Genomic DNA, 107,711 nt, shown 5'->3' with positions numbered 1-107,711 from the left:
TGAACGGCTGGCAAAAGGCCCTCCGCCGGGGTAACCCATAAAGGCAACGGTGGTTCCTGCGGCCACCTCAGCACCTTGGATAGGCAGGGGGGCAAGAGCCAAGTCAGGGGCACTGATAATAGCAACATCCTGCTCTGCATCGAAGTAAACCACCTGGCCGGTAGCTGCCTGCCCGTTACGGCCCAGTAGGGATGGGGTACTGACACCGGCAACAACGTGGGCATTTGTTACCACCAGCCCACCGTCCACCGCAAAGCCTGAGCCTTCTGATACGTAGTTGCAGGCGTTTGCGGAACCCACCACCTGCACAACCGACTGGCTAGCAGTTTCAAGTGCATCTGTTTCCAGCGGGTCGCTGGGGGCTTCCTGCTCGGGGTAGAGAAGATGCGATACCTCAGGAAGGCCGGCGGCCTGGACGAGCTGACCCTTAATCTCTGTCACCTTTTCCTGGGCGGCAGGCGGTGTTACCTGGAGCAGCCAGCTAACCACCTTAGATTCAGAGGTCAGGGCGGTAACGGTGGGAATACCGAGCGGTCGGACCACCAGAACAAGGGTAACGATGACCAGAGCGCTCAAAAAGATGTTGAGCAGGCCACCTGCAAGGCGCTCCAAACCGCGCAGGGGTGTCTTATCGCTGGCGCGGCGAATCAGGTTACCTACGGTCATCCCAAGGGTTTGGCCAAGAATCAAACATCCTAAGGCAGTGCCCAGCCCCACTAACAGATACCAGTGAGAACTCACCTGGTTGATAGCCCACGGGGTTGCGTAGAGGGCAGCTAGGGCACCGGCGATAAAGCCGACGAAGGTCCCCAGAGTAACAAAAAGTCCTTGGCGTAAACCGGCAAGAAAGTAGATGCCGATAATGACAAGAATTACCCAGTCAAGGATGGTCATATATCTCCTTAAGAAAGAGGGAGGCAGACTCAAGTATTTAACCAGGTAATCTGCACGGCTACCCGTAAGGGTTTCACAGCCTACCGGCTCAACCTGAAAATAGCGGGAAAGGACGGTTAAAAAAAACTCTGGTACTGCTCGGAACAGCAATCTTAATGGGTGTCCAAAGCCACGAATATCATGTAGGCTCTAAAGTAGTTGAATAAGTCACAGTTAAAAGTGCTGTGTGATGAACTAGGCAAAGACTATGCTTAGGTAGTCCGTAGCCCTCAGGAACAGGGTTCGCGCTTAAACTAACCAATCATCCCCCTAGGAGTAACAAAAGAACCATGGATATTGAAGTACTACGCCGCGCGCCACTCTTCGCTTCTCTCGACGATGAAGCATTCGCTGCTCTCACCGAAGACATCACCGAGGTAGACCTTTCCCGCGGTGCCACCCTCTTCTACGAAGGCGATCAGGGGGACCAGCTCTACTTCGTTATTTCAGGCAAGATGAAGCTGGGCCGCACCGCCTCTGACGGTCGTGAAAACCTGGTAGCTATCATGGGTCCCGGAGAAATCTTCGGTGAGATGGCCCTGTTTGACCCTTCACCCCGTTCTACCAGCGCAACCGCTGTTTCCGAGACTCGCCTGGCAGGTGTCAAGCATGAGTCCCTGCGTAAGGCTATGGAGAAGTCACCGAATATCTCCGCTCAGGTTCTTCAGGCACTGGCCCGCCGCCTGCGCCGCACCAACGAAAACCTGGCTGACCTGGTCTTCTCCGATGTTCCCGGTCGCGTTGCTAAGGCTCTGCTGGATCTGGCTGACCGCTTTGGTCGCCCCGCAACCGACGGTGTTCTGGTTGCCCACGAACTGACTCAGGAAGAGCTGGCTCAGCTGGTTGGTGCTTCCCGCGAGACCGTTAACAAGGCTCTGGCTGAATTCGTTTCCCGTGGCTGGATCCGTCTGGAAGCTCGCGCAGTGGTCATTCTTGACCTTCAGCGCCTGCGCCAGCGTTCACGCTAAGGCAAGCTCCCCTCAAGGAGGGGTAGAAACATAAAAACCGGGTGAGACAGTTACTGTCTCACCCGGTTTTCCTTTCTAGGCCTTAGCTCTTGAGGAGAACAAGAGCTGGGACCTAGCACAGTCAAAGGACTATAAAGACTTCTTCAAATGCGCCCCCGACCTGAACACCCGCAGATAGCCCTATGTGTAGAAAATTTCTGGCCATAAAGCACACAGTCAGAACAGTAAACACCCCACCGCTTTAAAGTTCTTTGATAAAAGCCAGGGACTTCTTAGTAGAGCACATTCTGCTCTTGTTTTGCCTGAATAAAGCTAGTCATAAAAACTAAACTTTCTTTTCCTCTACTGACAGGTAGCAGGTACCTGTGACGTCCCGTTTAACCTCGGGCAGATAGAGGCTAACCTGGCGGCGTTTTGAGAGAAAAGCCACCGCACCAGAAGCCCCCGCGAGCTGTTCAAGCAGGTACATAACGCCCGGGGTAACAAGCTCCTGGAAGGGTACCCCCACGGTGTCCGGCTGACCGATTTCATCACCCAGGGCAGTACTTGAGGGAGCCGCGATCAGGTCGCGAGCACTCACCCAGCGCCCCCAAATGCCCTTTCCAGCAAGGAGAGAGGGGCTCTGCCCAACGGGGACAGCGCAGGTGAAATAGTGCACGTCATAGCGTTTGTGAAAGAAACCCGGGGACTGCCAGCGGGCCAGAGGTTTGAGCAGGTCAGCCCTAATTTTTAGGCCTCTGCGTTCAAGGTAGTCCGCGAAAATTTTCTCCTGCTGGGCTACCGACTGACGTGAAGTCATGCATTCATGGCCGCTGGTCAGTTCGATAGTGGACAGCTCATTATCACCGGCCAGCAGAACACCGGTCTCTTCAAAAAGTTCACGGATAGCGGTCACTACAACAGCGCTTGTAGCTCCCAGGTCTTCCTGGGCAAAACTCTTAGCCCAGTATTCGCCACCGGGCCCAACCCAGCCTAGGGGAGCGTAGTCTTGACGAACCCCCAGACCGCCGGGGAAAGCTACCCTACCCATGGGGGATTTAACCCGGTAGGTCATAAAGGTTTCCACGCCGTTGGCACCATCTCGCACAAAGACCACTGCGGCGGCAGGTTTAGCCGGGGCTTGGTCACAGGCACCCTGATCAAGCCAGGCGCGGGCGCAGTCCTGCTGATTGGGAGGAATCGGGTGGGTTTTAACTACCGGCACGCGCGGGACGGCCCCAGTTCCCGCGGAGTAGGGGCGCGAGGCGGAGGCAGGAGCTACCTGCTTAAGGGCACCTGTGTACATGGACTGGCTAGGCATATTCCACGATAATTTCGACTTCAACCGGTGAATCGAGCGGGAGTACTGGCACGCCGACAGCTGAACGGGCGTGCACACCGGCATCACCGAATATGTCGCCTAGCAGCAGAGAAGCGCCATTGATGACAGCAGGCTGAGCGGTGAAAGAGGGGTCAGAAGAGACGAAACCAAGGACCTTCACCACCCGGGTCACGCGGTCAAGGTCACCGATCACAGACTTCACTGCGGCCAAAGCGTTGAGTGCAGAGAGGCTAGCAAGTTTCTGGGCGGTCTCAGGGTCAACGAACCCTTCCTGACCCTTATCGGCTACCTTGCCAGTAGCCGGAAGCTGGCCTTGCACGAAGGGAAGCTGGCCCGATGTGTAAACATAGTTGCCACTGGTTACAGCGGGAACGTAAGCGGCCACGGGAGCTGCCAGTTCGGGGAGCTCAAAACCAAGCTCTTTAATGCGGTCTTCAATCTTTGACACGGTAAGCCCTTTCTCACAGGGTGTCCGGGGGGCATAAAACCGGGCTACAGGCCTTATGGCCCGAACCCGGTTCTGGTGCGATGTTTAGTTAGTTGCCTTCTTGCGCTTAAAGTAGGCGATCGGATTGCCCTGAGTGGGGGCAACCATGTTCCCTGCCGGGGTTGCACCGCTGGGCGCGGCACCGGGCAGAACTGCCACAAGCTCCCAGCCGTCTTCACCCCAGTTATCGAGGATCTGCTTGGTTGCGTGAATCATCAGGGGCACTGTTGCGTATTCCCATTTTTCCATAGCACCAAGCCTAGACCACCCGAGCCTAAAAGACGAAGAGGCCGGGCCTCAAGAGTAGGTTTTGAAACAACCAAAGCCTTCGGTGCGCCTACTGTGCACTACAGAGTGGAGCCGGGACAGCGTCTTGTGGGGTGCTAAAAGGGAGCTCCACACGGAGGCGAGCCGGTAGATTTTGAGGGACTTTTCCGGGCTAGTCCCCCGGCCCTGTGGTGCGCTTTGGCCGGGGAGCCGATAAACTGGTTAAATGGCTTCCTCTAAGAACGTTCGTACACGGCGCCGCACTCCGGGCGATTTCATTCAGTTTATTGCACTGAGCATTATCTCCGGCTTCGTAGTTGCTCTGATTCTGATACCACCAACTACCGCGATGAGCGCAACTATCAACGCATCCATGAACTGGTTTAAGGCTCTGCCTGTCAGCATGAGCAACGGGCCGCTCTCGAAGCCCTCTGTTATTTACGCAAGCGATGGCAAGACCGAACTTGCTTCTTACTATGCTCAGAACCGCACAGAGGTTTCTCTGGATAAAATTTCACAGCATATGAAAGATGCCATTCTTTCCTCAGAGGACCGTAAGTTCTACGAGCACGGGGCTGTCTCACCCCTGGGTATTGCACGCGCTGTAGTTAACAACGTGATTAACCCCGGTAACCGCCAGGGTGCATCTACCCTGACCCAGCAGTACGTCAATAACCTGCTGATTGATGCTGCCGAGCAGTCTGGGGAAGAAGCGGGCACTCTGGGTGCCAACAAGGACTACCTAGACAAAATCAAGGAAATGAAGCTGGCCATTTCCATGGAACAGAACCTGAGCAAGGACCAGATCCTTGAAGGGTACCTGAACATCATTAACCTGGGTGGCTCTAACTACGGCGTGGAAGCCGCCGCCTACTACTACTGGGGTATTTCGGCCTCTGAGCTGGATATCTCCCAGTCAGCCATTCTTGCCGGTATGGTGGTCTCTCCCAACATGTACCGCCCCGATAAGAATCCCGAACTTGCCAAAAAGCGTCGGGACATCGTACTGGGCACCATGCTCCGTGACGGCAAAATCACTGAGGATGAATACTCTGAGGCGCTCAACGAGGACGTCAACCTCGATATTCACACCACCCCCTCAGGCTGTTCTACGGCTGGAGATTTCGCCCATTTCTGTATTTACGCTGTTACGGATTTCTTGAATGATGAAACCTACGGCGCAACCGAAGATGACCGTAAGAATGCCCTCTACCGGGGCGGTTACAAGATTATTACCACCGTTGACGTTAAGGCCCAGAAGGAAGCCAAGGCCCAGGTAGAAGCTACCCAGCCTTCGGCCAATAACCCCGATAAGGTATCAGCGGCTCTGGTTTCTGTAGAGCCCGGTAGCGGAAAGATTCTTGCCATGGCGCAGAACTCCGGCTACGGTGACTCCGTCGAAACCAATTTCGAGGACAACTACTACAACTTCAACGTTGATATTGCCCACGGCGGTACTGCAGGTTTCCAGCCCGGTTCAACCTTCAAACCCGTGTTTCTTGCCCAGTGGATCAAGGACGGTAAGGGCGTTAACGCCACCATTGACGGCACCTCCCTGAACTACCCCAAGTCCTTCCGCTGGCCGGCTTCCTGCCAGCCCAACGGGTACATTCTTTCCGAGGATGCCGAGGGGTTCTCCTTCAGCAACGCAGAAGGGGGCCTACGAACCTGGAACACGGTGGCCTACGGCATTAAGAACTCTATTAACTCCTTCACTGCCAAGATGGTATCGACCACCGATGCCTGCGCCATTAACGACCTGCGGGCCAAGCTCCGCATCACCGACGGGGCCGGCAACCCCCCCTACGAGATCACCCGCCCTTCCTACATGCTAGGTGGCTGGGAAAAGGGTACTACGCCCCTCACCATGGCTTCGGCCTACGCTACCTTTGCCAGCGGTGGCACCTACTGTGAGCCCCGCTCCCTCACCAAGGTCTCCAAGAACGGCAAAGAGGTCAAAGGCTATAAATCTACCTGTGAGCGTGTACTCGATGAAGACGTTGCCAATGGCGTTAACTACGTCCTTGAACAGGTGCTAGTCAGTGGCTCCGGCTACCAGCGCGGCATCGGGCTAGCCGGTGCCTCTGCAGCTAAGACCGGTACCACCAACGACTCCACCCAGACCTGGATGATTGGTTACACCCGTGGCATTGCCACCGCCTCCTGGGTAGGTAACGTCGATCAGGGCTCACGCCCCCTCAACGGCCTATCCATCAACGGGCAGCGACTTAGCTACGTGGACGGCGCCACCTACGCCGGTGCTCAGTGGCAACGCTATATGCGCGCTGTAGCTAAGAACTACAAGACTGACGCTTTCACTACACCTTCGGCTAAGGTGCTTGGCACCAACCAGTAAGGAATGATGTGAATTCTCTGAATTCTGCTCATGTGGCGGCTTCGGCTGGCACTCTGGCACGATCCGCAGCAGCGGTTCTTGGCGCAGGTGCTCTAGCTGGGGCCGCCACGGCCGCTTATGCCCACTTTATTGAGCTCAATAACTTCACGATTCGCACCGAGACTCTACCGGTACTTCCCGCCGGTAGCCCCGACTTTAAGGTTCTGCATATTTCGGATATGCACATGATTCCCGGCCAGCGGCCTAAGCGGGATTTCATGCATTCGCTGGCCGAGCTGAAACCGGACCTGGTTATTAATACCGGGGATAACCTCTCCCATATCAGTGGGCTACCCGCCCTGCTCGATGCGCTGGACCCACTCCTGGACTTCCCCGGAGTCTACGTTCCCGGCTCCAACTGCTATTTCGCGCCGGTCGCCAAGAACCCGGCCCGCTACCTGTGGAAAAAGAACACCGGGGACGAAGCCAGCCAAGAAACCCGGGCACCCCTACCGACCCAGGACATGCACGATGCTTTCGATGCTCGCGGCTGGTTGGGGCTCATTAACCGCTATGACACGCTCATTCTCAAGGGTCTGCGCTTGGAGTTCTCCGGGGTCGATGACCCTCACCTGGACTATGACCGGCACCCCGGGTTCTCCCCCACCGCCTTTGAGCGGCAACCGGCACCAAGCCTGCGCCTTGGTATCTGTCACGCCCCTTACCTGCGTACCCTCAATCGTTTTGTAGCGGACGGCGCCCAAGCAATTTTTGCCGGACACACCCACGGCGGGCAGGTCTGCCTACCCGGTGGCCGGGCACTGGTTTCTAACTGCGACCTGCCCCCGGAACGCGCCAAGGGAGTCTCCCTGCAAGGTAATATTCCGGTACAGGTTTCTGCCGGACTGGGTACCTCCCGATTTGCCCAGGTGCGGCTCTTCTGCCCGCCAGAGGCCGTACTGGTCACTTTGACCACTCCCTAAGCACGCACACTAACGGTTCTCTTCCTCACCCACAGACCGGAAGAAAAGGTAAACATGTCATTGCGCCTCTTGCGGGTTAAGCCTCTACCCACACCTGAGCCAGCGCCTTTTGTTGACACAAACGAACACGACCTTACACTCTGGCGTTACTCAGGCCCTATCCGGGGGCGCTGGTTTGCCGGTCTGCTGGTGGCTATCACCAGTGCTATTGTGGCAATCTCGATACCGCAGGTCTTGGGGTGGATTGTTGATTCGCTCCTCACCGATCAGCCCACCGTACAGGCTATCTGGGTCGGTGGTGGCATAGTCTTAGCCTTAGGTCTGCTCCAGTCGGGGCTTTTCCTCTTACGCCGCCAGCTGGTCGTTGAGCCGGCTTCGGAGGTGGAGAATACCATGCGGGTCAGAATCTTTGACCGGCTCTTGCGTTCACCCGTTACTTTCCACGACCGCTGGCCATCGGGCCAGCTACTGACCCGTACCATGTCCGATTTGGGCACGGTGCGTCGCTGGACGGCCTTCGGCCTGATTCAGCTCATCACCACCGCTATCCAGGTACTGGTGGGAACGCTCTATATGTTTGCCGGTTCCTGGCAGCTAGCCCTCATTTTCCTAGCCAGTCTTCCAGTTACTGTTTTCTTTATCTGGCGGTTTGTACGTACTTTCCGCCAGCTCACCCGTGCTTCCCAGGAGAAGGCAGGTGACCTAGCAACCTCTGTTGAAGAATCTGTGCAGGGTATTCGTGTGCTCAAAGCCTTAGGAAGGGGCGATCATGCCTTAGCTGGCTTTGCGACCAGCTCTGCAGAACTCAAAGACCTTGAAATCCGGCGCGGTCGGGCTACGGGAGCCATGCGTATGCAAACAGCTATGACCAGCGGCCTATCACTGGCGCTTGCTTTGATTGTTGGTCTTCAGCTTGTCGCGGCAGGCTCATTGAGTGTTGGTAGGCTAACAGGGTATTTTGCTACGGTAGCCATGCTGACGGGGCAGGTGGAGCGCAGCGGTATGTTGCTTTCCATGTACCTGGCTGCCAAGGTTTCCATGGACCGCCACCGCGCTGTCATGGTCGGTGCACCCGGTGAAGAGGTGGAACTTGTGGCTGGCTCACCCCTTAGCCCCTCAACAACTCAGGCCGCAGCCCTTAGGTTTGACCGGGTGGACTTTAGCTACGGCCCGGCTGAGCGCCCGGTCCTAAGGGGCTTCAGCCTGGATATTGGCCCCGGCGAGATTATTGCCCTGGTCGGTTCCACCGGCTCCGGTAAATCGACCGTCTTACACTTGGTCCAGCGGTTGTACCAACCCAATTCCGGGGCCCTTTACCTGGACGGTCACGATATTGCTTCCCTCCCCCTGCCGGAGCTTCGTTCCTCCGTAGCTATCGCTTTTGAGGAACCCGTTCTCTTTTCCACCAGCGTCCGTGAGAACGTCCTCCTGGGGGTTCAAGACCAGGGCCTCACCGAGGCAGAACTGACCCGACGGCTAGAGAATGCCCTTAAGGTTGCTGCCGCAGATTTTGTTGCCCACCTGCCGGAGGGGGCAGAAACGGTGATCGGTGAAGAGGGGATGAGTCTTTCGGGCGGTCAACGTCAGCGGCTCTCCCTTGCCCGCGCTATTGCGACCAATCCAGCGGTGCTCCTGCTCGATGATCCGCTCTCGGCACTCGATGTCACCACCGAAGAACGCGTCATTGACCAGCTCAAACAAGAGCTCACCAAAACTACCACCCTGCTCACCGCGCACCGGCCCTCAACGGTGGCGCTGGCCGACCGGGTAGTGCTACTCCAGGACGGGCAGGTTGCCGCAGTAGGAAGTCACACCGAGCTACTGGCCCGAGCTGACTACCGGGAGCTCATGGCACCCGAAGCCCCAGCACAGGAGGGCCTGGCATGAACCCTGTACCGCCCCGCGAAGACCGGGTAGAACTCAGCGCAGAAGAAGCAGGCCTGGTACGCCGCCGTTCTCTGAACCTGCTGGTAGAAATCCTAAGACCCGTGCGCGGCCACCTGCTGTTAACCCTGATACTGGTGGTCATCGCCATGGGGCTCAACACCGTCATGCCCTGGCTCATCTCACAGGCAATTAACACCACCATAGAACCGCTCAGGGGTGGGGATCCGGGGCCAGCTACCCGGGTCGTCCTGCTCTACGCGGGAGCCGGTCTTATCTCGGGTATCTGCCTTTACACCAACATTCTGCTGACCTATAAAATCTCGCAGAACGCGCTCTTTGAACTGCGGCAACGCATGTTTGCGCACTCGCAGAAACTCTCGGTGAGCTTTCACGAAACCTACACCTCCGGGCGAGTTATCTCCCGCCTGACCAGTGACCTCGACACGCTCCGGCAGTTCTTGGATTCTGGGCTCTCGGAACTTGCCTCCATGCTCCTCAGTATTGTGTTCACGGTACTAGCGCTCTGCCTGATGGACTGGCGGGCCGGTGTGGCCCTGGCCTGTATCGGCCTTCCGGTTGCCCTACTTACCCTCTGGTTCCGCCGCAATTCGACTCTGGCCTACCGGGCCCAGCGTGTGACATCAGCGCGAATCATTGGCCGTTTTTCGGAGACCTTTACCGGCATCCGCGCAGTCAAAGCCTTCCGGGCAGAGGCGACCGCCCGCGAACAGTATGGGCAGGCCGCCGAAGAGTACCGGATGCGGGTTATGCAGTCCGTTAAGCTCCACGGCATCTACATGCCCACCCTGCAGGCTCTGGGCAATACCTTTGTTGCCACGGTCCTGGTGATTGGTGGCTACTCCATTTTGGGCGGCTCCATGCAGGCCGGCACACTCCTGGCTCTAGTGATCTATGCCAACCGGGTCTTTGAACCGATCTTTATGCTCTCTGATTTCTACAACCTCTTCCAGTCGGCAGTTTCTGCCCTTGAAAAGGTGTCCGGCTTTCTGGCGGAAGAACCTGATGTTGCCGAACCCGAGCACCCGGCTCAAAGAAGCAGGCCGGCCCAGGGGTATTTGGTCTTTGATGAGGCCGAATTTGAGTACTTACCCGGCAGACCTGCTCTCCACCGACTTAACCTAGAGGTAGCTGCGGGCCAGCACCTTGCGCTGGTAGGAGCGACAGGCGCCGGGAAATCTACCCTGGCAAAGCTGGTAGCTCGCTTTTACGACGTCACCCAGGGCTCTATCCGCTTGGACGGCCTAGACCTGCGAGAGCTCAGCGACCATCAGCTCCGCCGCGAGGTTGTGATGGTGACCCAGGAGGCCTACCTGTTTGAGGGCACCGTTGCCGATAACATTCGGCTGGGCAACCCGCAGGCCACCGATGAGCAGGTTCATGAGGCCGCCCGTAGGGTGGGGGCCTACGATTTCATCACCGCCCTACCCCAGGGTTTTAACACCCACCTGGCCAAGCGCGGTGGTCGTGTCTCCGCCGGGCAAGGCCAGCTCATTTCCTTTGCCCGCGCCTTCCTGGCTGATCCCGCCGTGCTCATTCTTGATGAGGCAACAGCCTCCCTTGATATCCCCACCGAGCGGCTGGTTCAGCACGGCCTTGGTACCCTGCTGGCGGGGCGCACCTCCCTGGTCATAGCCCACCGGCTCTCCACGGTGCTCACCGCCGACCGGATCCTGGTGATGGATGACGGGCGGGTGGTTGAGGACGGCTCCCCCAGCACCCTGGTAGCTTGCGGCGGGCGGTTTGCTCGGATGGTTGAAGCCTGGGAACAGAACCAAGGAATTGACCAAGAAACCTAAGTAGAGCGCAACCCAGTAGGCGATTTTGAGGCTGTGTTAAGCAAGAGAAACCTTCCCTTATCTGCCCCAAGGCACTGTTGGCGCAGTTCTTACCCCCGCTCTATTTCAAGCAGACAAGACCCATCGTTTGCGGGCTACACCACAGGCCGATAGATTGAGGATGTGCACGGCTGGTCATCGGCGCCCAGCACTGCTCTTCAAATGTCTGCGCCGCCCCAGCCAAGGAAAATCACCGATGAGTGTCGCTTCTGCAAGCCAAGCCCTCTCCCGATCTGCCACAGATTCAATCGCCGCTTTCGCAGCTGAGCTAAGGGATATCACCCACTCCGACTTCTTCTCCAATTCGTCGCTCGACCGGCTGGCTATGGCTCACGATGCCTCCCACTACCTGCTGGTGCCCGGTGCGGTAGTCCGCCCGCAGTCAGCCGCCGATATGGGTAAGATTTTCGCGGCCGCTGACCGGCACAACCTACCACTGACCTTCCGTTCTGGCGGCACCTCTCTCTCGGGTCAGGCCGGTACCGAGGGCCTGCTCATAGATACCCGCCGCCATTTCCGCGGCATCGAGGTACTCGACGGCGGTCAGCGCGTTCGGGTTCAGCCGGGCGCCACAGTGCAGGCAGTCAATACCGCCCTCGCACCCTACGGCCGCAAGCTGGGCCCCGACCCGGCCTCCATCAGCACCTGCACCATCGGTGGTGTGGTTGCCAACAACTCATCTGGTATGTCATCGGGCACGGAATTCAACACCTACAAGACCCTGGACTCTATGGTCTTTATCTTGCCCTCGGGCACTGTCATTGATACCGCAGAGCCCGATGCCGATGCCCAACTGGCCGCCCAGGAGCCCGCCCTGCACGAGGGTCTGACCCGCCTGCGCCGCCAGATTCTGGATAACCCAGCTTCGGTGGCAAAAATTCAGCAGCAGTTCTCCATGAAGAACACCATGGGCTACGGGCTCAACTCTTTTGTGGACTACGAACTACCCGTCAAGATTCTGGAACACCTGATGATCGGTTCTGAGGGTACCCTGGGTTTCGTCGCCTCAGCCACCTACCGCACCCTGCCGGTACTTTCCCACGTCACAACCGGCCTACTCACCTTCAGCAATCTTATTGATGCCACCAAGGCTATCCCCCAGCTCGTTGAAGCTGGCACAGCAACCGCCGAGCTGCTGGATGCGACCTCTATTCGGGTAGCCCAGCGCACCGGGCAGGTCCCCGAATCTCTAGCCGCTATTGAGGTCATTGATCATGCGACTCTCCTGGTTGAGTTCTCGGGCAATAGCGCCGAGGAAATCACCCACCAGCAAGATCAGGCGGCCCCCATGCTGGCCGGTTTACCGACTGTCCTGCCGGTGCGTATGACCTCCGATGCCGCCGAGCGCAACAAGCTCTGGGCCGCCCGCCGTGGCCTCTACACCACGGTGGCAGGCGCCCGACCCAGCGGCACAAACGCCCTGCTCGAAGACGTCGTGGTGCCCGTTGAAAAACTGGGAACTACCTGCCAGAGCCTCTCAGAACTCTTCGATGCCCACGGCTACCAAGACTCCGTCATATTCGGACACGCCAAGGACGGCAATATCCACTTCATGCTCAACGAGCAGTTCCGCGATGCCAAGCTGCTCAAACGCTATGAGGCCTTCACCGAGGACATGGTGCAGCTCATTCTCGATGCGGACGGCTCCCTGAAAGCTGAGCATGGCACCGGCCGTATTATGGCCCCCTACGTGCGCCGCCAGTTTGGTGATGAGCTTTACCGCATCATGTGCGAGCTCAAAGCCCTGATTGACCCCAAGCATGTCTTTAACCCCGGGGTGGTGCTCTCGGATGACCCGGCCAGCTACATCCAAAACCTTAAGGTCGCTGAACCGGTGGAAGAAGAAGTGGACCGCTGTGTCGAATGCGGCTACTGCGAGCCGGTCTGCCCCTCTAAGGACCTGACGCTGACCCCACGCCAGCGCATTGTTATTCGCCGGGAAATTCAGGCAGCCCAGGCTGAGGGCAATACCGCTTTGGCTGACCAGCTTGCCACCGAGTACACCTACCACGGTGTGCAAACCTGCGCGGTAGATGGTATGTGCCTAACCCGCTGCCCGGTGCAGATCAATACCGGCGACCTGGTGCGAAGACTCCGTTCCGAACAGCAGAACAAGGCTGCCGCTAAGGGGTGGGACCTGGCGGCCAAGAACTGGGCGGCGGTTGATTCAACAGCCGGGCTCGCGCTGACTACCGCTAAGGCTCTGCCTTTCCCCCTGCCCAAAACTGCCACCGATATCGGGCGCAAAATCCTGGGCACAGATCTGGTCCCCTCCTACAAGAAAGACCTGCCCGCAGGCGGCAAGCCTCGCGCACCCCAGCCCAATCCCCGCGCCGAGATTGTCTTCTTCCCCGCCTGCGTGGGTGCCATGTTTGGCGGTGTAGATTCCACCGGCGCACCGGCTCCCAGCGCTACCGAAGCTTTCACAACTCTCTGCCAGCGGGCCGGTGTAGAGTTCACCGTGCCCGAGGGCATCAAGTCCCTGTGCTGTGGAACCCCGTGGAAGTCAAAGGGGTACACCGACGGCTACCAGCACATGGCCGACCGTGTTCTCGACATTCTTTGGGCGGCCAGCCAGGGTGGGCGCCTCCCTATTGTCTGTGATGCTTCCTCCTGTACCGAGGGCCTCCAGGTCATGAAAGAAAAAGCTGCCGCGTCAGGCCCCGGAGCATCTGGGCGCGATTACTCCCAGCTGACCTTCATTGACTCGGTGGAGTTTGCCGCTGACCGCCTGCTCACCGCGCTCACCGTCACTGGCCCCATTGCCTCGCTTGCTCTGCACCCCACCTGTTCCGTGACCCATCTGGGCATTGCCAGTAAGTTTGTGCAAGTGGCGCAGGCTATTTCACCCGATGCTGTAGTGCCCCAGGCCTGGGGTTGCTGCGCCTACGCTGGGGACCGGGGTATGCTCCACCCCGAGCTGACCGCCAGCGCCACCGCTGCAGAAGCCGCTGAGGTCAATTCCCGAAGCTTTGAGGCCTACGCCTCCACCAACCGCACCTGCGAGCAGGGCATGACCGAGGCCACCGGCCATACCTACCAGAACATTCTTCAACTGCTCGAAAAGGCCACCCGCTAGGCCGCTATACCGCCTTAGCCCCGGAACACCGGTTTGCGGTGGGCCGGGGCAGGAGTTATGATTGAACAGTTGTTCTAACAACATCGGGATGTGGCGCAGCTTGGTAGCGCGCGTCGTTCGGGACGACGAGGCCGCAGGTTCAAATCCTGTCATCCCGACAGCTAGCCCCAGTTTCTTAACAAGGAAGCAGGGGCTTTTCTTGTGCCTAAAGTTTGTTCCCTGATAGGGCAGGTCAGCAGGTGGTCATTGACCATACCTGTTGCCTGCATAAAGGCATAGACAGTTGTGGGCCCCACAAACTTAAAACCCCTAGCCTTGAGGTCCTTACTCATAGACTCGGATAGGTCGGTTCGAGCCGGTACCTGTTCTGAGCTCTTCCAGAAGTTAATGATGGGCTGATAGTTCACAAAACTCCAGAGGTAATTATCAAAAGATCCAAACTCATGGCAGACCTCAACATAAGCATGTGCATTAGCCAGAACTGACCTTATTTTGAGTTGATTCCTGATAATCCCCTCTGTCTGCATGAGCCTAGCGACCTGCTGGTCCCCATAGGTCACTAAAACTTCGGGGTCAAAGTCCGCATAGGCCCGGTAGAGTGACTCTATTTTGGAAAGCACGGTATACCAGCTGAGGCCTGCCTGTTGCCCTTCCAGGTTAAGCATGGCCAAGAGGGCCCTGTCATTGTGTTGGGGTCTGCCCCATACCCTGTCGTGATAATCACGCTCAATTTGGCTCTGGAGAGCCCAGGGGCATCTCTGCCTGTCCAGCATAAAAACTCCCTTTCGAACTTTTCCCTGATGCGCTGCCGGGTAGACTTGACCGAAGAGTAGTCCCGCAGCAAGACGTATAGGGGCAGCAGCAACAAGGCCACCAAGATTTACTTGACAGATACAATACGTTAGCTAGGGTAAATGCTTTGGGCTTCGTGTGAAAGGGTAGCACCATGTCAGCAAAAATTCTTATCATCTCCGGCTCAGACCGGACAGGTTCCTTCAACACCCAGCTCGCCGAGCAGTTCGCTCAAACCGCCCAGGCTAGGGGCCTTGAGGCAGAAGTCTACAACTACTCCCATATACCCTTACTCAGTCAGAATGATGAGTTCCCCACCCGAGCTATTATTGCCCAGCTCCGCGCCGATATTAAGCAGGCAGACGGGCTACTTATTGTCTCTCCCGAATACAACGGCGCTTACCCCGCTCGCCTCAAAAACTTGATCGACTGGGCCTCACGGCCCGATCCTGCTGAAGCCCCAGGAACTCCCACTGTCCTAGCCGGTAAGAAGGTGGGTATTGCCTCGGTTGCCAACTCCAGCTACGGCAAATTTGCTCTCAAAAGCCTGGAGCATCTTATTAACTTTGTAGGTGCTGACCTGATGGACAGCCAGGGTCTCGGTATCCGCATACCGCGAGAGGCCCGTGCAGAAGGCAAACTGATTCTTGATTGGGAGCAACAGCAGAAAGCAGATACCTTCATAGCTAACTACCTGGCCTTTATCCACCAAGGATAAATTTTTACCAGCTTCTAGGAGCTAAGGACCGCAAAGACAGCGGGCAAAAAAATTACAAGAGAACTCCGGTCACCGGAGTGCTCTTGTAATTACGATTATCGCCTTGGGTTTACCGTCCTAGCCTGAGAGTTTAGAGGGCCACCAGATTTTCTTACCGAAGTCCTCTACCAGGGCCGGTATCAGCAGAGCCCGCACAACGGTAGCGTCCAAAAGCACACCAAAGGCAACGATAAAGGCCAGCTGAGCCAGGAAGATGAGCGGGATAACGCCCAGGGCAGCAAAGGTCGCAGCCAGTACGATACCCGCTGAGGTAATCACCCCGCCGGTTGCAACCAGGGCGGTGCGCAAGCCTTGCCTGGTATCCGTGAGCAGGGTTTCTTCGCGTACCCGTGTCATCAGGAAGATGGTGTAATCAATGCCCAGAGCCACCAGGAATACGAACCCGAAGAGAGGCACGGTGGGGTCTGCGCCGGGGAACTTGAAAATATGGTTAAAGACCAGGGCTGAGACGCCCAGCGCAGTCAGGTAGGACAGTACCGTGGCGGCCACCAGAATGAGCGGAGCTAGAATCGAGCGCAGGAGCAGCATTAGAATCAGCGAAATAACTGCCAGCACCACCGGGATAATCAGTGCCCGGTCATGCTGGGCACTGGTGATAGTATCCAAATCCGATGCGCTAGCCCCGCCCACTAGGGCCTCAGGAGCCTGGCTCTCAAAGGCTTGACGGATCTCCAGAATGGTTGCTTCTGCCTGCGTGGAATCAGCCGGATCAGCAAGGGTTGCTTGGAGCATCACGCGGCCGTTTACCTCGGTGGGGCTGGCAGCAGCAAAGATGGGGGGCAGACTCTCAGCAGAAGCCCCTACCGGCACGGTTCCTGCCGGGGAATCAGCAGAAATAGCGGCAACCGAGCTGACGCCCTCAAGGTGATCAAGAGCAGCAATAGCCGCATCTTTCTGCGCTAGGGGCACGATAATGTTGGCCGGGGAGCCAGTGCCACCTGGGAAGTGTTCAGCCAGCACATTTTGGCCGTCCCGAGCCTGGGAGGCACCCAGTACCAGGTCGGACTGGCGTACGCCCTCTGCCTGGAAAGTGGTGGAGAAGCCCGCAAAGACCGCCAGCAGAAGTGCGGTAGCCAACCAAACCTTACGGGGTTTAGCCGCTACGAAGGAGGCGATGCGCGACCACAGGCCGGTAGAGGCCTCGCGCACCTGGCCTGCGTACTTGGGGCGGGCAGGCCAGAAGGCAACACGGCCAAAGAGAGCCAGTACGGCGGGCAGGAAGGTCAACGACGCCAGCATAGAGAGCGCAATACCGGTTGCGGCTACCGGGCCCAGTGCCTTGTTCGATGCAAGTTCTGAAAGTAAGAGACAGAGTAGACCGGCGATCACGGTTCCACCGGAAGCCAGGATTGGTTCTAGGGAGCCTTTCCAGGCTACGGTAGTGGCCTGGAAGCGGGAGCTGTACTGGGTTAGGGCTTCACGGTAGCGGGCCACATAGAGCAAGGAATAGTCAGTGGCCGCACCCACCACAAGAATGAGCAAGATGCCCTGAACCTGGCCGTTAATCATGACCCAACCAGCATTAGCCATATGCCAAATCACGAAGATAGCTCCCGAGAGCGCAACCACCGATGATGTCAGCACCAAAATGGGTAGTAGTGGTGAGCGGTAAACCACCAACAAAATAATAAAGACAACAGCCAAAGCCACTATCAGAAGCAGGCCGTCAATGCCGCCAAAGGCTTCCGTCAGATCCGCGGTAAAGCCAGCCGGTCCGGTCACATAGCCGGTCAGTCCATCGGGGACCTGGCTGATATCTTCCCGGATTGCTTCTACAGTGTCACCGGTTTTACCCTCGGTGCTGATAGGCAGAATGATTTCGGCAGCCCGTCCATCCTCTGAGTAGATAACGGGTGAAGCCTCACCGGTGAAAGTGTCGTTCTGGGCCAGCCGGTCGGTAAGACCTTCCAGGTAGGTGCGCTGAGCGTCGGTCAGCTGGCCTTGGGCCTCAAATACCAGGATTGCGGGAATGGCGTCGGTTCCCAAGAAGTCGCCCTGTTCTTGAACGACCCGGGTTGATTCAGCCGAGGCAGGCAGGAAGTCAGTTTGCGAGTTGGTGGAGACCTCAGAAATTTTACCGAAGTAGGGGCCACCCACTCCGGCAACCCCCAACCAGACCAGGGCGAGGGTCAGGGCGATCAGAACCCTAAGCCAGGTATGTCGGGGTTTCTGCTCTTTTGTGGGATCCTGTTTCCAGGGAGCCGTGCGATTTAGCTGTGGCATAGGGGTGATGATTCCTTACTTCATAGTGCCTTGGCCCCTACTCTACTACTCATCGACTCAGTAGCACTCAAGGCCAACCCCGTACGGCCCAAACCGTAGCTTCTGGTTCATGGGCCGCTAGCCTCGACCCGATACCCAGGCCAGAGCTGTTTCGAGGGGGCCACGTCTCAAGAAGGTGTGCCCCAAGAACCGTTGCCAAGCCCAGGCGAAGAGTAGAGCCAGAACAATCAGGCCGAACATCATGGGCCAGGAGTCATCACGGGCAGGTAGCCCGTAGCCCACGGCATAGACCGAATAGGCAGCCAGAACCGCGATCTGAAGAACATAGAGAGAAAGGGTCATACGACCGGCCGCCACCAGGGGAGCCAGAAACCCTTCACCTTGGCTCAATACTCGGGCCAGCAGACAAGACCAGCCCACCACCGCGAGACAGGCACTGAGGCTAAACCCAATTTCTAGGCGACTGGAGGTGTAGGGCAGGAATTCTGGAACGGCAGTTCGGGAGTACCAGAACAGCAGGCCTGTCAGACCGGTTCCGGCAACCGCAACTGCGGCATCTCCCACAGCTCCCCAGCTTTCCAGGCCAGCGGCCAAGATAGCGCCCAGGCAGGCATAGGTCAGCAGGGTGAGCACCTGGTAGCTGTGGCCGGTAAAGGCCCAGTCGTAGAGGTAGGCGGTGTAGCTACCGTTGAGGGTAGCCTGAGCGGCATCTGCGGCAAAGTAGGTGCGAGCCGGGGCCGCCCACCACCAGCAGGCCACCGCCAGGGCACCCAAAGCCCAAGCCGGCAAAAAGACCAGGGGTGCCATGATGAGGCTGAGCAAGCCCAGGTACTGGAGCACAATATCCACCTGAGCCCCCCAGCTACTGATATAGAGCCCCAGAGCAATCAGTGCAATTGCACGGACAACAGAGCTAGCAAAGAGACTTGGGAAACCCATGCGCTGGGATGAGTAAAAAGCTGAGGCCCCCAGAAGCAGAGCGAATAGGGGCGCAGTCAGGAACTCACTGAGGTTAAGTAGCCCAGCGGGGCCACCCGTCGGGGCAGTGTGGGCAACAAACATGCTAATCAGGGCGATACAGCGCGCCAGGTCGATACCAATAATTCTGCCCGCTCCGGAATGGTCTGGCATAGTCCTCCCTCACATTTACTCAGAGATAGCCTAACACCGACTCATAAGGCGGTAGGGTAGTCGCTGGTCACTAGTCTTTTACAAACGACATATGAGAGGACGTTCTATGCCCTTTGGAGCGAGCGAAACGACAACTCTTCTTGCCGCTGGTTCCTCAACAACCAGCGAATATATCTCCATTTTTTGGATCTCGCTGGTAGCACTCCTGGCTCCTCTAGCCAGCAACCTGGTCCGCAAAAAGATTCCAGACGTTGTTTTCCTCATCATATTTGGCACCCTGATCGGCCCTCATGTCTTAGGGCTTGCCAGCGGTGACGAAGGGGTTTCCCTCCTCAAGGACCTAGGGCTGGGTTTACTCTTCCTGCTAGCCGGTTATGAGGTCAACACAGCCTCACTACGCGGTCGACAGGGTGGATTTGCCGCGGGCGCATGGGCTGTGAGCTTCACTCTGGGCTCGCTTCTTGCCATGGTTTTGACCGGTTTCAAAGGGGATCTGTCGGTCTATGCGGTCATTGGTATCGCCATGAGCTCCACAGCCTTGGGCACCCTCCTTCCCTTACTGAAAAGCCACGGCAAAACGGGAACTACGGTAGGTGAAAGCGTCATGGTTCACGGGGCTATCGGTGAGGTTCTGCCCATCTTTGCTATGTCCTTGCTCCTTTCATCGCATTCTCCTTGGCTGGCTGCTCTGATTTTGGTGGCCTTCATGCTTGTTGCCCTGTTCTCAGCAATTCTGCCTCATCGTCTTTTTGAAAAAATTCCTGGCTTAAGCAGAACCATGGCCGCCGAGGCTAACACCACTAGCCAAACCATGCTCCGCCTAGCCATGTTGTTGCTGGCTACCTTGATGATGGTAGCTGCTGTCTTTAATCTCGATGTGGTGCTAGGAGCCTTCGCCGCAGGTGTTATCTTACGCTCGCTGACCCCAGATGGAGCCTTCGAACCATTCTCCAAACGTCTAGAGGCCCTGGGCTTTTCCTTCCTGATTCCCCTTTTCTTCGTGTGCTCCGGCATGGGAATCACGGTTTCAGTTATCTGGGAACAGCCCCTGACCCTAGCAGCCTTAATCCTGGGTATTCTCTTAGTACGCGGGCTACCGGTAGTTCTAGCTGAACGGTTCTTAGACACCGGCTCAGGCTTGCAGACTCCTCAGGAGCGGCTCCAACTGGGTCTCTACGCCTCAGCTGGCCTGCCCATGATTGTGGCGGTCACAGAGGTAGCGCTAGCTCATAACCTCCTCACTGAGCACAATGCTTCTCTGCTCGTAACCGGCGGTGCCCTAACAGTTCTTCTCTTCCCCTTATGGGCATCCGCTATCGGAGCAGTTGCTAAGGGTAGCTCCACCCCCACTCCGGAAGTCTCCAAGGATTCAAGAGAGCTCCGGAGCGCCAAGAAGCAAGAGCGTTCGGCTGCTGTGCAGGCAGCAACCGGCGTTATGCCCCTCGTTAAAGAGAAAGGGGAGTAGCTACCAGATCATCAGTGGTAGCTACTCCCCTAGGGCCTAACCAAAAGGCCTATTTGAGGATAATGACATCCAGGGTGCGGGGGCCGTGTACGCCCTCCACGCGAATCAGCTCAATATCGCTGGTTGCTGACGGCCCCGAAATCCAGGTCACAGGCCGGGAGAAATCCAGGCGGGAGACGGTCTCGGGAATCAGCTCCACAACAGTATCCAGGGGAACCACGCAGATGTGGTGGTCGGGTACCAGCGAGATCGCGCGGCGGCCTTCCTGATCGGTACTGTTGAGCGCAATAGTGCCGGTCTCCGCGCAGGAGACGGTGGATGAAGTCACCACAGCGTCAACGGCGTCGAGTTCACGCACAGACAGAGCACCGGGCTTGTTAGCGTTGCCCGAGTCCACCATGCGGGAACGGGCGGCGGTGTCTTCAGGCAGCCACTGACTCTTCAGGCCAGAGGGGACCACGTAGCGAGCTGACTTACCCAGCAGCTCAGCGATACGCTCGGCAATGGTTTCCTCGGTTTCCTGGTAGACATTGGCCTTGTAATCAACCAGGCGGTCAATCAGAATCTCGGTGATCTCCTCAATACCTTTGTCGCTCTCGCGGCGGTAGTTGCGGATAGGTTCAGCGGGCTGAGGGCTGTCCCATAGGGAGGCGCGGATGCGACCCAGGATTTCTGCTTTTGCATCAGACATTAGTTAGCCTCCTTGGGGGCAATGGGGTTAGCGGCCGCGGCGTTAGCGTGGGCCTCAGCGATCTTTGCCTGGTTAGCGGCTATAAGTGCCTGAACATCAACACGCTCGCCAGCTACACGCTGGGGAGCCTGCCCGCGTTCCTTCTTCCACTGGTTACGGAAGGAGGTCTTGGGGGGTTCAGGAATGTCACGGTAGTCGGTCCAGCCGCCCACAATACCGGGGAGTTTGGTGATCTTGTGATTCTTGCCGGTAATCAGCTTGGAGGCAGGCAGACCCTTGGTTGCCAGTGCCATCATCTTGCCCGAGGAGAAGAGCTTCTTAGCGCCAAACATCATGGCATCCATCTGCAGGTGGCGGTCTTTCTTGCCACCGGCAAATTCGCCCTGAGCCTTTTCGGCGTCCACAGCCTTACCGCGCAGGTGAACCAGCACTTCGGGGATGTTGATTTTGACGGGGCAAGCGTCATAGCAGGCACCGCACAGCGATGAGGCGAAAGGCAGGGTCGCGTTATGTTCGTTCTCAATGCCGCCCAGCTGGGGTGAAAGGATAGCACCAATGGGACCGGGGTAGGTGGACCCGTAGGCGTGGCCACCTGCCCGTTCGTAGACGGGGCAGACGTTCATACAGGCTGAACAGCGGATGCAGTGCAGAGCCTGGCGGCCTACCTGGTCAGCCAGCGCTGCGGTACGGCCGTTGTCCATGAGGATAACGTGCAGGTTCTGGGGGCCGTCACCAGGTGTGACACCGGTCCACATGGAGGTATAGGGGTTCATGCGCTCACCGGTAGAAGAGCGGGGCAGGAGCTGGAGGAAGACCTCGTAGTCCTGAACGGTGGGCAGAATCTTCTCGATACCCATGAAAGTAATCAGGGTTTCAGGCAGGGTCAGGCACATACGGCCGTTACCTTCGGACTCCACGATGGTCATGGTGCCGGTATCGGCGATACCAAAGTTTACACCGGAGATAGCGACCTTATTGGTCAGGAACTTTTCGCGCAAACGGAAACGTGAGGCCTCGGCCAGTTCAGCAGGGTCGTTGCTCAGGTTGGGGTTGACGCCCTCAATCTTCTTGAGGAAGATGTCACGGATTTCGGTACGGTTGCGGTGAATGGCGGGTACCAGAATGTGTGAGGGGCGGTCGTTATCGCCCAGCTGGACGATTTCTTCTGCCAGGTCGGTCTCGATGGCTGAGATACCGTGCTCTTCGAGGAACTCGTTGAGGCCGGTTTCTGCGGTCGCCATGGACTTGATCTTGTTGACCTCGGTGACGCCTTCAGCCTGGATCAGTTTGAGGGCAATCTCGTTGGCCTCATGGGCATCGCGTGCCCAGTGGACATGACCGCCCTTGGCGGTAAAGTTACGCTCAAATTCTTCCAGGTAGGTGTCTAGGTTGGCCATGACCTTCTGCTTGATCATGGAACCGGCGGTGCGTAGGTCCTGCCAGTCTGATAGCTCCGAGATAACAGCGGCGCGCTTGTTGCGAATCTTATGGGTGGCAAAACCCAGGTTGGAGCGCAGCTGCTCGTTCTGAAGCTCACGTTCTGCGTATTCGGGGAAGGGCTCAAATTCGAAGATATTGCCCACGCCGTGACGGACTTTGGGCATACCGAGTGCGGTGCTTGACATGGTTTATTTACCTCCTGCGGTGACAGCAACGGGGCCATCGACCTTGAGCGGGTTGTCCTTGGTGGATGCTAGGATCTCGGCGTAGTGTACGGTGCGCACAGCTGAGTCCTTGCGGGAGAGGGCGCCGCCAATGTTCATCAAGCAGGAGGCGTCGCCACCGGTGCAAACTGAAGCACCGGTCTTTTCAATGTTTTCGACCTTGTCGGCAACCATTGCGCCGGAGGTGTCAGCATTCTTAAAGGAGAAAGTGCCACCGAAGCCACAGCACTGATCCAGGCCTTCAATCTGGGTGTACTCCAAGCCTTCGACGGTGCGGATAAGGTCTTCTTGGCGGGTGCCCAGACCCAGCAGACGCATGCCGTGGCAGGATGAGTGGTAGGTGACTTTCTCGGGGAAGTAGGAGCCCAGCTGCTCGGCAGCATTGGTAATACCGCAGACATCAATCAGGAATTGGGAGAGCTCAAAGGAACGAGCGGCCAATGAAGTAGCGGCCTGAGCGGTGGCGGTATCGCCTGCACGCTCAGCAATCATGGGTTGCTGGTGCCCCAGAGAGGCAACGCAGGAGCCAGAGGGCGCTACAATCGCATCAAAATCCCATTCTTCAAAGGACTTTACGTGGTTCTTGACGATGGGATAAGCATCGTCAAAGTAGCCCGAGTTGACATGCATCTGGGAACAGCAGGTCTGACCCTGCGGAAAAACAACCTCGTGACCGAGACCTTCCAGAATGTCTACAGTAGCCTGAGCCACCCTGGGGTACATTGCGTCGACGATGCACGTTGAAAACAGTGCGACACGCATCTTAATTTCTCTCTTCTTCAGTGTGGCAGTGAGCCTGCCTGAGGCCTAACACGGGCAGGTGAAAAACACGGACTTCGTGATGGGAAAGGCTAGACAGGCAGATGCCCGTTCGATTGGCTTCTTTATCCTTCATTTAACACGATAAATAAGAGATTTTAATACTTTAAATAGGTCATATTTTCTTGTGCAAAATAAGATAACCTTGCCCTGCCCTCTCCTGGCAGAAGTCAGGGGCGGAGGCAAGGAGGCTACCCACCCCCCATAGAACACACAATCTCACCTGAAACAACAAAGCAAGAAGCCTGGAGGCGGCCAAGGGAGTAGAAAGCCATAGGAACGGAAGGTGACAAAAATTTATTCCCTCAAAAGTTGGTGAGCGTGAGAAGTCTCATGTATCGTAGAGCCCGAAAACAATGGTCTGACCACATGCGGTTAGACCACAAATTTTTTGGCTTCTCCCCGCAGCTTAGGGCAGGAGCACTCACCACACATCACATAAGGAGGACGCAGTGGAAAATACCTATACCGCTGTAACCGACGCAGTCGGTGGTAGCCTCGCGCTGAGCGCCCTGGTCTCAGCCCTGCCGCTACTTGCATTCTTTATCATGCTCCTAGGCGTCAAGGCTCGTGCCCACGTCTCAGGCTTGGTCTCACTTCTCGTTGCTATCCTCGTTGCCGTCTTCGGCTTCGGTATGCCCTGGGATTTGGCCGGCATGTCCGCTTTCCGTGGCGGTATCTACGGCATCTTCCCAATCGTCTGGGTTATTCTCATGGCTATCTGGTTCTACCAGATCACCGTGCTCTCAGGCCGCTTTGAAGACCTGCGCCGTACCTTCGACCTGATCGGCGGCGGCGACCTACGTATCCAGGCCATCCTGATTGCTTTCTGCTTCGGCGGCCTACTCGAAGCTCTGGCTGGCTTCGGTGCCCCCGTTGCAATTACCGCAACCATGATTCTGGCCCTGGGTGTCAAGCCCCTCAAGGCAGCTACCACCGTTCTGATTGCTAACACCGCACCCGTTGCCTTCGGTGCTGTCGCTATCCCGATTACCACCGCAGGTGATGTTGGCGGTAAGTCAGCAGCCGATATCGCAGCAATCGTTGGCCACCAGGCTCCCTTCATCGCTTTCTTCGTCCCCTTCATCCTGCTCTGGATCCTGGACGGCGTTCAGGGTCTCAAGGATGCCTGGATGCACGCAGCGGTTATCGGCGCTTCCTTCGCTATCGCTCAGTGGTGGGCCGCAACCTACTTCGTCTACCAGCTAACCGATGTTATCGCCTGCATCGTCTCCATCGCTACGGCTGTTGTCTTCCTACGCTTCGTCAAGCCCCGCGGTGTTGAGGGCGTCCGGGAGCGCTACGGTATCACCGGTCCCATCGAAGCTGAGCACCTGCCCGGTCGTCGTATCTGGATGGCGCTTATGCCCTACCTGGTTGTTGTGATCATCTTTGGTCTGGCCAACCTGATCGATGATGTTGCCAAGTGGCTCAAGAGCACCGCGATCACTTTCGATATGCCCCTGCTCAAAGACCGTCTGCTCACCGCCTCAGGCGAGCCCGTCAAGACCGTTTACGCCTGGCCCTGGTTGAGCAACCCCGGTACCTACCTGCTGATCTCGGGCATCATCGTTGCGGTTCTCTACTCCATTTTCAACGAAAACGGCAAGTACAAGATCTCCCTGGGTGATGCTTTCAAGGAAATCGGTGCTGTTGCCTACAAGATGCGCTGGTCAGCAGTAACCATCGCCTTGGTTCTGGCCCTGGCCTATGTCATGAACTACTCCGGCCAGACCGTCGCTATCGGTCAGTACGTTGCCTCACTGGGTGTTGCCTACGCCTTCCTGGCTCCCATGCTGGGCTGGGTCGGCACCGCTGTAACCGGTTCAGATACCTCAGCTAACGCCCTCTTCTCCAAGCTCCAGGTCACCGCGGCTGAACATCTGCAGGCTAACGGTATGACCGGTGCTCACCCCGAGCTCATGCTGGCTGCTAACACCACCGGCGGTGTTGTCGGTAAGATGATTTCGCCCCAGTCCCTTGCTATCGCCGCTACCTCGGTTGATATGGAAGGCCGGGAGTCCGAAATCTTCAAGGCAGTTCTTGGCTGGTCTCTTATCTTGCTCCTGGCGGTTTGCCTTCTGGTCTTCCTGCAGGCAACCGTTCTCAGCGGGGTTCTTGTTGAGCCTTACATCACCGGTGGCCACTAAGTTTTAGTAGCCCACCGCTGAGGTAGTACTCAGTAACCCCATAAGGGCGGAGCAGTACCGGCATCAAGAGCCTGTACTGCCCGCCCTTTCCCTTACCCCAGGCCCTTCCCAAACCGAAAGTCAGCGCGTGAAAGACAAAGAACCCACTTACACTGCTCTGCTTGAATCCATTGAAAACCGGCTACGCCACGGCCAGCTCCGCCTAGGTGACCGGCTCCCCGGTGAACGGAGCTTGGCCGAAGAGTACGGCATCTCCCGCGCCTCAGTCCGTGAAGCCCTGCGTATTCTCAGCGCTGTGGGTCTAATCCGTTCCGGTGTTGGCTCAGGCCCTAAATCCGGTGCTGTCGTCGTTTCTCAGCCTTCCGACGCGCTGGGCTGGGCTCTACGCATGCATATCGCCACCCGCACCCTACCGGTGGCAGATATTGTCAGCACCCGTGTTCTGCTCGAAGGTGAGGCGGCGGCTAAAGCCGCCACCCAGGCCCACCTGCCCGAGCACGCCGAGTCTTTAGCAACAGCCCGCCGCTACCTCGAAGAGATGGATAGAGACGACATCTCCGATGAGCGTTTCCACTTCTGCGATACGCGTTTCCACTACGAGATTTCCTCGCTGGGGAGCAACATCGTTATGGATACCGTTATCGACTCACTTCATCTGGCCACCGTCAGCTACGTGCAGGAGGCCGTGCCCTACCTGGAGGACTGGGCTAGCACCAAATCCAGGCTCCAAGAACAGCACCGGGCCATCTACAAGGCCGTAGCAGCAGGCAATGCCCAAGCTGCACAAATGCACGTGACAGAACATATCCGCTGGTTCTATGCGCTCTCCGAGATTGGCGCTACCCACGCCGACTATCATCGCAAGGTCCGTGACCTGGCCTAAGCCCGCAACACCTATGTCATAGCAAAGGGGAGGGAGCCTAGAGCACTCCCTCCCCCTGTAAGCCGAGCCGCTAGGCTACAAACTCCTGCCCGGTCAGCCGTTCGAAGGCTTCAATGTAGCGGGCACGGGTCTTTTCCACAACATCGGCGGGTAGCTCCGGCACGGGGCCAAGGCCATCCCAGCCGGATTCTTCGCTCTTGAGCCAGTCGCGCACATACTGTTTGTCGAAAGATGCCTGTGGGCGGCCGGGCTCGTAGTCTGTGGCATCCCAAAACCTCGATGAGTCGGGGGTCAGGACCTCATCACCCAGGGTAATTTCGCCCCGGTAGGAGTCTGTGCCAAATTCAATCTTGGTATCGGCCAGAATGATGCCCCGTTCACGGGCAATTTTCTCGGCGGTTTCGTAGACGTAGAGGGTCAGCTCCTGCAGGCGGTCAGCGATAGCCTCCCCCACCTCTTCATCGAGTTCCTGGCGGGTGATAGGTTCATCGTGCTCCCCTACTTCGGCTTTGCCGGTGGGGGTAAACAGGGCCGGTTCGAGACGGGAGCCATCGACCAGTCCGCTAGGTAGCTCATACTCATTGACCTTGCCGGTCTTCTGGTAGGAGGCCAGCCCGGAGCCGGTCAGGTATCCACGCACGATGCACTCTACCGGGAACATGTTCAGTGACTTACAGATCATAGCGCGACCAGCAACAACCTCGGGGACATCGGTGGAAAGCACGTGGTTGGGTACCCCCTTAAGCTGGTCAAACCACCAGAGGGATATCTGGGTGAGAATCTTCCCCTTGTCAGGGATCTCGGTAGGCAGTACCTGGTCAAAAGCGCTGATGCGGTCGGAGGCAACCACCATCACGGCACCGGCACGTAATTCAGCATCGTCTTTAAGGTTGATACCTGTGACATCCTGGGTATCTTCGGCGGGGATATATAGGTCGCGTACCTTGCCAGAGTAAACGTGCTTCCAGCCTGGAATATCAAGAGGGGTATGGTTCATCGCGTTCTCCTGTGGGTGAGCATGTGGGGTAAATGAAGCTATAAAGGAGTGACTGCCCGCCGGTGGGTACGGTGGGCAGTCACTCGCAGCAGTTTAGGGGGTGGGAATGGTGATCCGGTTTTTGACAGCGGCCAGGGCAATATCGGTACGGTATTGAGCGCCTTCCCACGAAATCTCTTGGACCCCAGCGTAGGCGGCCTGGCGTGCTTGATCAAGGGTTTGGCCCAGGGCAACCACGGCTAAGACGCGGCCACCGGCAGTCACGGTCTCGCCGTTCACGCTGGCTGTGCCCGCGTGGTCTATGTGCACGTTCTCCAGGGCGGCGGCCCTTGCAAGGCCGCTAATGGGGTCACCCTTGCGCGGGGTATCGGGGTAGTTCTGGGAGGCAATAACAACGTCCACGGCGCTCCGGGGGTCCCAGTCAAGCGCGAGGTCAGCGGGTAGCTCACCCTTAGCGGCGGCAAGAAGTAGAGCACCGAGCGGGGTGCGCAGACGGGCTAGAACGACCTGGGTTTCGGGGTCGCCAAAGCGGGCGTTAAACTCAATGACCCTGATACCGCGGCTGGTAGCGGCTAGACCGCAGTAGAGTAGGCCCACAAAGGGGGTTCCGCGACGGGCCATCTCATCGACGGTGGGCTGGGCGACCCGTTCAATAACATCTTCAACAAAGCCTTCGGGGAGCCAGGGCAGTGGGGTGTAGGCCCCCATGCCACCGGTGTTGGGGCCACGGTCGCCGTCAAAGATTCGCTTGAAATCTTGGGCTGGGGACAGGGGCAGGCAGGTAGTACCGTCTGAAATGACAAACAGGGAGACTTCGGGGCCGTCCAGGAACTCTTCAATGACTACGCCACCTCCGGCGGCAAAGCAGGATTCGGCATGAGCCAGCGCAGTATCGTAGTCATCGGTGACCACAACGCCCTTACCTGCGGCCAGGCCGTCATCTTTCACAACGTAGGGGGCACCAAAAGAGGTCAGCGCTGATTCGGCTTCTGCCCGGTTAGTTGCAATGTGAGCCATAGCGGTCGGCACACCGGCACTTGCCATGACTTCTTTAGCGAAAGCTTTAGAGCCTTCAAGCAGAGCAGCAGCTTTGGAGGGGCCAAAAACGGGGAAGCCCTGCTCGCGCAGAGCATCGGAGACACCGGCGACCAGGGGCGCTTCGGGACCAATAACCACTAAATCAACGGCCAGATCGGTCGCAAGTGCGACAGCTGCCCGGGGGTCATTAGCATCAATTGCGTGAACGGGGACATCGGCTGCAATCCCGGCGTTACCGGGGGCTGAGTGAATCTCAGTGACAGCAGAATCTCGTAGGAGAGCTCGGATAATTGCGTGTTCGCGACCGCCAGGGCCCAAGACCAAAACCTTCATTCTTTTAGGCTACCGGCTAGGTCACGTTTTTATATACCTTTCAGGGCTTTCCTACCACATATTGAGCGGGTTTTTTCATATCCTGACCTCACCGCTCGCTAGGACTGCCCGCTACACTTGAACCATGCACACTTTTCAGGCCGGTAGCGCAGCAGAACTCGCAGTCATTACCCGAGGCAACTTTATAGAGTCCAGGCATGTGGGCTCCCTGGTGGTGCTCTCCCCCAGCGGTAATACAGCCCTGGCCTTGGGGGCACCGGAGGAGCTCATCTACGCGCGGTCTGCCCTCAAACCCTTTCAGGCTATTGCCTCAATGAACGCCGGCGCTGAGCTTCAGGGCGCACAGATTGCCCTAGCTTCAGGCTCCCACACCGGCTCCTTTGAGCACATGACGGTCGCCCAGGGCATCTTGGCCGAGGCCGGCCTGAGCGCCGATGACCTGCTCTGCCCGCAGGCCTGGCCCGCCGACGAGCCCAGCCACCAGGCCCTCTTGAAAGCAGGCCACGGCAAACAGCGCCTGGCCTTCAACTGTTCCGGTAAACACGCCGCCTTCCTGTGGGGCTGTGTCAAGTCGGGCTGGCCTACCGAAGACTATCTCTCCCCCGATCACCCCCTCCAAGAGCTGGTAATGCGCACCATTGAGCAGTTCACCGGCGAGGAACCCCAGCACATTACCGTGGACGGGTGCGGTGCCCCGCTCGGTGCAACTTCTCTCACTGGCCTAGCACGCGCCTACAGCGCTCTGGGTTCAGCGGTGGAGAACATTAAGGCCGATGCCCGCGCCGCCACCGTTGCCACCGCAATGGTGGACTACCCCGAGTACGTCCACGGCCATAACAGCTCCGATACCCTTTTGAGTCAGGCGCTCGATGCCGTGGTCAAGCGCGGTGCCGAAGGCGTACTGGCTATTGGCCTGCGGTCCGGGGCCTCTGTTGCTCTGAAAATCTTGGACGGTTCCAACCGTGCCGCTCCCCTGGCCGCTGTCCGGGCCCTCCAAGCGGCAGGCTATATCGACCGGGAACTTGCGGACCGGGCTGTGGCCGCAACAACTTTCCCCATTACCGGTGGTGGCGCTGCCGTGGGAGCCATCGAACCGGGCAGGGCTTTTGAGGGACTGCTCTAGTGGCTATCCGCCGCAAAATATCGGAGCAAAACGGTGCCGCCGCCCTGGCCCAGGTACGGTTAGCGCTCACCACAGGCACAAGCGACGGTGAAAGAACCCAGGCCTTTGCCGCCCTACCCCGGTCGGTGCGGGCCACCGCTGTCCGCTATTCCCTAGAGGAACTGGCCACCCTGGCACCGGGAAATTCGGTTGAGGTACGCGTTCCCCCCTACGGGGTTACCCAGTGCATTGCCGGGCCACGGCACACCCGCGGCACTCCGCCCAACGTGGTCGAAACAGATGCCCACACCTGGTGTTGCCTTGCTCTGGGGCTGGTCCGCTGGGAGCAGGTTCTTTCTAAAATTTCTGCTTCGGGTTTACGATCAGACCTCAGCGAGCGCCTGCCCCTCTTCTAGCCGCGCTCCCGGAAAGATAAACCTTGGTATCGTTGGTGTCTATGAGTCTTCTATCTAAGTTCCGTCAGCCCACCGAGCCGCAGGCTCCCCTTACTGAGCAGGATAAGCAGGCCGCCCCCGGCCAGCACTTCTCACCGGCCACAGCACCTGAGCGCGCCCAGCTTACTGTGCGTAGAGCTCCCTCCTTGCCTGCCTTCGCTATCACCGGTCTGCTCATTGGCCTGGTTGTTGCTTTTGTGGTTACCGCGCTGGGCCCGGAGAACCCTAGCTACACCTTTGCAGCGGTCTTCGGGGTCATGGCCGTTATCTTTGGCACCCTCTGTACCGCAGCAGCCATCGGCCTGGCTCTCTTGCTGGAGCGTCGTTCAATCCGGCATACCACCACCTACAAAGCTATCAGTACCAAAGACTAAGGGTTTCTTGGCGACACTCTCTTCATAGATGTGGATACCTGTTATCACCTAGGTCGCAGACAGGTACACTAGGAATGTTCGCTCGCTCACGTTTATCCTAGGCGTGAAGGCGAGATAACCACCACAGAAGAGATGGAAAATCCACCTTGGCTCGTCCTGACGGAAAGCTCTCCTTCGACCTGGACCCTGTAGACCACGGCCCCAAAGATGAATGTGGTGTCTTTGGTGTATGGGCTCCCGGCGAAGATGTCGCAAAACTTACCTACTATGGCCTATATGCCCTCCAACACCGAGGCCAGGAATCTGCCGGTATCGCAACCAGCGACGGCAAGCACCTCAGCGTGTATAAAGATATTGGTCTGGTATCCCAGGTATTCGATGAGACCACCCTCAATGCTATGCAGGGGCATCTATCCATCGGGCACTGCCGTTACTCCACTACCGGTGGCAATATCTGGCAGAACGCCCAGCCCACTCTAGGGGATACCCCGCACGGGACCCTGGCCCTGGCCCACAACGGTAACCTGGTAAATTCGGCTGATCTCTACGACCGACTCCTGGCAAAAAATGGGGGTAAACGCCCCGAACGTGGTGAACTGGCTCAGGGTAACACTACCGATACTGCGCTTGTTACGGCGCTCCTGAAAGAACACAGCTTCGAGAGCTTAGAAGAAGCGGCACTGGACTTACTGCCCACCCTGTCGGGGGCCTTCTGCCTGGTTTTCATGGACGAACAGGCCCTATATGCCGCGCGTGACCCGCAGGGGGTCCGTCCTCTGGTCTTGGGTAGGTTGGATCGAGGCTGGGTCATTGCCTCTGAAACTGCCGCCCTCGATATTGTGGGCGCCTCCCTGGTGCGAGAAGTCGAACCCGGTGAGTTCATCACCATTGACGAGGACGGTTTACGTTCCCAGCGGTTTGCTTCAGCTCAAGCCGCCGGTTGCGTCTTTGAGTATGTCTATCTGGCCCGCCCCGATACTACGATTGCCGGTCGAAGCGTCTACGAATCCCGGGTGGAAATGGGCCGCCAACTTGCCCGTGAACACAAGGTTGAAGCTGACCTGGTCATGCCCACACCGGAGTCCGGAACGCCTGCGGCTATTGGCTATGCCCAGGAGTCTGGTATTCCTTTCGGTAACGGCCTGGTCAAAAATGCCTACGTTGGCCGTACCTTTATTCAGCCCTCTCAAACTATCCGGCAGCTGGGTATCCGCCTTAAGCTGAACCCTCTGCGTTCGGTGGTTGAGGGTAAGCGCCTGGTTGTTATTGATGACTCGATTGTTCGTGGCAATACCCAGCGCGCCCTGGTACGGATGCTCCGTGAGGCAGGAGCCAAGGAGGTTCACATTCGAATTTCTTCGCCTCCGGTCAAGTGGCCCTGCTTCTACGGTATTGATTTCGCTTCTCGCTCTGAACTCATTGCTAACGGGCTGACCATTGATGAGATTCGTCAGTCGCTGAGTGCTGATTCCCTGGGTTATATCTCCGAAGATGGCATGATTGCAGCCACCGAGCAGCCCCGCGAGCGCCTGTGCACTGCCTGCTTTACCGGTAAGTATCCTATTGAGCTTCCGCATGAGGACCGACGCGGTAAATCTATTCTGGACAAGGTCTCCGGTGGCCCCCTAGCAGGAACTGCTGCTGAGGTGACGGTAGAACGCCCAGTAGCCCATAAGCCTGACCACGCCCAGGCTATTTCTCTTGAGACTCGGGCCGGGTCCAGTTCACTGGAAAAAAAATTTGAGGATCCGGCCCAGCAGTCGCAACCTGCACGGCCAGGCTGCGAGCCCGGCCCCGACGCTGAGCTTGAAGATTTGGTACTCCCCCAAGACACACTCCCTGCCGCTGAGTGCGGCACCGACCGAGAGGCAGGCTGATGAGCCAAAACCAGAACGCAGTTACCTACGCTTCGGCGGGGGTTGATGTTGAAGCGGGTGACCGCGCCGTTGAACTCATGAAAGACGCTGTTAAAGCAACCCACGGTGCCGGTGTAGTAGGCGGCGTGGGTGGCTTTGCTGGCCTGTTCGATCTCTCGGTGCTCAAGGGCTATAAGAAGCCCTATCTGGCAACCTCCACCGACGGTGTGGGTACCAAGGTTGCTATTGCGCAGAAGCTCGATATCCACCACACCATTGGGCATGACCTGGTGGGCATGGTGGTTGATGACATCGTGGTAACCGGTGCCAGGCCGCTCTTTATGACCGACTACATCGCAACCGGCAAGGTTGTGCCCGAGCGTATTGCCGATATTGTGCGCGGTGTGGCTGAGGGCTGTTCTTTGGCGGGTACCGCCCTGGTAGGTGGTGAAACCGCTGAGCACCCCGGCTTGCTGGCTGAGGACGAATACGATCTTGCCGGTGCTGCGACCGGCATCCTTGAAGCCGATGAGCTCTTGGGCCCCGACCGGGTGCGCGAGGGCGACGTCCTGATTGCTATGGCGTCTTCCGGTATTCACTCCAACGGCTATTCACTGGTGCGTAAGGTGCTCTCCCTTGCGGGCTGGGAGTACCAGCGGCAGGTCCCCGAGCTGGGCCGTACCCTAGGTGAGGAACTTCTGGAGCCTACCCGCATTTACACTGCTGACTGCCTGGACCTGATTGAGGCTTTCCCCGTCAACGGTGAGGACGGCCAGACCGGTTCCGGTATCCGTGGTTTCTCGCATGTGACCGGTGGCGGCTTAGCCGCTAACCTGGCACGCGTTCTGCCGGTAGGTACCGTGGGTATGGTAGACCGCTCCACCTGGGAGATTCCGGCTATCTTCCGCCTGATCGGGGAACTAGGATCTGTGCCCCGGGCAGACCTTGAGCGCACCCTCAACCTGGGTGTGGGCATGATTGCCGTGGTTGACCCCTCGGTGGCTGATGCCGCTCTTGCCCGACTCAACCAGCGGGGTCTGCCTAGCTGGGTGCTGGGCACCGTTGAGGCCGACACCGGCCAGCACAGGGACAACCCCGACTATGTGCAGGGCGCTAAGGGCGTAGACGGCGGTGCCGCCGTGCTCCTTGGTTCCTACCGCTAAACAGAGAATGAAATGGCCCGGAGCTTGTGTTCAACCTCCGGGCCATTGTGAGCATTTTTAGGAGTCAGTCAGCCGATTATAGATTCCTTGGACGGTACGGGCGTTCTGTGCCCAGGTGCGGGTTCGAGCAAAAATACGCCCCTGCTGGGACATACCCCGGCGCAGGTCCTCATCAGTTGCCAGAGCGCACAGTTGCCGGGCAAAAGAGCCGGGGTCCCCTGCACTGGCGATTAGGCCGGTGGGTCCGGTCACCCGGTTCTCAACAAGTTCGGTCAGCGGGGCTAGGTCGCTCACAAGCAGAGGCCGGTTCAGCGCCATAGCTTCAATGGGTTTGAGCGGGGTGACACTCTGGCAGACCCTATCGCGGGTTCGGGGCACAGTAAAAACGTCGAGAGCCTGGTGGGCTGTGTAGGCGGTGTGTGGGTCTACTTTACCCAAAAAGACGGTGTATTCTTCTAGGCCCAGGGAGCGGGTCAGAGCTTCAAGACGCACCCGGTCACTACCGTCACCGGCCAGCATCAGCCGCGCGTCAATACCCTGCTGGCGCACCACCGCTAGCGCCCGGATGAGGGTATCGAAGCCCTCATAAGGTACCAGTGAGCTAACCGAGCCGTACCAGAAGCCCTCAGCGCTCAGCCCCAGTTTCTGGCGGGCCTGAGCCGGGGTCAGGTCAAGGTCAAAGAGGCTCTCATCAACGCTGTTGGGAACCACCGTGATTTTTTGAGGCTCCAGGCCCCGCTCCACCAGGGTACGCTTCATGGTCTCGGAGAGAGTAATGAGGTGGTCAGCGGCCTGCATGATCTGGGTTTCCCGGGCTCGGGTGAGAGCGAACCGTTCGCTGGCGGCGGCGCTCTCGCGGCGCGCCTCAGGCTGGTGGGAAAGCCAGGTTTCTTCCAAGATACCGCGTACCTCGTAGACCCAGGGGATATTCCAGTACCGGGCCAGGGATCGAGCCACCAGCCCGTTATGGAAATGGGTGGTGGTATGGATGAGGGCTGGCGGGTTATCCGCGTAGCTGTAAGCTAGGTGCCTGACCCACTGCTCGATTTTCTGGGGCTGATACGACGCCAGTTTCCAGGGTAGGTGACGCCGGTAGGTAATACCTTCGACCCTTGCGGTGGGGAGGGCATCGAGCTTACCGACGGTCACGGGGTAGCCGGTGCGGGTCTCTGCCCGCAGGTTTACCCCGCGCTGCGCCAGGGCGGTCAGTAGGCGGTGGGTTCGTAGGGTGTAGCCAGACTGGGTTGCAGGTAGAGAGTTAGTAATCAGGTGCAGGGCAAAGGGTCTACGACCGGGCCGAGCGGCGCCGGTAGCCGGTGAGTTTTCGTTCAGCTGGGGAAACCATGTTTCTTGCAGGAGGGTGGCCTCAGCTGCGAGTTTTTTAGCCAGTCTTTTCTTTCCGCTGGTGTTTGCTATCGCGCATGCTTCGGTCAGGCGACCAGCCGACCACAGCGCCCGCGCCAGGGTAACCGGGGGCAAGTTCTTGTCGTGTTCCAGGTCAACCAGGTTGGCAGCAGCCAGTACCTCCCAACCCAGCCGGGTGCTGATACTATCTGCGCGTCTTTGCCCTGCCCGAAGGCGCTGTTCTGAAAGCGCCAGTGCTTCCTTATCCCCGGTCATCAGTGCGCCCATGGCTTGGGTTCCCACCCAGGGTGTACGGCTCAGACCGGTACCCAGAAGCTGACGGGGGCCAGCGGGGAGCCGCCGCGTGGCTTGAACCGCAAAAACGGCGGGGTCTGTGCCCAGGGCACCCACACTAATACGGACGGCAAGAGTCGCATTCTTTGCCAGGTAGGCTAGCTGTGATGCTCCTTGTGGCAGGCTCATGAGTGTGTCCTGCCTGTCTCTACCGCCTTTTCGAGCACCGTGAGGTAGCGCTGGGCTAGCTGGTCGTAGTTATAGTTCTTGAAGATAAAGTCACGACCTGCATGACCCACCTGGAGCAGTGAACGATCGGTTGCCAGGCGGCACCACAGGTCAGCCAGTTCCTGAGGGTTCTCAGGCTCTACCAGGGCACCTACCCCCACCGCTTGCATAATGTCAGCAGCTTCGCCGGTGACCAGGGCTATGGGAAAACGGGGCACGGTCAGCAGTTCATACAGTTTGGAGGGTACGGTGCGTTCAAAAGCCGGGGTATTTTTGAGCGAAACAATCGTGGCATCGCACCATTTATAGTTTTTACGGACCTGCGAGCGGGGCTGTAAAGGCTGGAACTTGACGGGTAGGTTCCTTGCCCTGGCGTAGTCCTGGAGCATCTGCCGTTCTGCTCCCTCCCCCACAATACGGAGTTTAAAGCGGGTCTCGGGTTGGGCTTTTTGGGCCATTTCTAGAGCCTGCAAGAGGGTGATAAGCCCCTGGGAACGACCAACCGTCCCAGAATAGAGCAGACGGAGTTGACCTGGGCGTTGGGGGGCCGGATCTATCCTGCTGTGAAACATAGTTGGGGTGACCCCGTTAGTGATAGTTACGACCTCCTGCATGTTGCGCCCACGCAGTTTTCGGGCGAAGCGGTGAGTAACGGTAACCAGTACATCGGCCTGCCGCTGGGCTCGGGTAAAGGACCGTGAGAAGCGGCGCTTTACCCGCTCACGCAGGGCGATACCACTGATTTCTTGGCTGGGTCTGGCCACAATATCGGGCCAGGCATCGCGCAGTTCAAGAACCAGGGGCACACGCAGAAGCTTTTTAATAGCGATACCGGCGTAGGCCGAAGGCAGCCCCGGGACGGTTGCAACAACAACATCGAAGCGATCCCCGCCGAGAGCCAGGATCAAGGCTTTACCCACCGAGCTGGTAGCGGTAATAATCTGATCAGCCAACCGGGTTACTCCGGAAGGACCGTGGAGAAGATAGGGAAGACGTAAGACACGCTCCCCATACTTACCTCGGTGAATACGCGGAGTATCCCGGTGCTTTTCACGCAGGAATCGGCTGGCCTCCGCATCCGGGTAGTGGGGCGGCGGACAGAAAACGGTCACCTGGTGTCCTGATTTCTGCCAGCGTTTTACCAGAGCCGACCAACGGCGCTGAGGCGCACCAATTTCGGGCGGATAGTAGTGCGTAACGACAAGTATTTTCATTGAGATGATGTGTGCTGGGTGTGGTTGGCCAAGGGCGATTATTGGGTCTGTAACTACCTCAACTGTACCCCTTTTAAGCCCTCCTATGCCTGTCAAAAACCCTCGTCTTGCCTCTTCTCCTTGGGACAGTACTTCCTGGGGGCATAAAATAAAAGGGCCTGCTAGCATTTGCTGCCAGCAGGTCCTTTAGGGCTGGGTGAGGTAAGAACCCGCATCATAAGGAGGCGGTCTTACTTCTCCAGGTATTCATCGGCGTACTTATCCACATAATCCGAGTAGTCGTCCTCATCATCGTAGTGATGAGCAGACGCCTTAGGCTTGGATTTGCCACTTGTTCTCAGTTCACGTTCGAGTGCCGTGTAATCAGTATCGGGGCTGAAATATTTCATCTCCCGAGCCTGCCGAGTTGCTTTAGCCTTTTGACGGCCGCGCCCCATGGCGAGACCCCCTCTTTATCGCTCGTATCTGGCTACCCATCCGTGCTCAAGGGAGAACCAGAAAATCTTTCAGTCTTTTCCGTATACAAGGGTACCTTGTTTTAAGCATATTTGCTTGTCTGTTCGCCCAGTGAGATGTAAGAAGCATAAAAAATAGGGAAGACCCCTCATATTACGAGCTACTTCCACCCAGGAAGCTCACCCTTTTACGCTCTAGATTCAGAGATTTAGTCTCCAGAGTTAAGTGAGTCTTGAGGAATTGCCCCTGAGCAGATAAAGCGCTTCTGCAAGGTCTTCGCGCCAAAGATAGGTTGCGCGGCGATCAGCGCGGCCCGGTCCGCGGTTAATGATAGCCAGGGGCTTTCCTGAACGGACGGCATCGAGGGCTATCTTGTAGCTACTCATGACAGCCAGGGAGGATCCGAGTACGAGCAGGGAGCGGGATTGCTCTAGGAGGTCTTGGACACGGGTTTTTCTGGTGGCGGGGACGGGTTCGCCAAAGTAGACCACGGCAGGTTTGAGACGGGTAGAGCCGCAGGCAAGGCAACCGACCATCTGAAAGTCGCGGATAAAGGTAGCGTCTAGGTCTACATCACCGTCGGGGTTGACCTGTAGGGAAGGGCCGGTGACCCTCTCAAGGTAGCCTGGGTTAGCGTCGTTAATGCGAACATCAAGGCTGGTGCGGGCTTCTTGGGCGCCACATTCGAGGCATTGGATGGTGGAGAGGTCTCCGTGGAGCGGGAGCACGGTACGGCTCCCGGCAGCGGTGTGCAGGCCGTCTACGTTTTGGGTGATGATGCCGGTGAGGTGCCCGCTGTTTTCGAGCTCGGCCAGTAGGTAGTGGGCGGTGTTGGGGTGGGCGCGGCTCATCTGCCGCCAGCCGACGAAGGAGCGGGCCCAGTAGCGGTGGCGGGCTTGGGGGTCGTAGAGAAATTCTTGGTAGGTCATGGGCCGGTGGTTGCGCAGTGATCCGGCGGGGCCCCGGTAGTCGGGTATTCCTGAGCCGGTAGATATGCCTGCCCCGGTCAGGGCCAGCACTGCCCCGTCGGTAAGGAGTTCCTGGATGCCCCGGCAGGCAACTTCGGGGTCGGTGGGCGGGGTAGTTTCGTGGACGACCCGTTCGATAGAGCGCAGGGCGGCGGCGTGGGTGGCAGCGATGTGGGCCTGCTCGGTCAGGTGGGTGGGCTCGCCCGCGTAGCGGGTATCGAGTCTTTCTCCCCGGTGATGCGGTTGGTTCTCTCTCACTCTTCCAGTGTAGGTGAGTATCTCCGCAGCATCAGCCCTGGCAGGTGCAAGGGGGAGGCAAGCTGGCTGGGGCTGACATGAATTGTTCAGCGAGCGCCAGCGAGCCGGGCAGGAAGGAAGCTTGCCGACCGACCTTGCACCTGCGGTGAAGGAGGGTTAGCTGGCTGTAAGGACCAGGCCTTCCACGGCTACATCGGGGTTAATATCCACCCGGACGGTGTCACCGTCCTTGATAGTCCCTGCAAGGATTCCTCGTGCCAGGCGGTCACCGATTTCTCGCTGAACCAGGCGGCGCAGGGGACGGGCGCCGTAGGCGGGGTCGTAGCCTGCTAGTCCCAGCCACTCGGTGGCGGCAGGGGTGACATCCAGGGTCAGTCGGCGGTCCTCCAAGCGGCGGGCCATGGACTTGATTTGCAAGGCCACGATGGAGGACAGGTCCTCTGCGCTCAGTGGCTCAAAGATGATGAGCTCGTCCAGGCGGTTGAGGAACTCCGGTTTGAAGGCGGCGTTGACCGTGTTCATAACTGCGCTCTTGCGGCTCTCATCGTCCAGGTTCTGGTCGATCAGGAACTGAGAGCCCAGGTTGGAGGTCAGGATGAGGATGACGTTACGGAAGTCAACGGTGCGGCCCTGGCCGTCAGTGAGGCGGCCGTCGTCAAGAACCTGGAGCAGGATATCGAAGACTTCGGGGTGGGCTTTTTCGACCTCGTCAAGTAGAAGGACGGAGTAGGGGCGGCGGCGGACTGCTTCGGTGAGCTGACCGCCTTCTTCGTAGCCGACGTATCCGGGAGGGGCCCCGACTAGGCGGGCGACGGCGTGCTTTTCGGCGTATTCGCTCATGTCAATACGGACGAGGGCACGCTCATCGTCGAACTGGAACTCAGCCAGAGCCTTGGCCAGCTCGGTTTTACCGACACCGGTGGGGCCCAGGAAGAGGAAGGAACCGATGGGCCGGTCGGGGTCGGAGATACCGGCGCGGGAGCGGCGCACGGCATCGGCTACGGCGGCGACAGCTTTCTTCTGGCCGATCAGCCGTTTGCCGAGTTCTTCTTCCATGTGCAGGAGCTTTTCGGATTCGCCTTGGAGCATACGACCTGCGGGGATACCGGTCCAGGCGGAGATAACTTCGGCGATTTCGTCAGCTGTGACTTCTTCGGAGACCATGGATTCTTGCTGGGCGCTGCTCTCTGCCCGCTGAGCTTCGGCCAGTTGCGCTTCAAGGGCGGGGATTTCGCCGTAAAGGATCCGGGAGGCTTCTGCCAGGTTGCCTTCGCGTTGGGCTACTTCTGCTTTGGAACGCAGCTCGTCTATTTGGGTTTTGAGGTCGCCCACTCGGTTGAGTCCGGCTTTCTCAGCTTCCCAGCGGGCGTTGAGGGCGTCGAGTTCTTCCTTCTTGTCGGCCATATCTGCACGTAGGGCATCTAGGCGTTCGAGGGAAGCGGGGTCGGTTTCGTTGGCGAGCGCCAGTTCTTCCATGGTGAGGCGGTCTACGGCACGGCGGAGGACGTCGATTTCTTCGGGTGCCGAGTCGATTTCCATGCGCAGGCGCGAGGCGGCCTCGTCGATCAGGTCGATGGCCTTGTCGGGGAGCTGGCGGGAGGGAATGTAACGGTTGGAAAGGTTGGCGGCGGCGACCAGGGCGGAGTCTGCGATGGCTACCTTGTGGTGGGCTTCGTAGCGTTCTTTGAGGCCGCGTAGAATGCCGATGGTGTCTTCCACAGAAGGCTCACCGACAAAGACTTGCTGGAAGCGGCGTTCCAGGGCGGCGTCTTTTTCGATGTTTTCGCGGTATTCGTCCAGGGTGGTGGCACCGATCAGGCGTAGTTCGCCGCGGGCTAGCATGGGCTTGAGCATATTGCCCGCATCCATGGAGCCCTCGCTGGCACCGGCACCGACGACGGTGTGGATTTCGTCAATGAAGGTGACGATTTGGCCTTCGGATTTTTTGATGTCTTCGAGTACGGCTTTAAGGCGTTCTTCGAATTCACCACGGTATTTGGCACCGGCGACCATGGCACCCAGGTCCAGGGAGATAAGGGTTTTGCCGCGCAGGGTTTCGGGTACGTCGCCGGAGACCATGCGTTGGGCTAGGCCTTCGACGACGGCGGTCTTACCGACACCGGGTTGCCCGATCAGTACGGGGTTGTTCTTGGTGCGGCGGGAAAGTACCTGTATGACGCGGCGGATCTCGCTGTCTCGGCCGATGACGGGATCAAGTTTGCCTTCGCGGGCGATGGCAGTGAGGTCGGTGCCGTACTGTTCGAGGGCACCGAAAGTGCCTTCAGGGTCGGGGGTGCTCACGGTGCGGTCTCCTCGGACTGGGGGGATGGTTTCTTCTAGGGTTTTTTCGCTGGCACCTGCGGCGGTGAGGGCACGGGCGGTTGCGTCGTTACCTGCAGCTAGGGCGAGCAGGAGGATTTCGGTGGAGATGTAGGTGTCTCCGAATGTTCCGGCTTTAGCCTGGGCTGTTTGAATGGCGCTCAGCAGGGCCCGTGAGGGCTGTGCTTGGGCGGTGGATTCTCCTGATGCTTTGGGGAGCTTGGAGATTTCGGTGGATGCCGCAACTGAGAGTGCATCAACATCGATCCCTGCGGCTTTGAGGACCGCAACCGCTACGCCCTGGCGCTGGTCAAGCAAGGCTTTGAGCAGGTGGGGTGTATCGAGGGTGGGGTTGCCTGCGGTTTGGGCGTTAAGGTTGGCGGCCGATAAGGCCTCTTGGCTTTTACTGGTGAATTGAGCTGACATTTTTCTCCTGAGCTAGTAGGTCTTTTCCCTAAGGTTGAGTGTACTTCACTCAACTCATAATTGAGTCTACTACACTCAACTTATATACACCAGATAACTGAGGCCTTCCCCACCCTTGACCCACCGAGCAAGAAGGCCAATCCACCGAGTCCGGCTAGCTCAATCCAAGAAATCATATATGGATTCTGCCCGCTCCAATTCTTCCTTGACAGCATCATCGACACCGCGGGAGACCGATTCAGCTCGCCGCCAGTTACTCAGGGAAAGGAGCAGGGAGGCAGTTGCAAAGGCGTAAGTGAGGATACCGGCTGGGTTGCCGAAACCGGCTGAGAGCCCAATAAAGTCACCCCCCAGTAGTGACGATGCCGCCGAGACAACAGTTCCATCCAGGCGGTCGGGGACCAAAAAACCGAAGATGAGGGCCATCAGCCAGGTGGCACCCCAGACAAGCGCGGTCCTCGGCGGTAGACCTGCCCGTTTACCAGCTTTTTGTAATTTCATTTCTTTGCCCGAGAAGTAGGCTGCCGCTAGCATCAGACCCGCCAGGATCGGCCCTAGTGAGATGGCGAAAATTGGCAGCAGGCTACCGCCGGCACCAAACAGGGAGCGCCCAGCAACCACCCACAGGGCCGAGAGAAGTGCCCAGGGAACAGCCAGGTAGAAAATAGCCCTGGTCAGGAGCCCGCCCTGTCTCATCAAGTAGGGGTGTGACCGGGCCTCACCAGGAGCACCCAGCTGAGGGCCCTGCGGAGGTAGGTGATTGGCTGAGGTTTTTTGCATTTGGCTCACTCCCCCATTTTAGGCCCACCCTTCTTAGTCCTCACAAGAAGCAGGTACCACAAAGCCGGGGTGGCCCACCTCTTGACGGTGAGCCACCCCGGCTTTTGAGTTGCGAGGGTTACCTGCTAGCTGAGGTTACCCTGCCCATCTTCGAGGTGACTGCGCAGGAACCACTGGAAGAGCTCCAGTTCGGCAGTCTGACCGATCAGCAAATCTTCGGTAATAGGGTCAATATCGCCCACCTTAGCAATAGCAGCACGGTGGTCTTCGATAACAGCGCTATAGACGTCATTAAGAGCACGGATATGGGTCATAGCGTCAGCACGGTCAACATCATATCCGGCCCAGGTGCGCTTTTCTACCAGGTCGCCTGAGAGACCGTTGGGGGAAACACCCATGGTAGCCATGCGCTCTGCGATGGCATCAACAAAGCCGCGCACCTGGTCTACCTGGGGGTCCAGCATTTCGTGGACTGCGATGAAGTTGGGGCCAACGACATTCCAGTGAGCATGCTTGAGGACCAGGTGCAGGTCATTGAGGGCGTGCAGGCGGAGCTGGAGGACGTCAGCTACGTGGTGGCCAGACTCTTCGGTGAGGCCCGGTACGGTAAATGATGCGTATTTGCTCATGATTCTTAAACTTCCTGTTAGGTAATCAGGTCGATCCCAAGCTGTGGGTTTCGGCCTGCTGTGTAGTTCCAACCTTACGCTGTCCCTGCCACCATTTCAAGGCTTATTCTGAGTAAATCATAATAAGGAAACCCTGATTTGACAAGGTATTCTGCCTAAAACAGAAGGTAAGCAAGGCTAACCTCAGCGCAACTGACTGGGTACAACACTCTCCCCAAAGGGATCTTAGCCAGCCCCTGCTCTACCCACCAAAGACCATAAACCATTTATGTGATTTACAACATATCCCCCGGGGCTCTAGCTGACCGTTGCCACCGGTCCCAGTCTATGACTAGAGTAAGAGTCAGCCACAGGGGGCTCGCCCCAGCGCTACCAGCTCCAGACCTAAGAGTAAAAGATCGTGACAGCACCCACCCCATATACTGCCCCCTGCACAACACCCAGCAAGGCCCAAATTCGCCGCTGGCGGCGTTATTTAGCAGAAGAAATCTCCGAAGCTCGCATTTACGCTGCGCTGGCTGAACGCACCCACGGTAAAGAGGCAGAAATCTTAGGCCAAGTAGCCCAGGCCGAATACCGCCACCAGAATCACTGGCGCCAGCTTCTTGGAGAACACGCTTTTCCTGAGCCCAAACCTTCGGTCTCGGCCCGTATTCTTGAACTTCTAGCCAAAAATTTTGGCTCAGTCTTCGTTCTTGCCCTAGCCCAAAGAGCCGAGGGACGCTCCCCCTACGCGGAGGATCCCGATGCAACTGAGGCTATGGCAGCCGATGAGGCTATCCATGAGGAAATCATTCGAGCCCTTTCTACCGCTGGCCGAGAAAAGCTTTCTGGCAACTTCCGCGCCGCTGTCTTTGGCGCAAATGACGGCCTTGTCTCTAATGCTGCGCTCATCATGGGTGTTGGCGCTAGCGGGGTCAGCAACTCTATGATTCTTCTTTCTGGTGTCGCAGGCCTGTTGGCAGGCGCGCTTTCTATGGCTGCCGGTGAGTTTGTATCGGTCCGTTCCCAGCGCGAGCTACTCGACGCCTCCCGCCCCACCCAGGTCACCCTCGATGTAGCCCACCAGCTCGATATTAACCAGAATGAGTTAGAGCTGATTTACAAGGCCCGCGGTATGAGCGAGGAGGCAGCCCGCCACCGTGCCATGGAACGCTTTGGGCACTTCACCTGCGACTGCGACCCCTCACTCTCTTTCCGCGACCTTGAGGAGGATCAGGAAGCGGGGGTAGAACACGGTGCGCTGGGTAGCGATGTGGGAGCTGCCGCCTCAAGCTTCTGCTTCTTTGCCTCCGGCGCTCTCATTCCGATCCTGCCCTACATCTTTGGGGTACAGGGTCCATTCGCTATGTTGCTAGCCATGTTGCTGGTAGGCCTTGCCCTCATGCTAACCGGTGGCGTGGTGGGCCTACTCTCCGGTGCTTCACCTTTCAAACGTGGCTTACGTCAGCTAGCTATTGGCTACGGAGCTGCCCTGGCTACCTACTTGCTGGGGCTGGCCTTTAATGTGGCTCTGGCCTAGCCAGCAATCTCTCTGAGCAAGCGCTCAGGATCACTGTCTCAAGCTACCGCCCCCTGGCCTCAATACCCTTTAGGCTAGCTAGCGCCTTGCCCCTATCCGCTAGTTCTTGCCCGCCCATCAGCCCTGACCTACTTGCTCTTGTTGACCGGCAAAAGGCAGGGGTTGGAGCCTATAGCTCCAACCCCTGCTCAGATACTTATCTGTCCTTCTCTATCTTCTAATAATTAGAGAAAGGCTACTTTCTAAGAGGCAAAAATCTCACGCATGAGCTGAGCAGCCTCAGAAGGAGTCTTACCCACCTTCACACCAGCAGCTTCCAAGGCCTCCTTCTTAGCCTGAGCGGTACCCGAAGAACCAGAGACAATCGCACCAGCATGGCCCATAGTCTTACCCTCAGGAGCGGTAAAACCAGCCACATAGCCAACAACAGGCTTGGTCACATGAGCCTTGATAAACTCAGCGGCACGCTCCTCAGCATCACCACCAATCTCACCAATCATCACAATCGCTTCGGTCTCAGGGTCAGCTTCAAAAGCCTCCAGAGCGTCAATGTGGGTGGTGCCAATAATGGGATCACCGCCAATACCGATAGCGGTGGTAAAGCCAATATCGCGCAGCTCAAACATCATCTGGTAGGTCAGGGTGCCTGACTTAGATACCAGACCGATTTTGCCCTTGCCGGTGATGTTGGCGGGGGTAATACCCACCAGGGATTCACCGGGGGTAATGATACCGGGGCAGTTGGGGCCAATGATGCGGGTGACATGCTTGCCCTCAGCATTGACCTTGCTCTTGGCGTAGGCCCAGAATTCGGCAGTATCACCTACGGGCACGCCCTCGGTGATGACAACCACCAGGGGAACCTCAGCGTCAATCGCTTCAATAACAGCGTCCTTGGTAAAGGCCGGGGGTACAAAGACGATTGAAACGTCTGCGCCGGTCTCCTGGATAGCTTCAGCCACAGAGCCAAAAACCTTCAGCTCGATGTCCTGGCCCGAAGCGTCCTTGTGAGTAACGGTGGTGCCAGCCTTGCGGGCGTTAACGCCGCCCACAATCTGGGTACCAGCGGCCAGCATACGGGCGGTGTGCTTAGTACCTTCACCGCCGGTGATGCCCTGAACGATGACCTTAGAGTCCTTGTTCAAAAAGATAGACATAATAAAAACCTTCTAAATCTGTGTTTTCGCGGTGAATTAAGCGTTGTAAGCCAGCTCGGCGGCCTTATCGGCACCGGAGTCCATAGTCTCGGCCAGGTGTACAAGCGGGTGGTTGGCCTCAGAAAGAATGCGGCGGCCTTCTTCCACGTTGTTACCGTCAAGGCGAACGACCAGGGGCTTGGTTGCCTTATCGCCCAGGATCTCAAGAGCCTGAACGATACCGTTAGCAACAGCGTCACAGGAGGTAATACCACCAAAGACATTGACGAACACAGACTTGACCTGCTCATCGTTGAGGATGATATCCAGACCAGCGGCCATAACCTCAGCAGAAGCGCCGCCACCGATATCCAGGAAGTTAGCGGGCTTGACCTTGCCGTGGTTCTCGCCAGCGTAGGCTACAACGTCCAGGGTGGACATAACCAGGCCCGCACCGTTACCGATGATGCCGACCTGACCATCGAGCTTGACGTAGTTCAGTTCGTTTTCCTTGGCCTTGGCTTCGAGGGGGTTCTCTGCGCTCTTATCGACCAGGGCCTCGTGATCGGGCTGGCGGAACTCTGCGTTATCGTCCAGGGAGACCTTGCCATCCAGTGCCAGAATCTTGCCGTCACCGGTCTTGACCAGCGGGTTGACCTCCACCAGGGTGGCATCTTCCTTCTTGTAGACCTCGCCCAGCTTGACCAGTACAGCGGCTACAGCCTGGCGGGTGTCCTCGGCAAAGCCAGCTGTCTCAACGATTTCAGCGGCCTTAGCGGGGCTAATTCCCTCAATGGGGTTGATGTCTACCTTGGCCAGAGCCTCGGGGCGCTCAACGGCCAGAGTTTCAATATCCACGCCGCCTTCCACCGAACACATAGCCAGGTAGGAGCGGTTAGCCCGGTCAAGCAGCATAGAGAAATAGTACTCTTCGGCAATGTCAGCGCCCTGAGCAATCATCACGCGGTGAACGGTGTGGCCTTTAATGTCCATGCCCAGAATCTGCTGAGCATACTCGTAGGCTTCATCGGCGGTCTTAGCAACCTTAACGCCGCCCGCTTTACCGCGGCCGCCTACCTTGACCTGTGCTTTGACAACGGTGACGCCACCAATTTTTTCGGCAGCGGCTTTTGCTTCTTCTGGGGTGGTAGCTACGATGCCCTGGAGCACGGGTACACCGTGCTTCTCAAAGAGATCTCGTGCCTGGTATTCAAACAGGTCCACAGGAGTGTCCTTCTTCGTCGAAGTCGTGCCGGGCCGTGTGGGCCAGGCCTTTACAAATGCGAAGCCTCCACGTGCCCCCAGCGAGAGCCAGAGCACACAGAAGCCTCTCCATGAGCAACTTTAGCGCACTTCACAGCAAGGGAGCTAACTTATCAAGTTATATTGAGCGACCCAGTTAAGTACGATCGAGTTAGCAGAGCTAGGCTCAGCTACTTAAGGAGGGCACAGGCATCCAAGATATTGACCAAGAACGGTGCTGTGTCTGAAGCCCTCGGAACCATGAGGTACTCCATCTCATCAATACGCCATAGCATAATCCTGGCTTCAGAAACCCGGCAGCTCATGGCCTGCCCCGGTTTAAAGACATCGGGTGGGAAGTCAAAAGCTACAACTTGGTCAATCACCTGCGCAGCTGCTTGCCCGCTAAGGTTAAGGACGGTGCGGTTAACTGATACATCAAGAACCAGACCCTCATCATTCCCTAGGGCAGTAGCTAAAGCTCGCCCTAGTTTCACCGGATCAACGCGGGTCACGACCAGGTAGACCCCTGCTTCGACATAAAGGCAGGCTACGACCTGTCGGGTACCGTAGAGCATGTAGCGGGCTAATGCGTCACCGCTGACCTGGCCGGGTAATTCGGGGAGGGAAACTCCCAGTACCTTTTCTAAACGGTGAGCGGCGGAGCTAGCAGGGTCCACTTCAAGCCGGAAGAGCGACAGGTCAGATATTTCCTGAAGCTGGATACGGGTATCGGTGACCTCGTCCATGGCATGAGCGAACTCCTCAGCAACCGAGGGCAAACTACTGTCATTGTTCATCGAGCTACCTCATTGTGGCATGATAGAGAACCGGCAAAGGCATGATACCCCCTTAGGGCGCTAGCGGCCACGATTAGCTATCTTTCTTGGTCAATGGCGCATAGCGCAGAAGCAGTCGCTTTTCTTCGCGGGCAAAACGAACTTTAGCCACCGTTTTGTCTCCTGTCCCTTCAAGTGCCAGAACCTTACCCTCACCGAAAGTTGTGTGCTCTACAGTATCGCCGACGGAGAGTAGGGGAATTTCCTTATTCTGCTGTACCCGCGAGACCTTGCCTGCTGCGGCGGCATAGCCGTAGGAGGCAGAACCGTTCACTTCAGCTATCGAGGGGGAAGACCTGCGCTGAGGTTGATCGAAGCGAGCAGAGTAGCTAGAGCTTCCGTAAGCCGGTGTGCCAGTTTCTGACCGCCAAGCGCCCCTGCCGCCAGCGTAGGCACCGCCGTAGCTAAGGCCACCCATCGAATAAGTGGAGCCGGTACGTTTCCATTCGATAAGTTCCTCGGGAATCTCTTCAAGGAAAGGAGAGGGTGGGTTGAACTGGCTCTGGCCCCACATAGACCGGTTCTCGGCACGAGTCAGGTAAAGCCGTTCCATCGCGCGAGTCAGGCCAACGTAAGCCAGTCGGCGTTCCTCACTCATCTCCGAGTCATCGGTCAGGGCACGCTGGTGAGGGAAGAGTCCGTGCTCCATACCGGTGAGGAAGACCACCGGAAACTCTAGGCCCTTAGCCGTGTGTAGGGTCATGAGGGTAACTACGCCCTGAGAACGAGCCTCGGCAACCTCTGCCGCAATCTGAGCAGCGCTGGGGCCGCCTTCCTGGTCCTGCTTTGGCTTGTTGGGAATCTGGTCAGCGTCAGCGACCAGGGCAACGTGCTCCAAGAAGTCCTCGAGGCTTGCACCGGGGTTATCAATCTCAAACTCGCGGACAGCATCTACCAGTTCCGATAGGTTTTCTACCCGGGACTCGTCCTGAATATCCTTGGATTCACGCAGGGCAGCCAGGTAGCCGCTCTGTTCCAGGACGGCTTCTAGGCAGGTAGCGGCAGACTCAGTCTGTGCGATCTGGGCCAGGTCGTCGATGAGCTGGGAAAAAACGGCCAGCTTCTTAACCGCGGCAGAGCCCAGCCCCGGAACTTCGGTACCCTGGCGCAGGGCTGCCATGAAAGAGATGCGGTTGGCTCGTGCGTAGTCGGCAACCACACTCTCCGATTTAGTTCCGATACCGCGCTTAGGCTCGTTGAGAATCCGGCGCAGGTTGATATCATCATCGGGGTTGACGAGAACTCGCAGGTAGCTCAGGGCGTCTTTAATTTCTTTGCGTTCGTAGAAGCGAGTGCCGCCCACCACCCGGTAGGGCAGACCAACTCGCATGAGCATTTCTTCCAGGGTACGGGATTGGGCGTTGGTCCGGTAGAAGACCGCAATATCACCCGGCGCGGTTCCGTACTCGTCACGCAGGCGGTCAATCTCCTGGGCGATATAACGTGCTTCGGCCTGCTCAGATTCGGCCACATAGCCGGTAATTTTTGCGCCATCACCGCTGGCTGTCCAGAGTTTCTTGGGCCTGCGGCCGGGGTTGCGTTCAATCACGGCATTAGCCGCGCTCAGGATGTTCTGGGTTGAGCGGTAGTTCTGTTCCAGCAAAATGGTGCGAGCAGTGGGGTAATCCTGCTCAAAATCGGTGATATTGCGAATATCAGCACCGCGGAAGGCATAGATGGACTGGTCAGAGTCGCCCACAACGGTCAGCTCTGCCGGAGGGTAGGCATCGGGGTAGGGCCCTGGCGCACCGGGTTCCGGGCCTTGAGCGGGAGCCCCCACCAGCTGGCGAACGAGCTGGTACTGGGCGTGGTTGGTGTCCTGGTACTCATCCACCAGGATATGGCGGAAGCGGCGGCGGTAGTATTCGGCTACCTGCGGGTGATTCCGAAGCAGGTTGACGGTTTCCAAGATCAGGTCATCAAAGTCAAGTGAGTGGGCCGCTTTGAGACGTTCGGTATAGATGCTGTAAACCTTAGAGATGGCAGCTTCCCAGGGGTCGCTGGGGGAGGTTTCCTGGGCAAACTGCTGGGCGGTCACCAGCTCATTCTTCAGGTTGGAGATTCGGTTGCCCACGGCCTTAGCAGTGAACTTCTTAGTGTCCAGGTTGAGCTGTTTGATAATCAGGGTTAGCAGGCGCTGGGAGTCGGCAGAATCGTAGATTGAGAAAGTTGTTTTAAGGCCCAGGTTCTTAGCTTCACGGCGAAGTAGACGCACGCAGAAGCTGTGGAAGGTGGAAATCCACATATTTTGAGCTTTTGGCCCAACGAGGTCGGTAATACGTTCACGCATCTCTGCGGCCGCTTTGTTGGTAAAGGTAATAGCCAGGATCTGACCCTGGTGAGCACGCCCAGCCGCCAGCAGGTAGGCAATACGGTGGGTGAGGACGCGGGTTTTACCGGATCCTGCACCAGCAACGATGAGCAGAGGCGAGCCAGCGTGTTCAACGGCTGCAGCCTGGTGCTCGTTCAGGCCTTCAAGGAGCCTATGCGGTTGGACCTGCCAAGCGGGCTGACGGGAAGGACCGCCAAACTGAGCACCACCCATCTGGTAGGAGGGTGGCAGGAAGTCGAGCTCAGCCAGATCAGCTGGGGCGGTGGGAACCGGTGCAGGCTCTTGACTAGGGAGCCAGTCGGGTTCATCGTAGTACCCTCCCCCAGGTTGGCCCATAGGCGGGGCCTCTTCTGCGCTTTCGCCCTGAGGCCTGGGTGCCCGAGAGGTGGGCATAAAATCATCGTCATCAAACATGGTGGGCTCTTTTCCTGATTCAACCGTCAAATAACCATTTTAGGCGAACATACTTTCGAGGCCCCAGCTTTTAGCTGACAGATAAGATAGACAGTATGGGTCTTTCAAAAGGTCAGAAGAAGCGCCTCTATGGCGAGAACACACAAGTGCACTCCCCCGCTCCCTCCCCGCCTGCAGCACGGTCCAGACTAAAGGCACAGGCAGAACCGCGGGTTATCACCGACTACAGCGCAGCGGAGTTAGCTGCCCAACCGGAAAAAGGCGGCGGCTCCTATATCTTTGTGGGAGTGGCTTTCACGGTCACAGCCCTCTTCCTTCTCTACTACTACCTCATCTTATTGCCCGGTATTTCGACAGTTGCAGGTGTGACTGCCCCTGAACTCATGGCTAGCTTTGATGCTGAGCACCTAGAGGCTCTGGCATCTGGCCTGGGCGAAGAAGGTATCCGTAGCTACCAGATTGTGCACCGCTCAACGGGCCTGATTTTACCCCTCATTTTTGCTTTTACCTGGTGGAATATGGTTAGGGCTTCCCGCTTTGAGCTGCTTCTGGGCCGGCTGATGCTCGCCCTTCCTCTTGCCTACGCCGGTGTATTTATGGCCGGTGGTTTTGCGCTGGATCAGGCTATTGCCAACCCGCTCAGCTCCGCTACAGCTTTGGCTTCTTTGCTCATAGCACTTCGCTGGGGACTCTTTGTACTCTGCCTGCTTCAGCTAGGGTATCTGGCTGTACGTCTTGTCCGCTCTAAGGTTGATGCTTTCTCACGCGGTGAGCTACCCGGCCAGTCATAAGCCTGAGTTCGGGGTCAAGGAGTACCCCGGCAAGGGGCTTTGAATGACGAGCTCACACACGGCCTGTATTTAGAGTTAGCTCCTCAATGCTGTAAACTGATGGGGTTGCCTGCCCTCGTAGCTCAGGGGATAGAGCACCGCTCTCCTAAAGCGGGTGTCGATGGTTCGAATCCATTCGAGGGCACAGACAGAGAAACCCACCTACTCTGGTAGGTGGGTTTTTCGCGTTTAGACCTCAGCTTATGAGAGAATGAACATTCTTTTTATAGCCCTAGCAGCCCTTTTCCTACGGGAGCTTCTGCTGCTTTTTACGGTAGAGGGCACGCGAGATCAGCAAGCCGATGACGATACCCACACCACCGGTAATCGATACCCACATAGCAGCGTGGCCAACCAAAAGGGCGATAAGCAGACCAATAACAATTCCGGGGACCGCCCCGGCAATCATACCCACAGCCATATAGGTAAACTCTTGATCCGATGCATTCCTGGGGCTTTCAAATTGAGGTGCCATAGGCTATATCCTAGCTGCGCGTAAGGGAATAGAAAAAGGGGATAAAAAATGCGCCCCAGCTGGTCGTCTGGTGCGCATTAGCAGGCTTAGGCCTACTAGGGGGATCCATACCGTGTGATGTGTGGTAGGAATTCTTTAATACTCACAGCTTTCTCTTACGACCAGGAAAACTGTGGTTGGACTACCTCAGGGAAGCCGAGGCTATTCGCCTTAGCAGGACCCTAGGGTGAAGTCTTATTAGATACCTGCGGTGTAGTAACCGTCAACAGGCATGAAGCCGCCACCGTCAACAGCGGTCAGCATGGTGCCCTGTGAGGGGTTCAGCGCTGAGATCATCTGGCCGTTGCCAACGTAGATACCAACGTGTGCATAACCGTTAGTGAAAACGATGTCACCGGGCTGGGGGTTAGCGGTAGGGGTGAGCTGGGTTGCCATAGCGTAGGTGTAGGCGGTCAGGTTGATGCCAGCCTGAGCGTAAACGTAGGATACGAAGCCTGAGCAGTCCCAAGCCTTGTAGGACTTGCCACCCCATACGTAGGCGCCACCGAGGCCGTCGTAAGCAGCTGCCAGAACGGTTTCACGAGCGGTGGAGAGATCGACGTTGCTGGGAAGCTCAGCGACGGTGTTGGACTGAGTGGTTACAACAGAGGTATTTTCTACAGGGGCAACGGTTTCGTAGTTGTAGCTGTAGGAGTTGTAAGCCTGGTTGTCGTATACAGCCAGCGCAGGAGCGGACTGAACGGGAGCGGTAGCGGTTTCTGCTACTGCAAAAGCGTTTGCGGGAGCAACTGAAGCGGCCAGCATGGCACCTGAAGCTGCAACGATACCTGCATTGCGAATGATAGTTGACTTAGTCATTGTGTTTTCCTCCATTGCCGGACGAGGTGAGCTGTCGGGTTCGAACATGAAGTACGCTCGGCTACCGGTGAAGGTAACTTAACCCCAAGGGCTCCTAGTACAGGATCCCAAAGTTGGGTCCCCCGCTTCTGCCTGATGATGTTTGTGAGTGAACCTGTGAACCGTGGCAGAACTAGGCGTTCAGTCCGCAGGGTGCTAATCCGACCAGTGATGAGCACAAATCAAAACACTACACACACTTTCAGATATTGTCACGTTTTGATTACAAAAGTCGCGGCTTCCAACCCTAGAAAGTAAGCAGGGTTATCTATTGCCTACAGGTCACACCTCGGGAACAAAGCTCTGAAAGCTATCAAAAAACCCGTTCTGACAAGCTGAAATTATGGTGACTGGGGTCATATAAAGAAGAGTTTTTTACCCCAGGAGCCACCGCGCCCTCCCATCAGGGGGCACCAATGAGAAACCCGCCACTTAATTAAAAAACTTCACTGGACGGTACTACTGAGGGCCCCAGGACCCATCACCGCGCCCCTGCCGTCTCCCGGAAGCAGCGAATATAACAGTTTGATAACAAAAAAGAGGCCTAGGCGCTCGCCCAAGCCTCTTTTCTGTTACCAAGATGTTACCTTTTGACGACGATAGCTTCTGCTACCTCAGCGTTCAGGATCAAGGACTCATCTTCACCATCGGCGTGCACCAGAACGGAGCCGTCCTTACGCCCCACAATAGAAACAGTTGCGCCGTAGACAATTCCTGCATCACCTAAGCGCTTTAATAGCTCAACATCTGTCTGAATAAACTCTGGCAGACGAGAGACGGTAAACCGGTCATCCTCATCGGAATCTTTAGCCGCAATCGACATGGTGACTGTACGTCCATCGTTCTCTTGGCTCTGTGCACCCAGCTCCTCCAAACCAGGAATAGCATTACCGTAAGGCGAGAACTTAGGTTCGTTGAGGAGTTCCAGGAGACGACGTTCCACTCGCTCGCTCATCACATGCTCCCAGCGGCAGGCTTCTTCGTGGATGTACTCCATTTCTAAACCAATCACATCGGCCAGTAGGCGTTCAGCAAGACGGTGCTTACGCATTACCTCAACAGCCTTGTGGCGGCCTTCATCGGTGAGTTGAAGAGAACGGTCGCTCGCTACAGTCAACAGGCCGTGTCGTTCCATACGGGCAACAGTCTGGGAGACGGTAGGCCCAGAGTGTTCAAGGCGTTCGGCGATTCGAGCTCGCATAGGGGTAATACCCTCTTCTTCAAGTTCGAGCACAGTTCGCAGATACATCTCAGTAGTATCAATCAGGTCAGTCATGCCTTCTCCTCTCGTTCCGAGCCCACCCCGCTAGGGCTAGGCAAACAGTGCAGTCATTATCATTAATTGTATGCCGTGCCCAGGCTTTTGGGTGTGACCCTGCCCGATCAGGTTTGCACAGTTCTACCCTCTTGCTTCTCACTCTGTAAATTTCAGCCCCTCTTTTGCGGTTCTTGCCCCGCCCTAGCCGACAAGCACCCCTATCACCGTCACAATAGAAAGAGTAGGACAGCAGATAGCACCCTCCCCCTTTCCACGCATCCGCTATCTGCGCTTAGCCCCTACTTTTTACGAGGAGACACCGTGACCGACTTCCCCACCATTCCATCCCATATGCTCCCAGCCGATGGCCGTTTTGGTGCCGGCCCTTCAAAGGTTCGCCCCGAACAGCTTGCCGCTGTTCAAGCGGCAGGCCAGCATCTTATGGGAACCTCCCACCGACAGGCCCCTGTCAAGAACCTGGTCAGTGAAATCCGTGAGGGTCTGCGTTCTTTCTACTCTGCGCCCGAGGGCTACGAGGTAATTCTTGGTAACGGCGGAGCTACTGCTTTCTGGGATGCCGCCACCTTTGGGCTGATCAAGAACAAAGCCCAGCACCTCACCTTTGGTGAGTTCGGCTCTAAGTTCGCAGCCGCCACCCAGGCCGCTCCTTTCCTGGCAGACTCTACCGTCTTGACCAGCCCTGCAGGGACTAGGCCGGTTGCCCACGCTGAGGAAGGTGTTGATGTATACGCTTGGCCTCACAACGAAACCTCAACCGGTGTTTTCGCACCCGTCAGCCGCCCCCAAGGCGCCGGTGAAAACGCCCTGGTTCTCATCGATGCAACCAGCGCCGCAGGAGGCCTTGACCTTGATATCTCGCAGGCTGATGTCTATTATTTCTCAGCCCAGAAGAACTTTGCCTCCGACGGCGGCCTCTGGTTGGGGCTCTGGTCACCCGCCGCCCTGGAACGGGCACAGCGGATTCAGGACTCAGGCCGCTGGATTCCTGACTCCCTCAACCTGGTAACCGCTATCGATAACTCACGCAAGAACCAAACCTACAACACCCCCGCACTGGCCACCCTGATCATGCTCAACGAACAGCTCAAGTGGCTCAATGAACAAGGCGGTCTAGCCTTTGCATCGGCCCGTACCGCTGACTCAGCAGGCAGAGTCTACCGCTGGGCAGAAGAGTCAGACTTTGCCAGCCCCTTTGTAGCCAATCCGGCAGAGCGCTCAAACGTGATTACCACCGTGGACTTTGATGACAGCATTGACGCGGCAGCTATCGCTAAGGCGCTACGTGCTAACGGTATCGTCGATACCGAGCCCTACCGCAAGCTGGGCCGCAACCAGCTCCGCATTGCGACCTTTACCGCGATTGACCCCGACGATGTATCAGCTTTGCTGAACTGTATCGACTACCTGGTCGAGCAGACCGCGGGCTAAAAAGCTTCCGGCTCTTAAGACCGGGCCGCCCCGTTTCACCTCCTAGAGGCAGTGCGGGGCGGCTTTTTATGCCACGTGAAAGTCTAGCGTGGCTCCTGGATATCAATTGCAGCTGTCACAGGCGGCGGCTCAGTGCCCTCAGCAGCGGGGCTTTGCTGAGCGCGCAGAACCAGGCGGGTAGGTACTGAGCGGTCATAGCGCAGGTGCAGGTGCCGGTACTTCATAATCCATACCAGCCCCAGAAGAGCGGCCAGGAAACCCGACGCAGAGGCCACACCCAGCCCCCAACGCGCCCCAAAGATATCGTTAACCAGCCCCACCAAGGGAGAACCGATAGGGGTTCCACCAATAAAGACAGCCATATAGATACTCATAACCCGCCCGCGCATTTCAGGCTCGGTGGTCACCTGCACATAGGCGTTGGCAGAAGTAATAATAGTCAGCGCCATCAACCCCAGAGGAATCAGTGCCAGAGCAAAGAGCCAGAGACTGGGAGCCAGCGCCGCGAGCGCTGTAGCCACGCCAAACCCCAGGCAGGATGCGAACATGAACCGCATCCGTGGGGTATCTCGCCGAGCAGCTAAGAGTGTACCGGCTACCGAGCCGATAGCTACCACCGAGTTCAGCACACCGAATTCCCCAGCACCCTGCCCAAATTCGGTGGTTGCCATGGCAGCAATGTTGAGGGCTGTGTTAAGGCCAAAAGTGCCGATGAGGAAGGCCGCTACCATCACCACAACGATGTCGGGGCGGCCCCTAAGGTAGCCAAAGCCGTCACGGATACGGCTCTGGGCCGCCGATGAACGGGGCAGAGGCCTTAGCTCCGAGGTACGCAGAGCGAGAATAGCTGCCATCATGGCAGCAAAAGAGAAGGTATTAATCAAGAAGACCGGCCCCGTACCCACAAGAACCACCAGCAAACCGGCGCAGGCCGGGCCGATCATGCGCGCCACGTTAAAGGACATGGAGTTCAGGGCAACGGCGTTGGGTAGGTCTTTATCCGATACCAATTCAGAAACCAGGGTGGAACGTACCGGCGCGTCAAGGGTAGAAACCAGGCCCAGGGCGAGCGCAAAAAGGTAGACCTGCCAGATAGCAACATGCCCAGAGAGCACCAGTAGGCCCAGGCCGAGGGCAAGAAGCCCCATAAGGCCCTGGGTCCACATCAGAATTTTCCGGCGGTTACCCCGGTCAGCTAGTGCACCAGCGTAGGGGGACAACAAAAGCGGTGGGGCGAACTGGAGAGCTATCACGATACCCATCTGGGTAGAGTCATGGCTGGACAGGTCGTTAAAAACCAGCCAGTCCTGGGCTGTACGTTGCATCCAGGTGCCGATATTAGAAATTAGGGCACCGATAAACCAGATTCGGTAGTTAAAAATCCACAGTGACCGGAAAGTTCTAGGCTTTCCGGTCACAGGTGGAGGCCCTGATTGCAACAGCCCACTCATTCTTGGGTAGCGGCCACCGGGGTTGAAGCTGACTTACTCTCGGCATATTCGCCCTCAAAGTCTGCCGCGTCGCCTTCGGGTATTTCCTGATCGTAATCAAGGTCCTCGCGGTCTTCGGGGCGCAGGCGGTCAGCCCAGGGAACCCAGGCAGGGGCAAGAAGAGCATCGTCACCCGGTATCAGCCCAATTTCGCAGACGGTTGCGACCTTAGAACGCGGGGCGCGGGAGAGCGTGGCAAACCAGAACCAGCCCCTGTAGCCAGGGAGGTCACATTCAAAGAGGTGGGTGGTGAGCCGCTCTTCTTCACCGCGCAGGTGGTGGACCGGGCCAATAGAGTTTTCGGGTGCAATGTCAGCCAGCCCCGCAAGAGCTACATCTTTAGCGGCGGCAAGGACGGCATCAACTTTGCTGGTTCGACGCCGGCGGGTAGGTAGGCCCAGGGTCGGCTCGGGAGCCGGTGCCTGGTCCTTTTCAAGCCCTAAACCCTGCTCCGCAGAAGAATCAGGGGCAGGGGGTAGCAAGAACTTATCGCTACCGGTTTCTTGGAGCCCGTCTTTTACCACTTCAGTCATACCCTCTATTAAAGCAGGCTAGCGCGAGTTGTGGGGTTTCCCTCCCACTACCTTCTCAGAACGTGCCCTCCGAGGCGGCCTAATCTTGATACCTTATTGGGTATGGACTCTGACTTTTCTGAAACCCCCGAGCTCCCCTACGGCAAGACCATCCGTTCTTTGGGGGTGAGCTCTCTTGCCCTCATGATTCTGAGTGCTATCTCTGGGCTGGCTATGCTTCTGCTTAAATGGGCGACCGGCTCAGCTCCCCATATCCTGAGTATTATCCCGCTGATGGTGCTCCCGGTCGCTTTCATGGCCTTATTAGCGGCTCTTTTCTTTACTCTGCTTCGCCGCCGAACAAGCTAGACTGGAGCTGTCCCTCTCGGCTCGCGTTTCTGCGCGCATCAGACCCAACCTTTCCCTAATACCCAGCGAAGCGCCCAGCTGTGCACAGGTAGCGCACAGGTAATAAGCGCACAATAGAACTGTGAACATCAAAGAACCTGAAGCAAAATTATTGGTCGTCGATGACGAGCCCAACATTTTAGAGTTGCTGGCAACTTCCCTGCGCTTTGCAGGTTTTGAGGTTGTTACGGCGTCCAACGGGCGTGAAGCCCTTGATAAGGCCGAAACTGAGTCCCCCGACCTGGCCGTCCTTGACGTCATGTTGCCTGATATGGATGGCTTTACTGTCACCCGTAAGCTGCGCAGCTCCGGCCGCCTCTTTCCCGTGCTCTTCCTCACCGCTAAAGACGACACCGAGGACAAGGTCACCGGCCTTACCGTCGGCGGTGACGACTACGTCACTAAGCCCTTTAGCCTTGATGAAGTGGTAGCTCGGATCCGCGCCGTGCTGCGACGCACTCAGCCCCAGCACGAAGAAGATTCACGCCTGCGGGTTGATGACCTAATTCTTGATGACGATGCCCACGAGGTTTTCCGTGGCGACCGCGAAATCGACCTCTCCCCCACCGAATTCAAGCTGCTGCGCTACCTGATGCTCAACCCCAACCGGGTGCTCTCCAAAGCGCAGATTCTTGACCATGTGTGGGAGTACGACTTCAACGGCGACGCCTCTATCGTGGAGTCCTACATCTCTTACCTGCGCCGCAAAATTGACAACGATCCGGAGCTCCCCCCGCTCATTCACACCAAGCGTGGCGTGGGCTACCTGTTACGGACAGCTAACAAAAATTAAGGGGTAAGAGTTTGCGCTCTCGTCTCTCTGTGCACCGGCTGGGTTCGCTTTCATTGCGGACCCAGTTGGTGCTTTTAACGTCTATGCTCCTGGCCCTGGCCATTTCGGTCATGTCTCTGGTCGCTATTTCTGCCATTCGAGCCAAGATGATGGACCAGCTCGATGATGAGATTGAGGCCAGCTACAGCTACCTGGTCACCGCAGTGTATGCAGACCAGCAGCTCTCTCAAACAGAGGGAACTTTTATACCCTACGAGGCCTACCTACTTGATAGCGACGGAAAGATTGTGCGCCCGGTAGCCACTCTGGCCGACGAAACCTCCTCGCCCCTGATCTCTGGGCTGACCGCTGAAAACGTCAAAAAATACAACAAGGCAGCGCTGACGGTCCGCTCGTCAAGCGGGCACACCGAGTGGCGTCTGATCGCTTTCCCTGTGGATGAGACCCATCAGACCCTGGTCATTGCCGCACCGCTCACCCAGATCAACCAGACCGTAGCCATCGTAGGCGGCCTGACCTTACTCTTTGGCGTGGCTACTTTGCTTGCCTCCATAGCCCTGACCTGGGTCATTGTCACCCGAGCCTTTGAGCCGCTGGCAAGGGTAGAACAGACCGCCGCCCAGATTGCGGCAGGCGATCTTTCTCAGCGTATCGAGAACTACAGCCCCTACAACGAAATCGGCCATCTCACTACCTCACTCAACACCATGCTCTCCCATATTGAGGAGGCCTTTGACGCGCAAAAACGCTCTGAAGTTAAAATGAGGCGTTTTGTAGGCGATGCCTCGCATGAGCTCAGAACCCCGCTGGTGTCCATCCGTGGTTACTCTGAGCTTTACCGTATGGGCGGGCTACCTAACGACGAGGCTGTTGCTATGGCTATGGACCGGATTGAATCCGAGTCAAAGCGCATGGGCCAGCTGGTAGAAGATCTCCTGACCCTGGCACGGCTAGACGAACGGCGAGTGACAGAGAACGCTCAGGTAGACCTGCTCAGACTAGCCCAGGATGCCGCCAACGACGCCTTTGCTTCTGAACCCGACCGAACCATTGAGGTAGTCGGCCTCGAAGGCGCAGAGGCGCTTACGGCCCTGGTCTGGGGTGATGAGCAACGGCTACGCCAGGTGCTAGCCAACCTCATGACCAATGCCCTGCGTTACACGCCCGCCGGCTCCCCCATTGAAATAGCGGTGGGTTCTGTTCCCGGTATCGACGGTAGCTGGACCTCCATGCTCCAGGTGCGAGATCACGGCCCGGGCATCCACGGTGAGGATGCCGAACGCGTCTTTGAACGGTTCTACCGGGCAGATACCTCCCGGACCAGGGAGACAGGCGGGACTGGCCTGGGCCTGGCGATTGTAGCGGCTATTGTTAGCCAGCACGATGGCTCAATCAGTATTGAAGAAACCGAAGGCGGCGGTGCCACTTTCACTATCAGGCTCCCCCAGTACAGCACCCATACAGGCCCGGTTGCTCTCCCCCGGCAAAAGTAGGCGGTCTTGCCCCGGGAGAACACTTGTGTATAAATGCCGGGCGAGCTTCATATTGCAGACGCATTTACATCATTTTGGGCTTACGATTGACGTTAAACGCCCCGGTTTAGGTGGCCCACCCGAACCGGGGTTTTCCACACCATCACACGGGGGTAGTCCGCGCCAGGTGAGGGGGCTAGTGTCAAAACACCGGTAGCCAGTTAGACACCGGCACCGGTAGCCAACGACCCAATCTTTATGCAAAAGGAGAGCCTCCCATGGCACAGTTCAACGTCGATGCAGACCTCATCGCCAGCAAGTCAGCCCAAGCCCGCGGCCAGGTAGATACCATCGTTTCAGAGGTCAATGCGCTCACCACCTCCCTCCAGGATCTGCAGGGATCATGGACCGGCTCAGCCTCTGCCAACTTTCAGGGGGTCCTAACTAACTGGCGCAATACCCAGCGACAGGTCGAAGAGTCCATTGCCCAAATCAACGAGGCCCTATCACGGGCCGGCATCAACTACTCCGATACCGAACTGGCTAACGCCTCAATGTTTGTCGGCTAGGCTCGGGTGTCCTGGCGGTAGCGGAGCTTCCAGCTACCGCCAGTAAGCACCCAGGTACTTGAACGGATCAGCAGGCCCTTATCCGTAGGCACTCTGGTTACTAGCAGGGTTGCCTCAGTACCTAACTCAGTTGCCAAGACTTCCTCGACAGGCCCACTACTAGCACAAGCACGCAGACGGTAGTGAAGGACCGTATCGCGGTCAGTTACCTGGCCTGTTGGAACAACCCAGGCTAGCTCCGGGTGAAGCAAGCTGCCCAGTAGCTTTTCAGACCCGTAGATTGAAGGGTTCAGCGTTTGCAGTTCGCAGCTACGGGCCTCTTCCACCGCGTCATCAGCTACCTGCTCTGTGGGCGCTAGAGTCTCAGGGTCAGGGGTATCTGCCGCGGAGTCATCAGGAAACTCTTGCGAGCTCTCACCCTTACCCCAGCCAGGCCCGGTCAGAGGTTCCACGCCATCGCGGTAGGCTTGGGCAGCCTCATTAGCTCTCCGATCAGCCGCCTCATTGAGGGGGTGGCCGGTGTGGCCCTTGACCCACTCAAAAGAATAGGAGCGGCCCTCAATGGCGGCATCCAGTGCCTGCATGAGGTCAAGATTCTGTACCGGCTTACCGTCCGCTTTCTTCCAGCCTTTCTTCTTCCACCCCGGCAACCAGCGGCTAATAGAATCAATGGTGTATTTGCTATCGCAGATAATGTGCAGATGGGTTTCAGGAAGGTGCGCCGTAGCCTCGAAGAGGTCCAGAACAGCTTTGAGTTCACCCATGTTATTTGTCCCGTGAGCCCACCCTCCGGCGGCCCACCGGGTTTCGTCAATGTACCAGGCCCAGCCTGCGGGGCCGGGATTACCCAGGGCAGATCCATCGGCAGCAGCAATTATTTTCTCGGTCATGGTTCCTCTACCCTCCTACGGACTAGCCATTCCATTCTACGCCCGGCTATAAGAGGGTAGGCACAGCTAGAATAGGAGCATGGTTCACGCTTCAATAGTTGACGGGGCAAGTCACACCCGACTGGCTCTCTTTCTGATGCCCCCGGAGACCTTGCGGAGCGGGCACGGTGTCAGCTGGCTGGCCTACGTTGGTATGACAGAGCAGAAGCGAGCCGCAGAGTATGCAAGCCCCGAAGAGGCCATGAGCTACGCGGCCCAGCACACCCTCATGCGCTGTATCGCTGCTACCGTACTCGGGGTAAGGGATGCAGAAGCCTCACAGATTCCCGTAGACCGCTCCTGCAGTCTCTGCCTGAAGTCAGCAAGCCACGGAAAACCCCGCCTTGAGGGAGTAAACCTGAACATGGCGCGCGCCCTTGGCCTGGCCGCCGGTGTGTACTCAGCATCCGATACTGCCCTTGGAATTGACCTGATTACGGTAAGAGACCACTACTTTGACGGCTTTGACCGTATTGCACTAGCTGACTACGAAAAACGTGTCGTGGATTCGCTCCTACCGGATCAGGCCCGGCTGGTACGCCAGATGCTCTGGTGCGCTAAAGAAGCAGTTCTCAAGGCCAGCGGACACGGACTATCTGTTAAACCTAACCAGGTGATGCTAGCGCTACCGCCCCTACCCACCGATATCGGTAGCGTCCACGGGCTCACAGCAGGTGCCAAAGCCTACCTACCGGAGCAGGCAGAAGCGGTACCTTTTTGGATTACCTGGCAGGTCTACGAGGACACCCATCTCGTAGCTGTTGCTAGTAAGGGACCTCACCATCTAGAAGCGCAGAAGGTAACCGCTCCCTATATGGTCAAGCGAGCTCTCACACCCCCGCTTTAAAGACAGACCTTCATCGGAGCCTCTAGTCAATCAGGCAGAGAAACTGCCAAGAGTCAAACGCCTGGCCTGGCTCATTTCTGCCCCTACTAGTGTGAGGCTCTTGGTGACCTGACCAGTGCAGCCTGAGCTCTCTGAAGCCTATGTTAGCTGAGCGAATAGCGCTCCAAGAGCACAATTGTCTCGTAGTGGCTACTGTGGGGGAACATGTCCATAACCCGGCCCTTGACCGCTTGCATCGAAGGCATCTGGTGCAGGTCCTTAACCATGGTAGCTAGGTTACAGCTTGAGTAAATAACCCGCTCGATACCGCTGGCCTCAATCCAGGTCGAAAGTTCAGGGCCAAGGCCGCGACGGGGCGGGTTAAGCACCAGCAGGTCGGGTACCTGACCGCTTTCTAGAGCGTAAGCCCTGGCATCCTGAGCGGAAAACTCAATACCGGTTAGGTCGTACTCGGCCACCGCCCGGCGGGCTGACTCGATAGCCTCAGGGCTGATTTCTATGCCGGTAACTTTGGCCTCTTCGGGCATGACCTGCGCCGCGTGGAGGGCAAAGCCGCCCACACCGCAGTAGAGGTCCCAGAGGGTATTGGGCTGGGACTCTTTTACCCATTCCTGCCCCTGGCGGTAGAGAGCTGCTGAGACCGCTGTATTGGTCTGGAAGAAGCTCTGCGGGCGTAGGTGGAGCGTTAGGTCGTTGACCTGCATCGGTAGGGTCTGGCGTTCGCTCAGGATGATTTCTTCGTCGCCCTCCACCAAGGCGATATGTTCCCTGAGCAGGTTAATACTAAGAACCGCGAGCTGAGGGAGCTGGGTGTGGAGCCAGTCAAGCTCGCGCCGGATAGGTACCAGTAGTTTCTTGGAACGAAGCACAAAGCGAATGAGAAGCTCACCGGCCTCAGAGGCCGTCACCAGAATATTTTTGAGCTCGCCCTTACGCCGGGCAACGCTATAGGGGGTAAGCCCCGCCCGGCTAATTAGCTCCTTGAGCACCGGGAATGTATCTGCTACAGGTGCGGTGTAAAGCTGACAGTCGCTCAGGTCTACACTCGCACCGTCCCGGCTCAAGATACCGAGCCTTGGTTCCTGGACGCTTCCACCCACCACCAGCTTAGCCTTGTTCCTGAACCCGGTTTCAGCACTCGCCACCGGTGCTAGCCACTCGATACCGGGCCACGGTGCCATCAGTTTGCGGGCATCGCTCTGCTTCCCCTCAAGCTGTTGTGCATAAGGGGTAAGAATTAGTGAGCAGGAGCGGCACAGGCTGGCATCGTAATAGTGGCATTGCATAGCGTGACTATCTTACCGCCCCCTGTAAGCAGGCGGTAACGGAAGATAAAAGCCGGCACCCCGTTCCGGGGTGCCGGCTCAAAAGGAAAACACAATCACTATTAACTTTTAGCCACCGGCCCCAAAGGCAACATCCTGGCGAAGGGCCTCATTGCTCTTCTTCTCCAGCTTGGTCCACCCATCTGCTAGGTAGGCACCCAGCAAGAGAGCCAGCAAGCCTACGATAATTGCGTAGAGAACAAGATCCACGAGTGTGGCCATGAGCCTCACACCTTTCAGTTTCGCCTTTGAGACTGATGAGTAAAACTTAGAGGAAACCTCTTAAGTGATTTAAAGAATACTCCCAATAAGTGTGAACCACAATACCCTTATCTGCATTTTTTAGTCAGCGTCCTTAAAAGAGAACTCCGCCCACCCCAAACGGGGCAGGCGGAGTTCTCAGCTCAAAGAGAGGCTACTTACCAGAGCAAGCGGCAGACTACATCATGCCGCCCATGCCACCCATGTCGGGGGCAGCCGGTGCCGCACCAGCAGGCTCAGGCTTATCGGCAACAACAGCCTCGGTGGTCAGGAAGAGACCGGCAATTGACGCTGCATTCTGAAGAGCTGAGCGGGTGACCTTTACGGGGTCGTTAATACCGGCAGCCATCAGGTCCTCGTACTCACCGGTTGCGGCGTTCAGGCCGGTACCAGCAGAGAGGTGACGGACCTTATCGACGACGACACCGGGCTCCATGCCAGCATTGAAAGCAATCTGCTTGAGGGGAGCGTCGATGGCAACACGGACGATGTTGGCACCGGTTGCCTCATCGCCGGTCAGTTCCAGCTTCTCAAAAGCCTTCACGCCAGCCTGAATCAGGGCAACACCGCCGCCGGGCACAATACCCTCTTCAACAGCGGCCTTAGCGTTGCGGACGGCGTCCTCGATGCGATGCTTGCGCTCCTTGAGCTCAACCTCGGTAGCAGCGCCGGCCTTGAGCACAGCAACACCACCGGCAAGCTTAGCCAGACGCTCCTGCAGCTTCTCGCGGTCGTAGTCAGAGTCAGAGTTAGCGATTTCGCCACGGATCTGAGCAACGCGGCCCTCGATGGCCTCAGGGTCACCTGCGCCTTCGATGATGGTGGTCTCGTCCTTGGTGATAACAACCTTGCGGGCCTGGCCCAGCAGGTCGATGGTTGCGGTATCAAGTGACAGGCCAACCTCTTCGGTAATAACCTGTCCACCGGTCAGAATAGCGATGTCAGCCAGCTGAGCCTTCCGGCGGTCGCCAAAGCCAGGAGCCTTAACGGCAACAGACTTGATGGAGCCGCGCATCTTGTTCAGAACCAGCAGGGCCAGGGCTTCGCCCTCAACATCCTCGGCAACAATCAGCAGGGGCTTACCGGCCTGCATGACCTTCTCCAAGACGGGAACCAGGTCCTTGACGTTGGAGATCTTGGAGCTAACGATCAGGATGTAGGGGTCCTCAAGGACAGCTTCCTGACGGTCAGCATCGGTAACGAAGTAGCCGGAGAGGAAGCCCTTATCAAAGCGCATACCCTCGGTCAGTTCAAGGGTCAGGCCGAAAGTATTGGACTCTTCAACTGTGATAACGCCTTCCTTGCCGACCTTCTCCATAGCCTGGGCAATGAGCTTACCGATTTCGGGGTCACCAGCGGAGATAGATGCGGTTGCGGCGATTTCCTCTTCGGTCTCAACTTCCTTGGCAGAAGCGAGCAGTTCAGCGGTAACAGCTTCTACAGCCTTTTCGATACCGCGCTTGAGGGAGAGGGGATCAGCGCCAGCGGCAACATTGCGCAGGCCTTCGCGGACGAGAGCCTGAGCTAGAACGGTTGCGGTGGTGGTACCGTCACCGGCAATGTCGTCAGTCTTCTTTGCGACCTCCTTGACCAGCTCAGCGCCAATCTTCTCGTAGGGGTCTTCAAGTTCGATTTCCTTGGCGATGGAAACACCATCGTTGGTGATGGTGGGGGCGCCCCAGGCCTTCTCCAAGACAACGTTACGACCGCGGGGGCCGAGAGTTACCTTTACTGCGTCTGCGAGGGTGTTGAGGCCCTTTTCAAGACCGCGGCGTGCTTCTTCATCAAAAGCAATCAGCTTTGCCATATGGCTTTCGCTCCTTCTGGAACATTAGGTGTGAGCGCGATTAGTCGGTGCCCGCGACGGACGGCGCTACCGGGGCCGCCATAGGGGCGGCACGGGGAGAACCTCACCAAGAAATCGCTCAGGTGTTTTACTCAGAGCCACCCGGGTGCAGAATCTAGCACATGATTTAGCAGTCCAAGCCTCTGAGTGCTAACTACAATCTTGGCACCTGAGCCCAGAGCGCGCAAACCTATTATTCGCTTTGAGAAGCCTTAATCGCCAACAGCGCACAAAGCTACAGCTCCCGGGCTTAGATCTCGCTTAGCCCTGTGTGTATGTTCCAGTAGCAGAATCGTAGATATAGGCACCGGCAGGATCCAGTACATAGGTGCCGGTAGCAGGGTCCAGGCTGTAGCGCTGGGTGTTCTGGGTAGCGGTTCCCGTAGTCGCTGAGGCTGGTGAGCTGGCATCAGTTCCGGAGTATTCAACGTAGGCACCGGTAGCGGGGTCCACACGGTAGAGAACCTTACCCGAGGCCAGGGCCTCTGTCTTGCTGGTGGCGGTGTAAGTCCCGTTCACCGGGTCATAGACGTAGAAGAGCTGGCTATCCTCTGTTGCTGTCGAGGTGGCAGCATCCGCGCTGGCCACTTGGGTCTGCTCTGCAAGCGCGGTGGGGTCGAAGTCTGCTCCGAGCACCACATAGACCTCACCGGTCTCGGCCTGGAAGTCTTGGTTGATGTAGGCAATACCTAAGAGGTCAGCGACTTCGTTGGCTTCTGATGAGGCCCCGGTAGCAAAGTAAACCATGGACTCGGTGGCATAGGTGCCGGTCCAGTTGGTGGTTTCAGTAATCTTGTAGTTTGCTTTTTGCAAGACACTGGCGGCGGTGCTGGCTGAGCCTTCGGGGGCGCTTGAGTTATAGACCGCTACGGTAACGCTAGCTGGGTTGGTGCTGGGGCTGGCATCGGCGGTAGCTGTTGCGGTGGCTCTTGCCGATGCGGTCGCGGTTGTGGTACCCGGGCCAGCAGTCCGGGGCGAAACCACGTACATGATGCCGCCCACCAGGAGGGCGAGAATACCGCTGATGATGACAGCCAGCAGGCCGGCCCGTGAGGTTGAGGTGTCGGTGACTCGTCCGCGGTAGGCACCCCGCCGGGAGGAGTTTTCTTCGACATCATCGAACTCGTCACGGGGGTAGGTGTTCACTGGTCGCCTCTTTCGGTGCACGGTTGCTACGGGGGTCAGCTTCTAGGGTACACTCCCCCGCCCTGTTTTAGGTGAGTCGGTTGCGTGTGAGCCGGAGCTTGCGGGTAAGGGCCGGTTCAGCGGCAATAGCGCGCGGATTATCGATCAGTGCATTGAGTTGCTGGTAGTAGGCAATCGGGCTCAGCTCCAGGTCTTTGCTGATGGCCTGTTCTTTACTTCCCTGGTACTTGAAGCGTTTTTTCTCCATATCTAAGATGGCGCGCTCCTGCTCGGTAAGCCGGTGGGTAGAGCTAGTCTGAGACTCTGGTGTGGGTGAACCGGCTGGCATGTTCATGGGTCTTCTTTCGGTGGTCTAGTCTTATAGGGAGAATACCGCATACAAGAGGAGAATAAGCGCCGTGCCTGCTCAGCCCCTACACGAGATTATGGACCCGGACTGGGCGCAGGCCCTGGCACCCGTGGAGCCTCAGATTAGGGCTATGGGTAATTTTTTGCGGGCCGAGCATCAGGCTGGCCGGGACACCCTGCCCCCTGGCCCGGATATTTTTAGGGCCTTCACCTACCCCATGAGCCAGGTCAAGGTTCTGGTGCTGGGTCAGGACCCCTACCCTACCCCAGGGCACGCTATGGGGCTAAGTTTCTCTGTACGTCCCGAGGTCAGGCCGGTGCCACGTTCCCTGCACAATATTTACAAAGAGCTCAACACCGATCTGGGCATCATGCCCCCGGATCACGGGGATTTACGGGCCTGGAGTCAGCAGGGGGTCATGCTCCTCAATAGGGTTCTTTCGGTGGGTGCTGGGGCCGCAGGTTCCCACCGCAACCTGGGCTGGGAACAGGTCACTACCGCCGCTGTTCAAGCCCTGGTCGCCCGGGGCAGGCCGCTGGTAGGGCTACTGTGGGGCGCAGATGCCCGCTCCTGCAAACCGCTACTGGGTGGCTACCCCTGCGTGGAGTCACCGCACCCCTCGCCGCTCTCTGCCTCGCGGGGTTTCTTTGGCTCTCGACCCTTTAGCCGCGTCAATGAGCTCTTGCTCGCTCAGGGGGCCTCCCCGGTGAACTGGGCTCTCTAAAGCCCTGAAGCAGATCGGAAAATCTACCGGTCTCAGTTATCTGTCCCACTCAAGGCGGCAGCTGAGAATGCCACCCCTGGCCGGCTCCTAAATGATAGGGGGAAGGTCTGGGCTCACTTTAGCGGTCCCGAGTATCTTTCGGATCTTGTTTTTCTGTTTGGAGCTGACCCGACGCTTGCTGAATAAAGTACTGCATCAGGTAGCTACCGAGGACCACCCCAGACGCCATAGAAAGGATAATTGAAATTGCCGCAACCATCCCCGGCACACCAGTCGAAGGATTAGCCTCTACGGTGAAGATATAAAGGCCCCGGAAAATGGAAAGACCGGGCAGGAGAAAAGTTAGGGCCGGTACATAAAAGATAGAGGCTGGGGCCTGCAAGCGGTAAGCCAAGAAGGTGCTCATGAGGCCAATGACCAGAGCCGCAAAAGCGGTATTGGCACGTCCTGCACCAGCCCCAAAAAGGAAAGTGTAGCCCTGGTAGACCCAAAAACCACTGGTAGCAATCAGTAAGTTCCATAAGAGTGTCTGCCAGCGGGCGTGAGTTGTGACCGCAAAAGCCAGGGAAGCTAGCATAAAGAAAAGGTAGCTTACCCCCAAAGAGGCCCCCACAAAGCGGGTCTCGGTAATATCTAGTTCTCTAATGTCTAGAGCTGTCAGGACTGCCACCGCTGAGGCAAGCCCCACCACAATACCCAGAAATGACATGCCCGTCGAGACGAACTTACCTGCTGCGGTCAGCGGGAAACCGTTGAGGGCGTCCTGGACTGTTGATACTAACCGGGCGGTGGGCAGAAGCATGATCAGGCCCGCAGCCACAATGTGCGGTGCGCTCACGTGGAGCCCCAGCTGGGAGAAGATAGACGAGTCATCGGAAATAAGAATAGATGCGAACGTTACGACGCCCGCGCCCGCAGCCATGTTGAAGAAGCTGGGCATCTTGAGACGTGAAATCACACTGTTCACAAAGTGAATGGCCAAAAAGACGATACCGCCTACAGCGCCCGCCGCCAGCGAACCGCCCAGAGCCAGCACCAAGGAGAAAGCCGCTAGCATGTTAGCCAGCATGATAATCATGGGCGAGTAGGGCTTCTTAGCAGTATTAATGCGGTGCAGGCGGCGTTCAGCCCGATGCCGTGGCAGATTGCCGGCGGTAATCTCGGTGATTAGCTTATAAATGTCATCTAGGGCCGCATAGTTCTCGGACCAGGAACGAACCACGCGCAATACCGTGTGGCTAAAGCGTTCTTTGCTCGAGGACATGGCTCCGGAGCCGGAGAAGTCAATTGCCCGGGTCTGGTCATCAACCTCATCAATATCTGAGACGTAGTTGATAATAACCGACTGGTTAGTGATGTCGATTTCAACGTCTTCCAGACCATAGGCGGCGCACACCGCAACGATTGCGGAGTCCACATCGACCGTATCTGCCCCGTAGTGGAACATGGTCTCAGCCAGTCGCAGGGAGAAGTTGAGGACCTCACGCGCTTCTTCTTTCTCGCGCACATACTCGGCCCGGTGGGCGGAGGCGATATTGAAAGGGCGCTGGGCCAGGCGGGCGATGCCGCGCATCGGTTTGGTCAGGGACTGGTCCGTGCTCACAAAGGACTTAAGCGACGAACGCATACGCGAAGGCCGCTTGGGTGCAGTCAGGGGCCGTGCCACGGTATGAGCACCCGCTACCGAGGGGTAGAAAGCCTTCTGGAGTCCGCCCGTCCTTGACGCTGTGGGCCTATCATCGACTGGTGGAGGTGTTGCTTCCGTGCTGGGCGGTTGGGCCTGGTTGAGACTCAGGTCAGTGGCCGGCCCAAATGCGGAAGGTACCTGATAGGTTGGCGGTGCTAACTGGTCAAAGGCAGATGCTGGAGCGGGGCTTGCGGTAGGGCTATCCTGCCCCTGCACCGGTGAGCTGGGGGCATCTCCCAGATGAGCCAGGGCATCGCGAAGCTTGGGATCGCGCACCTGAGCCAGGGACACTACCGGAAGCGCACCACCTAGCGACCGGGGGGCTTCCGAGTCCTGGGCAGCAGTCTGCCCCGTAGCGGGTAGCACAGATACTGCAGTGTCGGCACGGGGCAGAAGCCCGGTTTGTCCAAAGGCACCGCTATCTTCTGTCTTATCAATACCTGTTTCAAATGCAGAGGCAGAAGGGTATGCCTTCTGCTGCAAGCCGGTAGAGCTCTTGCTCACTGAAAGGGATACTCCTTCCGCCTGATCGGTGAAAGTTCAAGATAACCGCCAAAGCGGTTCGTGCTGGTTTAGTAGAAAGGCTGACCGGTCTTACGAACCCAGAGCTGACGCATGACCTTCTCAACACTGGTGTTCCAGGCCTTATATTTGAACGGTGAAAGCACCTGGTCCCAGACACCAACGTAGTCGATGACCTCCTTGGTGAAGGAGGTCTTAAAGAGACCCAGGCCGTAGTGGTGGTGTTCCTTGTTCTTCAGCTGGTCCTTTGGCGGGGTGCCGCAGAAGTCGTAGCTCTTGATACCGAACTCTTTCATGAGGTCAGTCAGCGCAGTCCACTGCACCTGGTGGGAGTCACCGTACTGCTTACGCCGGGGCTTGGAACCGCCGTCCTTGTAGGTTCCCTTTTCCCCGTAGCGAATGACATAAGCGCCCACGGAAGGTTCACCGTCTTCATAGGTGAAGTAGAGGCGCCCCTGCCCGGCCTTTTCAAAGGTGGTCCAGAAGTCGCGGTAGTAGTCGTAGGAGCGCAGGTTCACCTGGGCGTTGCCCTGGCCCACAGTGTCCATGAGGGCGTACATCTTCTTCATGTTCTCTTCAGTTAGCGGCACGCGCTCCACCTGGCAACCTTCGCGCAGTGAACGACGCACGGCATTACGACCGCGTGAGGAGAGCGACTTGAGGACCTCCTCTTGGCTCTTATCGGTTGCCAGAATAGCGGTGGAGTCATTGGGCTGAATATTCCAGCTCTTGACCAGGCCGCTCTTAGCCATGAGAGCCTTGGTGGTTTCGTCAGCGATGATATCGGGTTCAATCTTGATAGCAAAAACGCCGAGCTTTTCGCGGGTGACGAATTCGCGGTTAGCGTCCAGGATCGCGGGGATCTCTTCAACAGAGTTCACGCCGGGACCCTTGATCATGTACCAGATCTTGCCCAGGGCAGGAACAGACTTTTCAAGAATCAGGTTGTAGCTGGCGAAGGGAGCGCTCTCACCGTTCAGGACGGTGGTGCCTTCGTAGACCAGGTAGAGGGGCTTCCAGCCGTGCTTGGCTTTGACCGAGGCGAAGGAAGCTGACTGCAACAGGTTACCGCCGCCGGGGCTGGCGATGACGTGTTCATCCCATTGGGCGATTTCGGTGTCTGTGGCGAAGCGGGCGGTGAAGTCTCGCAAGGTCCCTCTTTTTCAGGTTGGGTACGCGGGTGAACGCGAAAAATTCTAGGTTCAGTGTTCCAGTTTATCGACTTGTCGCTAACCCGTGTAGCCCGCAAGGCGGGTAGGGTGCGTGTTTTATGCTAAAACACAGCCTGGCCCCTGCTCCATACGGGGCGGGGGCCAGACATGTAAATCAGTTAGCGACACAGTATGTCGTCGCCGTGAAGCTTTAATTACTTGGCATCGTAATCAGCCAGCAAGTCATCGTACACGGTGACTTGGGAGCTGGTGAAGGTGGTGCGGTGAGCGAAGCGAACCCCGTAACCGACCACGATGACACACAACTACTTCAGATAATTACTCGGCGTCGTGGTCGGTCTCGAGGATCTTAACCAGGCTGTCGAGTGCTTCTTCAGCGCCTTCGCCTTCTGCACGCAGAACGACCTTGTCGCCGTGCTTAGCACCGAGTGACATCAGGGAGAGAATGGAAGCTGCGTCCATTGCCTCGTCTGCGGGCTCACCTTCAGCGGCGATGGTAACTTCAACGGGGAGGTCACCTGCTGCTTCAGCAAAAATCGCTGCGGGGCGGGCGTGCAGGCCAACACGGCTTGCGATGGTGGCAATACGTTCTGCCATGGGATTCTCCTTATAAAGAGTGCGGATTTGTTGTCCACTACTGAGTCTAAATCAGGGGCAGCACCTTTGGGGCGTGTTACCCCTGATTTTGACGACTTTTATTCAGCAATGAACGAGTTGGTTTAACTTACAGACCGAGCTCATCGAGGATGGGCAGTTCAGAGCGAGCTGCCGCCTTGGCTTCAGCCGATGAGATCTGGCTCAGTGCCTTGTGAGCAATCTGTTGTGCCTTCTCGGGGGTAACCGACTTGAGCACAGCGGAAACAGCGGCCATAGCGCCAGCATTCATGGAGAGGGTATCAACACCCAGACCAACCAGGACAACAGCCAGTGCGGGGTCAGCGGCAGCTTCGCCACAGACCGAGACGTACTTCTTCTTACCGGCAGCTGCCGAGGCTCGCTTGGCGCCTTCAACAGTTAGCTTGATCATCTTCAGGACGGCAGGCTGCCAGGGGTTGTTCAGGTGAGCCAGGTCGCCCAGCAGGCGGTCAGCGGCCATGGTGTACTGAGTCAGGTCGTTGGTACCGATAGATACGAAATCAACCTCGCCCAGGATAGCCTCAGCGTTTACAGCGGCGGCAGGGGTTTCTACCATGACACCGCGGGTCTTCAGACCAACCTCATCGAGCATGTTCTTGAAGTTACGGGCTTCGCTGGTCGTTGAAATCATCGGAGCCATGACCCAAATGTCAGCTTCGGTGCCGTCAGCTGCTGCCTTAATAGCCTCAAGCTGACGCTTAAGAACACCGGGCACAGTCCAGTCGGTGCGGAAGCCGCGAACACCCAGCGCGGGGTTCTCTTCTTCCTTGACGTTGAGGAAGGGCAGGGGCTTATCGGCACCAGCATCGAGAGTACGGACTACGATGTGCTTGCCGGGGAAGGCATCAAAAACAGACTTGTACGTTTCGGTCTGGGTCTCCACCGAAGGCTCGGCATCGTAACCCAGGAACCCGAACTCGGTGCGGAGCAGGCCAACGCCTTCTGCCTTGAGGCCGGCTGCCTTCTCGGCGCTCTTGCCGTCACCGACATTAGCGTAGAGGGGTACGCGGGTACCGTCTGCCATCACCCCAAGACCGTCGAAGTCTGCCAGTTCCTTGCGGTTAGCGTACTTCTGCGCCAGGTCGCGGTGCTCAGCGGTGACCTCGGTTTCAACGACGCCTTCGTTAGAGTCGATGTAAACCTCGGTACCGTTTTCAATCTCGGTAACCCCCTTAGCGGCAACGATAGCGGGCAGACCCAGGCCTCGGGCCAGGATAGCGGTATGAGCCTGGGGGCCACCGTCAGAGGTAATCAGAGCGATCACCTGCTTAGGGTCCAGGGTTGCGGTATCAGCCGGTGCCAGGTCAATAGCAGCTAGGATGAAAGGCTCAGACGACACCGGAATACCGGGGGCCTGCTGGCCGGTCAGATCAGCAACGATGCGGGCGCGAACATCGTGGATGTCGGTCACACGCTCAGCCATGTAGCCGCCCAGGGCAGCCATCTGGTCAGCAAAAGCCGATGCGGCTTCCCATACAGCGAGTTCAGGTGCCTTACCCTGCTTCTCCACAATCTGGATTGCGCTCTTGAGCAGGGCGCGGTCAGTTGCCATCTGTGACGTGGACTTAAGCACTGCCTTGCCGTCACGGCCCGCATTTTCAGCACGCTCTAGCAGACCGTTCTTGACAGTCTGGGCAGCGGCCTTAATACGTTCAGCAGCCTGCTCGGCAGTCTCCTCAGCTGACAGCTTCAGTGATGAAGAGGGGGCCTTGATAGGTTCAGGCATCTGCAAAACTTTGCCAATGACGCGTCCGGCGTAGACGCCGACGCCAGTGTAGGTAGTCATAGTGTTTTCCTTAGTGTTGGAGGGGTTTAGGCAGTTGCCTCGGCCTGACGACCGGCAAGTGACTTGAGAACAATATACATGACAGAGCCGACGATAGTGCCTGCCAGAGCCGCAAGAAGGAACATGACCGGATTCTGCACAAGAGCGATAATCCAGACACCACCGTGAGGCGCAGGGGAAGCAACACCAGCGCCCATGGAGATAGCACCGGCAACAGCGGCACCAACCATCGATGAGGGGATTACGCGCAGGGGGTCAGCGGTCGCAAAAGGAATGGCACCTTCGGAAATGAAGGAGGCACCCAGCAACCAGGCGGCCTTACCGTTCTCGCGCTCAGGGGCGCTAAAGAGCTTGGGACGAACAGTGGTTGCCAGAGCCATAGCCAACGGCGGCACCATACCGGAGATAATGACAGCGGCCATGACCTGCTGGGAGGCCAGGGTACCGGCGGATAGGCCTGCGGTCGCAAAGAGGTAGGCGGCCTTGTTAACGGGGCCACCCAGGTCAAAGCCCATCATGGCGCCCAGGATAAGGCCCAGCAGAAGGGCAGAAGCACCGGTCATGGAGTTCAGCCACTCAGTCAGTGAGCTGGTAATCCAGGCCAGGGGTGTACCGAGCAGGAAGAAGATCAGACCGCCTGCAAAGAGAGTAGCGACCAGCGGGGTAATCACCACGGGCATCATGGATGCCATCCAGCGAGGTAGCTTCAGCAAGGAGAGCCAGTAGGCGCACAGACCGGCTAGCAGGCCTGCGACGATACCGCCTAAGAAACCACCACCAACAAGCACGGCAACAGACCCGGCAATGAAGCCCGGTGCGATACCGGGGCGCTGGGCCAGACCGTAGGCGATATAGGCCGCCAGAATCGGAACCATAGCGTTCAGGCCAAAGGCCCCAATCAGGTGTAATGATGCCCCTAGATAGAGAGATAGGGGCACTCCATCAAGGTTCAAGAGGCTGGGATGCGTAACTGAATCATCTTTAAGCCCCAGGATAAGCTGAGGATCAACGTCACCTAGGTTGGGCATGGTTACTGCTTCGAGCATGAAGCCGATAGCCAGAATAATGCCGCCAGCGGCCACAAAAGGAATCATGTAGGAGACACCGGTCATCAGTGCCTTATAGATGCGGCTACCCCAGGGGCCGCCCTCATCGGCTGATTCGGAGGAGTCGGCGGAGCTAGGGGCAGCAAGGCGCTTACCGCTGGGGCTAGCGGCCTCAGCCAGGGCCTCTTCAAGCATGACCTTGGGTTCGTCGATAGCGCGCTTAACAGCCCCCTCAACAAAGGGTTTGCCGACAAAGCGCTCACGCCCGCGAACGGGCAGAGCTACAGCAAAGACAACGGCATCTGCTTGATCAATTTCGGCCTGGGTCAGCTTTTCACCGCCGGAGGACCCCTGGGTCTCCACCTTGAAGTCATAGCCCAGCTCTTCGGCGGCGTATTTGAGGCCGTCAGCTGCCATATAGGTGTGGGCGATACCGGTGGGGCAGTTGGTCACAGCCACAATCTTCTTACGGCGGGCAGAAGACTCGGTAGCGGCTTCTGCCACGGGGGTAGCTGAGGGAGCTTGGGGTGCTTTCTCGCGCACGCCCAGAGCATCCTCAACCAAGGCAAGGACCTGGCTGGCGGTTTTTGCTTCGCGCAGTGCGGCGGTAAAGGACTTTTTCATCAGTGAGCGGGCCATCTGAGAAAGAATCTTCAGGTGGGCTTCATCCCCGTCTGCCGGCGCGGCAATGAAAAAAATGAGGTCAGCGGGTCCGTCCTGGGCACCAAAGTCAACGGCGGGTTTAGGCCGGGCCATTGCAAGGGTGGGTTGGGTAACGGCCTGGCTCCGGCAGTGAGGAATGGCGATACCGCCGGGAATACCGGTGTCGGTTTTCTCTTCGCGGGCGCGGGCCGCCGCGTAGAGGGTGTCATAGTCGCTGGACCGGCCAGCTGTGGTGACCAGCTTAGCCAGATGCGCTATAACCTCAAAGCGGGAGTTTCCGAGGTCCTCATCAAGGCTGATGAGGTCCGCAGTGATCAGAGCAGACATGTGCTCCTCCTCGGGGTATGGGTGGGTGAGTAATACTGATGTGTCTTTTGGAGTTATCTACAGAACCAGTTGGCGCAGGGTCACCAGTGCAGGTGCAGTTGACTCCACAGTAGGCACCTGGGTACCGGGCAAAGAAGCGGCGGCTGAGCCGTGAGCTACTGCCTGGACCAGGCATTCAGGCAGAGTTTTGCCCTCTTCGTGGGCAATGAGAAAACCTGCCAAGGAGCAGTCCCCTGCCCCGACGGTGGAACGAACTTTCACCGGCTCGTGGACTGCGTGCCAGGCACCTTCAGCAGTTACCAGTACAGCGCCGGCCCCGCCCAGAGTGGCCAGGACCATTTCGACACCGCGGTCTACCAGTTCCTTGGCGGTAGCGGCGCTCAGCTCGGGGTTCTTTTCCAGTTCGTCGGCCATCTCTAGCTTGCCGACCAGTTCGGCCAGTTCCTCGGAATTGGGCTTAATGAGGTTGGGCATACCGTCCAGGCCAACCAGCGCATCACGCAGGGCCGCGCCAGAGGTATCGACAGCTATTCGGGGTGCTTTTTCGCCAAGGGATTCGCGGATAGAGCGACCCACGACCGCGTAGTAGTCGGTGGGCACACCGGCAGGCAATGAACCCGCCAGAACCAGCCAGGAAGCGTCAATGGTTTCTTTAATCATCAGACGGGTGAGCTGTTGCTGGGCAACGTCATTCAGTGGCTGACCGGGCGCATTAATCTTGGTGGTGGTGCCATCGGGCTCAACCACGGTGATGTTGGACCGGATGGGCGAGCCAATCGGCATATTCACAAAGGGAACGCCCTCGTCTTTGAGACCGGCCAGGACGGGGTCCTCAGCGTCGCCGGGGAGTACCGCAACGGTCTCAAAACCGGAGATATTGAGAGCACGCGCGATATTTACGCCTTTGCCGCCGGGGTCGGAGGCCGCCCCGCTGGCGCGCTGAACGGCTCCGCGCTTAATTTGGTGGTCTAGCTCCACGGTGCGGTCCATACTGGGGTTAGCGGTTAGGGTTACGATCATGCGATAAGCACCTCTACATTGGATTCTTCAAGCGCGGCAGCAAGTTCACCGTCGGGCGCTTTATCGGTAATAAGCGTGTCAATATCGCCTAGACCTGCGAACCGGACCAGGGATTCCTGGCCGAACTTTGCGGAGTCACACAGTAGGACGACGCGACGGGCAGATTTAACAATGGCGGTTTTGACGATAGCTTCGTTCAAGCCGGGGGTACTGAGTCCAAACTCGGCGTCCAGCCCGTTCACACCGATGAAGGCGATATCGGGGCGGATCGTTTCGAAGTGGGCGGCGGCACGGGTTCCTACAGCGGCCCAGGTCATTTTGCGGAGTTGCCCACCCACCATATCGAGCACGATGCCATCGGCCTCAGCAAGTTTCACGGCGATGTGAAGCGCATGAGTAATAATCAGGCGGTCGGCACCAGATTTAAGAGAAAAATCAGCGGCAGCGATACGGTCAGCTAAAATTTCGATAGTTGTACCTGCATCAAGAACAACGGCCCCGGCATCGGAATCGCGCAGTAGCTCGTAGGCACGCAGAGCAATTTTCTGCTTTTCGGGGGTGTTCATGTTTTGGCGCAAGGCTATGGAGGATTCAACGGATGTTGACTGCTCTACAGTTACAGCACCACCGTGTACTCGGCGCAGTTTTCCATCGGCTTCGAGCGCGGCGAGGTCACGACGGACTGTTTCCATCGTGACTTCGTAGCGTCTAGCCAGGTCTGCGCCGTTGACACGGCGTGCTGAAGCTACCAGCTTTGCTATTTCGGCACGTCGTTCTTCAGCGAACATGTCTTTATCACCTTAAAGATTGAGATGGGCTAAATAACCCTATTATTAGTTGATTTTATGTGGGTTTTTGTGGGTAAGTCAATGTAAACCCCTAGAAAAAAGGGCTTCAATCGCTCTTTTTGTTGCGTTTTGCTCTCGTTTTGAGCAAGCCTAAGGCGAAAACCCAACCGATAACACAGCCTAAAAAATTGGCTAAAACATCCAGCGGTGAGCTGGTTCGCCCCGGCATGAAGTGCTGGATACTCTCAATGCTAAGGGTAGAGACTAGCCCGCCTAGGGGAATGAGCCAGAGGCGTTCGGGGCGCAGGAGCCAGGTAAAAAGTAGGCCGCCGGGGATGAACATGACCACGTTGGAAAGCCATTCAACCTGCCCGTAGCCGAACCAGGCAGGTAGCCACCCCTGGGCGTGAGCATGAGCCAGCAGGCGGGCTAGAGTTTGGCCGGTATCGCCCGAGTCAACGTGTACAGGCCAGAAAACCATAAAGGCTACAGCGGCAAGGTAAAGACCTACCAGGGCCCACCCCGGGGCTTTAGGGTAGCGAGCCACTAGATTTTGCCGTTCAGCAGGGGCTCAGCATTCTCGTTCCAACGGGCCAGCCCCACCAGATCTACCTGAAAGGGTTCAGCGTTAGCGATGGTTCCAAATTCGTAGCCGTGGGTGGCAGAAAGTGCCCGGCGGATCAGGGAGCCGTGGGACACCGCAAGTACCCGCTGACCGGGGTAGTCCCGGGCGATCTGACGCAGGGTCTCGATTCCCCTGGTGTAGACAGAGCGTTCGCTTTCAACCCCGGCGTAGTAGGCATCGGGTTCCCTGCGGGCCTCAGCGGAAATATCGAGCCCTTCTGCCTGACCGTAGCCACGCTCCACCAGCCCCTCGTAGGTGCCTGCAAGGGTCAGGCCAAAGGCAGCGGCCATAATATCGGCGGTTTCTTGGGCCCGAGAAAGTGGGGAGGAGACCACCACATCAAAGGTGAAGCCGCGCTCAATCAGGGAGCGGGCGGTGTCACGGGCCTGGGATCGGCCGGTATCGTTGAGGGGAATGTCGCTGGATCCCTGCATGAGGCTGAGCTTGTTCCAATCGGTCTGACCGTGGCGGATCAGCATAATGGAGCTGGCGCGGCGAGCCGGTGCTAACTCGGTAACCGTGCCGTTGTCGGGAACCGGGACTTTCTGGCCGGTGCGTGAGCTCATCAGGCGGGAGATGAGCATACCGTGAACGGCGATAATCAGGTTCTTACCCGGGTAGTCAGCTTCTACCTGTTCCAGGGCCTGCTCTACCCTGTTGAGGAAGTCCCCCAGGGGTTCAATATCGGCGGTTTCGTTCTCGACAGTTTCCCATAGCTCAGGGTAGTTTTTGATGCCTTCGAGGTCTTTAAAGGAGCGCTCTGCTAGACCCTCGTAGGAGCCCAGTACGGGCAGGCCCAGCTCATCGGCAATAATCTGCCCGGTCTCTGCGGCACGGGAAAGGGGTGAGGTGACTACGCCGTGCCAGGTGAAGCCGGGGTCTGTTTCTTGCTGGGTGTGGGCGTACTCACGCAGGTTGAGGGCAGCCTCCTGGGCCTGGGCACGACCGGTGTCGTTGAGGGGTATATCGCTAGAACCCTGCAAGCGGCGCTCTAGGTTCCAATCGGTCTGTCCGTGTCTGATAAGTACGCTAAGCATGGCTCCCATTATCTCAGGTGTGAGCGATCCCAGCAGGTTTTATCCGGTGTTAGCTTGCTCTAGACTCCGGCCCAGGTATTAAGCCTTGTTACATTTACTAGCACTTAATTCAGAAAATGTAACAAGGCTGGTCTTCACAGGACATTCACCTAATTTGCGCTGAGATCAAAGACCCTGTCACAGCGTTGGGCTACATCCGGATCGTGGGTCACAATAATCAGTGTTTTGCCAAATTCACGGTGTAGCTGAAGCATTTCAGAGATAGAGGCAAGCGCCAGCTCCTTATCAAGGGAGCCCGTGGGCTCGTCAGCAAGGATGAGGTCTCCCGGCTTAAGTAGGCATCTGGCCAGCGCCACACGCTGTTGCTCCCCGCCCGAGAGGGTAGCTACCTTCTGATTAGCAAGATGGCCGATAGAAAGCCTGGCAAGAGTATCTGCAATGCGCTCACGTTTTTCTGTTAGGGGCTCTTTGACGTATTCCATACCGAGCAGAATGTTCTGTATAACAGTTTGGGAAGGAATAAGGGCGAAGCTTTGAAAAAGGTAATTAATGGTGTTGCGACGGAGCATCATTGCCTGGCGGGTACGGACACCGGGAGCGGGGCGACCGGCAATTGTCAGATTGCCGGAGGTAGCGGTTTCGAGTAACCCAATGATATTCAGCAGGGTCGATTTACCGGAGCCTGATCTTCCCACAATTGCTAGTGAGGTACCCTCAGCGACATGTAAGGAGATGCTGTTCAGCACTACTCGGTCGCCAAAGGTTTTAGAAAGATTGGAGACTTCCACAAAGTTTTCCATAGTTCACCTTCCTATGATTCTTTAATGAGGCTCACCATGTTTGAGTAAGCGAATTTTTGAGCAAGTAGGTAGAGGAGTACCGGCTGACCAAGCAGCATGATGAGCGCCAGAATGATACCCACTTGGGAGGAGGCCAACACCATTACCGCTAGACCCCCAAGGTTGGTCAAGATAACCAGTAGATAGGCAGGTTTGAAGGAAGCGAGGAGGGAGTGCCCCAGCAGTCGTAGCACCGCTATCTTATTCCTGTTAAGAAGTGAGTAAATGCCGGTAAAGGCACTCAAAGCCACAGCTACCAAAAGAACCAGCAGCAAGGTCACTGTGCCGAACAGCTGAAGGTACTGCCGAAGGCTTTTCTGCAGACCGGCAACAAAGCTCTCAGAAGAGATAAAGACCGGCTGATTATCTGCCAGACCATACCGTGATAGATAGGCCGCTGATGTGTACTGGTTAACGGCTTCTTCTGACAATTTCACATAGCTATCTGCCAGGCCGGAGGCTGCCAAACTTTCTGATTCGAAATAGGTCATATTTGCTGCGGTTGCCACGTAAATCACTACGTCCCGGCTGCGAAAGTCCTGCCGGGGGTCGGCGCTCCACGTAAAGAGTCCCTCACCGGGAGAATAGCTGTCGAGATAACTTACCGGGTTCTGGGTAAAAGGCGTGCTGATATCTTGCTCTGCTTGCCCCTTCCTCAGAGCTTCGGCTTTCAGCCAACCGCTAATTGAAGCTAGGTCCTCCTGATTAAAGTGATCCGGCAGGAGAAAAACCTGTTGCCCCGCTTCGGCACGCTCCAAAGTCTCTGCCGGTATCTGAAGGCCAATTTTCTGCAGGTAGCTCGGGGAAGCCGCCATGTACCAGAATTCTCTGGTGGGTACTTCTTCCCCAAGTTCTCTCCATTGCTGAAGCAACTGCTGATCGACGTAGTAGGTATTGACCAGTGAAACACCGCTTTCGTTCTCTATCGATGCATACCAACGGTAAAAATCTGCAGCGTATTCGGTGGACTGACCGGTAAAGCTCGTACTGTCAGAGCCCGCGCTTTGGGAGTAAAGAATATACTCATCGGCAACCCGGCCCCATTCCCTCTGCACCGTAGCAGTCTTCTCTACTTCTCTGAGAGGACCATCAAGGTAGGAAGCTGTGATATAAAGCCCTGCACTGGTAGCGACAAAAGCCCCTGCCAGCATGAAGGCAAAAAGCTTTTGCGGTGTGTAGCCCCGAACCGCATGGATGGGCTTCATGCCAATAACTACCAGCGAGGAGAGCAGAAAGCTCAAGACCGTGATAAAGACCGTAGCTCCAAAGGGGTAGAAGAGGGCAGGGAGCATCTCCACGCTAAATCCAAAGCTGTGGAGGGTCAGCCAGCTACCGAAGAGAGTAATCAGTAAGGCTGGGAGGAGGCAGTATAGGATGGGTTTGAAGAGATTAATCAGGTAATCAGTTTTTGACCAGCCCAGAATGAGGTAGGTACCCAGTTCTTTTGCTCCCTGGGTGACATAGATGAAAAAGACTAGGGTCAGCAAAAGAGCTAAGGACAGCACCGCAAGGGTAACGAATACAGGTAGAAGACCTGCGTCCTTAGCATGACCAGATAGTGGGGTCAGCAGGTTTTCTTCGCTACTACCGGTGAGGGTAGAAAGACCGCTCACAAAATCAGCAAATTCCTCTTCACCGAGGCCATACACGGTATAAGAGCCGTTAATAGTACCGGTTTCTTCCACTAGGTCGCTCAGCTTCCCCAGGCTAAAACCGGGAGCAAAGGTGACCTCGGGTAAAGTCTCCAGAGTATCTTCTGAAACCTTATAGAGACCCAGAGTTTTTCCCTCTTCTGCGGCCAGAAGCTCCGTTAGATTTTCCCTGTTTAAAATACTGATGCCCAGGTAGTCCAGTTCCGGTACAGAAGTTAGATGAGCTCTATCAGCCAGGACACCCCAATGGGTGCCCGCCGCTGAGCCGTCCACCGCTGAGAGTTTGTCATCGGCCCGTACCAGAAAAGCCTGCCGGCGAGTAGTTTCTGTCTCTAGGTAGCTCTGTACGACAGCAGTGTTTCCAGGACTAACACCGGAAAGAGTAAAGTGTTTTCCCTCAGCTAGATAGCCTTCAAGAGTAGCGGTATAGGCATCTGCTCTCATCAAGGCGAAAAGGGCGGCGCTGGCTACAGCCAGTAAGAGCACAAGAGCACAAGCACAATATTTAAGAGTATGCCGCATGGTGTCATTATCTCCTTGTACTATTTAATTAGCCGCGACAATTCCAATAAGCAGTTGCTTGACCAAGACCAACATACTGGCTCGCCGAGGCAAGCACACCAGGCCTCTTCCACCCTGAAAAAGTGGTATTAGCAGTCGCTGAGTGGTCATACACTCCACTCTGCACATTGGAATAGCTATTCACACCCCAGCTAGGACCATGATCCCAGCTCACAGCGCTACCTTTGTAATAAACAGTAGCCGCTTCAGCTACAGTGCTGGCACCCATCATAGCCGTCACTGCAATCACCACTCCTGCGGTAGCCTTCAACATTTTATTCCTCATAACGATCACTTCCTTGTGATCAACAATGAGACAACAACACCATGCGTGAGATAAAAATAACAAACAAAAGTGATTTACGCAATATTTCTACATGTTTTTCTTTCATATCTCCGGATGGCTGGGGTACGCCATCTGTCACCATGGCCTAGCAATGTGAGAGCATGGAACTATGTTTGAGTTCTCCTTAAGCCCCGACTGGGCACCGCGTTGTGCTGTCTTTGACTGTGACGGCGTCATTCTGGATTCCGAAACAACATGGGGACAGATCCAAGGCCAGGTCTTTAAAGGCTGGGGAGTCGATTACACCCCTGAGCTTCAAGCTTCCCTGGTCGGCTACACTGCCTACGACGTTGCCCGCCACCTAGCAGAACTCTCCCAACCTGCAGGCCTCACAGACCTGGGTAAGCAGGAGCACTACCAGCAGGTACTCACCGATCTCCTAGCCACCGAACGTGCCACCATCGAAGCCGGAGTCGATGAGATTCCCGGAGCCATTGCCCTGATCAAAAAACTGGCTCAGCACATTCCCGTAGCGGTAGCCTCCAACTCAACAGCACCAGTCCTCGAAACAAAAATCCGGGCCGCAGGCCTATCAGATGTCCTCACCACCTGGGTTTCCTCCGACGACGTGGCCAAGGGCAAACCAGCGCCCGACATCTACCTGGAAGCTGTCCGCCGTCTGGATGGAAGGCCAGAACTGACCCTCACCCTTGAAGACTCCGTTGCAGGCCTCACCGCAGCTATTGCCGCAGGTACTCAGCCCCTTGTCTACCTGGGCGAACCCACCGATAAACCGCTCTTGCTTACCGCCGGTGTGGGCCGCTGCGACTCCTTCACCGACCCCCAGCTCCTGGCACAGGTAGAGCGCTGGTTTTCTACCGGGTCACCTCAGTAAACTAGAGCCAACACTTTTGCCCGCCAGCGCAAGGAACAGGTCATGAACCACAAGGATTCCCAGAGCAAGCCCTCCCGCTACGGTAGGCGGCTTGAGGACCTCTCCGAAGACGAGCGCGCCTACTATCGGGAGTTCCTCCCCCCGCAGGCCACCCCCACTCCCCCGGCTCAGCAGCTGCCCCCGCTTAAACCTGCCCGGCAGGCTAAGCCCCGCACCAAAAACCCTTGGTATTGGGCGCCCCATTTACTCACCGCTATCGCCGTCGTTCTGGGGCTCATCTCCTTCCTGGTCATCCCCGAAGTCTACAGCCATGTAAGTGCTGACCTTCGCCGCAACTACGTCATCCTGTGGGCTGAGCTGGCTATGTTCTTCTTGCTCCTTGCCGCCCTGCTCTACGGTATTTTTGCGCTGGCCGCCTGGAGTGATCACGATGATCTAGACGACGACAGGCTCATTCGCCCCACCGACTACGCCGAACAGCTCTGGGAAAAAGAGATAGAGCACAAGCGGGGCAAAGGCCCAGGAGATCTCTACGATTCATCGTGGATTAGCGGTAAAAAGTAAGACGCACCTTTAAAAATATCTACCCCGCACCGAGGTGCGGGGTAGATATACGGTTAGGGTTTCTTGCGCCTGTCAGCAGGCTGGCACTCGGCTTAGAAGAGGCTCAGCTGGCCGTTTCTCAGGCGCTTACCTGTTCACGACCGGCAAGCTCATCGGCGCATGACTTTACGGGCCAGCATATTACCAACCAGCTGAATAAGCTGAACCAGAATAATAATGACCGCAACAACGCTCCAGGTCACAACCTCGTTGAAGCGCTGGTAACCATCGACCAGGGCAACCTTACCCAGGCCACCACCACCAATGTAACCGGCCATAGCCGACATATCGACCACGCCAATCACCAAGAAGGTATAACCCAGAATCAGGGGGCCAAGAGCCTCGGGAATCATCACGGTCAGCAAGATACGGGGCTTTGATGCCCCCATTGCACGGGCCGCTTCAATCACGCCAGGATCAATAGAGACCATGTTCTGCTCAACGATACGGGCAATAGCAAAAGTTGCGCCAAAGACCATAGCGAAGATAGCGGCGTTCACGCCCAAGCGGGTCCCCACGATAGCCTGAGTGAGCGGCCCCAAAGCCGCCAACAGAATAATGAAGGGAATAGGGCGGACAACGTTCACCACAATATTCAGCACAATGTTGACACAGCGGTTAGCCAAGATATTGCCCTGGCGGGTGGTGTACAGCAAGACCCCAAAGAAGAGGCCCAGCGCACCGGCCACCAGCATGGTGAAGCTGACCATGTAGAGGGTATCACCCAGGGCAGGGAGCAGTTTGCCGTTAATAAATGTTGCGTCCATGCTAGCGGACCTCCTGCACACGGGTGACGGTCTTAAGTTCAGCGATAACAGCGTCCAAGCTGGTTACATCGCCAAGAAGTTCAAGAGTTAGGTTGCCGTAGCTCTTACCCTGCAAGGTCTCCAATCCACCCTGCACAATGTTGAAGGAAACATTGCGGCTCCCCAGGTAAGAAAGGACCTTACCGATACCCTTATTACCCTCAGTAATTTCAATGTTAATGAGGTACCCGCGGTGACGCTTTTTAAGTTCAGCGGCTTGGGCACCAACGGGAAGAGACTTGACCGCGGTACCCACAAAACGCTGGGCGGTGACGGTCTGAGGAGCCGAAAAAACGTCGTAGACATTGCCGCTTTCAACGACCCTGCCCTTCTCCATGACAGCCACACGGTCAGCGATAGATGAGACAACATCCATCTCGTGGGTAATCACAATGACGGTGATACCCAGCTCCCTGTTGACTTTCTTGAGCAGCTCAAGGACCTCAGCGGTGGTCTCAGGGTCAAGGGCGCTGGTTGACTCGTCAGCCAGCAAAAGTGAGGGAGAGGTCGCTAGAGCACGGGCAATACCCACACGTTGCTTCTGACCGCCTGAAAGCTGATCGGGGTAGTTCTTAGCCTTATCCGAAAGACCCACAAACTCTAGGAGCTCCGCTACACGGGCAGTACGCTTAGCCTTATCCCAGCCCGCAACGATCAGGGGAAACTCGACGTTACCCGCCACCGTGCGAGAGTGCATGAGGTTGAACTGCTGGAAAATCATACCAATGTTGGTTCGGGCCTGGCGGAGCTGGGACTCACGCTTACCGGCAATCTCTAGACCATCCACGGTCAAAGAACCACTGGTGATACTTTCCAAGCCATTAATCAGGCGAACAAGGGTCGATTTACCGGCACCGGAGTAACCAATAATGGCGAAGATTTCGCCCTTGTTGATGGTCAGATCAACATCGTCTACTGCGGTAACGGTCTTCTTACCGACCTTAAATTCTTTGGTCACCTTCTTCAGCACAACCATAGGCTCGGAGGCCTGGTTGTCTGATACTGCTCGTTGTTGGGTCATCTCTTCTTCTTTGTAAGGTTTGGGAGGGCAGCTACCCCATCACGGAGAAACCTCAGGGGAAACAGGAATAGGTAAAGCGGCAACCGCCCTAGCCTAGTCCAACATTCTGCCCCGGAGGGGCAAAAGGTCTAGCCTACCCCAAGTTGGTTGCCGCCCTTATTGCCTGCATCACGCTGTGTGATTAAAACCGAGGACTACTGCTTACGCTTCTTAGCTTCCAGGTCGGCAAGGGTTGAACGCAGGTCTGCCAAATCGGTGTTAACCTCAACTGCGGTTCCCTCAGTCTCTTCCTGGACAGCTGCCAGAACCTCATCGCTGTGGAAGAGTTCTACGATCTTCTTGTAGGTTTCGTTATCAGCGTCATCTGCGCGGGAGACGAAGAGGTTGACGTAGGGGCGAGCGCTGTCGTTAGCGGGGTCGTCCTGAGCCAGAGCGTCCTTGGGGTTAAGCCCAGCATCTTTCAGGAAGTCATTGTTGATGACCGAACCATCCACTGATTTGAGAGCAAGAACGGTCTGAGCTGCATCAACGGGGGTGACTTTAACCTTAGAGTCAGCGGTGTCTACATCGTCCACGGTGGGTGAATCGGTGTCTTTGGTGAAGGACACAAGACCGTTAGCCTCAAGCAGAAGAAGAGCGCGAGCTTCATTAACGGTGTCGTTGGGGATAGCGATTTCAGCGCCCTGGGGCAGTGCAGAAATGGAATCGTGCTTCTCAGAGAAGAGAGCCATGGGGTAGATCACGGTGGGGCCAACAATCTGCAGGTTGTCGTTGGCCTCAACGTTGTAGTTGGAGAGGTAAGCGATGTGCTGGAACCAGTTGAGGTCAATTTCACCGGTACTGAGCGCGGGGTTGGGCTGAGTGTAATCGGAGAACTCAATAATCTCGATATTGATGCCCTCAGCCTTGGCCACTTCGACCAGCTTGGCGTTGGAGTCAGATGCGCCGACAACACCGATCTTGATAACATCATCGGCTGATGAAGCGGAGGCAGGAGACGCTGAGTCTGATGATGAGCCGCAGGCTGCAAGACCAAATGCGAGGGGTACGAGAGCCAAAGTGGCAACAAATTTCTTCACGGCTATGAATCTTTCTGTTGGGAAAATTGATGGGTGCGGCCACGATTCAGCGGTTTACCGGGGGCTGTTGGCTGATGTGGTTTCGGACGCTGGTTTCAGCGACTCTTCTATTAGAACACTCCACAATGGTCAGGCTAGAAATCAGCCCAAAATTGGGTCATATTTCACCTATCTGTAAGCAACAAAAAGTTACACCGTAACAGTGCGTCATAAAAGGTATATAGGAGTTAGCCTTCTGCCAACCAGTTGGCCTGCCAAGAGGTCAGTCTCTCGCGGATACCCACAAAGTGCTCTCTCATCAGTTCGGTTGCCGCATCGGCGTCTCGGTCCCTAATAGCTTCATAGAGCCGCAGGTGGGCTTCCAGCAGGGTGCAGGTCTGTGCTTCATCCAGTGGGGCAACGGTATCGAGTAGGCCGGCAATGTTGTTGTAAACCTGCCAGAAGATATCCAGTAGTTTGGACAGCAATTCGTTACCCAAGGGCGCAAAGATAGCAGCATGGAAAGACTGATCTGATTCTGCCAGCCAGACCCCGTTGTGGACGCTTTCTTCCATTGCGTCATAGGACTGTTTGACACGTTGGAGCTGTTCTTCGGTCATCACCGGAATAACGGCGCGTAACAATCCAACTTCAAGAGCCTCCCGGACCTCCACCAGTTCCAGAGCCTCTTGGCCACCGTGGTAGAGCGCTAAACAGCCTCGAAAGCTCAGGCCTCGCGCCATAGAAATAAGGACCTGACCACCGACAAAGGTTCCAAAGCCGTGGCGAACCTCCACAATCCCCAGCGCTTCTAGAACCTTAAGAGCTTCACGAATGGAGTTTCGCCCCACACCTAGTTCATCGATCAGTTCCTGTTCGCTGGGCAGGGGGTCCCCCTGGCCTAACTGCCGCTTAAAAATTAGCGAAATTATCTCATTCTGGAGCTGCTGTTGGCGTTTCTGCGCGGCGCTGCGGTGCACCCCCTCAGGGTGGAGAAAACCAAGGTCAGGGACGTATGGGGCGGGAGGAAGAGAGTCGTGGCTGTTCATAACGTGCTCTTTTCAGTGTGTTGATATTGAGGGCACCCAAAACACTATCCGGCAGGACTACTTCCACACTACTTCCACCGGATCCTTCTACTACTGTAGGAGCCCTTGCCACCCAGGGACAGTTTCCATCCGCAAGGTAAGAGGGTGGCGTCATATTTTGATGACTTTTCCTGCCCAGCTTGACCGATTTGGATACCCATCACTACCATACAAGATATAGGTAGGACATCCTACCTCTACCTTATTTTTATCACCCCCTCCCTACCAGGAGCGCAGCCCGAAGGAGTGCGACATAGATGTCACAGCTCACCCAGGTAAAAGAATTTGATACCTCCCGCCGTAGCTTTTTCAAAATCGCCGGTGGAATCAGCGCAGCAACAGCTTTCGCCGCATCCATTGCCGCATGCGGTGGCTCATCTAGCCAATCATCCGGCTCAGCCGCTGGCAAAGAAAACAAAGACGGCTCCATCACCGCAGCAATTGCCTACGATGTGTCCACCACCTTCGATCCCTCTCAGGCATCGGGTGCGGCTCCCTTCGCAGCCAACCTGCACATCTTCGAAGGCCTCTACGGTCTGGACCCGGCAACCCGTGAACGCTACAACGCACTAGCAACCGGTGACCCCGAAGTTGTTGACGAAACCACCTATCGCGTCAGCCTCCGAGAGGGTGCTACCTTCCACGACGGTGCAGCAGTTACTGCCAAGGATGTCGTTGAAACCTTTAAGCTCTACACCTCCGAGGAATCTCTCTTTAGCCAGTTCCTCTACTTCATCGACGGGGTAACCGCAGTCGATGACAGCACCGTAGAGTTCAAGCTCAACCAGGCTTTCCCCCTCTTTGCTGACCGTATCTCCCTGGTTAACATCATGCCGGCCAGCGCTAGTGCCGACCTTGAAGCATTCGGTGCTAAGCCCATTGGCTCAGGCCCCTACAAGTTTGTCTCAGCTACCAAGGGTGACCACATTGCCTTTGAACGCTACGACGACTACAACGGCCCCCGTCCTGCCCTGGCTAAGACCATGAAGTGGCTCATTCTTTCTGAATCTTCAGCCCGCGTCACCGCCATGAGCTCACAGCGAGTTCAGGCTATCGAGTCAGTGCCCTACGACAATATCCCGGTCCTGGAAAAGACCAACGGCGTTACCGTGGAGTCAGTTCAGTCCTTCGGTCTGCTCTTCATGATGTTCAACTGCCAGAAGGCTCCCTTCGACAAGAAGGAAGTCCGCCAGGCACTCTTCTACGCAATCGACATGGACAAGGTCATCTCCACCGGTCTGCTAGGCAACGCCACCGCAGCCACCTCCTTCCTGCAGAAGGAGCACCCCGACTATGTTGAGGCTTCCACCGTCTACACCTATGACAAGGCCAAGGCCCAGCAGCTCCTTAAGGATGCAGGTGTGGATAAGCTCTCCATCACCCTGCGCACCACCGACCACGACTGGGTCAAGCAGTGCGCCCAGCTGGTTCAGGAATCCCTCAAAGATGCCGGTATTGAGGTTGCCCTAGAAGACTCACAGTCTTCCTCCCTCTACTCCGACTTTGTCGATAGCGGCGACTTCGATGTGGTCCTGGCCCCCGGCGATCCCTCAGTCTTCGGCAATGACCCCGACCTACTTCTGTCCTGGTGGTACCGCGGTGCTACCTGGCCTGAGAAGCGCTTCCGCTGGTCCTCCACCCCTGAATACGCCGCCCTGCAGAGCGCAATGTCTGCCGCGGTCACATCAGAGAAGCCCGACTGGAAGGCCTGCCTGGACATCGTGGCAGAGAATGTACCCCTCTACCCCCTCTTCCACCGCAAGCTGCCCACCGCGTGGGCTACCGACAGCCTGGTTGACTTCAAGCCGCTCCCCACGACCGGCCTGTCATTCCTGAATGTCGGCACCACCCAGGCTTAGCCTGGGATCCGTGAGCGGGCTCCCCCTCCACACATGATTTGAACCGCTCACAGTAATCGCTCATTGAGCACCTGGTTGCCTGCCCGCCCGGCCCCTAGGCCGGTAGCGGGCAGGCTCAGCCAGCCCTGGCGCCTCACCGTGCGCTAGCCACACCCACCTCGTTCTTTCTCTTGCAGGGAGTGACTCTCCGTGTCAAACTTTCTTAGGCTCCTCGGCAGACGCCTGGTAGCCCTGCCCATCATGATTTTGGGCGTTACCCTTCTTGTCTTCATCATTCTCCAGTTCACTCCTGGTGACCCCGCCACTATTGCCCTGGGCGAAGGCGCATCGGAAGAAGCTAAAGAAGCCTACCGAGACTCGCACGGTCTCAATGACCCGCTCTATGTCCAGTACTTTGCCTTCCTGGCACGGCTAGCTCACTTTGATTTGGGTATGACTACCCCACCCGCTCAGCCTGTTATTGACCAGATTAAGGTCGCTTTCCCCACAACCTTGCAGTTGACCTTCCTGGGGGTTGTCATCGCTGCTGTGGCTTCCTTAGTCCTTGGCGTTGTTGCCGCCCTTTACCGCGATCGCTGGCCCGATCAGCTGATCCGTGTGCTGTCCATGGCCTCCATCGCCACTCCTTCCTTCTGGCTGGGTATCCTCATGATTCAGTACTTTGCTCTGGGCCTGGGCTGGTTCCCCACAGGTGGTTCCGCACCGGCAGGTAGCGGATTTGGCACCTGGCTTTTGCACATGTTCCTTCCGGCAGTGGCTCTTGCTGTGCCCGTCAGCGCATCGCTGACCCGAACCGTTCGTACCTCCATGGTGGAAGAACTCGACAAGGACTACGTGCGCACCGCTATCGGTAACGGTGTCCCCCGCAAGGAAGTTATTACCAAGAACGTACTCCGTAACGCCCTCATCACCCCGGTCACCGTGCTGGGCCTGCGCATTGGCTACCTCCTGGGCGGCGCGGTCGTCATCGAGATGATCTTCTCCCTCAATGGCATGGGCAACCTCATCTTTATCGGTATCACCGGTAACGACATCAACCTTGTCCAGGGCGTTGTACTAACCATCGCCATCACCTTTGTTCTGGTCAACATTGTCGTTGACCTGCTCTACCTGCTCATCAACCCACGAATCAGGAGCGTCTAATCATGCGTAGCGGACTCGCAGAACGCCTCTCAGCACCGGGCATCCGATTCAAGGCGCTCCCCGCTAGCTCAAAGCTAGCTCTCACATTCATCGCCCTTATTGCCCTGGTTGCGCTCTTGGCACCCTGGCTAGCTCCTCACGATCCGCTAGCCTCCACCGGCGCACCGATTGGTGCACCCAACTCTGAGTACCTCTTTGGTACCGACCGTCAGGGCCGCGATATTCTCTCCCGCCTCATGTACGGTGCCCGCGCTTCCCTGCAGGTAGGCCTCGGCGCTGTTGCCCTGGCACTGATTATGGGTGGAATCCTGGGCTCACTTGCAGCAACCAGCTCTAAATTTGTTGCAGAAGTCATCATGCGCATCATGGATGTGCTCATGGCCTTCCCCGGTATCGCTCTGGCCGCTGTCTTGCTGGCCTCCCTGGGCAACTCTGTTGGGACTATTATCTTCGCTATTGCGGTGGTCTACACCCCGCAGCTAGCCCGCGTTGTCCGCGCCCAGGTGCTGGCAGCCTGGGACGAGGACTACGTCCGTGCAGAGCGCGTTATGGGTGCCCCCCGCTTCTACATCCTGCTCAAGCACGTGGTACGCAACACCATCGCCCCGGTGCTGGTTTTTGCAACCGTTATGGTGGCCGACGCTATTATCTTGGAGGCCTCGCTGTCCTTCCTCTCCGCCGGTGTACGCCCCCCAGAGCCTTCCTGGGGTAACGTCATCGCAGACGGTCGCGCTATCGTACTAGCAGGCGGCTGGTGGGCCACCACCTTCGCAGGTGGCGTTATCTTGCTCACCGTGCTGGCACTTAACGTGCTCTCTGAGGGCATGACCGATGCCATGGTGAACCCCAAACTCCGCCGTAAGGTCAAGATCGAAGAAAATAATGAACAGCCAACCGCCCAGGCTCTAGCGGCATCTGCGGCCCTAACCGTACGTGACCGCAAGGCTAGCGCTGAGCTTGAAACTGTTCTGCAAAAACTCAAAATGACTGAAAGCCGCAGAGAAGACCGCCTCATGGCAGATCCTTCAGCTCGAGTCATACTTGAGGTCAAAGACCTTTCTATCTATTTCCCTGAGCGGTTTGGCGACACCCCCGTGGTTGACCGCGTTTCCTTCACCGTCACCGAAGGCCAAACTATGGGCTTGGTCGGTGAATCAGGTTCCGGTAAGTCCATCACCTCACTGGCTATCATCGGCTTACTTGACCGTAAGGCCAAGATCACCGGCTCCGTCCTCTTTGAAGGTCAGGAACTGGTCGGTGCCAGCGAAGCCGAGTTCCAGAAGCTCCGCGGTGCCGTGATTTCCATGGTCTACCAGGACGCCCTGAGCTCTCTGAACCCCTCCATGCTGATCAAGGACCAGATGGAGCAGCTCACCCGCCGTGGCGGCCGCAAGAGCCCCGAAGAACTCCTCCGCCTGGTCAAACTTGACCCGGAGCGTACTCTAGCCTCCTACCCGCATGAGCTATCTGGTGGTCAGCGTCAGCGTGTTCTCATCGCCATGGCACTCTCCCGCTCCCCCAAGCTGGTTATTGCCGATGAGCCCACCACCGCACTCGATGTAACCGTGCAGGCAGAAGTAATCGACCTGCTCAATGAGCTGCGTGAGCAGCTGGGCTTCGCCATGATCTTCGTGTCCCACGACCTGGCCTTGGTAGCCCAGGTAGCCCATCGTATCTCGGTTATGTACGCGGGCCAGATTGTAGAAGCCGGCGCAACCAGCCAGCTCTTGACCAACCCCCAGCATGAATACACTCGCGGCCTTCTGGGAGCAGTGCTTTCTATCGAGTCCGGGGCAGAACGGCTCTACCAGATTCCCGGTACCGTGCCCTCACCCTCAGATTTCTCAGCAGGGGACCGCTTTGCACCCCGTTCACTTCGACCCGATGCCGACCCCGAGCAGAAGCTGGTCTTCACGCCTGTTGAAGGCGACAGCGACCACCTCTGGGCATCCCACCTCACCACCGCACAGGAGACAGCATGAGCAACCCAGCTGTAACCCCCGCAGACAAGAGCCTGCTCAATACCACCGGCCGGGCTGCAGTGAGCCGTGTCAATGAGCCCATCATTGAGCTCAAGGACGTCCAGGTTCACTACCGAGCCCGTAGTGGCGGTATTCTCAAGCCCACTATCGTCAAGGCTGTTGACGGGGTAAACCTCACGGTTCGCCGCGGTGAAACCATCGGCCTGGTCGGTGAGTCTGGGTGTGGTAAATCCACCCTGGCCTCTGTGATTGTGGGCCTGCAAAAGCCCACCGGCGGTGACGTCCTCTTCAAGGGTAAGAGCGTGCTCAAGCGCAATGCTGCCCTGCGTAAAGAGTTCGGTTCCGATGTCTCGATCGTCTTCCAGGACCCGGCCACTGCGCTCAACCCCCGTATGACCATCCAGGACATCCTCAAGGATCCCCTTGATGTGCACGGCATTGGCGATAAGTCAGGCCGTGACCGCCGAGTGCGTGAGCTCCTGGCGCTGGTGGGTCTACCCGTTTCCGCCGCCGATGCTCTGCCCTCCCAGATTTCTGGTGGTCAGCGTCAGCGCGTAGCAATTGCCCGCGCCCTGGCTCTGGAACCCAAGATTATTGTGGCCGATGAGCCCACCAGTGCGCTGGATGTGTCGGTGCGTGCCCAGGTGCTCAACCTGCTCTCAGACCTTAAAGAAGAGCTCTTCTTGGGTATGGTCTTCATCTCCCACGATATCCAGACCGTTCGCTACGTCTCAGACCGTATCTGCGTCATGAACAAGGGCAACATCGTCGAAGAGGGGACCGCCGAACAGGTCTTTGATACCCCCAGCCAGGATTACACCCGCACCCTCTTAGGGGCTGCACCCACTCTGCTCCACGTCTAAAAGAGACAGCGGCTTTCAACTCAATAATTTAATATTCCAGGAGAAGAATCACATGAGCTCCCCGCTTTTTTCCGGCCTTATCCCGCCACTTCTAACTCCCCGTTCCGCCGACGGCACCCTCGATTTGGGCTCCCTGGAGCGACTGATTAACCACCTGATCGAAGGCGGTTCACACGGTATTTTTGCCCTGGGTTCATCCTCTGAGGTGCTTTACCTAACCAATGCTGAGCGAGAAAAAGTGCTCCGCACCTGTGTAGAGACCATTGCAGGGCGAGTCCCTCTCATTGTCGGAGTTAACGACATGACCACAGCCCGTGTTATTGACGAAGCCCAGCGCCTGCTTGCTATTGGTGGCGACGCGATTGTGGTCACCAGCCAGTTCTACGCTGTAGATAATACCTTTGAAGAAGACCGACACTTCCGCGCTATCGCTGATGCTGTAGATGTACCGGTCTTCGCCTACGACGTTCCGGTACGCACCAAGCAGAAGCTCCCCCTGGGCTTGCTGGTTCAGCTGGCCAAGGACGGCGTAATTGCCGGTGTTAAAGACTCATCCGGTGATGACGTTGCTTTCCGCCAGCTCGCGCTTGCAACCGCTGATATTGAGGGCTTCGCCGCCTTTACAGGTCATGAGGTGGTCTGCGACGGTGCTCTGCTCTCAGGTGCGGCAGGCCTCGTACCGGGCCTAGGCAATGTTGACCCTGCAGGCTACCGTCGTCTCTTTGATGCGGCTCAGGCCGGGGATTGGGAGAGCGCCCGCAAGGAGCAGGACCGCCTAGCCAAGCTCTTTGACATTGTTTTCGTTCAGACCCCCAGCGTCTCAGGCGGAGCGGCTGGCCTGGGTGCTTTCAAGACCGCACTACAGATCATGGGAGTCATTGAATCAAACACAATGTCTCAGCCCATGGAGACACTAGGGTCCGAAGAGGCAGAGCGGATTCGCGCTATCCTTGCCTCAACGGGGCTCCTCTAGGCCGGGTTTAGCACACCCACTGAAGGGACAAGGATGAGTAACCCCCAACACGTCGCCCTGGTCGCTGACCTAGGAGGCACCAAAACCGCGCTTGGCATTGTCAGTTGCACAGGCCAGGTTCTCCACCGTGACCAGATACCCACTTTGGCTCAGGCTGGTGGTACTGAGCTGGCCCGGCACACGGCCGAGGCGCTCAAAAAGCTGGGTGCTACTGCCCGTGAGCTAGGCTATGAGCCCCTTGGGGTGGGTATTGGATCTGCTGGCGTCATTGGCTCCGAGGGGCAGGTCATCACGGCTGCCAACCTGATTAAGGGCTGGAGCGGCACTCCCCTAGCTTCTATTCTCAGTGATGTGACGGGTCTGCCTGCCTACGCGGTGAACGATGTCCACGCTCATGCCCTGGGTGAGGCCTGGCTCGGTGCTTCCGCCGATGCTGAAAGCAGTCTCATGGTAGCTTTTGGCACAGGTGTGGGTGGCTCCTATATTGTGGGGGGCCAACAACTTCACGGAGCGCATTCCCTTGCGGGACATGTGGGGCACTTCTCATCCCCCTGTGCTCTAGATATTGCCTGCACCTGCGGAGGAGTGGGGCATGTGGAGGCTGTCGCCTCAGGCACCGGCATCGTCAATAGCTATCGCAGGCTGGGCGGACCTACTGAGGTTGAGAGCCTGGTTGAGGTAAAAGAACTTGCTACTACCGGAGATACTCATGCCCAAGAAGCTATTGCGCTAGGTGCGCGGGCAGCGGGCATCGCACTCGGTGACCTGGCAACTATCCTGGACCCCCACCTGATTCTTGTCTCCGGGGGTGTGACTAACCTGGGCGATCTCTGGTGGCAGGGCATGGTGCAGGCCTACCAGCAGGCAGCACTTGGACAGGCTACCGAAACCCGCATTATCTCAGCTTCACTAGGTTCAGATGCCCCGCTTCTGGGGGCGGCAAGCCTGATCCCGGATTTCATTGTCAGAGACTCATCAGGAGGTTAGGATTCACCGTGTTTACAGCTCAAGAACTGATTGATTCGCTTGCAGGCCAGCTCATTGTCTCCTGCCAGGCTTACCCCGGTGAGCCTATGCGCGACCCCCGAACAACCGGGCAGGTAGCGGCTTCTGCGGTGATGGGAGGCGCGGCCGCTGTCCGTGTACAGGGGTTGGCTGATATTCAGTTCACCCGCACCAGCGTTGAGGTCCCGGTCATTGGCCTGTGGAAAGACGGGCATGAGGGTATTTTCATTACCCCCACCTTGCACCATGCCCTGGCAGTAGCCCAGGCGGGTGCCCATGTGGTCGCGCTTGATGGCACTAGGCGTGACCGGCCCGACGGGCTCAGCCTCAAAGAGGTAATTGACGGGGTACACGGGTCGAGCCCATCACTGGTCATGGCAGACTGTGATTCTCTCGAAGCAGCTGTTGCGGCGGCGGAAGCCGGAGCTGATTTTATCGGGACCACCCTGGCAGGCTACACCGATGCCCGCCCCAAGACCGCTGGCCCCGACCTTGAGCTCCTGGAAGCTATTGCCGCACAGGATCTTGGGCTACCGCTTATTGCCGAGGGCCGGATCCATAGCCCGGCTCAGGCTCGGCAGGCTCTGGAGGCTGGTGCCCACGCTGTTGTGGTAGGCACAGCTATTACGCACCCTATTTCTATTACCGGATGGTTTAAGGACGCCCTCCAAGCATAAAAATAGGTGGGGCTACTTTCGAGTAACCCCACCTATTTTTATTTATCCAAGAAATATAGCTGGCTTTTGGAAGTCGGGGATATTTTCTTGCGCAAAACGATAATATTCTGCATTTTTTAATTGGCTGGCTGCGGCCTCATCGACCACGACGGTGACATCTGGGTGCATCTGGAGTATTGACCCCGGGCAGAAGGTGGTGATGGGGCCTTCTGCCATGCCCGCGATTGCGCTTGCCTTGTTGGCTCCGTCTGCGACCAGGACAATCTTGCGGGCTTCCATGATGGTGCCAATCCCCTGGGTTAGGCAGTGTACTGGCACCTGGCTTGCATCGCCGTCGAAGAAGCGGGCGTTATCAGCCACAGTCTTAGGTGCTAGAGTCTTGATGCGGGTGCGTGATACGAGCGAGGAACCGGGCTCATTGAAAGCTATATGCCCATTGGCGCCTATACCAAGTATCTGCACGTCAACTCCACCTGCGGTCTTGATTTTCTCTTCGTACCGAGCGCATTCAGCATTGATATCCCGAGCCATGCCATCGAGGACATGCACCTTCTGGGAGTCGAGCCCGATTCGCCCAACAATTTGCTGGTTGACGACGCTTCGGTAGGACTCGGGGTGAGAGGGGTCTAGGCCAACGTACTCATCGAGGGCAAAAGCGCTGACAGAGCTAACGTCTAGGCCTGCTTCTACGCGTTCTGCGAGATAGCGGTAGGTAGCCTCTGGGGATGATCCCGTGGCAACTCCCCAGACCGTTGGGCGGCCCTGGCGGTTATTGCGTTCCGTCACCATAGCGATTAAAGACGCCGCGTAGGCACCGGCTTGATCCTTTGAATCACAGATAATTATTTCCATATTAATATCTTACGAAAAATATATCTAGAAGCGGCAGAGGGCGCGTTTATGACACCCCGTGAGGCAAATTTGAAAATTCGCAAGGAATATTTTTAATAATTATTATTCCCCGAGGTTCAGGTCAGAAAAGTAGATAGGGTTTTACTCATCAGGGTAGATAAAGCTGGCTCACCGCGAAGTTGCTGGCTTGGGGTTGGTGTTGGGGGCTGTCTCTCCTTGCCCCTGCCCTGTAGGTGGTGTGGTTGTCTGCTGGCTTGGGGTTGGTGTTGGGGGCTGTCTCTCCTTGCCCCTGCCCTGTAGGTGGTGTGGTCGTCTGCTGGCTCGGGGCTGGCGTTTCAGGGTGCAGACGACCACACCGCCTAAGGACACAGAGGGACACACCGCCTAAGGACGCAGAGGGACACACCGCCTAGGGGGACAGCTACCGCAAACCCTGCTTAACGCTGAGCTAGCTCTTCCCTCACCTTGCGGCGCAGGGCCTTGCCCAGCATGGAGCGGGGCAGTTCATCAACCTCGTAGTAGTTTTTAGGAACCTTGTAACGGGTCAGTCGCGTGTAGCAGTGCTCTTTAAGTTCTGCGGGGTCTAGCGCATATCCTTGGGCCGGGACGATAGCGGCGGTGACAGTTTCGCCTCCGCTAGCATCGGGCATACCCACGACAGCGCAGTCTGCTACGGAGTCGTGTTGTTTAAGGACGTTTTCAATTTCGGAGGGGGAGACGTTGAAGCCACCAGTGATGATGACTTCTTTAATCCGGTCGACGATTTCTATGAAGGAGTCTTTATCGAGACGGACAATATCACCCGTTCGTAGCCAACCTCCCTCCAGCAAGGTATTGCGGGTATCTTCTGCGCGTTTCCAGTAGCCTTTCATCACCTGGGGTCCGCGCACCAATAGTTCACCTTCCTGCCCTTGTTCGAGGTCTTGGAGGGTTTCGGGGTCAACAACGCGGATGTCGGTGGAGGGGAAGGGGATACCAATGGAGCCCGCGCGGCGGGTGGAGTTGAGGGGGTTGCAGGACACCAGGGGTGAACATTCTGAGAGCCCGTAGCCTTCCACAAGCATGCCTCCGGTTGCTTCTTCCCATTCGGTGACCAGTTCGGTGGGTAGGTGCATGGCACCTGAGACTGACCAGCGGATTCCCTGGAGCGAGACTTTGCGCTGTTTTGCTTCGTCGAGCATGCGGCGGTAGATAGGTGGGACGGCAGGCAGGATGGTTGGTGGGGTTTTTTTCATGGCTCGGAAGATGAGGTCCATGTCCACGGTGGGGAAGAGTACCAGTCGTGCTTTGCAGACAGCGGAGATGGTCTGCCCCAGTGTCATGCCGTAGGCGTGGAAGAGCGGGAGCACGGCGTAGATGACTTCGTTACTTCCGGGTTGAATCCATTCTTCGCCCATTCTGCCGTTTGATTCGAGGTTGCGGTGGGTGAGCATGACGCCCTTGGGGAGCCCTGTTGTCCCGGAGGTGTATTGGAGGAGGGCGAGGTCTTGGGCGGTGGGGCGGTGGTGGTCGGCAGCTAGGGGTTGGTTCTTCATGAGCTGGCGCCAGGGTGTGGCGCCGCGTGCGGTTCCTTCGAGCTTTTCGCGTGAGGTTTTCATCTTGCCTATGGGGAGTTTGAGTGCTGCTCGCATGGCAAGTGGCATCTCTTCGATCATGTTGACGGCGTAGATGGTACGGGGGCGGATGTCTGCGGGGAGGGAGCTTATTTTATCTGCGATTTTGTCCCAGACGATGGCGGCTTTTGCTCCGTGGTCTTCAAACATGTGGCGGAGTTCTGCCTCGGTGTAGAGGGGGTTGTGCTCAACGACGATAGCGCCTAATCGGAGAATGGCGTAGAAGGCAACGATGTGCTGGGGGCAGTTGGGGAGGGCGATGGCTACGCGGTCCCCGTGCTGGATACCCGCTTTGCGGAGCCCTTCAGCTACCCGGAGGATCTGGTCACCGAGCTGGGCATAGGTGGTGGTGGAGCCGAAAAATTCGAGGGCAATTTTCTGGGGGGAGGTGCGAACAGCCTCTGCCATGAGGTGGCTCAGTGAGGTTTCAGGCAGCTTCACATCGCGGTGTGTTTCGGGCCGGTAGTTCTTCTGCCAGGGGCGGTGAGCCAGGGGGAAGGTGTCGGTCGTATCGTTATTTTCGGCTACATGCATACACAAGATTGTGCCACAGGGGTGCTTGAGCTGACATACTAAGGGGTATGGCGCAACGTGGAAACAAAGACATCACGACCGAAGAATTTCGGGAGTTGATGAAAGAAATTAACAAACGCATGATACTTGTGGGGCTTGGAGCTATTGCTCTTGGCCTGGTCATTATCGGGTTGATGTACCTTTTGGGTGGCAACTAGGTGGGAGCCCGCAGGGACCGTAAGAGTGTCTTTGAGCAGATGACAGCAGGTATGGGTTACCGCCCGGATCAGGAGCGCGTCGAGGTTCTGAGTCTGGTCTAAGTACCCCCTTTTTTTTTGATAGGTTTACAGGCAATGAGCAGTACAGATCATCGGCAGAGCGGCCAGGAAGATTTTGAGGATTGGGACGCGGTTTTTGAGGACTCAGAATCAACACGCTTGCTCTCTCCCTCGCAGCACCACTACACCGACCGGCTTGAAGAAGATACCAGGCCGCTTGAAACTAGTACCTACCAGCAGGAGATCCTTTCAGCGACCCGGTCGGGGCAGGCTCCTTACCCTGTGGGCCGGCAACAGGCGCACCCTGCTACCGCTCAACTCCCCCTACCCCATCAGCAAACAGAGGCCGGTTGGGACCATGAGGTTGCTCCCCTACCGTCTGCTCGTGTAGCTGTCTACCGCAGGATTCAGTTCCTACCGGCTATGAGCGGTAGCCTCGTGGCTTATGCTCTGAGCACCGGGCTATTTGCCTTGGTAAGAACCGTCTTCACTGCTGTTGGTATCTCGACCTATAGCAGTCTGACGGGAGGCGCTCTGGCCGTTTCTGTTGCTTCCAGTCAGGGCCAGGCTATTCCTTGGGTAGTTGCAAGTGCTCTTATATGGCTGTTGAGCTTCGGCTGGGCAGGATATGTTGCCACCCGCATGGCTGCGGTAGCACCTATCAGGCAGGCCCTGGGGGTTCTTGCTGTCAGCTTCCTTGCGACTCTCCTTGCAACCCTGGTGACATGGGCTTCCGCTTGGCTCCCGTCACCTCTTACGCCCAGCTTTGCCTTTCAGCGGCTTCTGGCCCCCGATCTGGCCCTTGGGGCTCTAACAGCGCTAGCCGCAGGGCTACTCGCCGCTATCGGCTCAATGCTGGGCGCGGCTCTGGGAATGAGGTATCGTCGAGCCCTGACAAGTATAAATTCCTAAAATAGCATCAACTTAGGAAGGCTCTAAGTCACCTTAAAAGCCAGGGGTTAAGAGGGCTTAAACCGGGCTTTAGCTGTAAAATATGTTCGTAATGTAAACAGTCTGCTCATCGCACCCATGCAACCACCGAGCAGCCACCGTCTCAGGTGAGGGTTGCACAGCATACAAGGTAAGTAAGAATTATGAGCGTAGTACGTGTAGGCATTGTCGATGACCATGAGGTAGTCCGCGAAGGTATGCGGGCAGTCGCTGCCGGCGCTAGCGAAATTGAGCTGGTAGCGGCTGCTCCCACCGCAGCTGACCTGCTGGTAGCCTTGGGGCGCAACCTCAATGACCCTTCTCATGCTGATTTGGGAAAGCTGAAGCGTGACTGCGATGTTGTGCTTCTGGACCTCTCACTTCAGGATAAGTCTCGCCCGTCAGAGAATGTTGATATCCTGCAACGGGCAGGCATTAAGGTTCTTATCTTCAGCATCGGAGAAAACCCCGGCCTGATTCGCGAAGCCCTGAAAGCTGGCGCGCTGGGCCTGGTTCGCAAGTCTGAGCCTCTTGAACATGCCCTGGCCGAGGCCAAGAATATCGCAGACGGTAAAGCCGTTGTTACCAAGGAACTTGCCGCCGCTATTGACGGTGACCAGGAGTTCTCTCGCGCTAATCTCTCCCCCCGAGAGCAGGAAACCCTGCGTCTTTATGCCTCCGGCTTTGCACAGGTTCAGGTAGCCCGCCGTATGGGCATTAAGCAGTCTGCGGTTAAAACAAATATTGACCGTATCCGCGAAAAGTACGCTCGTGTTGGTCGCCCGGCCCCCACCAAGATTGACCTGCGTATCCGCGCTATTGAGGATGGCCTGGTAGATACCATGGAAGACACCTCCACCGCAGACCGTCACCTGTAATTCGCTCACCCCTGTACCCCTAAGGATTGTGCACCTGTCTACTGTTACCGGAGGCGCCTCTAAGGACCTGGCCCAGGCTCTCCAACCCTCAAGAGTCAATCGACTCCGCGCTTTCTCGCTGAAGTCGCTCAACCTCACTAGCGGCCAACAGCCACTGATGGGGCCGAGCTCCTTTGGTCTCTATTGCACCCTAGAAATTGTCTACTCCCTCATCGCGGTCGGCCTGCTCCTGCAATCTTTGGCCAATATTTCCGAGAACCGGGGCGGGGACTCTCTCTGGTACCTGGCCATTATCCCTGTGATAGTCACCCATGCCTCTTTGCTCATGTTCAACGGTGTGCGTAAAGAGGTTTCGGCCAGGACAGTTAATTTCATGCTTGTCATTGCCTACGGCACCTATATAGTGTGGCCTTTGAGTATCGGTGCCCAGCATTCGGCTATCCCCTGGTCCTGGCTTTTTGGTATCTACGCCATGCTGGTTCCGGTCTTTGAGGAAGAATCACGGGACGGTATTACCCACAGCATTGCTTTACCCGCACTACTGATTATCAGCTCGGTGGCTTCCCATCTTCTGACCGGAGTCCCCTTGAATCCCACCGAGCTGATGATCCGAGCTTGCTATTTGTGTTTTACCTGCGTTCTGCTAGCAGGTCTTGCGCGGTTTGCGCTCAAAGCCGTTAGGGAGTCTGATAGGACCTACTACGAGACGCTCTCAGCCCAGCTTCTACTCAACCGTTCACGCGACTATTCCCAAGAGCTACAGAACTTTGACAAGCTGGTGCACGATAATGTGATGGCCGCCTTGCTCGATGCCAGCCGCAACCCCGGGGAACTCCCCCAGCGCACCCGCCTGCTGGCACGCCGAGCTATTGATGTTCTTGAAGAGGAAAGCCTCAAGTCTCAGCCCCAGCGCCCCATTACCTTCCAGGCTCTGACCGAACAGATCGCTGAAGGCGTTGAGCCCTGGAACCAGCGCCTACGCTTTATCTCAGACTCCATGGAGAAGTACCCCCTAGCGAGCCCCGACTCTACGCTGCCCTATACGGCGGCACGCGCTTTTACCCATGCGGTCACCGAAGCTGTTTCGAACTCCGCCCGGCACTCGGGAACCCGCACCACACAGATTTCCATTCGTACCGAGCTGCGCAGACCCTACAACTCGACCCGGTCCGATGAGGAACGCCCCTATGTGCTCTGCACTATCTCGGATAGAGGCCAGGGTTTCTCCATGAAAGATATTGATTTCCGTCGCCTGGGTGTGCGTGTTTCTATGATCCGCAGCATGGAAGAAGTAGGTGGCAAGGTCACCATCACTTCTGCCCCTGAAAAGGGAACAACTGTCATTGTCCAGTGGCCCCATGAGGACCCCGATGCTGGTTAAGTACTATCGTTCCCGTCAGCTCACTCTGCTTCTGAGCGCTGTCACTCTCCTGGTTCTGGGCTCCTTCTTCTTCTGGTACTCCCAGTACACCACCACCCGCGCTCCTCACTGGGCTACCATCATCAGTCTCTACGCTATTGCCACGCTCCCGGTCTTCTTGCCCACTCAGCGGCTGGCTCTACCCGATGCGATGCTTCCCCTTATTACTATTTTGGGGCTACACAGCGTGGATATAACCTTGAGCGCTATGAGCCATTCAGTCACCTTCTCTAGCCTCTCCTGGCCGCTTATGGCCTATACTCTGCTGGCTATGGGTCTTGTTTCCCGCAGGCACACTTTCTACGGCTGGCTCTTCTTTGCAAGTTTTGTATTACTGGTGCTGAGCTGGCACAGCAACTACTTCTTAAGCCGGATCAATCTTTCTACCGAGTTCTATATCCCTTTCCTGCTCATGGTAGTCTGCACCATCGTGCCTCAGCAGATTGAGCAGGCCGTCTCTAAGACCCGGCAGGCTCGCAGTATGCGCATCATTGCCGATGCGGGCCGTACCGAAGAAGCAGATATGAGCGCTATTGCAACCCAGCGTGTGCAGGAAGTGCGCACTCTGACTGAAGACATGCTTCACCGTATTGCCTACAACGAATCACCCGTGACCCGTGACGAAATGGACGAGTTTCGGTTTACCGAAGCTCAGCTGCGTGACACTATCCGCGGTCGCTACATCGTCAATAAGGAAATTCTTCATGCGGCCTGGCTTGCCCGCCAGCGCGGTGTCAAGGTAGATATTCTCGACGAGCGAGGAAGCGCTCTACCTGCCCGGCTCTCGATGATTCTGACCCAGTGCGCGGTCGACCTGTTCGATAAGGCCTCGGGCGGGACTATTACGGTTCGTGCTTTCCCTGCTGACGACCAGATAGCTGTCATGCTGGTGCACGATGGTAACTCAGAGGATGAGGAGCCCAGCGCAATCGAAATTTCTCAGACTGGCCTGGTTGAAAGGTTCTAAGAACCCCAGCCTACTCGGGGACACTCCCCCCGGCTTTTGTAGGCACCTTTGCCTTATTCAAAGAATTTTCTGAGAGCAAGCGTAGACCTATATGAGGACATACAAGCTGAGGTTACCCAGACTAAGATTTTAAGTAACTTGATAGCTGTTCAACGATGAGTCGGGGGACTCAGCTTTCTGGTGACGTTGGGGGACTGATCCAGAAAATGTAGAATAGCCAGTCAAGGGCATAAGGTAACCTACGGGGCCTGAACTTGTCCGGACCGGTGTGTCCGGGGATTCGGATTTCTTGGGGGAGATAATTCGAATTCTGCTCCAGGTTTCGTACCTTGGCGTTGTGAGGCCTTCACCTGTTTCGGGTGGGGGCCTCGCCTCTTTAATCCTTTCGGGAGCAAGAGGTATCAACCCGCCTGCAAACAGGCTCAGCCCGCGCATGCTGCCAGCTGAGCCTTTGAGTGTCTTTGGCAGATTTCTACCCTACATATCGAGGAGGAGGGCTGGTTCTTCGAGGATAGAGGCAACATCGGCCAGGAACTTAGCCGAAAGGTCACCATCCAGCACACGGTGGTCGAAAGAGCCACCCAGGGTGGTGACCCAGCGCGGGATAACTTCCCCGTCCACGACCCAGGGCTTCTGCTTGATCGTGCCGAAAGCCACGATAGCGGCCTCACCGGGGTTCAGAATAGGCGTTCCGGTGTCGATGCCCAGGGAACCGATATTAGTGATAGTCAGGGTGCCTTCCTGCATCTCAGCAGGCTGGGTCTTACCCTCGCGGGCCCGGGCACTCAGGTCATTCAGCGCTACAGCCAGCTGACGCAGGTTCATGCTCTGGGCGTCCTTGATGTTCGGTACCATCAGGCCGCGAGGGGTAGCCGCCGCGATGCCCAGGTTCATGTAGTGCTTAATCTGAATCTCTGAGTCGGTCCAGGTGGCGTTGACCTGCGGGGTGCGCGAGGCCGCCCAGATAACGGCCTTAGCAAGAATCAGCAAGGGGGTTACCTTAACACCCTCAAACTGGGGTGACTTCTTGAGGCGCTTGACGAACTCCATGGTGCGGGTAGCATCCACGTCCACAAAGATAGAAACGTGCGGGGCCTTGAAGGCGGAATCCACCATAGCCTTGGCCGTAGCCTTACGAACGCCCTTGACCCGGATACGCTCGATGCGGTCACCACCGGCCCCGGCGGGAATCCAGAAGCTGGTGGGGTCGGCGTTATCGGTAAAGTCAGCGGTTTCTGCCAGGCTCAGGTGGGCCGCAAAGTTGAGCAGGTCACGCTTAGTCACCTGTCCCCTGTCGCCGGTGGGGGTCACCTGTGCCAGGTCAATGCCCATTTCCTGGGCAGCCTTACGCACCGGAGGTTTGGCAAGAGCCTGGCGGCGGGGAACCTCAGAGTGTTCAGCCCCGGGCAAGTGTTCTGCTGTGCCCAGACGGCGCAAGACTCCCCCCATGCCGCTCTCTTCAAAGAACTTGCCTGCGCGAGCAGGCAGGGAAGTCAGCAGGGGCTTGCGCTGTTCAGCAAGCTGTGCTGCAGCAGCCAGGGGCGCCGGAGGCGGGGCAAGAGGAGCTGGCGAAGGCGCATTCTTCTTGCGTGTACGGCGCTTAACGGGATCAGCCTTAGGGCCTGAACCCACCAGCGCGGCACCGGCACCGGGGTCCTTCTCAGCCTTAGCCTCAGGAGCGGATACCGCCTGGGCGGAGCCCTCAGCGCTAATAGCGATAATGGGGGTGCCGACCTCCACGCTCTGCCCCTCGGCAACCAGAAGGTCCTGCACCCTGCCATCGTAGGGCGAGGGAAGCTCTACCACGGACTTAGCCGTTTCAATCTCAACGATAATGTCGTTGAGCTTAACAAGATCACCGGGAGCTACTTTCCAGCTCAGGATTTCTGCTTCGGTGAGCCCTTCGCCCACATCAGGAAGGTTAAAAATCTGTGACATGGTATGTGCCTTTCGTGGGGGCTAGTAGGCCAAAGAACGGTCGACGGCTTCGAGCATACGGTCGATGCCGGGCACGTAATCTTCTTCTACCTTAGAGACTGGGTAGGGCATGTGGTAGCCGCCCACGCGGATAACGGGTGCTTCAAGGTGGTAGAAACAGCGTTCGGTGATTGCCGCAGAAATATCGGAGCCCAGGCCACCAAAGGTCGGTGCCTCGTGGGCTACTACCAGGCGGCCGGTCTTCTGCACAGAGGCCTCAATGGTCGGGACATCCAGCGGGGACAGCGAGCGCAGATCCAGCACCTCAATATCGTGTCCGTCTTCGGCGGCAGCTTCTGCTGCGGCCAGGGCAACGGGCACAAGTGGCCCGTAGGTGGCGATGGTCAGTTCGGAGCCTTCCCTGACGACCTGCGCGGTAAAGGGGTCAAAGTTGGCGTCAGCAAAATTGACTTCGCCCTTCATCCAATAGCGGCGTTTGGGTTCAAAGAAAATGACTGGGTCGGGGTGGGCGATTGCTGTGCGGAGCATCCAGTAGGCATCGTGCGGGTTAGATGGGGTGATGACGCGCAAGCCCGGGGTGTGGGTGAACAGGGCTTCGGGTGATTCTGAGTGATGCTCGATGGAGCCAATCATGCCGCCGTAGGGGATACGCACGGTCACGGGCACCTGGTACTGGCCGTGGGTTCGCCCGTGCATCTTGGAGAGCTGGGAGGTGATCTGGTTAAAACCGGGAAAGACAAAGCCGTCGAACTGAATTTCGGGGACGGGCCGGTAGCCGCGCAGGGCCATGCCGATGGAGGTGCCGATAATACCGGCTTCACCCAGGGGTGAGTCCATCACACGGGCAGGGCCGAAGGTCTCTTGTAGCCCCTCGGTTACGCGGTAGACGCCGCCCAGTTTTCCGATGTCTTCGCCCAGGGCTAGCACCTTGCGGTTGCTGGTCATCTCGTCGTGGAGGGCCCGGGTAATAGCCTTGGCCAGGGTGAGGGTTTCTCTTATCTGCTCGGTCATGTCTTTATTCCTCTTCGAACCCTTCGGTGTAGGCGCGGTGGAAGGCTAGGTCGTCCTCTACCTGCTGGTGGGGTTCGGTGTAGGCCCGGCTGAGGTAGGTTTCAAAGTCTGCTGGCTGGCTAGCAAGCACAAAGTCACGTACACCCCTGACCTGGGAGTCAGCAAAGTCAGTGACCGCAGTGAAGAAGGTGTCGTCCGCGTACCCGGCTGAGCGCAGGTATTTTTCGAGTCGGGTCATAGGGTCAAGCTGAGCGAAGGCGGCCTCGTCCTCGGCGGCGCGGTACTTGGTGGGGTCATCGGCGGTGGTGTGGGGGCCCAGGCGGTAGGTTTCAGCCTCAATCAGCACGGGGCCTTGTCCCGCCCTAATTTTTTGCATAGCGTAGCGGGTTGCGGCATAGACGGCGAGCACATCGTTACCGTCTACCCGGATACCTTCAAAGCCGTAGCCGGCGGCCCGGGTTGAAATGGGCACGCGGGATTGGACGCTAAAGGGTACGGAGATAGCCCACTGGTTGTTCTGCACAAAGAAAAGGACCGGGGCGTTGTAGCTGGCCGCAAAAATCATGGATTCGTGGACGTCGCCCTCGGTGCTGGAACCGTCACCAAAGTAGACAACAACCGCAGGTTTCTCGGGGTCGGTAGCCGGGTCGGTGGCTTGCCCCTGTCCGGTCTGGTACTGC

General features: G+C 57.2%; 92 protein-coding genes, 2 tRNA genes and 1 riboswitch. Of the genes, 40 read left to right on the top strand and 54 right to left on the bottom strand.

The genetic code is table 11. The annotated features are described in order from the left end of the window. Positions 1–894, bottom strand: an 894-nt coding sequence (locus tag ACN080_RS04000) for a CvpA family protein (protein WP_419113100.1), incomplete at its 3' end; no start/stop codon positions are given. Between the two features lie 329 nt (positions 895–1,223). On the opposite strand from ACN080_RS04000, the gene ACN080_RS03995 reads away from it, so the two are divergent. Beyond that, positions 1,224–1,901: a Crp/Fnr family transcriptional regulator gene (locus tag ACN080_RS03995; RefSeq protein WP_083091991.1), complete on the top strand. Its 678-nt coding sequence runs from the start codon at positions 1,224–1,226 to the stop codon at positions 1,899–1,901. 325 nt (positions 1,902–2,226) lie between these two features. Here the strand turns inward: ACN080_RS03995 and ACN080_RS03990 are convergent, their stop codons facing one another. The 3 genes from ACN080_RS03990 to ACN080_RS03980 all read right to left on the bottom strand — a co-directional run bounded on the left by ACN080_RS03990 (position 2,227) and on the right by ACN080_RS03980 (position 3,958). Further along, positions 2,227–3,201 (bottom strand): NUDIX hydrolase, encoded by a 975-nt coding sequence (locus ACN080_RS03990; RefSeq protein WP_419113099.1) that lies wholly within the window; start codon positions 3,199–3,201, stop codon positions 2,227–2,229. After that, a complete protein-coding gene (locus ACN080_RS03985) occupies positions 3,194–3,670 on the bottom strand; it encodes a RidA family protein (RefSeq protein ID WP_419104768.1) in 477 nt (158 codons plus the stop codon). The genes ACN080_RS03990 and ACN080_RS03985 overlap by 8 nt, the downstream gene beginning before the upstream one ends. Positions 3,671–3,754: 84 nt before the next feature. Beyond that, a complete protein-coding gene (locus ACN080_RS03980; RefSeq protein WP_419099159.1) occupies positions 3,755–3,958 on the bottom strand; it encodes a hypothetical protein in 204 nt (67 codons plus the stop codon). 244 nt (positions 3,959–4,202) lie between these two features. Between ACN080_RS03980 and ACN080_RS03975 the strand changes: the two genes are divergently transcribed. From ACN080_RS03975 to ACN080_RS03950, 6 genes are all read left to right on the top strand, one after another. After that, positions 4,203–6,332, top strand: a complete 2,130-nt coding sequence (locus ACN080_RS03975) for a transglycosylase domain-containing protein (protein ID WP_419113098.1) — start codon at positions 4,203–4,205, stop codon at positions 6,330–6,332. A gap of 32 nt (positions 6,333–6,364) precedes the next feature. Further along, the gene (locus ACN080_RS03970; RefSeq protein ID WP_419113104.1) at positions 6,365–7,294 is read left to right on the top strand and encodes a metallophosphoesterase; all 930 of its coding nucleotides are present in this window, start codon (positions 6,365–6,367) and stop codon (positions 7,292–7,294) included. 54 nt (positions 7,295–7,348) lie between these two features. Further along, positions 7,349–9,181 carry an ABC transporter ATP-binding protein gene (locus tag ACN080_RS03965; protein ID WP_419113097.1) on the top strand — a complete coding sequence of 611 codons (1,833 nt, stop codon included), beginning with the start codon at positions 7,349–7,351 and terminating at the stop codon, positions 9,179–9,181. Continuing rightward, positions 9,178–10,998 carry an ABC transporter ATP-binding protein gene (locus ACN080_RS03960; protein ID WP_419113096.1) on the top strand — a complete coding sequence of 607 codons (1,821 nt, stop codon included), beginning with the start codon at positions 9,178–9,180 and terminating at the stop codon, positions 10,996–10,998. The genes ACN080_RS03965 and ACN080_RS03960 overlap by 4 nt, the downstream gene beginning before the upstream one ends. A gap of 235 nt (positions 10,999–11,233) precedes the next feature. Next, positions 11,234–14,116: an FAD-binding and (Fe-S)-binding domain-containing protein gene (locus ACN080_RS03955; protein ID WP_419113095.1), complete on the top strand. Its 2,883-nt coding sequence runs from the start codon at positions 11,234–11,236 to the stop codon at positions 14,114–14,116. 84 nt (positions 14,117–14,200) lie between these two features. Next, positions 14,201–14,274 (top strand) — tRNA-Pro (locus tag ACN080_RS03950). A gap of 3 nt (positions 14,275–14,277) precedes the next feature. On the opposite strand, the gene ACN080_RS03945 is transcribed toward ACN080_RS03950, so the two are convergent. Further along, positions 14,278–14,889 carry a DNA-3-methyladenine glycosylase I gene (locus ACN080_RS03945; RefSeq protein ID WP_419104773.1) on the bottom strand — a complete coding sequence of 204 codons (612 nt, stop codon included), beginning with the start codon at positions 14,887–14,889 and terminating at the stop codon, positions 14,278–14,280. A 173-nt stretch (positions 14,890–15,062) separates the two neighbouring features. Between ACN080_RS03945 and ACN080_RS03940 the strand changes: the two genes are divergently transcribed. Next, positions 15,063–15,626: an NADPH-dependent FMN reductase gene (locus ACN080_RS03940; protein ID WP_419099153.1), complete on the top strand. Its 564-nt coding sequence runs from the start codon at positions 15,063–15,065 to the stop codon at positions 15,624–15,626. A 117-nt stretch (positions 15,627–15,743) separates the two neighbouring features. Here the strand turns inward: ACN080_RS03940 and ACN080_RS03935 are convergent, their stop codons facing one another. Both ACN080_RS03935 and ACN080_RS03930 read right to left on the bottom strand, forming a co-directional pair. Next, a complete protein-coding gene (locus ACN080_RS03935) occupies positions 15,744–17,909 on the bottom strand; it encodes an MMPL family transporter (protein ID WP_419113094.1) in 2,166 nt (721 codons plus the stop codon). A gap of 117 nt (positions 17,910–18,026) precedes the next feature. After that, entirely contained in the window at positions 18,027–19,040 is a 1,014-nt protein-coding gene (locus ACN080_RS03930; protein WP_419104775.1) for a hypothetical protein, read from the bottom strand. 106 nt (positions 19,041–19,146) lie between these two features. Between ACN080_RS03930 and ACN080_RS03925 the strand changes: the two genes are divergently transcribed. Next, complete coding sequence (locus tag ACN080_RS03925) at positions 19,147–20,505, top strand: cation:proton antiporter (RefSeq protein WP_419113093.1); 1,359 nt, start codon at positions 19,147–19,149, stop codon at positions 20,503–20,505. A 49-nt stretch (positions 20,506–20,554) separates the two neighbouring features. Here the strand turns inward: ACN080_RS03925 and ACN080_RS03920 are convergent, their stop codons facing one another. Genes ACN080_RS03920 through ACN080_RS03910 form a run of 3 tightly spaced genes read right to left on the bottom strand, consistent with a single transcriptional unit; the run spans position 20,555 to position 23,622 of the window. Continuing rightward, positions 20,555–21,196: a LutC/YkgG family protein gene (locus ACN080_RS03920; protein ID WP_419099149.1), complete on the bottom strand. Its 642-nt coding sequence runs from the start codon at positions 21,194–21,196 to the stop codon at positions 20,555–20,557. Then, positions 21,196–22,821 carry a LutB/LldF family L-lactate oxidation iron-sulfur protein gene (locus ACN080_RS03915; RefSeq protein ID WP_419104777.1) on the bottom strand — a complete coding sequence of 542 codons (1,626 nt, stop codon included), beginning with the start codon at positions 22,819–22,821 and terminating at the stop codon, positions 21,196–21,198. Before ACN080_RS03915 ends, ACN080_RS03920 begins: the two co-directional genes overlap by 1 nt. 3 nt (positions 22,822–22,824) lie before the next feature. After that, entirely contained in the window at positions 22,825–23,622 is a 798-nt protein-coding gene (locus ACN080_RS03910) for a (Fe-S)-binding protein (RefSeq protein ID WP_419104778.1), read from the bottom strand. 509 nt (positions 23,623–24,131) lie between these two features. On the opposite strand from ACN080_RS03910, the gene ACN080_RS03905 reads away from it, so the two are divergent. Then, a complete protein-coding gene (locus tag ACN080_RS03905) occupies positions 24,132–25,829 on the top strand; it encodes an L-lactate permease (RefSeq protein ID WP_419104779.1) in 1,698 nt (565 codons plus the stop codon). 127 nt (positions 25,830–25,956) lie between these two features. Then, positions 25,957–26,712 carry a FadR/GntR family transcriptional regulator gene (locus tag ACN080_RS03900; protein WP_419099145.1) on the top strand — a complete coding sequence of 252 codons (756 nt, stop codon included), beginning with the start codon at positions 25,957–25,959 and terminating at the stop codon, positions 26,710–26,712. A gap of 70 nt (positions 26,713–26,782) precedes the next feature. On the opposite strand, the gene ACN080_RS03895 is transcribed toward ACN080_RS03900, so the two are convergent. Next, on the bottom strand, positions 26,783–27,709 hold the full coding sequence (locus ACN080_RS03895; RefSeq protein WP_419111637.1) for a phosphoribosylaminoimidazolesuccinocarboxamide synthase: 927 nt from the start codon (positions 27,707–27,709) through the stop codon (positions 26,783–26,785). A 93-nt stretch (positions 27,710–27,802) separates the two neighbouring features. Then, positions 27,803–29,080: a phosphoribosylamine--glycine ligase gene (purD, locus tag ACN080_RS03890; RefSeq protein ID WP_419104781.1), complete on the bottom strand. Its 1,278-nt coding sequence runs from the start codon at positions 29,078–29,080 to the stop codon at positions 27,803–27,805. A gap of 124 nt (positions 29,081–29,204) precedes the next feature. Here purD and ACN080_RS03885 point away from each other — a divergent pair, with 124 nt between their 5' ends. The 5 genes from ACN080_RS03885 (at position 29,205) to purM (ending at position 34,030) form a co-directional block, all read left to right on the top strand. Beyond that, positions 29,205–30,203, top strand: coding sequence for an asparaginase (locus ACN080_RS03885; protein WP_419113092.1), 999 nt, complete (start codon positions 29,205–29,207; stop codon positions 30,201–30,203). After that, complete coding sequence (locus ACN080_RS03880) at positions 30,203–30,598, top strand: sterol carrier family protein (protein ID WP_419104783.1); 396 nt, start codon at positions 30,203–30,205, stop codon at positions 30,596–30,598. The genes ACN080_RS03885 and ACN080_RS03880 overlap by 1 nt, the downstream gene beginning before the upstream one ends. A gap of 41 nt (positions 30,599–30,639) precedes the next feature. Beyond that, complete coding sequence (locus ACN080_RS03875) at positions 30,640–31,011, top strand: hypothetical protein (protein WP_419099140.1); 372 nt, start codon at positions 30,640–30,642, stop codon at positions 31,009–31,011. Between the two features lie 146 nt (positions 31,012–31,157). After that, positions 31,158–32,888 carry an amidophosphoribosyltransferase gene (gene purF, locus ACN080_RS03870; RefSeq protein WP_419113091.1) on the top strand — a complete coding sequence of 577 codons (1,731 nt, stop codon included), beginning with the start codon at positions 31,158–31,160 and terminating at the stop codon, positions 32,886–32,888. Further along, positions 32,888–34,030 carry a phosphoribosylformylglycinamidine cyclo-ligase gene (gene purM / locus ACN080_RS03865; RefSeq protein WP_419099138.1) on the top strand — a complete coding sequence of 381 codons (1,143 nt, stop codon included), beginning with the start codon at positions 32,888–32,890 and terminating at the stop codon, positions 34,028–34,030. Before purF ends, purM begins: the two co-directional genes overlap by 1 nt. A 57-nt stretch (positions 34,031–34,087) precedes the next feature. On the opposite strand, the gene ACN080_RS03860 is transcribed toward purM, so the two are convergent. The 7 genes from ACN080_RS03860 to ACN080_RS03830 all read right to left on the bottom strand — a co-directional run bounded on the left by ACN080_RS03860 (position 34,088) and on the right by ACN080_RS03830 (position 42,946). After that, positions 34,088–35,857: a glycosyltransferase family 4 protein gene (locus ACN080_RS03860; RefSeq protein WP_419113090.1), complete on the bottom strand. Its 1,770-nt coding sequence runs from the start codon at positions 35,855–35,857 to the stop codon at positions 34,088–34,090. Next, complete coding sequence (locus ACN080_RS03855; RefSeq protein WP_419113089.1) at positions 35,854–37,110, bottom strand: glycosyltransferase family 4 protein; 1,257 nt, start codon at positions 37,108–37,110, stop codon at positions 35,854–35,856. Before ACN080_RS03855 ends, ACN080_RS03860 begins: the two co-directional genes overlap by 4 nt. Before the next feature lie 230 nt (positions 37,111–37,340). Beyond that, positions 37,341–37,547: a DUF3073 domain-containing protein gene (locus ACN080_RS03850; RefSeq protein ID WP_419099135.1), complete on the bottom strand. Its 207-nt coding sequence runs from the start codon at positions 37,545–37,547 to the stop codon at positions 37,341–37,343. 240 nt (positions 37,548–37,787) lie between these two features. After that, positions 37,788–38,723: a Sir2 family NAD-dependent protein deacetylase gene (locus ACN080_RS03845; RefSeq protein ID WP_419113103.1), complete on the bottom strand. Its 936-nt coding sequence runs from the start codon at positions 38,721–38,723 to the stop codon at positions 37,788–37,790. A 225-nt stretch (positions 38,724–38,948) separates the two neighbouring features. After that, entirely contained in the window at positions 38,949–41,537 is a 2,589-nt protein-coding gene (gene clpB / locus ACN080_RS03840) for an ATP-dependent chaperone ClpB (protein ID WP_419099134.1), read from the bottom strand. 159 nt (positions 41,538–41,696) lie between these two features. After that, entirely contained in the window at positions 41,697–42,317 is a 621-nt protein-coding gene (locus ACN080_RS03835; RefSeq protein ID WP_419113088.1) for a hypothetical protein, read from the bottom strand. Positions 42,318–42,442: 125 nt separating this feature from the next. Then, positions 42,443–42,946 (bottom strand): Dps family protein, encoded by a 504-nt coding sequence (locus ACN080_RS03830; RefSeq protein ID WP_419099132.1) that lies wholly within the window; start codon positions 42,944–42,946, stop codon positions 42,443–42,445. 400 nt (positions 42,947–43,346) lie between these two features. Between ACN080_RS03830 and ACN080_RS03825 the strand changes: the two genes are divergently transcribed. Continuing rightward, positions 43,347–44,468, top strand: a complete 1,122-nt coding sequence (locus ACN080_RS03825; protein WP_419104789.1) for a VIT1/CCC1 transporter family protein — start codon at positions 43,347–43,349, stop codon at positions 44,466–44,468. A gap of 242 nt (positions 44,469–44,710) precedes the next feature. Here the strand turns inward: ACN080_RS03825 and sucD are convergent, their stop codons facing one another. The 4 genes from sucD to pcrA all read right to left on the bottom strand — a co-directional run bounded on the left by sucD (position 44,711) and on the right by pcrA (position 50,431). After that, complete coding sequence (sucD, locus tag ACN080_RS03820; RefSeq protein ID WP_419113087.1) at positions 44,711–45,625, bottom strand: succinate--CoA ligase subunit alpha; 915 nt, start codon at positions 45,623–45,625, stop codon at positions 44,711–44,713. Between the two features lie 36 nt (positions 45,626–45,661). Beyond that, on the bottom strand, positions 45,662–46,828 hold the full coding sequence (gene sucC / locus ACN080_RS03815; RefSeq protein ID WP_419099129.1) for an ADP-forming succinate--CoA ligase subunit beta: 1,167 nt from the start codon (positions 46,826–46,828) through the stop codon (positions 45,662–45,664). A gap of 209 nt (positions 46,829–47,037) precedes the next feature. Then, on the bottom strand, positions 47,038–47,646 hold the full coding sequence (locus ACN080_RS03810) for a hypothetical protein (RefSeq protein WP_419099128.1): 609 nt from the start codon (positions 47,644–47,646) through the stop codon (positions 47,038–47,040). 73 nt (positions 47,647–47,719) lie between these two features. Beyond that, complete coding sequence (gene pcrA, locus ACN080_RS03805; RefSeq protein WP_419113086.1) at positions 47,720–50,431, bottom strand: DNA helicase PcrA; 2,712 nt, start codon at positions 50,429–50,431, stop codon at positions 47,720–47,722. Positions 50,432–50,526: 95 nt separating this feature from the next. Between pcrA and ACN080_RS03800 the strand changes: the two genes are divergently transcribed. Both ACN080_RS03800 and ACN080_RS03795 read left to right on the top strand, forming a co-directional pair. Continuing rightward, on the top strand, positions 50,527–51,222 hold the full coding sequence (locus tag ACN080_RS03800) for a hypothetical protein (protein WP_419113085.1): 696 nt from the start codon (positions 50,527–50,529) through the stop codon (positions 51,220–51,222). 111 nt (positions 51,223–51,333) lie between these two features. Continuing rightward, a tRNA-Arg gene (locus tag ACN080_RS03795) sits at positions 51,334–51,406 on the top strand. A gap of 102 nt (positions 51,407–51,508) precedes the next feature. Here the strand turns inward: ACN080_RS03795 and ACN080_RS03790 are convergent. The 3 genes from ACN080_RS03790 to ACN080_RS03780 form a co-directional block, all read right to left on the bottom strand. Beyond that, positions 51,509–51,736: a hypothetical protein gene (locus tag ACN080_RS03790; RefSeq protein WP_419110864.1), complete on the bottom strand. Its 228-nt coding sequence runs from the start codon at positions 51,734–51,736 to the stop codon at positions 51,509–51,511. 237 nt (positions 51,737–51,973) lie between these two features. Then, on the bottom strand, positions 51,974–52,594 hold the full coding sequence (locus ACN080_RS03785) for a C40 family peptidase (protein ID WP_419099124.1): 621 nt from the start codon (positions 52,592–52,594) through the stop codon (positions 51,974–51,976). Between the two features lie 4 nt (positions 52,595–52,598). Further along, a riboswitch (cyclic di-AMP (ydaO/yuaA leader) is annotated at positions 52,599–52,759 on the bottom strand. A 457-nt stretch (positions 52,760–53,216) separates the two neighbouring features. Continuing rightward, positions 53,217–53,909 (bottom strand): metal-dependent transcriptional regulator, encoded by a 693-nt coding sequence (locus tag ACN080_RS03780; RefSeq protein ID WP_419099123.1) that lies wholly within the window; start codon positions 53,907–53,909, stop codon positions 53,217–53,219. 333 nt (positions 53,910–54,242) lie between these two features. Between ACN080_RS03780 and serC the strand changes: the two genes are divergently transcribed. Next, positions 54,243–55,340, top strand: a complete 1,098-nt coding sequence (serC, locus tag ACN080_RS03775) for a phosphoserine transaminase (protein ID WP_419113102.1) — start codon at positions 54,243–54,245, stop codon at positions 55,338–55,340. A gap of 83 nt (positions 55,341–55,423) precedes the next feature. On the opposite strand, the gene ACN080_RS03770 is transcribed toward serC, so the two are convergent. Both ACN080_RS03770 and ACN080_RS03765 read right to left on the bottom strand, forming a co-directional pair. Next, positions 55,424–56,758 (bottom strand): MFS transporter, encoded by a 1,335-nt coding sequence (locus ACN080_RS03770; RefSeq protein ID WP_419099122.1) that lies wholly within the window; start codon positions 56,756–56,758, stop codon positions 55,424–55,426. Between the two features lie 29 nt (positions 56,759–56,787). Beyond that, positions 56,788–57,363 carry a DUF3027 domain-containing protein gene (locus tag ACN080_RS03765; RefSeq protein ID WP_419110866.1) on the bottom strand — a complete coding sequence of 192 codons (576 nt, stop codon included), beginning with the start codon at positions 57,361–57,363 and terminating at the stop codon, positions 56,788–56,790. 102 nt (positions 57,364–57,465) lie between these two features. Here ACN080_RS03765 and ACN080_RS03760 point away from each other — a divergent pair, with 102 nt between their 5' ends. The 4 genes from ACN080_RS03760 (at position 57,466) to ACN080_RS03745 (ending at position 60,584) form a co-directional block, all read left to right on the top strand. After that, positions 57,466–57,711: a hypothetical protein gene (locus ACN080_RS03760; RefSeq protein WP_419113084.1), complete on the top strand. Its 246-nt coding sequence runs from the start codon at positions 57,466–57,468 to the stop codon at positions 57,709–57,711. A 121-nt stretch (positions 57,712–57,832) separates the two neighbouring features. After that, positions 57,833–58,543: a response regulator transcription factor gene (locus ACN080_RS03755; RefSeq protein ID WP_419099119.1), complete on the top strand. Its 711-nt coding sequence runs from the start codon at positions 57,833–57,835 to the stop codon at positions 58,541–58,543. Between the two features lie 83 nt (positions 58,544–58,626). Continuing rightward, the gene (locus ACN080_RS03750) at positions 58,627–60,036 is read left to right on the top strand and encodes an ATP-binding protein (protein WP_419113101.1); all 1,410 of its coding nucleotides are present in this window, start codon (positions 58,627–58,629) and stop codon (positions 60,034–60,036) included. Between the two features lie 257 nt (positions 60,037–60,293). Further along, positions 60,294–60,584, top strand: a complete 291-nt coding sequence (locus tag ACN080_RS03745) for a WXG100 family type VII secretion target (RefSeq protein WP_419099118.1) — start codon at positions 60,294–60,296, stop codon at positions 60,582–60,584. On the opposite strand, the gene ACN080_RS03740 is transcribed toward ACN080_RS03745, so the two are convergent. Next, a complete protein-coding gene (locus ACN080_RS03740) occupies positions 60,581–61,474 on the bottom strand; it encodes an RNase H family protein (RefSeq protein ID WP_419111664.1) in 894 nt (297 codons plus the stop codon). The genes ACN080_RS03745 and ACN080_RS03740 overlap by 4 nt on opposite strands. A 79-nt stretch (positions 61,475–61,553) precedes the next feature. Between ACN080_RS03740 and ACN080_RS03735 the strand changes: the two genes are divergently transcribed. Beyond that, the gene (locus tag ACN080_RS03735; RefSeq protein WP_419099116.1) at positions 61,554–62,360 is read left to right on the top strand and encodes a 4'-phosphopantetheinyl transferase family protein; all 807 of its coding nucleotides are present in this window, start codon (positions 61,554–61,556) and stop codon (positions 62,358–62,360) included. A 143-nt stretch (positions 62,361–62,503) separates the two neighbouring features. On the opposite strand, the gene rlmC is transcribed toward ACN080_RS03735, so the two are convergent. The 5 genes from rlmC to ACN080_RS03710 all read right to left on the bottom strand — a co-directional run bounded on the left by rlmC (position 62,504) and on the right by ACN080_RS03710 (position 67,272). After that, positions 62,504–63,646: a 23S rRNA (uracil(747)-C(5))-methyltransferase RlmC gene (rlmC, locus tag ACN080_RS03730; protein ID WP_419110870.1), complete on the bottom strand. Its 1,143-nt coding sequence runs from the start codon at positions 63,644–63,646 to the stop codon at positions 62,504–62,506. Between the two features lie 108 nt (positions 63,647–63,754). Beyond that, positions 63,755–63,907, bottom strand: a complete 153-nt coding sequence (locus ACN080_RS03725; protein WP_419099114.1) for a hypothetical protein — start codon at positions 63,905–63,907, stop codon at positions 63,755–63,757. 217 nt (positions 63,908–64,124) lie between these two features. Further along, the gene (groL, locus tag ACN080_RS03720; RefSeq protein ID WP_419113083.1) at positions 64,125–65,753 is read right to left on the bottom strand and encodes a chaperonin GroEL; all 1,629 of its coding nucleotides are present in this window, start codon (positions 65,751–65,753) and stop codon (positions 64,125–64,127) included. A 300-nt stretch (positions 65,754–66,053) separates the two neighbouring features. Next, on the bottom strand, positions 66,054–66,938 hold the full coding sequence (locus tag ACN080_RS03715) for a LytR C-terminal domain-containing protein (RefSeq protein WP_419113082.1): 885 nt from the start codon (positions 66,936–66,938) through the stop codon (positions 66,054–66,056). A gap of 67 nt (positions 66,939–67,005) precedes the next feature. After that, positions 67,006–67,272 carry a DUF3263 domain-containing protein gene (locus ACN080_RS03710; protein ID WP_419113081.1) on the bottom strand — a complete coding sequence of 89 codons (267 nt, stop codon included), beginning with the start codon at positions 67,270–67,272 and terminating at the stop codon, positions 67,006–67,008. A gap of 64 nt (positions 67,273–67,336) precedes the next feature. Here ACN080_RS03710 and ACN080_RS03705 point away from each other — a divergent pair, with 64 nt between their 5' ends. Continuing rightward, positions 67,337–68,011, top strand: coding sequence for a uracil-DNA glycosylase (locus ACN080_RS03705; protein WP_419113080.1), 675 nt, complete (start codon positions 67,337–67,339; stop codon positions 68,009–68,011). Positions 68,012–68,129: 118 nt separating this feature from the next. On the opposite strand, the gene ACN080_RS03700 is transcribed toward ACN080_RS03705, so the two are convergent. The 11 genes from ACN080_RS03700 to ACN080_RS03650 form a co-directional block, all read right to left on the bottom strand. Continuing rightward, entirely contained in the window at positions 68,130–70,202 is a 2,073-nt protein-coding gene (locus ACN080_RS03700) for a threonine/serine exporter family protein (protein WP_419113079.1), read from the bottom strand. Between the two features lie 68 nt (positions 70,203–70,270). Next, complete coding sequence (locus ACN080_RS03695; protein ID WP_419099108.1) at positions 70,271–71,371, bottom strand: lipid II:glycine glycyltransferase FemX; 1,101 nt, start codon at positions 71,369–71,371, stop codon at positions 70,271–70,273. A gap of 339 nt (positions 71,372–71,710) precedes the next feature. After that, positions 71,711–71,989, bottom strand: a complete 279-nt coding sequence (locus tag ACN080_RS03690; protein WP_168614631.1) for an HPr family phosphocarrier protein — start codon at positions 71,987–71,989, stop codon at positions 71,711–71,713. 127 nt (positions 71,990–72,116) lie between these two features. Beyond that, entirely contained in the window at positions 72,117–73,814 is a 1,698-nt protein-coding gene (ptsP, locus tag ACN080_RS03685; RefSeq protein WP_419113078.1) for a phosphoenolpyruvate--protein phosphotransferase, read from the bottom strand. 26 nt (positions 73,815–73,840) lie between these two features. After that, positions 73,841–75,850 carry a PTS fructose transporter subunit IIABC gene (locus ACN080_RS03680; protein ID WP_419113077.1) on the bottom strand — a complete coding sequence of 670 codons (2,010 nt, stop codon included), beginning with the start codon at positions 75,848–75,850 and terminating at the stop codon, positions 73,841–73,843. A 57-nt stretch (positions 75,851–75,907) separates the two neighbouring features. Then, positions 75,908–76,870 (bottom strand): 1-phosphofructokinase family hexose kinase, encoded by a 963-nt coding sequence (locus ACN080_RS03675; protein WP_419099105.1) that lies wholly within the window; start codon positions 76,868–76,870, stop codon positions 75,908–75,910. Next, entirely contained in the window at positions 76,867–77,658 is a 792-nt protein-coding gene (locus ACN080_RS03670) for a DeoR/GlpR family DNA-binding transcription regulator (protein ID WP_419104803.1), read from the bottom strand. Before ACN080_RS03670 ends, ACN080_RS03675 begins: the two co-directional genes overlap by 4 nt. A 106-nt stretch (positions 77,659–77,764) precedes the next feature. Next, entirely contained in the window at positions 77,765–78,205 is a 441-nt protein-coding gene (locus ACN080_RS03665; protein ID WP_419104804.1) for a VanZ family protein, read from the bottom strand. Beyond that, positions 78,205–79,320, bottom strand: a complete 1,116-nt coding sequence (locus ACN080_RS03660; protein ID WP_419111669.1) for a histidine phosphatase family protein — start codon at positions 79,318–79,320, stop codon at positions 78,205–78,207. The genes ACN080_RS03665 and ACN080_RS03660 overlap by 1 nt, the downstream gene beginning before the upstream one ends. Before the next feature lie 149 nt (positions 79,321–79,469). After that, positions 79,470–80,120, bottom strand: a complete 651-nt coding sequence (locus ACN080_RS03655; RefSeq protein WP_419111670.1) for an ABC transporter ATP-binding protein — start codon at positions 80,118–80,120, stop codon at positions 79,470–79,472. A gap of 11 nt (positions 80,121–80,131) precedes the next feature. After that, positions 80,132–82,333 carry a hypothetical protein gene (locus tag ACN080_RS03650; protein ID WP_419113076.1) on the bottom strand — a complete coding sequence of 734 codons (2,202 nt, stop codon included), beginning with the start codon at positions 82,331–82,333 and terminating at the stop codon, positions 80,132–80,134. 494 nt (positions 82,334–82,827) lie between these two features. On the opposite strand from ACN080_RS03650, the gene ACN080_RS03645 reads away from it, so the two are divergent. Next, on the top strand, positions 82,828–83,553 hold the full coding sequence (locus ACN080_RS03645) for an HAD family hydrolase (protein ID WP_419113075.1): 726 nt from the start codon (positions 82,828–82,830) through the stop codon (positions 83,551–83,553). A gap of 42 nt (positions 83,554–83,595) precedes the next feature. Beyond that, a complete protein-coding gene (locus ACN080_RS03640) occupies positions 83,596–84,117 on the top strand; it encodes a hypothetical protein (RefSeq protein ID WP_419113074.1) in 522 nt (173 codons plus the stop codon). Between the two features lie 149 nt (positions 84,118–84,266). On the opposite strand, the gene ACN080_RS03635 is transcribed toward ACN080_RS03640, so the two are convergent. From ACN080_RS03635 to ACN080_RS03620, 4 genes are all read right to left on the bottom strand, one after another. Continuing rightward, the gene (locus tag ACN080_RS03635) at positions 84,267–84,923 is read right to left on the bottom strand and encodes a methionine ABC transporter permease (RefSeq protein ID WP_419111673.1); all 657 of its coding nucleotides are present in this window, start codon (positions 84,921–84,923) and stop codon (positions 84,267–84,269) included. A 1-nt stretch (position 84,924) separates the two neighbouring features. Then, positions 84,925–85,983: a methionine ABC transporter ATP-binding protein gene (locus ACN080_RS03630; RefSeq protein ID WP_419099096.1), complete on the bottom strand. Its 1,059-nt coding sequence runs from the start codon at positions 85,981–85,983 to the stop codon at positions 84,925–84,927. Between the two features lie 194 nt (positions 85,984–86,177). Next, positions 86,178–87,062 carry a MetQ/NlpA family ABC transporter substrate-binding protein gene (locus ACN080_RS03625; protein WP_419099095.1) on the bottom strand — a complete coding sequence of 295 codons (885 nt, stop codon included), beginning with the start codon at positions 87,060–87,062 and terminating at the stop codon, positions 86,178–86,180. Between the two features lie 227 nt (positions 87,063–87,289). Beyond that, a complete protein-coding gene (locus ACN080_RS03620) occupies positions 87,290–88,090 on the bottom strand; it encodes a FadR/GntR family transcriptional regulator (protein WP_419099094.1) in 801 nt (266 codons plus the stop codon). A gap of 296 nt (positions 88,091–88,386) precedes the next feature. Here ACN080_RS03620 and ACN080_RS03615 point away from each other — a divergent pair, with 296 nt between their 5' ends. The 7 genes from ACN080_RS03615 to ACN080_RS03585 all read left to right on the top strand — a co-directional run bounded on the left by ACN080_RS03615 (position 88,387) and on the right by ACN080_RS03585 (position 96,631). After that, entirely contained in the window at positions 88,387–89,988 is a 1,602-nt protein-coding gene (locus tag ACN080_RS03615) for an ABC transporter substrate-binding protein (protein ID WP_419099093.1), read from the top strand. Between the two features lie 189 nt (positions 89,989–90,177). Next, on the top strand, positions 90,178–91,131 hold the full coding sequence (locus ACN080_RS03610) for an ABC transporter permease (RefSeq protein WP_419099092.1): 954 nt from the start codon (positions 90,178–90,180) through the stop codon (positions 91,129–91,131). A 2-nt stretch (positions 91,132–91,133) separates the two neighbouring features. Beyond that, a complete protein-coding gene (locus ACN080_RS03605; protein WP_419099091.1) occupies positions 91,134–93,113 on the top strand; it encodes a dipeptide/oligopeptide/nickel ABC transporter permease/ATP-binding protein in 1,980 nt (659 codons plus the stop codon). After that, positions 93,110–93,976: an ATP-binding cassette domain-containing protein gene (locus ACN080_RS03600; protein WP_419099090.1), complete on the top strand. Its 867-nt coding sequence runs from the start codon at positions 93,110–93,112 to the stop codon at positions 93,974–93,976. The genes ACN080_RS03605 and ACN080_RS03600 overlap by 4 nt, the downstream gene beginning before the upstream one ends. Positions 93,977–94,028: 52 nt before the next feature. Continuing rightward, positions 94,029–94,949 carry a dihydrodipicolinate synthase family protein gene (locus ACN080_RS03595; RefSeq protein WP_419099089.1) on the top strand — a complete coding sequence of 307 codons (921 nt, stop codon included), beginning with the start codon at positions 94,029–94,031 and terminating at the stop codon, positions 94,947–94,949. A gap of 33 nt (positions 94,950–94,982) precedes the next feature. Further along, positions 94,983–95,936 carry an ROK family protein gene (locus ACN080_RS03590; RefSeq protein ID WP_419110885.1) on the top strand — a complete coding sequence of 318 codons (954 nt, stop codon included), beginning with the start codon at positions 94,983–94,985 and terminating at the stop codon, positions 95,934–95,936. An 8-nt stretch (positions 95,937–95,944) separates the two neighbouring features. After that, the gene (locus ACN080_RS03585; RefSeq protein ID WP_419104212.1) at positions 95,945–96,631 is read left to right on the top strand and encodes an N-acetylmannosamine-6-phosphate 2-epimerase; all 687 of its coding nucleotides are present in this window, start codon (positions 95,945–95,947) and stop codon (positions 96,629–96,631) included. 42 nt (positions 96,632–96,673) lie between these two features. Here ACN080_RS03585 and nagB read toward each other — a convergent pair whose 3' ends face one another. Together nagB and ACN080_RS03575 are read right to left on the bottom strand one after the other, a co-directional pair. Further along, positions 96,674–97,483 carry a glucosamine-6-phosphate deaminase gene (gene nagB / locus ACN080_RS03580; RefSeq protein WP_419099086.1) on the bottom strand — a complete coding sequence of 270 codons (810 nt, stop codon included), beginning with the start codon at positions 97,481–97,483 and terminating at the stop codon, positions 96,674–96,676. Positions 97,484–97,920: 437 nt separating this feature from the next. Next, positions 97,921–99,630: a long-chain-fatty-acid--CoA ligase gene (locus ACN080_RS03575; RefSeq protein WP_419111678.1), complete on the bottom strand. Its 1,710-nt coding sequence runs from the start codon at positions 99,628–99,630 to the stop codon at positions 97,921–97,923. Positions 99,631–99,677: 47 nt separating this feature from the next. Between ACN080_RS03575 and ACN080_RS03570 the strand changes: the two genes are divergently transcribed. The 5 genes from ACN080_RS03570 (at position 99,678) to ACN080_RS03550 (ending at position 104,082) form a co-directional block, all read left to right on the top strand. Further along, entirely contained in the window at positions 99,678–99,827 is a 150-nt protein-coding gene (locus ACN080_RS03570; protein WP_419099084.1) for a hypothetical protein, read from the top strand. A gap of 135 nt (positions 99,828–99,962) precedes the next feature. Further along, positions 99,963–100,799 (top strand): hypothetical protein, encoded by an 837-nt coding sequence (locus tag ACN080_RS03565; protein WP_419113073.1) that lies wholly within the window; start codon positions 99,963–99,965, stop codon positions 100,797–100,799. Between the two features lie 182 nt (positions 100,800–100,981). Continuing rightward, entirely contained in the window at positions 100,982–101,695 is a 714-nt protein-coding gene (locus ACN080_RS03560) for a LuxR C-terminal-related transcriptional regulator (protein ID WP_419099082.1), read from the top strand. A gap of 28 nt (positions 101,696–101,723) precedes the next feature. After that, positions 101,724–103,076, top strand: coding sequence for a sensor histidine kinase (locus tag ACN080_RS03555; protein ID WP_419099081.1), 1,353 nt, complete (start codon positions 101,724–101,726; stop codon positions 103,074–103,076). Then, on the top strand, positions 103,066–104,082 hold the full coding sequence (locus tag ACN080_RS03550) for a hypothetical protein (protein WP_419111681.1): 1,017 nt from the start codon (positions 103,066–103,068) through the stop codon (positions 104,080–104,082). Before ACN080_RS03555 ends, ACN080_RS03550 begins: the two co-directional genes overlap by 11 nt. 477 nt (positions 104,083–104,559) lie before the next feature. Here ACN080_RS03550 and ACN080_RS03545 read toward each other — a convergent pair whose 3' ends face one another. The 3 genes from ACN080_RS03545 to ACN080_RS03535 form a co-directional block, all read right to left on the bottom strand. Further along, positions 104,560–106,020, bottom strand: a complete 1,461-nt coding sequence (locus ACN080_RS03545) for a dihydrolipoamide acetyltransferase family protein (RefSeq protein WP_419099079.1) — start codon at positions 106,018–106,020, stop codon at positions 104,560–104,562. Positions 106,021–106,041: 21 nt separating this feature from the next. Further along, complete coding sequence (locus tag ACN080_RS03540; RefSeq protein WP_419113072.1) at positions 106,042–107,031, bottom strand: alpha-ketoacid dehydrogenase subunit beta; 990 nt, start codon at positions 107,029–107,031, stop codon at positions 106,042–106,044. A 4-nt stretch (positions 107,032–107,035) separates the two neighbouring features. Next, the coding region (locus ACN080_RS03535) for a thiamine pyrophosphate-dependent dehydrogenase E1 component subunit alpha (RefSeq protein WP_419113071.1) at positions 107,036–107,711 on the bottom strand (676 nt) is incomplete at its 5' end.

Origin of the sequence: Rothia sp. CCM 9416, assembly GCF_048513535.1 — a bacterium.
Classification (GTDB): domain Bacteria; phylum Actinomycetota; class Actinomycetes; order Actinomycetales; family Micrococcaceae; genus Rothia.
This window is presented reverse-complemented; position numbering and strand designations above follow the sequence as displayed.

Bases quoted from the DNA above. Each gene is read 5' to 3' on its own strand.
- ACN080_RS03995 (WP_083091991.1), top strand. From the start codon at position 1,224: ATGGATATTGAAGTACTACGCCGCGCGCCACTCTTCGCTTCTCTCGAC.
- ACN080_RS03990 (WP_419113099.1), bottom strand. From the start codon at position 3,201: ATGCCTAGCCAGTCCATGTACACAGGTGCCCTTAAGCAGGTAGCTCCT.
- ACN080_RS03980 (WP_419099159.1), bottom strand. From the start codon at position 3,958: ATGGAAAAATGGGAATACGCAACAGTGCCCCTGATGATTCACGCAACC.
- ACN080_RS03975 (WP_419113098.1), top strand. From the start codon at position 4,203: ATGGCTTCCTCTAAGAACGTTCGTACACGGCGCCGCACTCCGGGCGAT.
- ACN080_RS03965 (WP_419113097.1), top strand. From the start codon at position 7,349: ATGTCATTGCGCCTCTTGCGGGTTAAGCCTCTACCCACACCTGAGCCA.
- ACN080_RS03960 (WP_419113096.1), top strand. From the start codon at position 9,178: ATGAACCCTGTACCGCCCCGCGAAGACCGGGTAGAACTCAGCGCAGAA.
- ACN080_RS03955 (WP_419113095.1), top strand. From the start codon at position 11,234: ATGAGTGTCGCTTCTGCAAGCCAAGCCCTCTCCCGATCTGCCACAGAT.
- ACN080_RS03945 (WP_419104773.1), bottom strand. From the start codon at position 14,889: ATGCTGGACAGGCAGAGATGCCCCTGGGCTCTCCAGAGCCAAATTGAG.
- ACN080_RS03940 (WP_419099153.1), top strand. From the start codon at position 15,063: ATGTCAGCAAAAATTCTTATCATCTCCGGCTCAGACCGGACAGGTTCC.
- ACN080_RS03935 (WP_419113094.1), bottom strand. From the start codon at position 17,909: ATGCCACAGCTAAATCGCACGGCTCCCTGGAAACAGGATCCCACAAAA.
- ACN080_RS03930 (WP_419104775.1), bottom strand. From the start codon at position 19,040: ATGCCAGACCATTCCGGAGCGGGCAGAATTATTGGTATCGACCTGGCG.
- ACN080_RS03925 (WP_419113093.1), top strand. From the start codon at position 19,147: ATGCCCTTTGGAGCGAGCGAAACGACAACTCTTCTTGCCGCTGGTTCC.
- ACN080_RS03920 (WP_419099149.1), bottom strand. From the start codon at position 21,196: ATGTCTGATGCAAAAGCAGAAATCCTGGGTCGCATCCGCGCCTCCCTA.
- ACN080_RS03915 (WP_419104777.1), bottom strand. From the start codon at position 22,821: ATGTCAAGCACCGCACTCGGTATGCCCAAAGTCCGTCACGGCGTGGGC.
- ACN080_RS03910 (WP_419104778.1), bottom strand. From the start codon at position 23,622: ATGCGTGTCGCACTGTTTTCAACGTGCATCGTCGACGCAATGTACCCC.
- ACN080_RS03895 (WP_419111637.1), bottom strand. From the start codon at position 27,709: ATGAACCATACCCCTCTTGATATTCCAGGCTGGAAGCACGTTTACTCT.
- purD (WP_419104781.1), bottom strand. From the start codon at position 29,080: ATGAAGGTTTTGGTCTTGGGCCCTGGCGGTCGCGAACACGCAATTATC.
- ACN080_RS03885 (WP_419113092.1), top strand. From the start codon at position 29,205: ATGCACACTTTTCAGGCCGGTAGCGCAGCAGAACTCGCAGTCATTACC.
- ACN080_RS03875 (WP_419099140.1), top strand. From the start codon at position 30,640: ATGAGTCTTCTATCTAAGTTCCGTCAGCCCACCGAGCCGCAGGCTCCC.
- purM (WP_419099138.1), top strand. From the start codon at position 32,888: ATGAGCCAAAACCAGAACGCAGTTACCTACGCTTCGGCGGGGGTTGAT.
- ACN080_RS03860 (WP_419113090.1), bottom strand. From the start codon at position 35,857: ATGAGCCTGCCACAAGGAGCATCACAGCTAGCCTACCTGGCAAAGAAT.
- ACN080_RS03855 (WP_419113089.1), bottom strand. From the start codon at position 37,110: ATGAAAATACTTGTCGTTACGCACTACTATCCGCCCGAAATTGGTGCG.
- ACN080_RS03850 (WP_419099135.1), bottom strand. From the start codon at position 37,547: ATGGGGCGCGGCCGTCAAAAGGCTAAAGCAACTCGGCAGGCTCGGGAG.
- clpB (WP_419099134.1), bottom strand. From the start codon at position 41,537: ATGTCAGCTCAATTCACCAGTAAAAGCCAAGAGGCCTTATCGGCCGCC.
- ACN080_RS03835 (WP_419113088.1), bottom strand. From the start codon at position 42,317: ATGCAAAAAACCTCAGCCAATCACCTACCTCCGCAGGGCCCTCAGCTG.
- ACN080_RS03830 (WP_419099132.1), bottom strand. From the start codon at position 42,946: ATGAGCAAATACGCATCATTTACCGTACCGGGCCTCACCGAAGAGTCT.
- sucD (WP_419113087.1), bottom strand. From the start codon at position 45,625: ATGTCTATCTTTTTGAACAAGGACTCTAAGGTCATCGTTCAGGGCATC.
- ACN080_RS03810 (WP_419099128.1), bottom strand. From the start codon at position 47,646: ATGAACAATGACAGTAGTTTGCCCTCGGTTGCTGAGGAGTTCGCTCAT.
- pcrA (WP_419113086.1), bottom strand. From the start codon at position 50,431: ATGTTTGATGACGATGATTTTATGCCCACCTCTCGGGCACCCAGGCCT.
- ACN080_RS03800 (WP_419113085.1), top strand. From the start codon at position 50,527: ATGGGTCTTTCAAAAGGTCAGAAGAAGCGCCTCTATGGCGAGAACACA.
- ACN080_RS03790 (WP_419110864.1), bottom strand. From the start codon at position 51,736: ATGGCACCTCAATTTGAAAGCCCCAGGAATGCATCGGATCAAGAGTTT.
- ACN080_RS03785 (WP_419099124.1), bottom strand. From the start codon at position 52,594: ATGACTAAGTCAACTATCATTCGCAATGCAGGTATCGTTGCAGCTTCA.
- ACN080_RS03780 (WP_419099123.1), bottom strand. From the start codon at position 53,909: ATGACTGACCTGATTGATACTACTGAGATGTATCTGCGAACTGTGCTC.
- serC (WP_419113102.1), top strand. From the start codon at position 54,243: ATGCTCCCAGCCGATGGCCGTTTTGGTGCCGGCCCTTCAAAGGTTCGC.
- ACN080_RS03765 (WP_419110866.1), bottom strand. From the start codon at position 57,363: ATGACTGAAGTGGTAAAAGACGGGCTCCAAGAAACCGGTAGCGATAAG.
- ACN080_RS03760 (WP_419113084.1), top strand. From the start codon at position 57,466: ATGGACTCTGACTTTTCTGAAACCCCCGAGCTCCCCTACGGCAAGACC.
- ACN080_RS03750 (WP_419113101.1), top strand. From the start codon at position 58,627: ATGCTCCTGGCCCTGGCCATTTCGGTCATGTCTCTGGTCGCTATTTCT.
- ACN080_RS03745 (WP_419099118.1), top strand. From the start codon at position 60,294: ATGGCACAGTTCAACGTCGATGCAGACCTCATCGCCAGCAAGTCAGCC.
- ACN080_RS03740 (WP_419111664.1), bottom strand. From the start codon at position 61,474: ATGACCGAGAAAATAATTGCTGCTGCCGATGGATCTGCCCTGGGTAAT.
- ACN080_RS03735 (WP_419099116.1), top strand. From the start codon at position 61,554: ATGGTTCACGCTTCAATAGTTGACGGGGCAAGTCACACCCGACTGGCT.
- rlmC (WP_419110870.1), bottom strand. From the start codon at position 63,646: ATGCAATGCCACTATTACGATGCCAGCCTGTGCCGCTCCTGCTCACTA.
- ACN080_RS03725 (WP_419099114.1), bottom strand. From the start codon at position 63,907: ATGGCCACACTCGTGGATCTTGTTCTCTACGCAATTATCGTAGGCTTG.
- groL (WP_419113083.1), bottom strand. From the start codon at position 65,753: ATGGCAAAGCTGATTGCTTTTGATGAAGAAGCACGCCGCGGTCTTGAA.
- ACN080_RS03710 (WP_419113081.1), bottom strand. From the start codon at position 67,272: ATGAACATGCCAGCCGGTTCACCCACACCAGAGTCTCAGACTAGCTCT.
- ACN080_RS03690 (WP_168614631.1), bottom strand. From the start codon at position 71,989: ATGGCAGAACGTATTGCCACCATCGCAAGCCGTGTTGGCCTGCACGCC.
- ptsP (WP_419113078.1), bottom strand. From the start codon at position 73,814: ATGACTACCTACACTGGCGTCGGCGTCTACGCCGGACGCGTCATTGGC.
- ACN080_RS03680 (WP_419113077.1), bottom strand. From the start codon at position 75,850: ATGTCTGCTCTGATCACTGCGGACCTCATCAGCCTTGATGAGGACCTC.
- ACN080_RS03675 (WP_419099105.1), bottom strand. From the start codon at position 76,870: ATGATCGTAACCCTAACCGCTAACCCCAGTATGGACCGCACCGTGGAG.
- ACN080_RS03670 (WP_419104803.1), bottom strand. From the start codon at position 77,658: ATGTTCGCTGAAGAACGACGTGCCGAAATAGCAAAGCTGGTAGCTTCA.
- ACN080_RS03660 (WP_419111669.1), bottom strand. From the start codon at position 79,320: ATGCTTAGCGTACTTATCAGACACGGACAGACCGATTGGAACCTAGAG.
- ACN080_RS03655 (WP_419111670.1), bottom strand. From the start codon at position 80,120: ATGGAAAACTTTGTGGAAGTCTCCAATCTTTCTAAAACCTTTGGCGAC.
- ACN080_RS03650 (WP_419113076.1), bottom strand. From the start codon at position 82,333: ATGCGGCATACTCTTAAATATTGTGCTTGTGCTCTTGTGCTCTTACTG.
- ACN080_RS03645 (WP_419113075.1), top strand. From the start codon at position 82,828: ATGTTTGAGTTCTCCTTAAGCCCCGACTGGGCACCGCGTTGTGCTGTC.
- ACN080_RS03640 (WP_419113074.1), top strand. From the start codon at position 83,596: ATGAACCACAAGGATTCCCAGAGCAAGCCCTCCCGCTACGGTAGGCGG.
- ACN080_RS03635 (WP_419111673.1), bottom strand. From the start codon at position 84,923: ATGGACGCAACATTTATTAACGGCAAACTGCTCCCTGCCCTGGGTGAT.
- ACN080_RS03630 (WP_419099096.1), bottom strand. From the start codon at position 85,983: ATGACCCAACAACGAGCAGTATCAGACAACCAGGCCTCCGAGCCTATG.
- ACN080_RS03620 (WP_419099094.1), bottom strand. From the start codon at position 88,090: ATGAACAGCCACGACTCTCTTCCTCCCGCCCCATACGTCCCTGACCTT.
- ACN080_RS03615 (WP_419099093.1), top strand. From the start codon at position 88,387: ATGTCACAGCTCACCCAGGTAAAAGAATTTGATACCTCCCGCCGTAGC.
- ACN080_RS03605 (WP_419099091.1), top strand. From the start codon at position 91,134: ATGCGTAGCGGACTCGCAGAACGCCTCTCAGCACCGGGCATCCGATTC.
- ACN080_RS03600 (WP_419099090.1), top strand. From the start codon at position 93,110: ATGAGCAACCCAGCTGTAACCCCCGCAGACAAGAGCCTGCTCAATACC.
- ACN080_RS03595 (WP_419099089.1), top strand. From the start codon at position 94,029: ATGAGCTCCCCGCTTTTTTCCGGCCTTATCCCGCCACTTCTAACTCCC.
- ACN080_RS03590 (WP_419110885.1), top strand. From the start codon at position 94,983: ATGAGTAACCCCCAACACGTCGCCCTGGTCGCTGACCTAGGAGGCACC.
- nagB (WP_419099086.1), bottom strand. From the start codon at position 97,483: ATGGAAATAATTATCTGTGATTCAAAGGATCAAGCCGGTGCCTACGCG.
- ACN080_RS03575 (WP_419111678.1), bottom strand. From the start codon at position 99,630: ATGCATGTAGCCGAAAATAACGATACGACCGACACCTTCCCCCTGGCT.
- ACN080_RS03570 (WP_419099084.1), top strand. From the start codon at position 99,678: ATGGCGCAACGTGGAAACAAAGACATCACGACCGAAGAATTTCGGGAG.
- ACN080_RS03565 (WP_419113073.1), top strand. From the start codon at position 99,963: ATGAGCAGTACAGATCATCGGCAGAGCGGCCAGGAAGATTTTGAGGAT.
- ACN080_RS03560 (WP_419099082.1), top strand. From the start codon at position 100,982: ATGAGCGTAGTACGTGTAGGCATTGTCGATGACCATGAGGTAGTCCGC.
- ACN080_RS03550 (WP_419111681.1), top strand. From the start codon at position 103,066: ATGCTGGTTAAGTACTATCGTTCCCGTCAGCTCACTCTGCTTCTGAGC.
- ACN080_RS03545 (WP_419099079.1), bottom strand. From the start codon at position 106,020: ATGTCACAGATTTTTAACCTTCCTGATGTGGGCGAAGGGCTCACCGAA.
- ACN080_RS03540 (WP_419113072.1), bottom strand. From the start codon at position 107,031: ATGACCGAGCAGATAAGAGAAACCCTCACCCTGGCCAAGGCTATTACC.